Origin of the sequence: Lysinibacillus sp. K60 (assembly GCF_019731275.1) — a bacterium.
Taxonomy (GTDB): domain Bacteria; phylum Bacillota; class Bacilli; order Bacillales_A; family Planococcaceae; genus Lysinibacillus; species Lysinibacillus capsici.
On the sequence record NZ_JAASJR010000010.1, the window covers coordinates 1 to 115,343 of the forward strand.

The following is a 115,343-nucleotide window of genomic DNA, read 5'->3' on the forward strand; positions in this document are numbered from 1 at the left end:
GAGAGGAAGAACTTTCGATTCTTTTACTATGTGAAATAGCTGATGTTTCGCGTGCAGCTTACTATAAGTGGTTAAGTCGCAAGCCTTCTAACAGAGAAGTTGAAAATGAAGCCATTTTAAAGGACATTCATCTCCTTTACCAACAAGTAGATGGTATTTACGGCTATCGTCGTACAACGTTGACAATCAATCGTCAGCGAAAAGAAAATAATCAAACGATGGTTAACGAAAAGCGTATTTATCGTTTAATGCAGATTAGTGGATTGAAGTCTGTTATTCGTAGAAAGCGCAAGCCTTATCGTAAATCCCCAGCACATCATGTGGCGGAGAACGTATTAAATAGAGCATTTACATCGAAAAAGCCAAATGAAAAATGGTGTACAGATGTCACAGAGTTTAAGTATGGAAATGGGAAAAAAGCTTATTTAAGTGCAATTATCGATTTATATGATGGTTCAATTGTGAGTTATGTGTTAGGTCATTCGAATAATAATTCCCTTGTTTTCAAAACAATAAAATTAGCTATTCAATCATTACAATCAGGCGAACAGCCCTTAATACATAGTGATCGAGGTTTTCAATATACATCAAAGGAATTTAAGCGAATTGTGGAAACTGCCAATATGACACAGAGTATGTCCCGTATTGGTCGATGTATTGATAACGGACCAATTGAATCATTTTGGGGCACATTGAAGTGTGAGAAATATTATTTACATAAGTACGATTCATATGAAGAGTTAAAACTAGCGATTGATGATTATATTCATTTTTATAATTACGATCGTTATCAGAAAAGGTTAAGCGGCTTGAGTCCGTTAGAATTCAGGACTCAAGCCGCTTAATACATTTTTTATTATTTCCACTGTCTACTTGACGGGGTGCAGTTCACATAATATGTCTGGTCTATTAATTTTAATAGGGTTGAAAGTTGTCATTCCAAGATAAGGAACTCTTTTTTACTCACACTTTATTTAAATTCTAATTCTCCATCATAAGCCAGCATGCCGCCTTCAAGGTTGGTTACATCAAATCCTTGTGCCTCTAAGTAAGCACACGCATTGGCAGAACGAGCCCCAGCCTTACATACAATAATATATGGCTTTTCTACATCTAATTCCTCTAAACGTTCAGGGATAGTTCCGAGTGCAATATGTTGAGCACCTGGGATCATGCCATGTGCTACTTCATCCTCTTCACGAACATCGATAATATATAGGTCCTCATTTGCATCTAACAGATCTAATAATTGTGTTGTTTCCATTGTTTTCATAAACTTTGTCCTCCAAAATATAAAATTCCACTATCATTATAGCTTGTAGCAAAAAAAACAGCCAGTGTGAGTACACTAACTGTTTAACAAACTTATTATACTTCTGTCTCTAAAAACTCAATTTGTTTTGCTGGTACGAATGTAGAAATGGCGTGCTTGTAGATTAGGTGCTGCTTATTTTCAGCATCAAGTAGTAATACTGTAAAATTATCATATGATTTCACAGTCCCTTTTAACTGAAATCCGTTTAACAGAAATACAGTTACAAAAACACTGTTTTTACGTAGTTGGTTCAAGAACGTATCTTGCAAATTGATTGATTTCATCAAATAGCCTCCCTACTAACTTTCTACCTCTTCATTCCTATAGTAGCATGTTCTACCAATTTATCAATTAGTAATTTTTAGAAATTTTTCTTATTTCTTATAATCGATCATCAGGCGTAATAAAATGGACATCCATTTTATTACGGAAATAAGTAAGCTGTCTTTTTGCATAGCGACGGGAATTTTGTTTTAAGCTATCAATGGCTTCCTCTAGGGTACATTTACCATCTAAATAATCATATAATTCTTTATACCCGATGGCTTGTATAGACTGCACACCACGGATATTTTGCTGCCATAATCCCTTCACCTCTTGCAGAAGACCATTTTCCATCATTAAATCAACACGACGATTAATACGGTCATATAGCACGTCACGAGACATGTTTTGACCTAACCCTAAAATAACATGTTGGTAAAGGGGTACTTCCCCTCGATTTTGCGCTTCAGCTGCTTTTGATACCCCGCTTAATTCCAGCATTTCTAATGCACGAATAACACGACGTGTATTGTTTGGATGGATTGTCTCCGCTGTTTGAGGGTCTAGTTGCTTTAATTTGTCATGCATTGCCTCAGGGCCAAGCTTTGCTAATTCCTCATAGTAGGCTTTTCGTGCTTCTTCATCTACTTTTTCATCAGTAAATTGGAAATCATAGAGGACAGCTTGTACATATAAGCCAGAGCCCCCTACTATTATAGGTAATTTTTGACGAGATTGAATTTCCGCGATCTTCGCACGTACTAATTTTTGATAATCTGCTACCGAAAAAGATTCTGTAGGCTCTAAAAAGCTTAGTAAATGATGAGGAACGCCCTCCATCTCTTCTTCGGTAATTTTAGCTGTCCCAATATCGAGCCCTTTATAAACTTGCATGGAATCACCATTAATGACTTCACCGTTATATTTTTTGGCTAGTTCAATGCTTAATGCCGTTTTACCAGAGGCAGTCGGCCCCACTATTGCTACGACCTCTGCCTGCTGCAGTTTAGTTTCTATCATATTTTTCTAACCACCGTAATAAAACTTGAAAGACCGCTTCTTGATTGTCTTCATTTAAAATTTCATGTCGTTTATCCTCGAATAAATAAACCGTTACATCCTCTACACCCACTGCTGCTAACTGTTCAGCAACTTTGTAAACGCCTAGCCCCTGTTCACCAACTGGATCTTTACTGCCACTAATCAAGAGAATAGGGAGGCCTTTTCTTACTTTTGCTAATTCTTTTTTACGATTTAGTGTGGCAAAGCCAGTTGTCAAATCCACGAAAAATTGATTCGTTGGAATAAAGCCACAATAGGGATCATCGATATACCTTTGCACCTCTTGTTGTACTGAACATAACCAATCATAGGCAGTCTTCGGATTGGAAAATTGCTTATTAAAGCTACCAAAGCTCAATTGATTTAACAGCTTACTTTCAGTTTCTTTTCCTAGTCCCTTAGCTAAAGCCTTAGCTACTAGATTTCCTACAGCATGCAAGGCTGTCACATTTCCAGTGCCACAGAGAATAACATTGTCTACTTGCTCTCCATATAATTGAATATAGCGTCTAGTAATGAAGGAACCCATACTATGGCCAAAGAGAATAAATGGTACATTAGCGTATGGTACGTGAAGTTGTGTAATCACTTCATGAGCATCTTTTACAACACGCTCAAAGCCGTTTTCTTCAGCAAAAAAGCCCAATGTCCCATTATATGCTGCCGTTTCACCATGCCCACGGTGATCGTGCATCGTCACAACATAGCCTGCTGCGTTAAGTGTTTTTGCAAAGGTTAAATAGCGACCGCTGTGCTCTGCCATGCCATGCAAAATGTGAATATGTCCAATACATGGCGTTGAAGGCTCCAATGTTCGAGTGAAGACAAATTGTTCATCCGACATTTGAATATAACGCTCCATCCCTTACTCCCCTTCTTTCACAAAATTTGTTGCATCGTTAATGGCTTGCTCTAATTCAGCAATATACCTATTTTTTTGTTCCTCCGTATAATTTAAACGTTGTTGCATCACTTGAATCACTTGCTGTTTATAAAGCTTTACTGCTTCAATATCGAAGTATAATAAACCAGTCCGACGAATAAAGAAGTCGCTTGGTGTATAGACCATTTCGGCTTCAATGCCATACAGTAGCATCGCATGTAAGGCAAGAGGCATTGTACTGCCATGTTCATGTAAAAATTTCACGCGATCGAATAAGGCATCTACATTCGTGCCATACTTTTGTACGAGATGCTTGGCTTCGTCATAATTTAAGCCATACTGTACGCCTTCTCGTGCTTTATAGGCAATATAGTCAGGGAAATTAATAGCGTTGATTCCCTTTGCACCAGAAAGTGCTAGCTCACGTGTTAAACAGGCACTTGCATGCTTGTAGCGACGGGCCTTCACAATTTTATCCACAATCGTTTCAGCCATTTGGCGATAGCCCGTTAGCTTTCCACCCGCAATCGTCATTAAACCACTTGGCGCTGTCCAAATTTCATCTTTCCTTGAAATTTCTGATGGATCCTTGCCTTTTTCATAAATCAGAGGTCGGACCCCTGCCCAAGAGGATTCAATTGTGTCTCTTGTGATAGTAGCAGTTGGAAAGATCTTTTTTGCAGCCTCCATTAGATAATCCACATCTTGCTGTGTTGCCACTGGATGTACAGGATTACCTTCATAGACAGTATCCGTAGTCCCTACATAGGTTTTGCCATCTCGTGGAATGGCAAAGGCCATACGACCATCAGCAATATCAAAATAAACAGCTTGCTTTAGCGGAAAATCCTTTTGTTTGAAGACAATATGAACGCCCTTTGTTAGACGTAATTGCTTGTTATCTGCTACTTTATCTTTTTGTCGTACGTCATCAACCCAAGGACCTGTTGCATTCACAATTTGGGCGGCATGGACATTGAGCATTTTCCCTGTCACATGATCCCTCACTTTAATGCCAACAAGCTTTTTCTTTTCGTAGATAAATTCCGTCATTTCAGCATAATTGAGGCAAAGCGCTCCATATTCTACAGCCTTTTTTAATACTTCAATTGTTAGGCGGGCATCATCTGTACGGTATTCTACATAATAGCCACCGCCGACTAAGCCCTCTTGATTGAGTAAAGGCTCTAATGCCAAGGTTTCCTGAGCATTTAACATCGTTCTACGTTCATGTTTTTTGACACCTGCCAAGCGGTCATAGACCTTTAATGCCATAGATGTTGTGAAGGGACCGAGTGAACCCTTTTTATATAATGGTAATAGCATTTTTTCAGGCGTTGTGACATGTACAGCATTATCATAAACAATTTCACGCTCTCGCCCTACTTCGGCTACAACTCCTACATCAAATTGCTTTAAATAACGTAAACCACCGTGAATCAATTTGGTTGAACGGCTCGACGTACCAGCTGAAAAATCCTGCATATCAATTAATGCAACAGAAAGGCCTCTTGATGCGGCATCTAATGCAATTCCTGCACCTGTAATACCGCCACCAATTACTAATACGTCAAAGCTATAGTGCTCTAGATAATATAAAATTTTTGGTCGCTGCTCAAATGAAAACATACCTTTCTCCCCCAATAGCTATGATTTAAAAATTCGTGTTGCCTCTACAGCCTTCTGCCATCCTGTGTACAGAGCTGTGGCTTGTTCTTCATCCATGTGAGGTTGATAGGTTTCCCCACTCACCCATAATGCCGATAAAGCCTCTTGGTTTGGCCAGAAGCTTGTCGCCAGCCCCGCTAAATAGGCTGCACCGAGTGCTGTTGACTCATTCAATTTTGCTAGCTCTACTTGTAGCTGTAAAACATCACTTTGGAACTGCATTAAAAATTGATTTTTGACAGCTCCACCATCTACACGCAGTACTTCAATCGGAGTACCTGCTGCTTCTTCCATTGCGTCTAGTACATCTTTCGTTTGATAGGCTAATGATTCTAGTGTTGCTCGAATAAAATGTTCTTTTGATGTTCCACGTGTTAACCCAAAAATTGCGCCACGTGCATCTGTATCCCAGTAAGGCGTACCTAGCCCAACAAAGGCAGGGACAACATAAACCCCATCGGTATGATCTACTTTTCTAGCATAGGTTTCAGAATCCTCTGCTGTACGGATCATCCTTAGTCCATCGCGTAGCCATTGAATAGCTGATCCTGCTACGAAAACGCTACCTTCCAATGCATAGGTCACTTTCCCATCTATTCCCCACGCAATGGTTGTCAATAAACCATTTTCTGATGTCACTGCCTGCTTTCCTGTATTTAATAGCATAAAGCAGCCAGTGCCATACGTGTTTTTAGCCATTCCTTTGCTAAAACAAGTTTGTCCAAAAAGTGCGGCTTGCTGATCACCCGCAATCCCAGCTATCGGAATTTTTTCTCCAAAAAATATACTTGGAGCCGTTTCTGTATATATTTCTGATGAATTTCTCACTTCTGGAAGCATGGAAATTGGGATAGCTAAAAGCTCACAAAGTTCCTCATCCCACTTCAATTCATGAATATTGTAGAGCATTGTTCGAGCTGCATTTGAGTAATCGGTCACATGAGCCTTTCCCTTTGATAATCGCCAAACAATCCACGAATCAATCGTCCCAAATAATAAATCGCCATTGTCTGCCTTTTCACGAGCACCTTCAACATTATCTAAGATCCATTTAATTTTTGTCGCTGAAAAATAAGCATCTAAGCGAAGCCCTGTCTTTTGCTGAAAATGTTCTTCATGTCCTTGTTCTTTTAAGGTATTCACAATGTCCTGTGTTTGGCGTGATTGCCAGACAATCGCATTGTAAATCGGCTGACCTGTGTGTTTATCCCACACCACTGTTGTTTCGCGCTGATTGGTAATACCAATCGCATGAACCTCACTTGCTTCATGGCCACTTTCGGTTAATACTGCCGCAATAACGGACAAGATAGAACCCCATATTTCATTGGCATTATGCTCTACCCAGCCAGCCTTTGGAAAAATTTGTTGAAATTCTTTTTGTGCTACATGAACAATTTGACCTTTTTTATCAAATAAAATGGCTCTTGAACTTGTCGTTCCTTGATCAATCGCTAAAATAAATTCGCCCATCCATTTTCCCCCTCTTCCTTACATAACCCGTTTGAACATTTTTTCCACTTCATATGATGTAAAGTGAATAAGCACTGGACGTCCGTGTGGGCATGTAAATGGATTATCTGCATTGCGTAAATCACGCAGCAATGTTTCCATTTGCTCTTTTGTTAAATAATGATTGGCTTTGATTGACTTTTTACAGCTCATCATAATCGCGGCTGCCTCACGTAGTTTTTTGATATCAGCCTTTTTAGTTGTCAGCACCTGTTCAATTAAATCCTCAATGATTTCCTGTTCCTCCCCTTGTGGGAACCAACTCGGATGCTCACGTACAACAAAAGATGACTGTCCAAATTCCTCTAAAAACACGCCTACAGCTTCTAATTCATGCCTGTGTTCTCGTAAGATCAGTGCTTCATCGGCTGCATAATGGAATGTTAGTGGTAACAATAATGCCTGACGTTCATGAGGATTAACTTGACCGACTTTTTCACGGAAGAATTCGTATTTAATGCGTTCCTGAGCAGCATGCTGATCAATTAAATAAAAACCATCCTCCATTTGCGCGACAATGTATGTGCCATGTATTTGCCCCACTACTTCGAGTTCAGGAAAGGGTTCCTTTGTAGGCATTTCTTCCAATATTTCCGACTGTGCAGCTATTGTTACTTCATCAATTGTTTCAGCCTCTATTTGTGGTGTAAGCTGCCAACTTTCATCTCGAACCGTAGAAATAGGCTTAGGCTCAACTATCTGTTCAAGATTGTTTTCTTGAATGGTTTGGACATCATATAATTTTTCTACGATGGCATTCATTTTCTCCACATCAATCTTTGGAGCAGGCTTCCATATGTTTAATTGTTCAGTAGCTGGTTTAACTATTTTTTCTTTCTTTTCCATTTGTGGAACTCGAATAATGTTGCGTATTGTTTCACGAATGGTTTCCTCTATTAACTTCAAAAGCTCAGCCTCTTTACTTAAACGAATTTGATGTTTTGCAGGATGCACATTCACGTCTGTTAAGTAAGGATCACCCTCTATATATAGAACAACTATTGGGAAGCGCTCGATAGGTAAATACGTATGGTAAGCATCTACAATAGCCTTTTGTACTAAATAATGCTTGACCCAACGACCATTGACAAATAGAGTCATATAATTTTTAGAAGCACGTGTTACCTCTGGTAAGGATGCAAAGCCAGAAATTCGATAATCATGTGACTCGCCTTGGAATGGCACCATTTTCTTGGCATTATGTATTCCATAAATAGCTGCAAGCACTTGTTGTACATCTCCTCGGCCATTTGTTTGCAGTAATTGTTGACCATTATGCAATAATCTGAATGCTATTTGTGGGTTACCAAGTGCGAGGCGATTCATCAGGTCTATTGTATGCCCAAGTTCGGTTTGAATGGTTTTCATATATTTTAAACGGGCGGGTGTATTAAAGAATAGCTGGGAGACTGTTAAATCAGTCCCTTTACGCAACGGACCAGGTTTATGAGTGAGGATATGTCCACCTTCAAGGTCTAAATGTGTTCCGGATTCACCATTTGATGTAATCAATGTCATTTTAGAAACAGAGGCAATGGATGCTAGAGCCTCACCACGGAAGCCAAGTGTTCGAATACGAAATAAATCATGTTCCTGATGAATTTTACTAGTAGCATGACGAGAGAATGACATTAGTGCATCCTCTTCATCCATACCGCTACCATTATCTATTACTTGAATGGAAGTGAGACCTGCTTCTAGTAAAAAAACATCAATGGACGTACTCCCAGCATCAATAGCATTTTCCACTAGCTCTTTGACAACAGAGGCTGGCCTTTCTACTACCTCTCCTGCTGCGATTTTATTGGATAGCCATTCGTCCATAATTTGTATGTTTCCCACTAACGTATCACTCCTTTATTTTTTAGCGTTCACTAGTTCTTGCTGTAGCTCATATAAAATATTCATTGCCTGCATCGGTGAAGTACCTAGAATATTTACCTTTTCCAATTTCTTTAGCACCATTGTCTCGGCTGGGGAAATCGGTTCCTCCTCTGCAAATAAAGACATCTGTACTGGTTGTTCAGCTATCACCTGTGTTTCGGCAACTACTTCTTTCCCTGCCTCAAAGTTCTCAAGTAATACACGTGCTCTAGCTAAAATTTCCTCAGGTAATTGAGCAAGCTGTGCCACATGTATACCATAGGATTTATCAGCCGCTCCTTTTTTCACCTTATGCAGGAAAACGACCGTACCATTTTTTTCAGTGGCTGAAACATGCACATTTTGTAAGCGTGGCAAATCCTTTTCAAGTGCTGTCAATTCATGATAGTGCGTAGAAAATAACGTATTGGCCCCAATTTTATCATGAATATATTCCATCATCGATTGTGCCAAACTCATTCCATCATATGTCGATGTTCCACGTCCAATTTCATCAAATAGCATCAAGCTATTTTTTGTTGCATGCGTAATTGCATGTTGCGATTCAAGCATCTCCACCATAAATGTAGATTGCCCTGCCGCTAAATCATCAGCCGCTCCTATCCTAGTAAAAATTTGATCAGTAATCGGCAGCTTCGCTTTTTCAGCGGGTACATAGCAGCCCATTTGTGCCATAACAACAATTAATGCAACTTGGCGCATATAAGTACTTTTACCTGACATATTCGGCCCTGTAATAAGCATCATATTGTTCTGCTCTTCTAGCACACAATCGTTTGGTACATACATTTGCTTGTTCAGCATTTTTTCAACGACAGGATGGCGTCCTTCTATAATTTCTAGGGCACGTCCACCATGAAATTGCGGTTTCGTAAAGCGATATTTTTCTGAGACACTTGCAAAGCTTAGTAAAACATCCAATTCACTAATGTTTGCTGCCAGTGCTTGGACACGCGGAATATAAGCCTTTAATACATCACGAATTTCTACAAACAGGTTGTACTCCAATGTTAAGCTTTCTTCTTCAGCATTTAAAATCAATGCTTCTTTTTCTTTTAGTTCCTGTGTAATATAGCGTTCCGCATTCGCCAGTGTTTGTTTGCGCTCATAGCGTGTTAAATCTGCTAAATGAATATTTGATTTTGTAATTTCTATATAGTAACCAAAAATGCGATTATAGCCTATTTTTAAATTTTTAATGCCCGTTTTCACACGCTCTTCTTGTTCAAGTTGGGCAATCCAATCCTTACCATTACGAGCAGCATAGCGAAGTTCGTCTAAGCGTTCATTATAGCCGTCACGGATAACATCCCCTTCTTTAATGGTAATAGGGGGATTATCTGTAATCGCTTTTGCTAATAATGCCTCGACATCTGAGCATGTATCAAGCTCCGCACCTAATTGTTGTAATGTTTCTTTATTTGACCCCATCAACTGCTGTTGAATAGTTGGCACTTGGCGTAAAGAATCACGCAATTGGGCTAAATCTCGTCCACCCACATTGCCAAAAGCAACACGACCAGCCAAACGCTCTAAATCATATACTTGTTTTAAGGATGCTTGAAGCTCTGTTCGTACAAAATATTCTTCCAACAAATCCGTAACAATCGCTAGTCTAGCCTCTATTGCTGAACGTGTGGCAAGCGGTTGGTGTAGCCATTGCTTTAATTTTCGTCCACCCATCGCTGTCACGGTGTCATCTAATAGCCATAAGAGGGTACCTTTTTGATCGCCACCACGAATCGATTGAATCAGCTCTAAATTGCGCTTTGAGCTAGAATCAATGCGTAAATAATTTTTAATTTCATTAAATGTGAATGCCTGAATATGTGATAAAGATCTCATTTGCGTTTGGTCGATATAAGCTAACAATCGAAGACATGCAATTTGTAACGGTTTTGGTACAGCTTCTAGATAACTTGCTGCTTTGTCCATGGGCATTTCATTCACTTCAATTGAAAGTACGATACCAGCATTGACGGCATGCTCTGCTAATAATAGCTGCAAACTATCCGTTACAATCAGCTCTCGAATTCCGTAAGCCTGCATTTGCATTAATAAGGCTTTGCCATCGCCTTCAATAGAAGATGCTACTGCCTCACCTGTGGATAAATCTAAATAAGCATAGCCAAATGTTGTGTCATCTAATTGCTCTGCCGCTCCAATAAAATGATTAGATTTACCATCAAGAGCCTTTCCTTCCATAATTGTTCCTGGTGTGATAAGCTGAACCACTTCACGTTTGACCACACCTTTTGCTTGCTTTGGATCTTCTGTTTGTTCACAAATAGCCACTTTATAGCCTTTTTGCACAAGTGTTTCAATATAATTTTTAGCCGAATGATGCGGCACACCGCACATTGGTATTCGTTCTTTTGCGCCTGCATCTCGGCTTGTTAATGTAATTTCTAAAATTTGTGAGGCATTGATTGCGTCCTCAAAAAACATTTCATAAAAGTCACCTAATCTAAAAAATAAAAAGGCATCTTTGTAATCTTCCTTTACCTGTAGATACTGTTGCATCATTGGTGTATATGTTGTCATATCACTATTTACCTCGCTCTTGCCTTATAGATATATTTATTATAACAAAAGATACATGCGAAACGCTTCATTCACCTTTTTTAAGATGCTAGCATTTCGCATGTATCAAAAAATGATGTTTTTTAGACTTATCTTGGTCGTTCATCAGGAAACGATGAAGACTCTAACACATACCTGCCTTCTCCTTCAGAACTTGAAGAGGAGCTAGAACTAGAGCTTGATGAGGATGAAGATGAACTTTCATCATTAAGGCTCCAATCTTCTTCATAGTCTAGTGGATGGACACTAATACAAATTGTTGTTTCACCCATTACCTCAACAACTACTTCACGTTCCACTACAATTTCAAACTTTGTACCACATGGAGAGATAATCGCTTCAATACAATTTGGTTCTTGTATCACACGTACACGAACATCATCACCAACGCTAATTTCACCGTCTCGATAGTGAAGCTTCACTTTGTCTTTATAGTGAATCGTTTCAGAAAACACAGCTGTTTTCGAATGATTACTATAGGCATACCAAACATTGACATCAAATTTCCCTGTTACTTCTACAAATTTCCCGACTCTTTTTGCAGAGCAAGTGTGATTGATTACCCAGCACCCTAAAATACTTGTCGGTTTATTTGTTGGTGATAATGTTACACGTTCTTCCGTTCTCTTCTTCCCTTTGGCAACTACTGCTTTCGTCACGATTTGTCGTAAACGTTTCAGCGCAATTCCTCCTTCGACTCTTTTCACTCCATCATATGCAGGTAGCGCCCATTGGGTGAACATATATTTTTAGAGAATGAAATGGATCATTTAAAACTTTTCGATGAGAGGTCTATTATAGCAGCTGAATGCTTCAATAGAAGAAGACGTAAAAAAAGCTCGAATGACAGCATTCGAGCTTTGATTTCTATAATCTTTTAAGAGCAGCTACCTGGTTGAGTATTTTCTACGTATGAACCCGTTTCACCACGAAGCACATCGCCACCAGTTGAGCGAATAATTTCATTTGTAACATTATTTGCAATTGTATTTGAAACAAGTTGCAATAAATCATTTACATCGCCTTGTGATTCTTTAAATTGTTGCACAACAGGGATGGCATTAATTTCTTCCTCGATTTTAGCAATTTTATCTTCAATCATTTTTAGAGCTTTTTCTTTTCCTAAGTGTTGGAAATTAACCGCTTGTTTTTGTAAGCTTTTTAAGCTTGCAATACGTTCACGTACTTGTTGATTTTCGTTAATTTGCGCTTCTGCCTTTTTGAAAAATTCAACCTCTGGCGTATTTGCAATCATATGTGCAATTTCATGTGATTTTTTAATTAAATCTTCTTTTGTATATAAGACTTGTGTCATTTATGCTTCCACCTTTTCATTTTTTACGACTTCCAAAAATTCACCAGTAAGTGAATAGGATGTAGTCTCTGTTATTTTTACTTTCACTAATTGACCAATTACTTCTGCTGGTGCTTTGAAGTTAACTAAACGATTCTTCCTCGTATAGCCCGCTAACACATCGTCGCGTCGTTTACTTGTGCCTTCAACTAATACTTCGACAACCTGACCATTTAAACGCTCTAATGCTTTGCGAGAGTATTCACCCACCACTTCATTTAAACGTTGAAGACGCTCTTTTTTCACCTCTTCAGGTACATTGTCAATCATTTTTGCAGCTGGTGTACCTTCACGTGGCGAATAAATATACGTAAACGCTGCGTCAAAGCCCACTTCACGGTATAAGGACAATGTTTCCTCAAACTGCTCCTCTGTTTCATTTGGATAGCCAACGATAATATCTGTTGTTAAGGTTACTTCAGGTATTGCCGCTTTAATTCTATCCACTAAACCAAGGAAATGCTCGCGTGTATATTTACGCGCCATAATTTTTAGCACGTCATTCGAGCCAGATTGTACTGGTAAGTGAATATGCTCCACTAAGTTGCCACGCTTTGCAAGAACTTCGATTAAATGATCATCAAAGTCACGTGGATGACTCGTTGTAAATCGAATACGCGGAATATCGATCTTTCTTAATTCATCCATTAAATCGCCAAGACGATAATCAATATCCTCAAAATCTTTGCCGTAAGCGTTGACATTTTGTCCTAATAACATAATTTCTTTGTAGCCCGCTGCTGCTAGCTCACGAACTTCAGCAATGATTTCCTCTGGTCGGCGACTGCGCTCTTTACCACGTGTATAGGGAACGATACAATACGTACAGAATTTATCGCAGCCATACATAATATTAACCCAAGCTTTAATGGAGCCAAGACGTTTCTTCGGCAGATTTTCAATGACATCGCCTTCTTTAGACCAAACCTCTATGACCATTTCTTTAGACATGTAGGCTTCTTTTAAAATGTTTGGCAGACGATGAATATTGTGTGTACCAAACACCATATCGACGTGTGGATAGCTTCTTAAAATTTTATTAACCACAGATTCCTCTTGCGACATACAGCCACAAACCCCTATTAGCATCTCAGGGTTTTTTCGTTTATATTTCAGCAGGAAACCAAGTTCTCCAAATACTTTGTTTTCTGCATTTTCACGAATAGCACATGTATTTAGCAAGACAACGTCAGCCTCTTCAATCACCTCTGTTGGTGTGTAGCCTAGCTGCATAAAAATTCCGGCCATTACTTCTGTGTCATGCTCATTCATTTGGCAGCCATAAGTACGAATATAGAAGGTGCGACCTTTGCCCATTCCTGCGAACTCTTCTGCAATGCTAAAATCCTTATGATACTTCACATCTTCTTTCCCACGTTTTTTAGCATCTTTTAAGGATGGAGCTGTAAAGACCCTCTCAAAATATTTACTATAATCCTTTTCAGGCTTGTCTTCTTTTTTTGGTTGATTGACTTGTTGATTAGCTAAGCGTTGTTCCTCATTCATCGCAATCAGGTAACTCCTTTCAAACGAAATCCATGCACTTGAATTCCCATTTTATTATTATACTGAATAGTTGATACTTCCTACAAGGTTTGCGCCTCAAATGTCGAGGTTTCGACTTAATTATATGAAGCTAGGCGTAATTATCCATCAGCTCTGGCGTTCTATCCTGAAAGTTTTAATGACCTATCCATCAGTTCACATTTGCTATCTATTGCTCTTGTTAAAATACTTGCTGTATTTTACCTGTAAATATGAATGATACAATTTCAGCTTTATCCAGCGCTTTATATTCATATCTTCTTTATATAGTAATGCATCCGTGTATTGCCCTTCTTTCATTAATCGCTTTGCTTCTATTTTTAATTTTTCATTCTTCATGTATTTAAATAGCGTTTTTGAAGGAAGTAGTGACCATACATGCTTCGTCTGGACATATGTTCGTTCATGATTAATCTGGAATAAATAATCATCCACCACATATTGCATTAAATTATACCCGCTTGCGGTCACATAGTAGCTTGAAGCCCCTGCTCGCAAATTCATTTCAAATAGCTTATATTTCCCGTCCCTGGCATCGTATTTCATATCAAAATTAGCAAAGCCCGTATAGCCGATGTCCTCTAAAAAATGCCGAATGGATTCCATTAGCTGTTCATCATAATCGGTCATAACAGCTAAAGAAATACCTTTGTTTTGTGGAGATGGATCTTCGAGTAGTTTATTGCTTACACACATTAATTTTACTTTTCGATCCCTTCCTACATATACATCTAGAACACGGATATAGGAATCGTCGCCTGGAATAAATTCTTGAACGATTAAGGTGTCTTGATAGCTAGAACGATAAATACAGCGAATGATGTGCTGCATCTCATCTGCATCATATACTATATATATTTTTTTCTTTTCAGGAAAGGAACAGTTCGTATAGGTCACGGTATTGGAGGGTTTAATAATAATGGGATACTGGATTGGAATTTCTCTATTTAGATGATGTTCCTTTTTTATAATGATGGTTTTGGGGTATTCTAACTGATATTTATCACAAAGCTGGTAGAACTTCTCCTTTGTTTGGACAATTTTTAGTAAAGCCTGATCAATGTAAGGTAAAATAAAGTACTTTTCAAGCTGCTCTTTATTTTCAATGATAAGCTCTGCATAATAGCAGTCACAAACTAATAAAATCAATTTCTTTTGTTGGCACTGCATAGATAATCCCACTAGAGCTTGTACAAAACGGGTAGGATCATCTAAATGTTCAACATATTGAAAATCCAGAATACTGCTATTCTGTGTGGCAATTCCTTGAGAGCCTCCCAAAAGGAGTGAGCGCATCGTTCTCCCTTTTTTTGCTGGCTCAATGACAAGACTTTTCATGCGGTAGGCTGCATAAAATGAGCGGGCTACCCCATATGCATGCTGACCCGATTGTATAATAATGGGTAAAAAGGGTTGTTCTTTAATGAATGTCAATTTGACTCGCCTCACATTATAAATATGAATTTAATCATTTGTATGCGAGTTAAATTGTACTTATGTAATACGAATAAAAGGCACTACATTGAAGCTTTAGTGCCCTTTTCTCAACCTATAACGTCATCATTTTTTTTACTCGCTGTTCAAAGGAGACAATGGCTTCAACGCCATAACCCTTTAGTAGCTCTAAATTAGCAAATGTATATTTACCTAAATCATCTGGGAAATGTGCATCCGAGGATACAGTAAAAGCAACTCCATGCTCAAGTAAGGTTTGTAAAAAACGGGGACCCGGGCACATTTCCTGTACTGGGTAACGATAATACAGGCCGGCATTGATTTCAGTGGCGGTTTCAGTAGACGTTAGTGCCTTTGCAATACGTTTATACCAAACTTCAAGAAACGCACGATTCTCCACCTGATAATTAAATACTTTAAAATTATCTAAATGGGCAACAAAATCAAACATATTGGAAAGAATCATTTTCTCTACTACTTTAAAAAAACGCTCATAATTTTGTTGTAAAGAAGGTTGATCCATTTGCTCAAAAAGATATTGTGTTTGCGGATTATCAAAGCCCCATCCATCAACAAAATGAACAGAACCAATTACATAATCCCAAGGATAACCTGCTAGTAAAGCCGTTAATTCCTCCTCTCCACCAACAAAATAATCCGCCTCTATACCAAGTCTCAGTGTAATGCCATGTTGACGCCATTTTTCCTTTGCCTGCTGAATGGTTGTTACAAAAGCATCCATATTTTCTGTCATCACACGATCTAGCCAATAGCGCTGGATTTTTCCAATTTCACTATCATCCAGCCTCATAAAGCGCTCAAAATAAGCACGCGTTTCTTGAAAACGATATAAGTGATCGACAATCCCTACCTCACGTAAGCCAAGCTGCTTTGCCTGTTCGAGATATAAATCCAACCATTCCTCACTATAACAGCCATTTTTCACGCGCTGTGCCAGCCGCTGTAGATGACAAGTTATTTGTTGTTTGGAGCCTTTTTCCGTTTCATCTTCCGAATGAAAAAACTCCAGTGCTTGCGATGTACGCTCTAGCCAGCGAAATGAATAAGGTCCCTCTTCTAAATGTACATGATAATCAATTGTCATCAGCTCTTCCCTCCATTACATATCGTCCATTTTTCCTCATAAGCCTGCCATTCTAATGGACAAGTGCTTTCGCAAAGAATTTCTGTACATTCATCAAGATGACAGATTTGAAAAAATGATTTGCCATTGATTTTGGATGCATCGGCTAATAAATAACTCACTTTGCTATGCTTGAGCATTTTCTTTGAAATAAGAGATTCATCCAAATCGTAATCATAAACAATGCCCTCACTCATACCACCGCACGATAAAAAGGCCTTATCAAAATTCATATTATCTAGCATTTCTAACGTCATAGCACCTGCCACAGAAGATTGTTTTGGATTCGCCGTGCCCCCTAGTAATATGACCTTGCCTGTCATGCGTCGTTCCTCTATGGCTAAATTAAATTGAATAGCTGCTGCAATTGAATTCGTTACAACCGTTATATCTTCCACAGCTAGTAAAAAATCGGCTATATGTACTGTTGTAGTACCTGTATCTACTGCAATAGTATCGCCATCGCAAATGCGTTTTGCTGCAATACGAGCAATTTGTCTCTTTGCGTCCTTGTGCATTTGTAGCTTGCGTAAAAATACCGGTTCATTACGTACATTCGTATATTTAATAGCCCCACCATGAACTCTTGATAATAAATGCTGTTGCTCTAATTCATCAAAATCTCGGCGAATTGTTTCTGGTGCTACCTGAAGGGCATCAGCAATATTGGCAACAATAATTTTCCCTTCAGAATCTAATTGTTTTAAAATAAAATCAAATCTTTCCAGTTTAGCGTAAGTCATGATAGCGCAATCACATCTTCTTGTGCGACATAACATTTATAGGATTTTCCCATTTCAATCGAATACCCTTGTTGATGCAGTTGTTCCATTGCAAACGCCATTTCTCCTTCAAATGTAGTACGAATAATATTGCCGCTCATTAATGATTGTTTGGCAACCCCAGAGAGACATAAGTCTCCATCTCGTTGATCGAGATGTAATGCCTCAGGGCGTATTGCAAATTTCGTGGATTGCTCTATTAAAGATGCTCCAAGCATTTTTTCTAAAGTTTGGCGTGGAAAAACATTATAATGACCGATAAAATTAGCAATAAATTCATTATTTGGTCTCATATAGATTTCCGTTGGCGTACCGTTTTGGGCAATGCTTCCATTATTCATGACAAATATTCTATCCGAAACAGCCATTGCCTCCTCCTGATCATGCGTAACTAGAATCATTGTCATATTTAATTTTCGTTGAATTGCTCGTAAATCTGCTTGAAGTTTTTTGCGAATTTGAGCATCAAGCGCACTAAGTGGTTCATCTAATAGCAGTACTTTAGGACGGACAATTAATGCACGAGCTAGAGCAACACGCTGCTGTTGACCTCCAGATAATTCTTTTGGGTAAGCATTGGCTTTCTCACTTAAATGAACTAGCGCTAACATTTCATGTACGCGCTGCTCTATATCTGCCTTATTAACTTTTTGCATACGCAAACCAAAAGCAACATTTTCGAGCACCGTCATATTAGGAAAAAGTGCATAGGATTGAAAGACCATACCCACTTGACGATCCTTCGGTTGTACGCCACTCATATTTTTTCCTTCAATCAAAATCTTACCTGCCGATGCATCTGTTAAGCCTGCAACAATACGCAAAATCGTACTCTTTCCACAGCCACTAGGACCTAATAGTGTGATAAATTCTCCTTTTTGAATTTCCATATGAATATTGGTTAAAACAGATACTTGTCCATATTTTTTATGAAGCCCTTCAATAACAAGATAACTCATAGATTTGTAGCACCTTTCGATCGTTTCGTTACGATAGCAATGACGAATGTTAAAAGACCCATTAGTACGAGATAGATGAAAACAACAGCACTAGCAATATGTCCACTTGTGCTAAGCTTTTTCATTAAATAAATTTGTACGGTTTCAAAACGAGAACCTACAACAAGATTAATTAGGACAAACTCACCAAATAAGACAGAGAAGGATAACAATGCCCCCGCAAATAAGCCTGGATAAACAGTAGGCAGTAAAATTTTTGTGAATGCCTGCCTTTTTGATGCGCCTAGCAATTGAGCCGCGTCAAGTAGCTGCCTCGCATCTAAATTTCTTAAACTATTTCGTGTACCTTGATAGATATAAGGAAGAATCCCCACAACATAGGCACCTAACACAACAAATATCATCGGTATACCTATTTGGCTATATACGCGTATAAGCCCTACAGCTAAAATGATGCCTGGAAAAGAATACACCATCACCACTGCCATCTGTATCCATTTTTCGTATCTTGGAAAGTATAGGACGATGACGAAAATGGCTGGCACAATGACAAGGAGTGCGATACTAACTGCCCCCCCTGCTAAAAATACTGAACGGCCAAATGCCTGAATAAAATCGGTATCCTGAAACAAAGTGGAAAGCCATTTTAGTGTGAGTCCTTCTGGCAATATCGTTTTATTCCATTTTGTTGCAAATGCATAGAGCATTGTTGCTAACACTGGTAATAGTAAATATCCCACGAGCAGAAGGAAAAAGAAATCAGCCAAACCACGCTTTTTCATTTTACTTTCCTCCTTGTTTTAGAGATGCTCCACTCACTGATCAGCATGGCCGTCACCATTGTCACTGCTAATATAACTGCAATGGCGCTGGCTAGCTCTGGCTGAGCAAAAATATCACCTTTTATTAAGGAGCCGATACGAATCGCCACTAAATTATAATTACTGCTTGTTAATGCATAAGCAGAGGCATACGCGCCCATTGCATTGGCAAACAATACACTAAAGGTTCCCACAATCCCCGGGAGCATAACAGGGAGACCAATTTTCATCCAAAACTGCCAGCCAGATGCCCCAAGAAGGGCTGCCGCCTCCTTCCACTGTTGCTGAATTCCATCATAAATGGGATATAGCAGCATTAGAGATAATGGCAGCTGAAAGTAAATGTAAATAAGTAACAAACCGCTCCAACTGTATAATGAAAAGGATGTCAACACATCAATATCCCATTTGTCAAATAACAGTGTAAATAAACCACTATTGCCAAGTAAAACAATAAAAGCAAATGCTAGCGGAATACCTGAAAAATTGGAGGTTAAGTTCGTAAGTATTAAAATCTTCTCTCGTACTGGCTCTGAAAAGTTCATCATGGCATAAACTGCAAACATGGTGATAAGTAACGCAATCATAGCTGAGATAACAGATAATGTAATACTATTTTTAAAACCTTGAAGAATGTAGTCGTTCGTAAAAATTGATTCATACTGCTTCAGTGTAAAGCCCTCACTATTTTGAAAGCTGGTAATGAGCATATATAGGAGCGGTACTAAGAAAAACAATAATAGTAATACAAGAAAAGGCGAAAGCCAAGCAATGGATTGCCGCTTCGATATCAACACACTCACTTCTTTCTATAAATGACTTGCGGCTTATGGGGATAATAGCCGCTCCTTAGAATAAGAGCGACTACTATTTATTTAAACCTCTTTTGCTGTAAACACACCTTCTAACAGGAGTGGCACCATATCTTCAGCAGGCTTGATATTTAATAAATGACAGCACAGTGGTGCAACTTGTAATTGAGAAATAATGCCTTCTTTTATACCTGCCTTTACAGCATCTGAAATGACAAATAGTGGGACATGACGATCCTCATGCGTTGTGCCGCCATGATTACCATCTCTTGTCATGCCATGATCAGCCGTAACGATAACCTCATAGCCCAGCGCCATACACTTTGGAATAAACAATGACAGTAAAGCATCCATCGCTAAAACTCGATTGCGATATTGAGCAGAATCTGCCGTAAATTTGTGACCATCATCATCAACATTCATTGGATGAATATACAGGAAATCAGGCTGCTTTTGAGCCATTAACCATGCTGCATCAGCAAATACATGACTATCTGGATAATGATCCTCAAAATAGAACATACCGTTGTCAATTGGTAATTGTGTATCGAGTTGTAGCCTGTCCTCCATATGATTAAATGGCGCTCTATTATAAAGTTCACTCACCCAATAATAAGCGGAGGCTGCTGTAGTTAAACCATGCTCCTTTGCGATATGAAAGACACTTTGCCCTTTCGATAAACGCACTGTCATATTGCTGGTAACACCATGTACAATAGGGGGTGTACCTGTTAAAATCGTCTCATACAATGGTCTTGATAAAGACGGCACCTCTGAGCAAACCTTATAGCGAGCAGCTACCTGACGCTCGACTAAATGATGCAAGAACCCCATATGTGTGCAGGCTGTGTCAAAGCGCAATGCATCGATAACAATGAGAACCACTTTGTTATTTTGCATGGATTAACACCTGCTCTTGATAGAGTTGAGGGATTTGCTTTGTTGTATCTTCCCATGTCTTTTGATCTTTTACAGGTTGTGCATTCGTATACATATCAGCGGGTAATAGTAAATCTTTTACATCCTGTGGTAATTTTACTCCGTCTCGAATTGGACGCGCATAGCCTTTTGCTAAATTTTCTTGACCTGCATCAGATAAAATATATTCACGTGCGAGCATGGCAGCATGTGGGTTTTTGGCATATTTATTAATTACCGTTGCATAACCAGAAGTGACAGATCCCTCTTTAGGTATCACTACATCAAAGCGGTCCTCATCAATTTGATGACGATAACCTAATGCATTAAAGTCCCATAAGATCGCTACATCTATTTCACCTTTTTCTAGGTTCGCTACTGATGGATCTCCCTGTAGACGTCCTTGCTTCGCTAATTCTGCAAAGAAATCTATACCTGGTTGGATGTTTGACTCATCTCCACCAAATGCCATAGCCGCTGCTAAGATGGCAAACTGTGCTTGGTTAGCTGTTAATGCATCTCCAATACTGACTGTGTAATCTCCATTTTTTAGATCTTCCCATGATGTTGGAGCATTCTTCACATTATTTTTATCTGTCAAGAAAGAAATGGTTCCTGTATAGCCAACAATCCAGTGTCCTTCATCATCTTTAGCCCATTCAGGTATTTCATCCCAATAAGACGTTTTGTATGGTAATGTTAAGCCCTTGTCCTTAGCGATTGGTCCAAAAGCAATCCCGACATCTCCAATATCTGCGGTAGCATCATCCTTCTCTGCTTCAAACTTCGTTAACTCCTCGGCACTCGACATGTCCGTATCCTTGTGTTTGATACTATATTCGGTCCCAAGTTCCTCCCAGGTTTCCACCCAGTTCGCCCATGTATCTGGCATACCGACAGAATTAACAGTGCCCTCTTCCTTTGCTTTTTCTGTAATGTCCTCAAGCGATAAGTCCTTTTTTACCTCATTTGCACTAGATGAACTGTCAGAACAAGCTGCCAACATGGAAATAGCTAATGCACCAATTAGACCTTTTTTCCACAGTTTTTGAATTGCCATGTGTTGGACCCTCCATTTGTTTTGCTTTATTTTTATTTGCTTACAAACGTTATGTTACAAAACAAACATTAAGCAAGTATGGAGTTGTTAAGAATATTTAGTAAAAATTATTGAGGAATTATAAAAATCTATGAATTTAATGAATAAATATAGTAGGCTTGTAAAGCTAGCGAGGGTAGATACGGAAAAACCTAAGTATGTGTACATTTGCTTTACAGACGTACACATACTTAGGTTATTTGGAGAGACCTAAAAAATCAGCATAGGTATGCGGCTCATTTTCCTTGAGAATTGTTAAAAATGTAAATGCCAATTGCACAACTGACCACCATCTCATATTGTAGGACATTTCAAAACGAGGGGGCTCTAATGAAAAGACATCTTGAAAAATATCTAACGGTTCTATTTGCTCATCCTTTAAAATGGATAGAAAGCCAAGAAATAACGTATGATCTTTAACCTCAATCAATTTGTCCTCTACAAGAGCATCAATATTTTCAGGGTGTTGAAAATTACATTGTGTAGCTACATAACGTTCTAAATCCTGAGCACGCTTTCGGTCTTCACGTTCCTTTTTTTTTGCAATAAAATCAATGACGTTATTCACGTACATCGCCTCTTTTTTTCTTTTATTGTAGCATTTTTTATAGAAACATTGCCCGAAATAGCCCTTTATCCATTCCATTTAAATGGTTTGTTTTTTATTAAATTCCTCTAAAAAAGTAGTCAATTTGTGAAATTCCACAGAGAAGACATCTTGCATTCCAAAATATCCTTCTTTTTCATCTATAATAGTGGCAAACTTTTTATAAAGACGGTGAATATAGCCATGATGGCGATAAGCATAAAATTGGACTTCTTTCACTTCTGGGTGTTCTTCTAATATATGTTTTAGCATTTGTAGAAAACCCTTAACAAAGGATCGACTATTTTGATATTCTTTCTTTAGTAGTGCGCAATCAATAAAAACGATATGTTTATTTTTAAATTGATCTTCTCTTACACCCAATGTATAGCTTGCTGCAGCAAATACTTCCTGCTGTGTATTTTGAAAGAGGAGCAGATTTGTTTCCTCTATCATGACATATAAACTACCAAGTGTATCTAAAATCGGATACATATCGTCAAATATATTTCTATTTTGCAAAAAGAAAACAGCGAATTTTTCATAATCCTTATCAGTCTTACACTGCACTATTTCCATTCATCTTCCCCCTTATTTAATTACCCACTCACCATTCACTAAAATCGCTTCGGCAGTACCGTCCTCTCGTATTCCATTCACCTGTAAGTTTTGTGAGCCTATCATAAAATCAATATGGATCATACTATTATTTATGTTTTCTAGGTTTGCACCATCTTCTTTCAAGCCTGAAGTATAGGCTTGCCCAATGGCTAAATGACTGGATGCATTCTCATCAAATAAATTATGATAAAATAGTAGATTGCTCGCAGAGATTGCAGAATCATGAGGAACCAATGCAACCTCACCTATATATCTAGCACCCTCGTCTTTTTGAAGAATATTTTGTAATGCATCCATCCCTTTTTCTGCAAAGAAATCAATAATTTCACCATCTTTAAATGTAAGTGTAAATTGATCAATGATCTGCCCTTCATAAACTAATGGCTTTGTATTTTTGACTATTCCATTTACTCCTTTTTTGAGTGGTGTCGTATAAATTTCTTCAGTCGGCATATTACAAATAAATGAGCTTCCCTTGTCATTCATTTCTAAGCCATTAACCCAACGATGATTTTGTGGTAGCTCTATTTTTAAATTTGTCTCTTCGCTAATGAAATGTAAATAACGGAAATACTTTACATTCAATAATGCGGCCCTTTTATTTAATATATTAATATGCTCTTCCCAGGCTTGTAGTGGGCTCTCTTCATTTAATTTAAGTATTTCAAAAAACTTTTCCCATAATTCCTCAAGAGCATTTTTGGGCTCTAAGTCAGGGAAAATAGATGCTGCCCATTGCTCCGTCGGATAAACAATAACAGTCCAACTAACTTGCATTTTAATCAATTTTTCGGTAAAAGAACGAAAAGCAAGTGCAGAAGCATACTCTGCTTTTTCTACCTTAACAGGGTCTATTCCCTCCATATTTTGCAGGTGGGGTGAAATAATATAAAGAAAAGCGGCACCACTACTCGCCATTTCTTCATACCCCTTCACAAGCCAATCTGGTGTATAGGTTAAGCCTTGCTCTGTCATATATTCATATTCAATACGAGCAAGCTCTTCATCAATCCACTTTATATAAACATAATGTGCACCATTGAGATAGGCATGTCGGCAAACCCTTCGAACAAAATCGGCAGCAGCCATTGAGGCAGAAATCACTAAAGTCTGTCCTTGTTGAATATTAATCCCTACTTTTATGACCAATTCCGCGTACTGCTCTAACTTAGTTTCAAAAGTTTTCATTTTAAATTTAACTCCCTATTCAAATAATTTATTGAACACGCCAATGTATTTTTTTACTGATTAATAGATAAGAAAAACAGGAAAAAATGAGTAAGATTAGAACATCTATGAATGTAGAATTGGTCCATCCAACAGTTAGCATACCGTGTAATACATTCGCTACATATGTTGTTGGTAACACGTAGGAAATCCACTGCAGAACGATGGGAAGGTCTTTCAGTTCAATCATAACAGGTGTTAAGAAAGTAACAAACATCAACAAAAATTGCGCTACAATATTTGTAAATTGAGGATTTGGAGATAAAAACCCCATTAATACACCAATGCCTACTACACTAAAAATCGCCAATAAAGCGACTGGTAGTAGAAGCCACTCAAAATGAAGATTGACCCCATAAATTTGCTGACCAAACGTAAATACAATAATAAACGAAGGTAAGGAAGTTAAAATACCATAAAACAACAAAGATAAAATAAAATTAACCTTTCGAATGGGAAGGGATGAGTAATATGTAAAATAGCCCCCAAATTTTTGATACGAGATATCCTGCCCTAGAATATTCATCCCCATTAATAGAATACTAAAAATCATATTACCGATAATTAATCGTGCCAATTGTTCAGAGCTAGATTCACCCAGTAAAAATTCGAGAAACACTAAAGTAACTATTGGAAAAATGGAAGACATTGCAATAATCCATAATAATTGATGCCTTACGATGGCTATTTGTATACGAAATAAAATAAGTAATTCAACAAAGAATTGACTAAAGGCATTCATTAACTATTCACTCCTTTGCTGTTCTTGAAGTAGTGAATAGACATCTTCTAGACTTGGTGGAAACAGAGAGTATTGGTTAATGTTCAATGTCTCATCCTGTATTATTTCAACAATAGTACGAACCATATTTTTCTCGATTAACATCGTGAGTTTTGTATCCTCTACTAATTCTGCTTGTCCAAAATCTTTCAGTCTGTCTTTGATATTGTGAATAGAGGCCTCCTGTGCATAAATTTCTAAACGCATTCTTTGGTCTACTTTTCTCTTCAGCTTTTCGACATGGTCAATGGCTAAAAGCTTTCCGTTATCTATAACAGCTACACGATGAACAACTTTTTCAGCTTCCAGAATATTGTGAGTGACTAAAATAATCGTTGTACCCTTTTGGTTAAGCTCACGAATGATGTCCCATACTAATTTCCGTTTTAATGGATCCAGCTCATTTGTAGGCTCATCCAATATCATAACGGATGCCTGACCAATCAAAGTTGCTCCTAAACTAATGAGTCTTCTTTGACCACCTGAAAGCTTTGACAATAGCTTATCTCGATAAGCTTCCATGTCTAACCTCAGCAAAATATTATCTGTCTGTTGCTTCGACTCTTTTTTGGAAAGTCCCTTTAATCTACCCGTAAAATAAATGGCTTCCCATGTTTTTAAAAATGATAAAGCAAAAGTCTCCTGTGAATAATAAGCAGTCTGTTTCAATACATACTTCGGATTCTTAGATACTTCTTGTTGATGAAATTTCACGGATCCCTCTGTTGGTGCTAGCTGTCCTATCATTTGCTTTATCAATGTCGTTTTTCCTGCACCATTCGGGCCTAATAACCCAATTATTTCACCTTTATATATAGTCAATGAAATGCCATTATTTGCTTTAAATTTACCTTTTTTATAGTAGAAAGTTACATTTTCTAATTCATATATTGGTTCAAGCATGGTAAACAGCCTTCCCAGTTTAAATTTCAAAAGATGAGGTCTGACTAAAAAGTCAGACCTTGAGGTAATAATTATTTACCGAATGGCTTTGTATCGCCTTTTGGGAAACTCATTGGAGGAAACATCATTATTTTTCACCTCACTTTCTTTTCTCTATTGAGTGAACAACCATCAGATAAGCTAATGATAATCACTACTTATTTTTGATTCTATATTACTTTAAAGTAATATACAACTAGAAAAATAGAAAAATCAGTTTTTTCTTACTTCTAATAATAGACTAATTTAACTTATAATTTCTTCTATCTATTGGACTATTTACAAAAAGAAAATATTTTTACCCTTTGTTGCTATACGTAATATCCATTACTTTTCTTCTTTAAATTAATGAGCTTTCAAATGTTATTATAAAAATATCTATTCACCGCTAATCTATATTACTTAAAGTAATATTCGACTTTACTGTGTTCATAACGATGTGAAGCTGTTAGATTACACAAAAGATAGTTAAAATTGGAGTGCCCTGTATAATAAGGTCGCTTGCTCGGCACGTGTTACTGGCGTTTCGGGATAAAATTCACTATTACTCCCCAATGCAATCCCAGCCTGTTCTAGTGCTGCAATATAACCCGGCTCCAATGATTACTAGAAACATCACTAAATGGACTTGTACCCTTAGAAGTTAGTGTAATGTTTTTGCTAAAATTTTTGCTACTTGTGCACGTGTAATAGCTTCTAATGGTCGGAATGTGTCACCCATCCCATCAATAATTCCCCCTTGCTGTAGCGTGTTGATCTCTTCATGGTAGATATGATTTGGTGCTATATCAGAAAAGACTTTTGCTGAGCAATTGATTCAACTCGAAGCGCGTGCAAATAATACTGCTACATGCATTCGACTAATTGGTTCATTCGGACGGAAAGTGCCATCTTCATAACCTTGGATAATCTCTAGTGTCGCTAGTTCCTCAACTATCTCTTTTGCCCAATGGTTATCCATATCATCGAACCTTATCAGTGCTTGCGGTCGTACACTGGCAAACTCGAATAACTGTATCTTCATCCCACTTAATTTTACATGCTGCATCCTCATTACCAGCCTCCAAAGCGAATCCATCTTTGGTAGGTAAAGGTAAATCACTTATTCTTGTATTATAAGCAATCTCTAGTGGCGGAAGTATTGTACCACCATTTGTATGAAAAATGATTTTTACAGTTGATAATGAAGAGTAGTTATTATCGTTTGGGGATGTGGTATTGTCACCTGATGATGGATTCTGTTGTAATTGTAAAATGAAGTGTCTCACTTATATTTGCAAATACGGTCACATTACCAAACACAGGTTGTATAAGTAACAACAAGATGACAAATAACGAAACCACTTGTTGCCATGTTCTTCTCATAACATCCCCTTTATCCCAGAATCACACATGTTGATTAACAAAATTATACAAATATGAACCATGATGGAGATTTGATTATTGTTGTAAGGCTCTGTATAAAAATGCTACAAATTGGGCACGTGTTACTGAAGATTCTGGTTTAAAGTAACCGCTATCCCCTAACGCAATATCATTTGCCGCCAGAGCGATAATATAGTCATGTGCCCAATGTGTTGATGGAATATCTTTAAATGTATGTGTGCTCGTTGGTGATAAGTTTAATGCTATAGCTAATACTTTCGCTATTTGAGCACGTGTCATATTTTCATTTGGCTTAAAGTATCCGTTAATACCTTGATACAGACCAGCTTGTTGCACCAACTTGATGGTTTCATAATACCGATGATTTAGTGGAATATCCTTAAATGTTTGTGCTTCCTGTATTGGATTTAGTTTAAAAATACGGGAAAATATTAACGCAACATGCTGACGAGAAATCGGATCATTTGGTTTAAAAGTACCATCCGCATACCCTGTAATATATCCACGTTTAGCAAAATCACCAATCATTGTGTAAGCCCAATGATGCACGGGCACGTCTGAAAAGATAATATCTGTAATGGGCTCTTGCGGTTGCTTAGGATCAGTAGGTACCAGCTGAGGAAGCTCTATTGTTGCTGGTGCTGGTGCTGCTGGCTCTACAGGCGCTGAGTTTCCTGGAATTTGTAGTGAATCTACGGGTGCTGGTAGCTGCTCACGATATATTTCAACTTTGTATTTCTTTTTCGTAACCCCGTCTGGTGCTGTTATTTCTAGTATAATAGTATTTGCCCCGAAGTTTAGTGACACTGTCATTTTCTTTCCACTGCTGCTTGGTAATCCATTAATCATCAGCGTTGCATCATTGTCATCGAGTATTGGTGTTAAATCTATACTATTCACATTTACATCAACATTAACTGAATATTTTTCTCTTTGAGAATCAAATGATGGCTTCAAAATTCCATAATTCAACGTTAGACTTTTTAAATTTGCGTTACTCGATGGGAATCTCGTTACCGTTACTGTATAGGTCTGCGTTGTTTTATCTTCTGCTGTTACTTCTATTGTTACCGTATTCTGTCCTACATTCAGCGGAATCGGATTTGATGCTGTGCCACTGCTCACGGCATGCCCGTTCACCTTTATTTTAGCTGTAGCATCTGCTGCTGTTGGTGTTACTGTTAAACTAGTAATAGCATTCTCTACGCTTGCTGTATAGGTGAAATCTCCCCCATTAAATACAGGAAGGTATGACCCCGTGCTTAGAGTGAGATCACTCAGGTTAGCATTACTCGATGGGAATCTCGTTATCGTTATTGTATAGGTCCTCTGCGTTGTATCATCTTCTGCTGTTACTTCTATTGTTACTGTATTCACTCCTACATTCAGTGGTATCGAATTTGATGCTGTACCACTGTTAACGGCATGCCCGTTCACCTTTATTTTAGCTGTAGCATCTGCTGTTGTTGGTGTTATTGTTAAACTAGTAATGGCATTCTCTACGCTTGCTGTATAATTGCTATCTCCTGAGCTAATTTCAGGAGATAGTATTCCTGAGCTTAAAGTAAGACTAATTAGATTAGCATTACTTGATAGCGCCCTCGTTACTTTCACTTGGTATGTCTTTTTTGTGCTATTTAAAGCTGTTACTTCTATTAATATTGTATTACTTCCAACATTAAGGGGAATTGTAGCTGATGTTGCACCACTACTGACTAGATTCCCATTAACCTTAACTGTTGCAGTTGAATCTATAGCATTTGGTATGACTGTAATGGTTGAAACCGTGTTCATTACATTGACATCATAAGAAAGTATTTCTTTAGAAAATTGTGGGGAAAGCGTTCCTTCATTTAAATGTAAACCCTCTAAATCCGCTGAATATAAATGCACGGTGGAGATTGACTTATTTCCTGCATGATCTTCCGCAAACAATGTATATGTCCCAAAATTATCCACAACAATTTTATTCTCAGTGAACGTATTTCCTCCAGTCAAAAAATAAGATTCATTCTGATTTCCAAATGCCCATTTCTTCGTTTTCACTCCACTTTTACTATCAGTAATGGTAATTGGAACTTCTAATTTCTGATTGGTAATTATGGTCATATTGCCACTTGTAATGATTGGTGCATCTTTATCGATATTATCAATAGTAATCGTTTGAACAGTTGAATTTAATAAAATATCCCTTGCATACCAAGTAATCGTTCGATTTTGATCTACACTAACAGAAGAACCTACTAATGAGTTTCCAGCTGTATTAAAATATGATTCATTTTGAATGCCATAATCCCACTTTTGAATCTTCAAATCACTTTCACTACTAATATTTGCAGTAACTGTAACATCACCATTTGTCCATCCTGTAGGGGATTTTGTTAAATTGATCACTGGCGGAGTTGGATTTAATTTTAATGTGTAATTCACTTTTTCATACCTTAAACGTTTATGTGTTCCATTAGAAATGGTTTCATAGTAGCTTAAATTAGCCCATAAAGCATTAGCAGGAACGGTAGCACTTTCCACAACATTTACACCATCTACACTATAGCGGTATTTTTGATTCGTTATTGGGTTTTTACCATTCCCAATATCACCATCAAAATTACTTACTGTTATCCACTTAACATCAGAAGGAATATCAGTCCAATTGTGAACATACTGCTTTTCTACAGATTTTCCATCACGACTAAACATGTATTCTATACCATTATCTAATGGCAAAGTAATTGGAAAAAATGTTATCCATTTCGCATCTGTCGGTAAACTATCTCTATCGGTAAAATTTTTTGTTAAATAATCTCCACTATATATATGAAGAATCCCTGCAGAATCTCCTTCTAGGTACTGGATATAGGATATAACCTCTCCATTAACTGTAATTTCTGCTGCCTTTGCTGCATTTGGTAAAAATCCTAAACTACATAAAATAATAACAACACTAGTGACTAACAATAGCTTCCCCTTTTTTAATGGTTGTTGCATCTAATCCCTCCTTCTTCTTTATTTAGTGATTCATCAGAAATATCCTCACTATCTATTCACTACTTTATATTATCGAAAAGTAATATTTAACAAAAATATTACTCTATCATAGTATAATGGCGTGAAGTTGTTAGATAGCCTCACGCCTAAAAAATCATTTTTATTGCTGCATTGCACGGTATAAAAAGACCGCCAATTGTGCTCTTGTCACAGAAGCTTCAGGGTGGAACTTGCCATTAACCCCTAATGTAATCTCTGCTCGCTCTAATGCCGCAATATAGCCAACACTCCAATGATTGCTATCTACATCCTTAAAAGAACTCTTACCTTCTGATTTCAGCTGTAGTGTATTTGCTAAAATTTTAGCTAATTGTGCCCGTGTGATATTGTCTGTTGGACGAAATGCTCCATCCGCTCCATCAATAATGCCTGCCTGCTGTAAGGTCATAATCGCATCATAGTACATATGATTTGGTGCTACATCCGAAAAGGCTGCTGTTGGGCGGATCACCTCGAATTCAAAAGCACGTGTGAATAATGAGGCAACATGCTGGCGGCTAATTGATTCATTCGGTCGGAAAGTACCATCTTCATATCCTTTAATAATGCCCTGCGTTGCTAATGCCTCAATCATATCCTGTGCCCAATGGTTTTCGATATCTTGGAAAGTCATCACGGAAGGCTTTTGCTGTGGTTCTTTCTGTTCTTTAACTGTCAATTTTATCCATTTTGCATAGAGCGTTAAATTCTCCCTCATAAGCGTATCTTCAGCCCATTGTATCGTTAGCGCTTTATCTATATACCAACCGTCAAAACGAAAACCTTCCTTTGTTGGTACAGGTAAATCGCTGACTCTTGTATTATAGGTAATCTCCATGTCCTCTAAAGATAGGCCACCATTTGTCTCGAAGGATATTTGAATAGACGTTGATGGATGAGAAGCACTACCTCCATCCGGCATTGAAGGACCATTGGCACTACCTCCATCAGGTGTTGAAGAATTCGCTATCCATTGAGCATACAAAATTATATCTGCCTCACCTATTATTAAAGGCGTATTTGCTATATAGGCTATTCCCTTACCATCCTGTACTGTATTCCAGCCCGCAAAAGTATAGCCTGTTCTTACTAGATTGCCACTATTTCCTTGTACCATTACTGTTTCATTTTCTTCATATAATGTACTATCCTTTGGCACTGTCCCACTTGTTGCACCATTTGCATTATATATGACTGTATAAGTTGGGTTCGCTGTCCACTGGGCATACAAGATGACATCGGCTTTTCCCATTTGAAAGGTTGCATTTTCGGCATAGGATATTCCCTTACCATCTGCTTGTGTATTCCAGCCTTTGAATGTGTAGCCAGTTCTTACTAGATTTCCACTATTTCCTTGTACCATTACTTTTTCATTTTCCTCATATAATGGACTATTCTGTGGCACTATACCACTTGTTGCGCCATTTGCATCATATTTGACTGTATATGTTTGGTTAGCTACCCACTCCGCATACAATATAATATTTTCTGTACCCATTGGGAAGGTATCATCCACTGCATATGCTGTGCCTTTACCATCTGCCTGTGTATTCCAGCCTTTAAAGGTATAGCCTGTTTTCACAAGATTATCGCTATTAACCTTCACTGTCACAAGGGCATTTTCTTCATATTTCCCATCATCTTGTGGCACACTGCCTCCCGTTGCTCCATTTGCATCGTAGATAATGTTATAATAATTATTTGGCACTTCATACGCCCCTAAATCAATCGCCGATCCTTGCACACGTTTTTTCCCAGCAAGGTCTGTCGTTATATCTGCTAGTTCAGGATAACTAGCATTCCCTTGATCTAATGCTGGAGAATCTGCTTTTAAGCGATAATCTTTCTTGCTTGAATCCATAAACACATCTGTTGGCAGATAAGTGGGCGTATCAACAGCCGTCCCAGTCGTATCAAATAGTTTCCCTCTTATGTTCTTTCCTACTTCCACATCGAGCAAACTATTTTCAACTTTACCTTTATAATTATAAAAGGCAATTTTCTTGTTATTTCCGATAATAATACTATTTTGAATTTTACTAGCTGAGCCACCTCCAGAAATAGCACCCACTCCATATTTCGGAACATCGCCACTGATGGTCACATTCGTTAAGATGATATTACTAGTTGGAGAGTCAGTACTTATAGTAGCACCATCAAAATCTGCCTTGTTGTCAGTAAATAACGTATTTCTTAAGTTGGGGCTGCTACTGCCATCATTGAACATACCGCCCCCAATATACGCTTCATTTCCAATGAATATCATATTCGTTAAAATTGGATTACTGACACCATCATTAGACATAGCCCCTCCACCATAACCTGCCTTATTTTCACGAAATGTAACAGTTGTCATCATCGGGCTACTATTGGTATTGTGCATGCCGCCCCCATTGATTGCATTGTTTTGATCAAACGTCACATCGGTTAAGCTTGGGATACTATAGTTCGTATTAAACATCCCTCCACCTAACTGACTTGCCTGATTTTTATTGAATAGCACATTTTTCAATAGTGGACTACTATTGCTACCAGTATTAAACATCCCTCCTCCATACTCCGCCTTATTCCCACTAAATGTTACCTCCATTAAGTTGGGACTGCTAGCATCATTGTATAGAGCACCTCCATAAAAAGTAGCTTCATTTTCATTAAAGGTTACGTTTGTTAAAGTTGGATTACTGGCATAATTGTACATCCCACCACCATGTTGAGTTGCCTTATTTCTATTAAATTCAACTTCCGTTAAGATAGGATTACTCACGTTACCGTTATATATACCACCTCCGTATACTGCTTCATTGCTAGTAAATGTTATATTTGTTAAAGTCGGACTACTGCTACCACCATTATAGATAGCGCCTCCATAGCCAGTCGCTTTATTTCCATCAAATTTGACACCACTTAATCTTGGACTACTACTAGCATTGTAGATAGCGCCACCTAGGTACGCTTCATTTCCGCTAAATAGAACATTTGTTAAAATCGGGTTACTCCCTCTAGTATTATACATAGCCCCTCCATAGCCTCCACCATCTCCCTGTGCCTTATTCCCGGTAAATAGGACATTTCTTAAGAGTGGGTTATTGCCATCGCTATTGTACATCCCACCACCATACATATGCGTCCCCTTATTAGCAAGACCTCCCGTAATGGTGACACCATCGAGAATGGCTGTTTCATTTAATACACTTACATCAGGGTCATATCGATGATAAAATACATGATAGGCATTTTCTCCACTAGGAAGTGCTCCACTTAGTATAGTTTTGTATGTGTTAAAATCTCGCTGCGCTAATGTTTCTTCATCACCTTTAAAACCGCCATAAATTTCCACACCATTTCTCATTCGGAATGCTACACTGCGTGAATCATTTACATCCATTTTTCTAGTTGGTGTGTATGTTCCTTGGGCAATCCAAATTTGCTGTCCACTTTGTGCGCTATGTAAAGCGGATTGTAAATCTTGAAATGCATTGTCCCAACTTGTACCATCATTATTCCCAACAGTAGCAGTTGCGTCCACATAAATAATAGAGTTACCTGCTGACAATAACGATGACTTTTGTTCTGCGATGCGAATTACATGCTTACTAATGGAGGATTGCCCAATGATTCTAAACCAAATATGATAGTCCCCTGCATCTGTTAAAACAAGTGGCGTTAAAGTATTGAATACTGTCCATGTATTTCCTTTGTCGTTAGAAGTCTCTACCTGTAGACTAGCACTATCGACTGTAGTTGTTGTCGCTTGAATAGTAACAGGACTTGAAGCAATGTCACCATCTATATAAGGCTCTCCATCTGTTGTGAGTGTGACAGTTAGTATGGGCTGTTCATGATCATTCGTTTCAGCATACACTGGGAAACTACCAACTACAATCTGTGCCATTAACAAATAGATGACAAATACCGATACTGCCTGCTGCCATTTTCTCATAGCATTCTCCTCTTTCTATACATTTTACTTCTACCATTTGATTGAAAAAGAATAGGAACACTCTCTTACATCAATCATGTTCTAATGCATATGCGAATAACAAACATATACGATAATTATATTATTTAAAAATTTCAAATTGCTATAAAAGCAAATTGCGACTATTTTGGTTTAATTTTACACATTAAACATCAATCCCCTGTACAATCTCCCTTCTTAATGGTGTCACTCATTCACTAAGTCTATTTAAAGCCCCATCGATTTTTACAGTAGCTTAGAAGGTTTGATTTAATCCTAAAAATCTGGATGAACGTTAACAGAGATGTTATTTTGGTACTCATAGATCCTTCTTTCTACATCTTGATATAAAATAACAATAAGCAATTTATATTACTCAAAAGTAATATTCAACTTAAAAAAAGAAAAATCATTTTCTTTTATATAGTTATATTTCCTCTATTTTCTCTAGTAAATATCTCTTCTATTACTAAAGTTAAATTATCTATCTCTTGGCTTTTTTACTTTGGCAACAATTGAATGAATGCTAATCATTCAATCAATTCACTAAAACACTCTGAAACCCATATGTGTAACTAAATCTTTCCAAAAACACCCCGCATAGATGAATGATACCTTTGTATTTCTGAATCTACTTGTCCCCTGAAATTTCACTAATCCATCTGCAGTTGCTAATTGACCAATCAATTGCTCTATACCTTCTTTTCTGTAGTAGAAAGTTACATTTTCTAACTTATACTCTGTTCAAGCATATTAAGCAGTCTTTCCTTTTAAAATTTTAAAAGATTAAGGTCTGACTAAATAAGCCAGACCCTTAAGTAATAATTACTTAACAGTAATACGGCCACCTTTATCTCCTACATATGGCATTGGTGGATACATCATTACATTCACCTCCTCTTTTCTTCTTTAATTGAGTGAACCATTTGAAATACTAATGGTAATCACTACCTATTTCTAATATTATATTACTCAAAAGTAATATTCAACTTTAAAAAAAGAAAAAATCAGTATTTTCTTTTTTTAAAATTATGAAGTGGTTGATTATTAGTCATGACTTCCCCTATCCAGCATACCATCTATTAATAAATTCACAATATCAGTGGCTATCTCTTCTGGCTTTTTTTGCTTTGGCAGTAATTGAACAAATGTTAATCGCTCAATAATACCTATTAAGCTCTCTGCAACTATATGTGTATCTAAATCTTTCCGAAAATAGCCAGCATCTACTTCATAATCCAGATTCTCTTTAATTTGCTTGACTATTTGTGCCTTTATTTCATCAGCCTTTGTCGATAAATATAATCCAATTCTTGTTAAATTTGGGTTTTTAGCAAAAAACGCTAATAATTCCTTAACATTATGGATAATACGTGATTTTACTGTTGCTTGCTCTAATGCAGGCTGTAAGCGGCTTTTTTTGGCTAAATCCATCATTCGTAAACGAAAAAGATTCTCTAATTCTTCAAAAATGGACTCTTTATTTTTAAAATACAGGTAAAAAGTAGGCTGACTTAATGATGCACTTTTTACTATAGTACTCACCTTCGTTTCATGATATCCATGCTGCGCAAACTCTTTCGCTGCAATTTCAAGTAATAATGCGCGACTTTCTTCTCCACTTGCGCCTTTTGGTCTACCTCTTTCTGCCATAAAAAAAACTCCTCCATTTAAGTACCCTTAAAACTTTTTTCTATAAAAAAAGCCCTTTATAAGGATAGTTAGTTGTAAAACCTTACTTCCAATAAAAAGGACTAAATTTATTACTAGGGTAACATGAAGGACTTCATTAGAGCAATGACTTTGATTTCTAACCGCAGTAAATTGGAAAAAATAAACTGTTACTCCATCCTCATAACAGGAATAGTGACTGTCACTTTTCCTCCACCCGTTATCGAATCATTAGCGAGTGTTATTACCCCATCATGCTTTTTAATAACTGACTCTGCAATATAAAGACCCATACCATGATGATCTGTTGTATTTCTACTTGGGTCTCCACGATAAAATTGTTTGGTAGCCTCTTTTAAATCTTTTGCTGAAAAACCTGTACCACTATCTTTCACAGTAAAATGAATAACATTCACCTTTCCTTCAATAGATAAAGTGACTTTCCCGTTATTTGGTGTGTGCTCAACCGCATTGACAATCACATTTAATAGAGCCCGATAAAAAAGCTCTTCCTCTATCATAATGGAAGTAGGTAGCCTGACCATTTCTACAGTAACTTCAAGATTTTTTTCTAAAGCAAGAGCTTTCATTTGTTGTTCAACCTGTTGAATAAAAGAATGCATGGCGACATTTGATTTTGAGGTGACAATACCTTGCTCCACATTCGAAAGATCCATTAATTGCTTTGTGAATTTTTCAATTTCAACCGTATTTTTTAATATATAATGGTTAAATTCTTTTTGCATTTCATCTTGGGCGGTGTCCAATAAAAGTTCGGCATTTCCCCGAATAATCGTCAATGGTGTTTTCAGGTCATGTGCCAGTGCTGATATTTGTTCTCTGCGCAATCTTTCTGCCCGCCATTGCTGTGTCAAAGAAGTATTTAATGCTTCCTTCATTTGTTCGAAGGAAAGAGCAATATCATCAATTTCTTGGATTCCAGACGGTTGTAAATGAAATGCCAAATTTTGATGTTGTATTTTTTCAATAGCTTCTTGTAAGCCCATCATTTTTTGTTTTAGTCTTCTGCCAAAATGAACAGCAAGTACCGCTGCTTGTACAACAACTCCAATAATAAAAACTAATAAAACCGTTAATTGCGGATTAGGTAAATAATTTCTTATGATGGCAGAGCGATACTCAGGTACTAAACTATAGCGTAAAATACATATTTCTTGTTCGCGCTCAATAAATGCATAAAATTGAGAACTTCCTTGCTTCTCTCCCTTTTGTTTTAACTGCCATGCATAGGAAGCCTCTTCTTTTGTTAAATTGCCTGAAATAAACTCTCCCTGATTTGAAACCACTGCATATTCTACAAGATCAGGGATCATCTCATCCGTTACTGAGCTGCTTGTAGCAATTCGATCTTTTGCTAACGTGATTTGTGTCTCTGCATAATTTGCTGGTAAAATAATACTAGCTGAAAAGGCAAACATAAATAGACCTATTAATAGTGCCACTAAAAGAATGATGCCAATGCAAAGAAAAAATAAATATCTCAGAAAAAATGTATGCAGACGTGTTCCTTTCCTCGGTTTTACGGTTTCCACTTATAGCCAATCCCCCAAACCGTATCAATGACTTCTATATCAAATGCATGCAGCTTTGAACGAATATTTTTAATATGCTCTGTTATCGCTGTACTGTCACTTTTGCCATCAAACCCAAAAATCGTTTCGTATATTTGATCTTTAGAAAAAACTTGCCCGCGATGACGTGCTAAAAATTCACATATTTCATACTCACTTTTGGTTAACGGAATCCTCTCATTTTGAACAAATAGTTCTTTACCAGAAAGATTAAAATGAACTTTACCATGATAAAGAACATTCCGTTTCTCTCTATTTTCACGTCGAATATGAGCATTTACCCTTGCCCGTAGTTCGCCAATACTAAAAGGTTTGATTAAATAGTCATCTGCACCTAAGCCAAGACCAAACATAATATCTTCCTCTAAGGTTTTAGCGGTAAGAAAAAGAATCGGACAATCTACAGCATGGCGAATTTGCCTACATAGCGTATAGCCATCAATAGCAGGCATCATCACATCAAGTAAGATTAGATCAAAAAAGCCTAGATCCATCTTCTCTACCTCTGTCGAATTAAACACAATATTTACTAAATGATTATCTTTATGTAGTGCATTTTTAACCAGCATTAAAATATCAATTTCATCATCAACTACTAATATATTTGCCATAATTTATCCTCAACCATCCATTCCTACTATTCAGCTGCTCTACCTTCCCATCTCCAAAACCATAGGCAAGATAATGCAAAAGCTAGTATGCTTCCACCTAAGCACCATATTATACTAGTTTGGATACTTCCTTCGAGCAATGTTAAATTTGTGCCCGCCGAAGTTAAAATCCATAAAGAAACAAAGTGACCGCTCCATCCATACGGTAAAAAGGGCCAAATAGCATCACCTAAACCAGTAAGCAACAAAGCGACCAGCAGGGCTTCCACAATGCCTAAACCAATTGAAGCACCTTTTCCAAATTGGAAGCTTACAAATAAATGTAAAATATAAAAAATAATATGACTGCTGAATAAAATACAGGCAGCAACACTATAAAATAAATAGTCAAAATCTACTTCATGTAATAATTCTCTAAAGCCCATACTAAAAATAGCTACAGACATAAAGATGGCTCCAAAGCTATACATCAATAATAATATAAGCTTACTCAAGTATGCCTTTATTTTTATTTTTGTTGAGACTAGCATGCTTTGATAGTGACCTGCCTTCGCCTCCTGATCGGATGCCATTGCACATACTAATCCTATAATCATAGGTAGTCCACACGCTAGGCCTTGAAAATAGGCAGTTACTTTTCCGTGAAAATCCCATGGTGAATAGGAATAGTAAGCTAAAAACAATCCAGAAATAGCAATGGGGACAAGTAGATGTGTAAGTAGTAATGGAGTTCGTCTTGTTTTAAGACTTTCCGCTCTCAATAATCGTAACATGTCCATTTGCTATTTGGCCTCCCTTTTTTGAAACCACTTTGTCGTGAGTGAAGTGATTATGATAAACCAAGTGATCGTTATCAATAATCCAGGAAATATAACATCGTTATTGAGTAAAGAACTACCCTCAGGTACTGGTAGACCATTTGGTAATATACCGAGAGTTGAGCATAATAGACGTGCACCAATTGCAAAAGGATAGCAATACCATAGCTCTCCATCAGCAAATACTACAATCCCTACGATATTGGCAACTACATTGAGCAAAATAGCCAAATAGGTTCCTAATTTAGCTGCCAAAAAAAGACATAAAGGAATTTGCCACAAAAACGTTACGAAAATAACTAGAGAACTTAATAAGCTGCTTGTTATTGGTAAGCTATGACCAAATAGCCAGCCCCCTACTGTAATTCCTCCAAAGAACATACTAGTGATAATGAAAAGCCATACACCTGATGAAAGTATTTTTCCCAACCAAACCTTTTTGAGGCCAAGTGGTAGTGCAAGTATACTATGGTATTTCAACTTCTTATCTTTTTCGATCACTAAGGCACAGCAAATCGTCAGTGCACCTGGCAGAAGCATCGTATACCACCAGTTATAAGCTCCTGTTTGAAAATACTCCCCTCCCATAAGTACAGCGCCTATAAGTAAGGTTATAAGTGGCGTAAGCCAAAGTAGTTTGGGAATAAAAGTTCGCTTCCATTTTAATTGTTCTGCTTTCATGATGGCTAACATACTAATGACCTGCCTTTCTGTTGGCAGTGACAACCTGCATGAAGAGTGACTCTAATTCATGACCTTGTGGAGCTGGTCCCTGATAGCCAAGCTTGCCACCAGCAATAATGCCAATATCATCCACGACTTGTTCTACCTCAGGCAAAATATGACTAGACAATATAACAGTGATACCTTGTTCTGGAAAGGAGCGAATGAGCTTACGAAGCTCTTGTATACCGATTGGATCCAAACCATTTGTCGGCTCATCTAAAATTAACAGTTTCGGTTTGTTTAACAGCGCAATTGCTATACCTAATCGTTGCTTCATCCCTAAAGAAAACTGACCTGCTCGTTTTTTCCCCGTATTCGTTAAATCTACAATCTCCAATACTTCGTCAATCCGACTTTGTGGTATGCCTAACGCTATCGTTCGAACTTTTAGATTCTCTTTAGCTGTTAAATTATCGTACAAGGGTGGTGTTTCAATTAAGACCCCGATATCCTGCAAATCTTTTCGTGACCATAGATGTCCATTAAAAATGATATCTCCAGCATTAGGTCGTAGCATGCCCGTTATCATCTTTAAGGTTGTAGATTTTCCCGCTCCGTTAGGTCCAAGTAAGCCATAAACTGAATTACGTTTAATTTCTAACGATAAATTATCTACAATGTTTTGTCCTTTAAACGCTTTATTCAGATTGTTTGTTTTCAACATCAAATCTTTCATAATTAGTCATCATCCTTTCGATGACCTTAGTGTAAAAAATAAATATAAGGATTTTATAAGGATTCCATAACAATTACTTACTTGCGATCGATTACTAAAGCATAAAAAAAGCATTTGGAATGACTTCATTCCAAATGCTTCGACCCTATCAAATTTACATAAATTCTTTTACTAAATCATTAAAATCATTTTCGCTCATTTTGATATCGATATCTGTTAATGGTAACTCAGAGTAGCCAGGTACTTTTTCTTGATACGACGTTGTTTCAGTATCATGATAAATAATGCCTGTTACTAAGCCCTCGTGTTCCATCACTGTACGCATTGCCATACCACGATCTGAGTGATCATAACCTTCAACATCTGCTAATTTTGTTAAATTTTCTTTAAACCAATCATATGTGTTCACTTTGTTATACGTTACACAAGGTGAAAAGACATTGATAAATGAGAAACCTTTATGGTTAATACCAGCTTCAATTAGTGCTGTTAATTCTTTAATATCTGTAGAGAAGCCCTGTGCCACAAATGTTGCACCACTTGTTAACGCTACCTCTAATGGTTTCAATGATGGCTCAATCGCTCCACCTGGTGTAGATTTTGTAATAAATCCAGCAGCTGAACGTGGAGATGTTTGACCTTTTGTTAAACCATAAATTTGGTTATCCATTACAATATAAGTTATATCAATATTACGGCGGATGGCATGAATTGTATGCCCCATACCAATAGCAAATCCATCACCATCACCACCAGAAGCGATAACATGTAAATCACGATTAGCCATTTTCAATCCCTGTGCAATCGGAAGTGCACGGCCATGAATACCATGGAATCCATAAGAATTGATATATCCTGAAATTCGACCTGAACAACCAATTCCTGAAATGACAGCAAGTTCATTTGGTTCAATGCCGACATTTGCAGCAGCACGTTGGATAGCTGCTTGTACTGAGAAGTCTCCACAGCCTGGGCACCAGTTTGGTTTCACTGTATTACGAAAATCCTTAAATGTTGCCATTAGCGAGTCAACTCCTTCACACGATTTTCTAATTCACCTGGCAAGAATGGTGTACCGTTATATTTAGTGATTGTCACGATTTTATCGTGACCACCAACATTCATCTTCATAATATTAGCTAATTGACCTGTATAGTTATTTTCTACAACGATCACCTTTTTCGCTTGTGCAACAAGAGGTGCTATTTCTGCAGATGGGAATGGGTGAATTAATCGAATATGTGCATGATTCACTTTCATTCCTTGCGCATTCAGTCGCTCTTGCACTTCTTCAATAGCACCTCTTGTTGAGTTAAAGCCTACTAATAAAATATCGGCTTCCTCATGTGGTGCATTGACAAAGACTGGGTTATCAAATTTCAAACTCTCTAATTTACGGAAGCGTTTATCCATTTGAGTTTGGCGATTACCCGTTGCCTCAGATGGCTTCCCTGTTTCATCATGTTCAACACCTGTAACGTGGTGAATACCATGTAATGTACCCGGTAATACACGAGGTGAAATCCCATCTTCTGTATCTTCATAGCGCTTGAAGTAGGCTTTATCTGCCGCTTCCTCAAGATCATCCATCACAATTTTACCGCGACGAATTTCAATTTTATTATAATCAAATGGCTCTACAGATTGTTTTCCTAAAGATAATTGTAGATCTGTCATTAAGATTACTGGTAATTGTAATTCCTCTGCAATGTTAAATGCTTGGATCGTATCAAAGAAAGCTTCCTCCATTGTAGAAGGTGCAATGACTACCTTAGGAATTTCTCCATGTGTACCGTAAAGCATAGCCATCAAGTCAGATTGTTCTTGCTTAGTTGGTAACCCAGTTGAAGGGCCTCCACGTTGTGTATCCACTACTACTAAAGGTTGCTCTGTCATACCTGAAAGACCGATTGCTTCCATCATCAATGAAAGACCAGGACCAGCTGAAGCGGTAAAGGAACGTACGCCACCAAAGTTAGCGCCAATAGCCATTGTTGCTGCTGCAATCTCATCTTCCGTTTGGATTACCGTACCACCGAATTTCGGTAATTTTTTAATCAAGTATTCCATGATTTCAGAAGCAGGTGTAATTGGGTATGCTGCCATAAAGCGTGTCCCAGCAGCTATTGCGCCAAGTGCTATTGCGTCGTTCCCAATCATAAACATACGACGTTTTCCATCCGCAGGTGCAAGCTCCCATTCGCCTATACGATCAACTAAAAGCTCATTCATAATTTGACGACCACGTGTAATGGCTTCCATATTTTTTTGAACGACTTCTTCGCCCTTTTTACCAAAAATATCATCGACAACATTTTGGAATACTGCATCTTCTAGATTTAGCAATGACGCAGTTGCTCCGATAGCCACCATGTTTTTCATTAACGAAGTACCAAGCTCTGCTGCTACTTCTGTGAACGGTACTGCAAATAATGGTGCTTTTGAATCCTCTGGTTTAACAGGATCAAATTTTGCATCGGCTAAAATAATACCCTTTTCTGTAAGCTCTTTATAATTGACATCAATTGTTTCTTGATCGAATGCCACTAAAATATCTAAATCATCCGCAATTGAACGTACTTCTGTTGGACGAACTGTAATTTTATTATTCGTATGGCCACCTTTAATTCGAGAAGAGAAGTGACGATAACCGTATAGGAAATAACCTAGACGATTCATTGCCATTGAGAAAATCTCACCTGTACTCTCAATCCCTTCACCCTGTTGCCCACCGACTTTCCATGAAAGCTGATGTAACATGTCAACAACTCCTTAAATCCAATGTGTACTATTATTTTTCCTTCATAAGTTTAACACGAAGAAACCGTCTGGACTATTGTTTCTCCACGATTTAGGCGAAAATCAGACCTTTGACTGAAAATCCTGTTCATAAAGTTGTAATTTTCAAATCTAAGCAAAATCACGCCCCTATTTCAAGTGACATCTATCATATGTAAAACAGGAAAACGAAAAAATGCTCCGCCACAATAGTATGTGACAGAGCATTTTACTTCATTACTTTTTTATCGAATACGTTTTTCCACTAACAGCTTTAATGCTGTTCGTTCTTCTCCAGCAATCAAAATATCGGCAAACGCCGGCGCGCAAATTAAATCTGTGCCACTTGGCGCTACAAATCCGCGTGCGATGGCCACTGCTTTCACGGCTTGGTTAAGTGCACCTGCCCCAACTGCTTGCATTTCTGCCTGCCCTTTTTCTCTGATTACCGCGACTAATGCACCTGCAACTGAATTTGGATTAGAGCGTGATGATACTTTTAATGAATCCACAATTATTCCTCCCCGTTTCGCGAATAGTGTTTACGCTCAACAACTCATGTCCCCCTTTTTGGACCTCAAGTTATTGTCCGTAGCACATTTTATGCTCCGCAAAACGGAAATAGACTAGTTTGACAAAGAAACCTATATCCCCGTAAAAGAAACGTAAAAAAACATTCTTCGACTTATCTACCCTTGAAATGGATAGTCTTCATTTATATAAATGCGTTCACAGGCAATAGCCTTTCCTGTTCGATCGTCCATCTCTACAAAGAAACCACTTAAAACCTCTCGCCCTTTTTTCGGAACTTCAAAACGAGATGGCATGTTTGTTTGGAATTTATAGATGACACTTTCCTTCGTCATACCTAAAATTTCATCATACGGCCCTGTCATACCAACATCCGTGATATAAGCTGTACCTTGCGGGTAAATTCTTGCATCTGCTGTTTGCACATGTGTATGTGTCCCAACAACCGCTGAAGCCTTTCCATCTAAATGCCAACCAAGGGCGATTTTTTCACTAGTCGCTTCAGCATGAAAATCCACGAAGACAAGTGGAGATATTTGTCGAGCCTCTGCAATCAATTGATCTGCCATTGCAAATGGATCCTCATGTGGTGGTAAAAATACGCGACCATGTAAATTAATGACAGATAATGTCACACCCTTTTTAGAAATCTGGACCATACCTTTACCAGGTGCTTCACTTGAAAAGTTTGCCGGACGGATTAAGTAATCCGCGTCATCAATAAAATCAAAAATATCTTTATTATCCCATGTATGATTACCCATTGTAATAACATCTACACCCATTTGTAGCAAGCTATTATAAACATTACGAGTAATCCCTCGTCCTGCCGCAGCATTTTCCCCATTTGCAATCACAACATCTGGATTATACTTCTTTTTTAAGCGAGGTAAATATTTTTCCACCGCATCTCGACCAATTGAACCAACAATATCACCAATAAATAGAACTTTCATTATGCAAGACCACACTTTCTCTAAATAACATCTTTTAGTTTACCATCTTTGCTTTGGCAATCGCAAAGTAAAAACGCAAGCCTTACTCAATTTACACGTTTAAATACTATTATCTTATTGATTAGCACCGGTTTATCTAGGATTGCTGGATGGGAAATTGTGCATCTTTTTTATTAGATGAGGCCCCATTGGTATTGAGTTGCCCTATAAAAAAAGCGCCGAATTTCCATTTACTCATTATATATGTTATACAAATGGAGCAACTGAGACTGACAATAAATGAAATGGCAATGACAGAAAATACACTTAATGTTTCGATAAAATTCGTTAAAAAATTTTTAAGTAGGCTATTAACTAGGGGATGTAATAAATATATACCGAAGGAATAACGACTAATAAAAATGATAAATTTCGGCATTTTTCTTCTGTTACTCGCGATGAAAAATAACAGAAAAGCTACACTGAATGTATAAAGGATAACGTCTATTCTCTTTGAATGAACTTCCGTAATAATACCTGATAATTGAGTGGTTAGCAAAAGACTTACTGTGATTAGTAATACTGCTAGTAACAGAAAACGAAAACGCTGTAACCACGATAGAAAATTATCATAATTTTTTCCACAGTAATAAGCTACTGCAAAATAAGCAATCCACGCAGGAAATGGCATCTTATTAAAAAAATCCCATTGTAAACTAGTATACGCTAAATCAGGAAAATACTTAAATGGATCCAAAAAATTAAAAAAGGCTAAGTAACCAAAATTAATGATAAAAGCAGTCATTATTACTTTATAGGCAGGGTATCTTGAGGCAATAAATTTCACAAAAAATGGATGAATGATATAAAACTGAAAAATGATCACGATAAAATAACCATGAAAATCACCTTCCAAATAATTTAATAGTAGTTTTTTGGCAAATTCAATAGAAGGCGATTCGATTGATTTAAGGACGGCATCAAGTAGTCCAATAAAAAGAAATGGAGTTAACATATATTTATAACGTTTTACATAAAACTTTTTCGGCAAACGATCTGAATAGGAATAGGCAATGACAAACTCTGAGATAAATATAAAAAGAGGGGTCCCGAACATAAAGATCAGCTGAATAGATGTCAGGATTACAAATAGTGGACCTTCTTCTATGTCATTCATGTTCAATGCCAACGTAACACTATGCATTAACACAATCCCTAAGCAAGCAACGAATCGTAGTAAATATATTTCTTTGATTTCTCGCTTCATCACCCTCACCTGCCATTTCAAAGGAATCAATTTGCCTTTCAATTATGCTACTTACCTTACTAAATGCAGGGATAAAATTATTTACTATCGGTAATTGTTCGCTTTAATTGCACCAAAATATCTCGCATTGTTTGAGGCTCAATAATAAAATTACCTACTAATAAAATAAACATCGTCCACAAGGAAATACATATAGCGGCTAAAAGCCATGAACCTGCAGATGTAATATGGAGCTCGATAAAAAATATAAATGGTGTCGCTGCAGTAAGTGCAAAGATACTATTTTGCACAATTTTTTTGGCAGTATCTTTAGGTGAATTGTGTAAAATCTTTTTTGAAGAATAAATGATTAAATCATAAGTACGATACCCGTATGAACAAATTCCTCCCAGTAATATTCCTTCTGCGCCGAAATACTGTACAAAAACAAGAGAAACTACTAGGTTAATTAATGCTTCCATAATGGCACGCTTTTTCGTCTCTCTAAAATGTCCTGCAGCGTTCACTAACGTATTTGCAGGAATCCGAATTGTGTTCGCTACTCCTACAATGACAAACAATATTGCCAACCAGGGCCTTATGTAATTGGCATCTTCAATACCTGCTGTATAAATCCTTATAAATGGCAATATTAAAATAGCTGTACATGTGTAACTAAAAGCAATGATGCCATAAAAAATATATTCAAAATGATGAAAATATTTTCGAAGAACGTCCTTATCCTCTTTGACAAGAATGTCGCCAAAAGCTGCTAATATCGCCCCTGAAAAAGTAGATATAAACAATGTGACTGCATTAAACACCATACTATAAACTGTAAATACACTGACTTCTGTTAAGCCCAGAAAAATCGTTATTAAAATAAACGGTGTGTTAAATACCACTAACGAGGCAATTTGATGAATTAAAGCATCCCATTTGTCTTTAATTGCTAACGTATTAGCTTGTTTTTTACAATCGAAATATGGATATTTCTTTTTAACATACAACCTTAAAAAAAGAACATCCAGTAATAATAAGGCACTTGAACTAGCAACAACAATGACGATGGAAAAACCAAATGCTATTAAAGTAACTGACAATAATGCACTCGCAAAAAGCAACATTGTTTGAATGCGAAAAATAACATAGCTTTTTTGATCTGCCGACAGTAGAACTAAATATTTCCCTATAAAAAAATACTCCCACACGCCACTAATTCCCAAAATAAGTACCATGTAAAGAGCCGTACGCGTATTCACTTCATCTCCTACTAATAACGGATAACAAATGGACAAAATGGCGACTAATCCAACAAAGACATAACCCGAGCGTCTATAAAAACGATTAGTCGCTGAAAGAATTCCATTTATTTGGTCTTTATCACCCTTGGCTAGTGGCTTATAAAGTGCCACTATAGATGCATTACCAACCCCAGCTTCTACTATTTTTAAGTAACTTAAAAATTGCTTAATCGACGAAACAAGCCCGTTTGTAGCAGAGCCGTATGTTGTCATAAATAGTCGAGGTAAAATGAAATTAATAACCGCTGCAACAACTTGTAGCAATACATTAGACATTAAATTTAAAACTACTCTCTTAGTTCTCATGCTGATAAGCACCTTTTCTTTTAGTAAAAGTAGGAATTAAACCTTTGCAATCACTGATCCGCCGATTAAGCCTATTCAACATAAAAAGTAAAAGAATTTGTTTTTTCTTTAATAGCCAAGTATAGACCTTTAATTTGAGCGGCATATTTGTCACTCGAATCGCATGCAACGATCCATGAAACGCTTCATGAATCAACATTTTCTTAATAAAGGTACGCTTTTCATGTAAACGCTTATGGTTGAATCTATTCAATTCATTATTCACCGCTGCCATCACTAAATAAGTAAAATAATACTGAAGTTGTTCAGCAAAATTAGGAACCTGGTCTGCTTTCCTGTACTTTAAAGCTTTCAAATGTTCATATAACACAAGTATTTTTTTAAAAAACAACTGATCATAACTAGTTGTCATGGAAGAAGAATGCTGACGGTAATGGTAGAGATACTGATTTTCTAATATATAAATACTTTCTGCATCAAGTAAGCTAGGATATGTACAAGCAGCATCGTCCCCCATGCAAATTTGATCATCCACATCAAATAGATTTTTCTCTAATAGGTCTCTTTTAAATATTTTATTAGATAAAGATGGATATAATCCAAAACGGTAATACTCGCCCGAATATAGCATAATCGGATATACTTCTTTTTCCATCCTATCCTTCCTGTACAAACCGGGCGCGACAAGCTGTGATCTCTTCACTTCTTGGAGTGGATAATTTTCTATAATGTCACAAATAACAATATCTACATCAAAAATACGTGCAGTATTACATAATGATTTATACATATCAACTTCTATCCAATCATCACTATCTACATAACCAACATACTGTCCTTTGGCGACCCTTAGCCCTGCTTTACGGGCACTGACAGCACCACTATTTGCTTTATGAATGACGGTAATTCTTGTATCAGATTCGGCATATTCATCGCAGATTACCGAGCAGTTATCAGTCGAGCCATCATTTACTAATATCAACTCAAAATCTACGAAATCCTGTCTCAAAATACTATCAAGACACATTTTTAAGTAAGGTTCTGTATTATAGACGGGGACAATAATGCTTAAAAATGGCACTCACCTCACCTCTCATTCATAGTAGTTCCCTTACTTTTACTCATAGTCAGTGCAAACATAATTAATAAAATATGATATGGAAAATAATCCATGACAAATGAATCAAGTCCTATATTCGCTACTAATACGATATAGAGAGGAATAGCGTTAATTGAGAGGATTTGAAAGCCTGGTGTATTCATACTTCCAACATTCCCTCTAAGTACTTTATAGAGGCTAGAAATGTATAATACTGACAAGGCCACTCCAATTAAACCTATATAATAAGGGGTTGATAAGTACATTGTATGTGCCATTTTCACCTTCGCAAAGCTTGTGCCAAATCCTGCTCCCAAAACAAATACTTTCGTGTTTTGAAAGATTTCATTTATAAATAGGCCCCAACTACTCACTCGACCAGTGGTAATGGCATCTGTCGATATTCCTGACCCAAAAAACCGAATCCAATAAATTTCAAATAACTTCTCGTAAAAAAAATAGAGAGCAACCCCACAAATAATCACGATAAAAGACGAAAATTTAATAGCTGTCTTCACATTATTTTTAATGAAGACAATAAATGTCATCATAATAAAAACGACTAATGTAATAATAAACATTTTGGAATATGTCAGTATGCCAAAAAAAGCTAATATCACGAGTAATACAATTGACTTTTTTTCCTTTTTTCCATCCAGATTAAAAAGCACTAATAAACAAGCCATAGCTATTAATATTTGCAAACTAAAGTAATTTGGATCTAAATCTAAACCCGTAAATCTTGTACTAATCGAGTTCATTGTCTTCACTGTATTCACAATGGTCATTGATTCTATAAAATGATCGATTTCTGGAACGGAATAACTGATCAAGCGCACGATTGAAGCAGCTAGTAAACCCGATGTATAGATATACGTATACCTTCTGAAATATGCCTTATCATTGAGGGTCAATATTGCACAAAAGAGCACACTATAATTCAACACAAAGCCTAAAACTGCAATAAGATTACCACCACTAACTAACGTTACGGCCACCGTATAAAATGCAAATAAAAAATAGGTGAATAACAGTCGTTTTGAAATACCTTGCTTTTGTAAAAAGAGCGTCAGAATACTTAACAAAATATAGAAAGAACTAAGTACAACAAGTAATGAATATCCTGATATATCGAATTTAATGACATAAACCCACGAAATAAAAAACAATAAATAGTCAATTCGATGCTGCTGCTTATCTAGCAGCATCGCTATACTGGTTAAAAGGAAGAAGAGCCAGAGAAATAGATTTTGACCTGTATATATTTTGAATACGACAAAGATACTTGAAATTATACAAATGAGCACACTAAATTTCTTAGATTCCACTATCATGTAGCATCAAACTCCAATACTAGTTGCTCTTGAGCTTTTTCGTTTGTGTAGTGATTTTCTTCTATGTAATTTTTCATATTGTGTAGTAATTCTGTATTTTTCATAACACTAGAAATGACGTGAAAGATGTCTTTCATGTTAAAGCCTGTTATTAATCCGTTATGACCATGACAAATTTGTTCACCTGCTGCGGCAAAGTCTGTTGTAATAACAGGCGTTTGTACAATTAATGCCTCCCCTATGACCATTGGATAGCCTTCGTAGGCTGATGTTAAAATGAATACATCACTACATTTTATAAATGGATAGGGATTTTTCATTTCCCCTACAAATTCAACTACATCCTCTACACCTAGTTGCAAAGCTAATTGCTGATTCGAAAGTAGATCTGGTCCATCACCTAAAATGCGCCAGCGAAAATTATTTATAGAAGCTTCCTTTAACAACTTACACAGATGTGGAATCAGGTCGAACCTTTTTGTACTATTTTCAATTCGCCCAACAGATATTAAATCCAACTCGCATTTAAGAAACGGTGTATATTGACATGCCAGTTCTTTAATCTCTTCGATTGGAAAAAAATTATAAACCACTTGAATTTTATGTTGATATTCTGGAAGGAAATTTATTAAATTTTCCTTACATGCTTCTGAAACACATAACAATCGATCAAAATTTTTATAGGTTTTGACACAAGCTTCATAATTAAAATTCGCTTTAATGGGATCTGTATGAATCCATGCGAACTTACGATCTGCTATCACAAATTGATCTACAAATAAATTGGTCCCTTTATTGAAATATTGATTGGGTACATCATTAAAATAAGAAATGGCAATATCATAATGACAATTATTGCGATGTTTTTTTAAAAGAATCGAATAGAAATTGTGGGAACCTATTAATCGAACAACTATCATACACACAATACGTAAAATAATATGCCATACGTTATTTCTTTTTTTCACTTCAGCAAAAGGTGTAGCAATTAGTTGTAACAGTAAGTTCCCTGTATTTACCTTCACATTGGAGGGAATATCGTTCATTAATTCCCCTCCACTAAATGTGAAAACATCTATCTCATATTTCTCGTAGAGGTATATTTCTTTTAACATATTAATTAGCGCCTTTTGGATACCACCCATGTGAAAATTTTGTGCAACAAATAATATTTTCATATTAGTCCCCCTAAAAATACTACTGTAAATTTTCATTTTGCTCTTACGTTTGTGGATAAAAAACGGATCGATAGCCCTACGAGCCATTCCCTTTGCTGCTCACGCTCCGCATAGCTTTTATAAATTACTGTATAAATCTGTTATCCGTTTCTCCATTTTCGCCCAGCTATAACCTTCTTCGTACAGTGCCTTCATTTCACGAGAAATTTCTGGCCATTCTTTTCTACGCTTTACCAAATTCTCAATTCCTTTTTGTAAACTCTCTCTATTGTAATCAATAAGTTCTCCAAAATTATTTGTTGCAACTACTTCTGACATTCCCGTATTTTTCACCATAATCAAAGGCTTACCAAGCATTAATGCTTCATAGAATTTATTGGGTGCCGCATAATAATGGTTAGAAATAGTAGGATCATAAATAGCCGTCATAATGTCACAACTATTTTCTAACTCTATTGTTTTTTCATAGGGTAACTTACCATAAAAGTGGATATTGTCATGCATTTTCGAAGTTTGCAGCAAAGTATCAGCTAACTTACCAAATCCGCCAATATGCAGCTCATAACTTGGTGTATTCTTTACTACTTCAACCAATTCACTAATCAATCGATTTTCAGTAAGTATACCTACATAAACTATTTTTACTTTTTTCGGATTCAAATCTAAGCAATTATTTGAATCTATATAACGTGGAGTATTATAAATGACCTCTATTTTTTTAGGTGAAGCTTTAGCAATCTGTTCTTTGCGCTTTTCTGTACATATAATGACTGCATCTACACTATTCATAAGACGTATATCTATACTAGTAATGACCTTTCCAATACTCTCTGGTCCATAAAATGGTGATGTATACGAATCAAATACGTCGTAGATTACTTTTTTACGAAGTAATTTCCCACATATTGTACCTATTAGCGCTGTATCAAAATCACAAGCGTGAATCATATCATACGTATTTTTATGGCGAAGTAACCATCGAAAAAGTTTAAGTTGAAATTTTATAAATGGAACTAAGTTCTTTTTCAAACCTCCTCCAAATGTTGCCGGAATACCAAACCTTGTAATACGAATTGCATGTTCACCTTCTAACAGTTGGTCCTTTATTTTATATTTCTTATCTCTATCCCATGCTAAAATGTGAACATTCCAATTATTTTTTGCAAGACAATGTGCCTCCTTTTCAACCCTTGGATCTGGAGAAACAGGGTTACTCCTCATAAAAACAACTCGCATCCCATATGCCCCCCCTTAAACACTGAATGTCTCTAGCACTTCAGCTACTTTTTGCTACCTTTTATATCCTTACAACTTAAAGATGCTTTCCCATTTTAAAAAAACTTCCACCATTTTTTTGTGAAAGTATCATCTGGTTCATATACAATTAATGGCTGATTATTAATGATTCGTTCGTTATTTTCAAGCAAAAAATCTACCATATCCAAATCTTTTTGTTTTTCTAAAAATCTAAGTCCCTTTTCAAATAAGAAAGGACGTGTACTTAAGTTATGCACATCCGAACCATATGTATGGATAAGATTCGAGCGCACTAAATTTAGCGAAAGTTTTTGGATGGTTTTTCCAAACAATCCTGCTAAACTTCCTGATGTAATTTGTGCAAGTGCCCCCTCGCGTATAATTTGTTCCAAATGACTTGGATTTTCTGAAATGACTCTATTTCGCTCTGGGTGTGCAATAATTGGTGTTATGCCTGCTGTTAATAATGAGTAAATGATATCCTTTGTAAATTTGGGAATATGATTAGAGGGAAGTTCCAACAGCAAATAATTGGAATTTGCTAATGTATGTATTTGTTTTTTTTCATACAATTCTAGAATGTTACCTGCCAAGCGTACCTCTTGTCCCGTGTAAAGTTTTAACGGCATGTTACGTTGATCAATTGTCATTTGCAACTGTACAATTTGCTCATTCACGACATCAAAGGGGACATTATACAATGGATGTAAAGCATGCGAAGTGGAAACAATCGTTGAAATCCCCTCCAAAACGGCCTGCTCAAATAAACAAAGTGTCTCTTCAATCGTTTTCGGACCATCATCGACATCAAATAATATATGACTGTGCATATCAATCACTGTACTTCACTTCCCTGTCTAGATACTTGAATTAACGATAATATTGCTCATAATATTGATGGAGTGGCATTTTATAGTTATTTAATACTACGCCTAAAATATTTGCTTTTGAGGCTTCAAGGTATGACTTTGCTTTTAACACATTTTCATTTTCTGCAACTCCACTGTTCACAATTAATAATGTACCATCACATTTATTGGACAAAATTTGAGCATCTGTTACAGATAGCAGTGGTGGCGCATCAAAAATAATGATGTCAAACCCTTTCTTTAGTTCCTCCATTACACTCCCCATTAAGGTAGAAGCTAGTAACTCTGCTGGATTGGGGGGGATAGGCCCACTTGTCAAGACATATAGATTAGCAATATCTGTATTATTGACGACTTCGGAAATTGTAAAATGCCTTGTTAGTAAATTTGATAGTCCTCTAGCATTTTGCAATAGAAACGTATAATGCATTGTTGGTTTTCGCAAATCTGCATCTACGATGACGACTCGTTTTCCTTCTTGTGCGAAAACAACTCCTATATTGGCTGCATTGGTTGACTTTCCTTCACCTGGTGTTGCAGATGTCACTAATATTGTTTTAATCTCTCTATCAGGCATTGAAAAAGTAATATTTGTTCGGATTGTTCGAAATTGTTCTGAAATAAAAGAATGGCCATTGGCAATCGTCACAAGTTTTCTTGCCATTTTCACTAACTTCTTCTTTTTCTTTTTTTTCCAAAACATTATGATCCTCTCCTCGTTTTATGAGATTTTACCCTAGTGCTTTTATGGTGAGCATCACTAATTTGACTAATCAAGCCAATAATTGGTAGCCCTACTAGCTCTTCGATATCTTGCTCCGTCTTGATTGTAGTATCTAAGCTCTCTATTATGATTATGAGAGCAGCACTTATAACAAAACCAATAAACGAGGCTGCTACTATATAAAGGGTTTTATTTGGCGCAATCGGTACAGGTTCCTTATCTAATTGTGCAACTGACAAAATATTAACATTATCAACCGTCATTAAAACTTGAATCTCCTCTTGAAACACATCTGCTATTGTATTGGCAATATCCACAGCCAACTCTGCTTGCTTGTCTACAACATTAATATTGACAACTTGTGAGTTATTGGCACTGGATACAGTAATTTGATCCATTAAAACTTCAGGTGTGACATCCAAATCTAGCTTATTTATAACTTTAGATAAAATAGCAGAACTTGTTATGATAATGTTATACGTATTAATAAGTCGGAGATCTGTTTCAACCTGTTGTACACCTAAATGTGGTTGCTCTATATTTTTTTGATTAACTAAAATTTGCGTTTCTGCCTCATAGGTAGGTTTTAACACAAAAATGCTAATAAAGGCCGTAACCAACGCTGCAAAAAGTGTAAAACTTATGATAAAAAGAAAGTTTTCTCTTACTATTTTCAATATATCTTGTAATGTGATTGTTTCTTTCAAAGCTCTTCACTCCTTGTCAAAACATAAACCAGTTGTAAAAATGGAGTATAACTAGGCTGATTAATTTTTAAAAGGGTATTCATGTTGAGGCTAGTTCACTATGCTTTATTCCATACTATATTGTTGGAATCATCCATTTATTCTTACTCAGTAGATCACATCGAATTTTCTTCACATACAAAAAGGCATCCCCTGATCTTGGTCAAGGGATGCCTATTATTTTATTATTTATTTCGCGTATTCCACAGCACGTGTTTCGCGAATAACTGTTACTTTAATATGACCTGGGTAATCGAGTTCTTCCTCAATACGTTTGCGAATATCACGCGCAAGACGATGAGATGCTAAATCATCAATTTTTTCAGGTTGTACAATAATACGAATTTCACGTCCAGCTTGAATTGCATAAGACTTTTCTACGCCATCATAGCTTTCTGAAATTTCCTCTAACTTTTCAAGTCTGCGGATATAGTTTTCAAGTGTTTCACTACGTGCACCTGGACGAGCTGCTGATAATGCATCAGCTGCAGCGACTAATACCGCAATAACAGATGTTGCTTCAGTATCACCATGATGCGAAGCAATACTATTAATGACAACTGGGTGTTCCTTATACTTTGTTGCTAATTCCACACCAATTTCAACGTGGCTTCCTTCAACTTCATGATCGATTGCTTTTCCAATATCATGTAATAAGCCTGCACGCCGAGCCAATGCTACATCTTCACCAAGTTCAGCAGCAAGTAATCCTGCTAAATGTGCGACTTCAATTGAATGTTTTAGAACATTTTGTCCATAGCTTGTACGATATTTCATGCGGCCTAAAATTTTCATTAAATCTGGATGTAAGTTATGAATACCAATTTCAAATGTAGTTTGCTCACCTGTTTCGCGGATTTGTTCATCCACTTCACGTCGAGCTTTTTCCACCATTTCCTCAATACGAGCTGGGTGAATACGACCATCCTGTACAAGTTTTTCAAGTGCAAGTCGAGCTGTTTCACGGCGAATTGGATCAAAGCCTGATAATATAACCGCTTCTGGCGTATCATCAATAATTAAATCAATTCCTGTTAACGTTTCCAATGTACGGATATTACGGCCTTCACGACCAATAATACGTCCCTTCATTTCATCATTTGGCAAGTTCACAACAGATACAGTTGTTTCTGCTACGTGATCTGCAGCAAAGCGTTGTAGTGCTAATGATAAAATTTCACGTGCTTTTTTATCTGAGTCTTCTTTCGCACGTGTTTCAGCTTCTTTCGTCATCACAGCAATATCAGTTGATAACTCTTTTTCTACTTCATTGAGGATAATTGATTTAGCTTCATCCCTAGTCAAAGCAGAAATACGTTCTAGCTCTGTTTTTTGTGATGCCATGAGCTCGTCCACTTTGCTCTCCATCTGTTCAATATGCTGTTGTCTTTCAGCTAGAGCTTGTTCTTTGCGCTCTAAGCCAGCTTCTCTCTTATTTAGAGCATCATCTTTGCGATCAAGATTCTCTTCTCTTTGCAATAAACGGTTCTCTTGTTTTTGAAGTTCTAAACGACGTTCACGAATGTCATTTTCAGCTTCAGTACGAAATTTGTGAGTTTCATCTTTGGCTTCAAGTAGTGCTTCTTTCTTCATTGCCTCCGCTTCTCGTTTTCCTTCTTCAACGATTGTTTCAGCGACATGTTTAGCACCAGTGATTTTTGAGTCATTCACTTTTTTCATGTAGATATAGCTAACAGCGGCACCAACGATGAGTCCAAGCAAAGCGGAGATGATAGTAATTCCATCCATATGAACACCTCCTCTTGCTATTTGGGTATTACAGTTTCAGTCGGCGCATACATCTATGTCGCCTTAGCTAAAATGCACCAGGTTTTGTTAGAATTTATGCAAAACCCGTTTCATTGGCCAAAGGCATTATCTTCATCCAGTAGGCGTTTAGACATCCATTTTAAAGGATATTTCACTATAAAACATTTGCTAAATGAGGATAAAATGTACTGCCTATTTAAAGTCATAATTCAGAAATTATACATATTTAATTGTATAGCTAGCCTCAAGCTCTGTCAAGGATAGTCCGGCGTCTGTTCGCCATCTAAGCCAAAAAAAGTAAGTCCTATCCATTCAGTGAATTTTTTCCCTATTACTATTTCACTAGAAACTTTTTCATGTTAAATACAATTAATAAAAAAACAGTACATAAGAAATAAACACATAGCCTCTCTCTTATTATGTGTAAAAATTTAAGAATATAGACAAAAAAATGCATTGCCCCCTCAATAAAGTGGGAACAATGCAATCATTAATTATTCTTCTTCCAGAAGTAACATTAATTCTTCATCCATCTCTTCTTCATCATCATGGGCCGCAATTGTATAAGAAGAAGCCGCAATACCATAAGAAGCTCGGATTTTATTTGCTATGTCTTCTAGGACAGCAGTATTTTCTTTTAAATACTGTTTAGCATTTTCTCGTCCTTGACCTAAGCGCTCATCGCCATATGCATACCAAGAACCGCTTTTTTGCACAATGTCTAATTCCACGCCTAAATCGACTGTCTCGCCTTCTTTAGAAATCCCTTCTCCATACATAATATCTACTTCAGCTGTACGGAAAGGTGGTGCTACTTTATTTTTTACAATTTTAATTTTAGTACGGTTACCAACAATATCATTACCTTGCTTAATAGCTTCTGCACGACGCACTTCTAAACGGACAGAGCTGTAGAATTTAAGCGCACGTCCACCTGGTGTTGTTTCTGGATTACCGAACATGACACCAATTTTTTCACGAATTTGGTTAATGAAAATAGCAATCGTTTTTGATTTATTAATCGCACCTGAAAGTTTACGTAAAGCTTGAGACATTAGACGAGCTTGTAAGCCGACATGAGAGTCACCCATATCCCCTTCAATTTCAGCTTTTGGCACTAAGGCAGCAACCGAGTCAATAACGATAATATCAATAGCTCCACTACGCACTAATGCTTCTGCAATTTCAAGTGCTTGCTCACCTGTGTCGGGCTGTGATAATAATAGCTCATCAATATTCACACCTAATTTTTGTGCATAGATTGGATCTAATGCATGCTCCGCGTCGATAAATGCTGCTTGTCCACCTGATGCCTGTACTTCAGCAATGGCATGTAGAGCAACTGTTGTTTTACCAGACGATTCGGGACCGTATACTTCAATAATACGTCCACGTGGATATCCACCCACTCCTAATGCAGCATCAAGTGCTAGTGACCCACTTGAAGATGTTGCAATTTCTAAATCAGTTTTTTCACCAAGTTTCATGATGGAACCTTTACCAAAATTCTTCTCAATTTGTTTTAGAGCCTGTTCTAAGGCTGCTTTACGATCACTCATTCATTTTCCTCCTTCGAAAACTGTTCACTGTTTTTATCTATCTCTACTATACTTGTTTTTGAGAATACGCGCAAGAAAAAAGCGAACATTTATTCGTTTTTTCTTCAAAATAAAAATTTGGATAGTTTTCCTCTACCCAAATTCCTATGTTTTACTCTATTTTAATAACGTTTTGTGTAGCCACGTTCTTCTAAAAGCTGCATTAAATAATGGCATGTAAATTTCACCGCACGGAGTCGATTCGTATTACGCATGCCTGATAAATGAAGTAAATATGTAAGCGGCTCCTCATCATTTATGGCAATACCAATCCAAACCGTACCTACTGGCTGATGATCATGCGCAGTGGGACCTGCTTCTCCTGTAAGGCCAATCCCAATATTTGTAGCAAATTTCTCACGAACAGCACTTGCCATTGCCGCTGCGCATTCAGCACTCACAACACCATGTGTATCAATTAATTCTTGTGAAATGCCTAGCTGTTTTACTTTCGCATCTGCTGCATAGGTAACAACGCCTCCTATAAGCGCATTGCCTACCCCAGGAATTTCCGCAAGCTCAGATTGAAATAAACCAGCAGTTAAACTTTCTGCAGCCGCAATTGTTAGCTCATTATCCAGTAGCATTTCTACCGTTTTTGAGGCAAGGGAATCATCATCTACACCATATTGATAATCACCAACAAGGGCTTGGATTTCTGCAACCTTTGCCTTAATAAGCTGCCCAGCTTGCTGCTCTGTTGCTGCTTTAGCTGTTACGCGTAACGTTACCTCACCATCAGAAGCAAGTGGAGCAACTGTTGGATTGGTTTGTGCATCTAAAATATTTTGAACTTGTACTTCAAGCTCAGCCTCACCAATTCCATAAAATCGCATAACATGTGATGCAATGATCCCTCCATCATTAAGCATCGCAGCAAGTTTAGGTTTAGCCTCAAATTGAAACATTGGTTCTAACTCTTTTGGAGGTCCTGGTAATAAAATATAAGTACGATCATTTTTTGTGAAGATCATACCTGGAGCCATTCCATGGTGATTAGCTAATACTTCACTCCCAGCTAAAATTAATGCCTGTTTACGATTATTTTCCGTCATTGGACGTCCTCGTTTAGCAAAAAATTGCTCAATATACGTCAATGCTACTTCATCAAACTCAAGAGAAACACCAAGATGACGTGCAATCGTTTCCTTCGTTAAATCATCTTTTGTTGGACCGAGTCCTCCCGAAAAAATAATGAGATCTGCACGAGACTCTGCCACTTCGATAGCTTGTTCTAAACGCTTTGCATTATCGCCTACCACGGTATGATAAAAAACGTTTATGCCAAGCTCGGATAGCTGGCTTGAGATAAATCTCGCATTTGTATTCGTAATTTGACCTAATAATAGTTCTGAGCCAACCGCAAGAATTTCAGCATTCATGATCCCCAAGACCTTTCTTATTTAGACTCAAGTAATACACGTCGATTTAGATAGAAATAATCCCACCCTGACCAAAGTGTAAAGAACAATGCAACATAGAGCATGATTGTATCAAATGGGATACCAACTAATGTAAAGATTGTATTGTGTAAAAGAGCGGCAGCAATCGCTACAATTTGTGCCCAAGTTTTAATTTTACCAAGCTGATTAGCAGCTACCACTTCTCCTCCACCTGCCAAAATCAAACGTAAACCCGTTACAGCAAATTCACGACTAATAATAATGATAATTACCCAAGCAGGTGCCATCTTAAGCTCGACCATTAAAATAAAGGCTGCTGAGACAAGTAACTTGTCAGCTAAGGGATCTAAAAATTTCCCAAATGTCGTTACAAGATTATACTTACGTGCGTAATAACCATCCACCCAATCGGTTGTTGAAGCAAAGATAAAAATAAGTGCGCCTATAAAATGATGGATTGGCATCTCTGCACCAAAAAGTGATAATGTTCCCCAGCCAAAATCAAACATCATAACAATGACAAAGAATGGAATAAGCAAGATTCGAGAGATGGTAATTTTATTTGGAATGTTCATTTTTCTAACACCTTTCATGATGAAAGAAAGTAGTCATCATAGGATGACTACTGTTCTTTATTGAAATTGATGACGATATTTTGCGTTACAATTTGTTGTGCATACGTTAAAAGTTCGTCATTAATATAGATTTTAGCTTGCGTTGAATTACCGAGACGAATACGAACATAGTTTTGTGTTGAGGCGTCAAATTCAACTACTTCCCCGGCATTATAGACACGCGTATCTGTTAAGATTTCTTGTTGCTGTTGATTGCGAATACCAACAAATGTAGGGCCTGATATTTCAATTTTCAGTTTCATTGTATCTGTCCCTGTTAACGTATAAGAAGTTGTCGCTCCATCTGCTTCAACAGTACCCGCGGAAATTGTTTGCTTCATCTCTTCTGTTTGATCCGTGTCATCTTCATCAGTTGGTGTTTCTTCTGTAGCTTTTGTATCTTCTTTATCATTTTTCTGTGCATCTTTATTTTCTTGTTCTTTTTTATCCTTCTCACTATCAATTGGCTTGACATTTGTGTCATATTCAATCTCAGGAGTTGGATTTACTTCTTCGCTTGTCCCTGGACTGTTTTTTGATTGCCATAGCACCCATATAGCCACAATAATCACTACAATAAATAAAGCAACAATGATTTTGGGCATAGCCTCCATCATTTTATTCGAAGGGCCTTTCGTTACTTTTCTTCTGCTAGGGCTATTCGTCATCGATTGACTTACTTGATCGTTTGGAGTGCTCGGTAGTTCATTTTTATATGTCTCTAAGATTTCTTCCGCGTCCAAACCAACAGCTTCTGCATATTGTTTAATAAAAGCTCGTACATAAAACGAACCAGGCATAATGGAATAATTGCCCTCTTCAATTCCTACTAAATAACGTTTTTGGATTTTCGTTATTTCTTGTAAATCGTCTAAGCTGTAGCCTTTAGACAGTCTCGCCTCTTTCAGTCGAGTCCCTAATTCTGCCACTAATAACACCTACTTTAACATCAAATTAAAAATTAAATCCTCCAAAAGAATCGGATTCGGACATATGATTTTTTTCCATTATTTCATAAGTAATTTCTTCATCAGTGTGATGACGTAGTTCAATAATATAATCAAAATCCTCTATTTTATATTCTGAATGCTGAACAAACATATCTGGATGCTCTACAACTTTGATACAAGGCATATTCATCATTTCACGCACTAATTGCAAATGTTTCTCATCGGATGAACGTCGAGTCACAATACCATCTAGAATAAAAATATTGTTCCGACTAAATTCATCTCCCACAAGCTTATTACGAACTGTTTGCTTAATCATTGTAGATGATAAAAAGATCCATTTTTTATTGGCACAGACACTGGCGGCTACTATGGATTCAGTTTTTCCAACACGTGGCATGCCACGAATACCAATCAGCTTATGTCCCTCTTTTTTAAAAAGTTCTGCCATAAAGTCGACTAAAATACCTAGTTCATCTCTTACGAAATGGAATGTGTTTTTTTCATCTGCATCTCGAGGAATATAACGACCATGCCTAATGGCTAAACGGTCACGAAGTTTTGGTTGTCGAAATTTGGTTACGTTAATATGTTCCATTGTCGAAACAATTGTACGAAAACGCTCAATTGCCTCATCATTGTCTGTATGCACTAACATACCACGTCGATCCTCATCTACACCATTTATTGATATAATATTGACACGAAGCATCCCTAAAAGTGAAGCAATATCTCCTAATAATCCAGGGCGATTCACCTGAATTTCATATTCAAAGTACCAATCGCTCAACACACTCGTTCCCTTCCTATTAGTTAACGTAAAAAATCCTTTATAAGTTCCATCATAGCTGATTTTTTATGTAATGGAAAGTTAGAATACATGGAATTACAGCGTTATTTACTAATTTTTTTTGATGACTGTTAAATAGGCTTACATACGTTCCCGTTTTCACAGATAAAAAGTTTATAGTATAGCAAAAAGAGGAGATTGGCTCTCCTCTTTTATTTACTGCACATGCTTATTTTGTACGAGCTTAATGACACAATTCGCTAATGCATGTTTTTCATCTTCAGAGGCAACGCCCCATAAATCCGACAGCACTCGCTCTTGTTCGTTTTTAGGATCGACATTAGTCGCCAAATATTCTCCAATTTGGACAGCAGCCGTTTGAATCATTTTCTTCGGCATACCGCTTGATTCAGCTTGCATGACGTTTTGTCCTAAAAACGATGTCCATTTTTGCCAGTTTTCTAAAATGGTCATATTCTTCCTCCTCCTTTACACAAGTAGTATGTGCAAAAGAGATTATTATATGTACCAGCCTCCATTTAATCGTACGATTTGTCCTGTCACATAATCAGCTTTACCAGACAAATAAAAACGTACCATTTCAGCCACATCCTTTGTTTGTCCAATGGAGCCTAGTGGGATATCGTCCAAAATGTATTGAAGCTCTTCTTGATTTAGATGGCTGTTCATTGAGGTATTTATAAAGCCAGGAGCAATAGCATTTACTCTAATCCGAGATAATGCCGCTTCTTTTGCATAGGATTTGACAAAAGCATGTTGCGCACCCTTAACAGTTGCATAAAGTGCCTCCCCCGCTGAGCCAGCCTCTCCCCAAATGGAGCCTATAAATAGTACATAGCTCACTTCATGCTTGCGAAGTTTTCCAGAAAGTAAAGCTGTTAGTCTCATAGGATTTTGAACATGAACACGCCATAAAGCATCCATATCTTCCACTGTTGTATCTTCGAGCAATGAATAATGGGCTTGTCCATTGGCAAAAACAATAGCCTGCACATTGAAAATTTGCGCGGCTACTAATTCTGCTCCATTAACGATTGAAAAATCCCCCTGTACAAGCATAAATTCTTGTGCAGGGAAATGTTCGGAAAGCATTTCACATAATCTCTGTGCCGCATTTTGATTGTTTGAATAATGTACATAGATGGACCAGCCGTCCTCAGCTAAGCTTTGACAAATGGCATGACCGATATCACCTGATGCACCTAAAACAAGGGCAAATTTTTTCACTGTGCATCCTGCTTACTTGGCAGAATTTTAAAGACCGTTTGCTGTGTTTCACCTTGGATAGAAGCAAATGCTTTTTGTAAATCCTCCACGGTTAATGTCTCAAGTACTGGTACTACATCAAATAAATTCATGTCATTAAAGGAATATCGTGTGAATTGGTTTGCGATAAACTCGATTGAATTTAGTGCACGTAGGAAGAAACCAATTTTTTTGCGTTTTATACGATCCAAACCAGCACGATCAAATTGACTATTTCCTTCATATTTTGCTAATTCGTCCATAATTGTTTTTGCCAATTTATCAGGCTCTGCTGAATCTGATCCGATCATAGCAAACCCAAAGCCATTTTCTAAGGTAAAATCAAAAGCATATGTCTCATCAATTAAACCTTCCTCGTAAACACGTTCATAAAAATCAGAGGTACGTCCAAAAATAAGTTCAAGTGCAATTTGAACCGACAACTCATGCTTTAACATGTCCTGACCTGATAAATTAGTGTCTTTCGCTTTTAAACCTACATAAATTTTTGGTTTTTGAACATCCATATTTAATGTACGTTCTTTAATGGCTACCTCTGTTGGTTCTATATCAAAGAAGCGTTGAATTGGTGTTGGTTCTGGGAACTCTTTTTTACCTTGATTCTCACGAATAAACGTCATCATTTCTTCTGGTTCAACAGCACCAATCACAAATAACAACATATTTGAAGGATGATAAAACGTATTGTAGCACGTATATAAGTGCTCCGCTGTAATGCCATCAATCGATTCAATTGTACCGGCGATATCAATTTTTACAGGATGATGATGATACATATTTTCGATTGTGCCAAAGTATAGACGCCAGTCTGGTTGATCATCATACATTGTAATTTCTTGCCCAATAATTCCTTTTTCTTTATTGACAGTAGCTTCAGTAAAGTAAGGCTCTTGCACAAAATTCAATAATGTTTCGGTACTTTTGTAAATATTATCAGTTGAAGAGAATAGGTATGCCGTACGTGTAAATGATGTAAATGCGTTAGCAGAAGCTCCATACTCACTGAACTTTTGGAAGACATCGCCATCTTCTTTTTCGAACATTTTATGCTCTAAGAAGTGAGCGATTCCATCCGGCACCGTAATGCTTTCTGTTTGACCTATGGGTACAAAAGTGCGATCAATAGAACCGTACTTCGTTGTAAATGTAACAAATGTTTTAGAAAAACCTTTTTTCGGCAAGATATATACATCTAATCCATTTTCAAGCTTTTCATAATAAAGAGTTTCATCTAATTGCTTAAATTCTATTGTTTTCATTGTGCGGCTTGCTCCTTTCCACATAAGAAATAGACCGCTTCAAGCTGCACTTGCTTTGCCATTGCAACAACATCTTCTTTTGTCACAGCTTTCCACTTATTTGCCCAGGCTTGAACTGAAAATTCCTCAGGTAAATCTTTATATTGATCAAAAATTTCAATTTGTCCTCGAGCAGAATCTAAGGATTCTTTTAGCTGATTCGTCAGCATAGCCTTTGTTTGTTCCAGCTCTAAATTTGTAATGTCCCCAGCCTGCATGACGGCTAGTTGTTCTTTAATTAAAGATAGCGCTTTTTCTTCATTTTTAGCTTCAATACCAGATACAACAAATACAAGTCCGTAATGCGAAGCGTAGGAACTAGAAGCATAATACGCAAGACTCTCTTTTTCACGAACATTCATAAACAGCTTAGCATGTGGATACCCACCAAAAATGCCATTAAAAATTTGCATCTTAGAGAAATCTGCATCACCAAATCTAACAGGTGTGCTAAAGCCAATATGAAGTTTACCTTGTTTCATTTCATGCTGCTCTCTTACATAATCATTGTCTGGATGTTGTTGAGGAAGTACTGCTGGAACTTCCTCAGGAGTACGATCCTTAAATGGTAGCGCTTTTTTTAATTTCGCAACCATTTCCTCTTCATTAATGTCTCCAGCTACATAAATATCGATTTTGTCGTTAGCTAGCATCGATTGATAAGCCTCAAATAATGAGGAAGGGGTAATCTTTTGAATTTCTTCGACACTACCATTCGCTGAAATTGATGCTGGCTCATTTGGTCTCAGGATTTGTTGTAGACGGAATTGAGCAAAGCGAGATTTATCGTCAAAAATAGATTCAATACGTTGAATAACTGTCTTTTTTTCACGCTCAACAACGGATTCCTTAAAAACACCATTTTCTAGATTAGGCTCAAAAATAGCCGTATGCAATAAACCAAGGACTTCGTTTAAGACACTCGTATTCGCTAGATAATGATCATTAACAGTCTCTACATTCATAAGAACTGTATGCTCATTGCCACGCTTCGATGTATCAAAATACAAAACTGTACCATACAAGTCATCTAAAAAGCTTCGAAAAGCAGCAGTTGTCTTATATTTAGCATTACTGTGCTGCAGTACATTTGTTAACACTGTACGCTCTGATGCACTTTTAGCCGTTAATGCTCTTCTCCATTTAATTGAAAAATTCACGGTTTTAAATTGGGTCGTTTGTCGGATATGCAAATTGACACCTTTTGCAAAAGGTATTGTTTTAAACATATGAAACCCTCCTATCCTTCTTAATATAACGATGTACTACACATACTATACATGTCTATTGTCTATAATTGCAAAAGGAATCCAAAGTATGTATGGGAAAAATTAAAAATTACGCCAATTATATAGAAAAAGGACTGAGCATAGCTTGCCCAGTCCTTAAAATGCTTTTCTTAGCGTTTACCTTTTATATAAGGCTGTCCACTCGCTTTTGGAGCGTTTGCTTTCCCAATAAAGCCTGCTAAAGCAAGAATTGTTAACACATACGGTAAAATTTGTAGATAAACTGCTGGAACATTCTCGATTAGCGGAATTTGATTCCCTGCAATACTTAATGTTTGTGCTAAACCGAAGAATAGGGCTGCACCTAGTGCTCCAATTGGATGCCACTTCCCGAAAATCATTGCGGCAATAGCCATGAAACCTTGACCAGCAATTGTTGCGTGTGAGAAGTCGTGTGTAATTGTTTGTGCATACACTGCACCACCAAGACCACCTAATGCCCCAGAAATCATCACGGCAATATAGCGCATTTTATTTACATTTATACCCATTGTATCTGCTGCCATTGGATGTTCACCCACAGCACGCAAACGCAAGCCGAATGGCGTTTTATAAATGATAAACCATGCCCCGAATGCTACAGCAAACGCTAAAATAGATGTGCTGTAAACATCATGGAACAGTAAACGACCGAAGAACGGAATATCCTCTAAGTAAGGGACACCAAAACGACGAATCGGTTGGTCAATCATATCTGTTTGACCTTTATCATAAATCATTTTTACTAAGAATACAGTTGCAGCTAAACCTAGTAAGTTAATAGCTACCCCTGATACCGTTTGATCGGCACGGAAAGAAATAGAAGCTACAGCATGGAAAAGTGAGAACACAGCACCAATCACAACAGCTGCTAGCATTGCCACCCAAACTGTTGCTGCCCCTAATGATGAAGCGAATTCTAAATTGACAAAAATACCAACAAAAGCACCGACAATCATTAAGCCTTCTAGCCCGATGTTGACAACACCAGAGCGTTCAGAGAATACCCCACCGATGGCCGTAAAAATCAAAGGTGTCGCATAAAGAATCGCTGAAGGGATGATGAAATATAACATTTCTAAAAAGCTCATGTTATTGTCCCTCCTTTTTCTTGCTCAGCTTTTGTAAGCCTACTCGAATAATATAGCCTGATGCAACGAAGAAGATAATCAACGCAATAATAATGGATACGATTTCTTCTGGAATACCCGCAGCATTTGGCATATTTAATGCACCATATTTTAAAGAACCAAAAAGGGATGCTCCAAACACTACCCCAAGTGGTGTATTGGCACCAAGTAGGGCAACGGCGATACCGTCAAAACCAATTCCCGTAAAGCCAGGTTTAATGGATGCGTTTTGGAATGTCCCTAAAGCTTCCATCGCACCACCAAGACCTGCAAACATACCAGAAATCGTCATAGCTAAAATAATATTTTTATTGACACTCATACCTGCATAGTCAGCAGCATTTTTGTTAAAACCTACTGCTTTTAGCTCGTAGCCACGTGTTGTTTTTTCTAAAATGAACCACATCACAACTACCATTAAAAGTGCAACAATGATCCCATAGTGAAGACTTGAATTGTCTGTAAGCTCTCTTAAAAACGGAGAACGTAAAGAAGCTGACTCGTGGATACGTTCTGTTTTAAAGCTGCCATCGGACAATTTCTTAATTACTGCATTTGCAATATAAAGTGCAGTGTAGTTCAGCATAATTGTCGCAATAACTTCGTGAACTTTAAATTTCGCTTTTAAGAAACCTGCAATAAAGGCCCAAAATGCACCTGCAGCAGCTGCCGCAAGCAATGCTAATGGTAAGTGAATGATTTTAGGAAGTTCAAACGCATAACCTACCCAAGCAGCGGCCAACCAACCTAAAATTAGCTGACCTTCAACACCGATATTGAAGAGCCCTGTACGGAATGCAAATGCTACCGCAAGACCTGCTAAAATATATGGTGTAATTTGACGAATTGTGTTCCCGATTGAATATGAATCTCCAAAAATACCTGTCCAAAGAGCGATATAACCTTGCACTGGGTCATAGCCACTGACTACCATAACGATAGCCCCTACAATTAAACCGATAATGATAGAGATGATAGGAACGAGGATATTAATGACACGATTTGACATTAGTCGTTCTCCTCCTTCGCATCACGCTTTATATTTTTTTTACTTTGTCCTGCCATTAGTAAGCCTAGCTCTTGTTCAGTCGTTTCTTTCGGATTTAACTCATCGACAATTTGTCCATCATAGATAACAGCAATTCGATCCGAAACATTCATCACCTCATCTAATTCAAATGAGATTAACAAAACGGCTTTCCCTTTATCACGTTGCTCAATTAGACGAGAATGAATGAATTCAATAGCTCCTACGTCAAGTCCACGTGTTGGTAGAGCAGCAATTAATAGATCAGGGTTACGGTCAATTTCACGACCAATAATTGCTTTTTGTTGGTTACCACCAGATAATGCACGAGCTGGTGTCATCTCCCCATTACCAGTACGCACATCATACTCTTTAATGATTTGACGAGCTTTCTCTGACACCTTTTTATAGTCCATCACAAAGCCCTTCGCTATTGGAGATTGGTAATAAGTTTGTAATGCAATATTATGACCAATCGGGAAATCTAAAACTAATCCATGCTTATGACGGTCTTGTGGAATATGTCCTACGCCTTCCTCTGTAATTTTACGAGGCTTCATGTTAGTAATATCTTTACCATTCAGCTTGACTTTACCACTTTTAATTTTGCGTAGACCTGTAATGGCTTCTATTAACTCGGATTGACCATTACCATCAATACCAGCAATACCTACGATTTCACCTTTACGAACATTTAAATTAAGACCTTTAACTTTATCAATATTTCGATAGTCTGTAACAACCAAGTTCTCAATAGAAAGCACTTCTTCAGTCGGTGTGGCATCCGTTTTTTCCGTTTTAAATTCAACTTGACGTCCAACCATCATTTCAGCAAGCTGATCAGGATTTGTGGCAGCGGTTACAACAGTGCCAATCCCTTCTCCCTTACGGATAATCGTCACACGGTCTGAAACTTCCATAATTTCTTTTAGCTTATGCGTAATTAAAATAATGGATTTACCCTCTGCGATAAGACGACGCATTATTTGAATTAATTCGGTAATTTCTTGCGGTGTTAATGATGCAGTTGGTTCATCAAAAATTAAAATTTCGGCACCACGATACAATGTTTTTAATATTTCTACACGCTGTTGCATACCAACCGTGATATCCTCGATTTTGGCGGTCGGATCAACATCTAATCCATACTTTTCAGAAAGTGCTTGTACTTTCTTAGCCGCATCTTTTATATTCACAATTCCCATTTTAGTAGGCTCAGTGCCTAAAATGATATTTTCTGTTACCGTAAAGTTTTCTACCAACATAAAATGTTGATGCACCATGCCAATCCCTAAATCATTGGCAATATTCGGGTTTGTAATTTTTACAGCCTTCCCACGTACACGAATTTCGCCACCCTCTGGTTGATACAAACCAAAAAGGACGTTCATCAAAGTCGATTTACCTGCACCATTTTCACCTAGCAATGCATGAATCTCGCCTTGTTTCAGTTGGAGGGTGATATTATTATTCGCCACGAAATTACCGAATTCTTTACGGATTCCTAGCATTTCAATCACATAATCCAAATTTGTCACTCCCTTAATAGGCACTATTATTAAGTATTTTCATCTTAGCGTATAGTATCTGCTGCTACATGATGGATGGTACAGATAAGCCATACGTCCAGTAATAAATTTTCTACTAGAGGCTATATTTTATTACCGATTTAATATCACACCTATAGAGGTAGATGTTTTGCTAAATTAATACAGGAAAGGTCATCGTTAGAAACCTTTCTTCTATTAACTTGTTACCATCATTATTCAAATCATAATTACTACCTCTATAAGGTTCCTATAAATCTAGCTAAATAGAGTATTGCGAATAATCTAAATATAACGATAGATTGAAAAATCATCATAAGGTCCTTCTAAGAGTCCCTTATGATGATCAAAAGATGAATTATTTTTCCACTTTTTCTGGAACTTTGATTTCACCCTTAGCAATTTTTTCTTTATATTCGTCGATTACTTTTTGTACATCTTCTGGAATCGCACCGCGAGAATCTGCAAGTTTAACGCCATCTTCAGCTAAACCATAAACAAGTGTTTCTCCACCTGGGAAATCACCATTTTTCGCTCTATTTGAAATATCTACTACTGCTGTATTAACACCTTTTAACATAGAAGTTAATGTAACGTTTGTTTTATCGTCTACTTTACCTTCTTCGTATTGGTCAGCATCTACACCGATAACCCATACATCAGCATTTGGATCTTTCGCTTTACGCTCTTTTGCTTCAGAGAATACACCGTTACCAGTTGCACCAGCAGCGTGGAAGATCACATCTACACCTGAAGAATACATGCTGTTCGCTGTAATTTTACCAAGATCTGCTTTATCAAACGCACCAGTATATTTTACTTGAATATCGATATCTGGGTTTACTGCTTTAGCCCCTTCAACGAAACCAGCGTGGAAACGGTTAATAACTGGAATATCAACGCCGCCTACGAAGCCGATTTTACCTGTTTTAGATGTTTTCGCTGCAGCAACACCTGCTAAGAAAGCTCCTTCTTGCTCTTTGAACAGTACGTTTACTACGTTGTCTGCTTCTACTTCAGCATCGATTAATGCAAAGTGGCTATCTGGATTTTCAGAAGCAACTGCATCAATTGCATCAGCCATCATGAATCCGATACCAAATACTAAGTTAAAGTCACGACGAATTAAGTTGTTTAAGTTTGTTTCATAGTCAGCATCTGAAGCTGATTGTAGGTAGTCAAAACCACCATCACCTTTTGATAAATCGTGCTCTTTACCGTAAGCTTGTACACCTTCCCATGCAGATTGGTTGAATGATTTGTCATCAACGCCACCTACGTCAGTAACCATCGCTACTGAGAAAGCTTCTTCTGTGCTTTCGCCACCTGAAGCATTGTCATTTTCTTTCGCTGGCTTTTCATCGTCTTTCGTACCACAAGCACCTAAAATAGCACTTGCCGCTAATACTGATGTTAATACTAAACCAAATTTACGTTTTTTCATTTAATTAACCCCCCAAAGGTATTGTAATTAGCAGGAAAAAATTTAGAAATGTTCTACACCCGTTTACGAACTACATGGAAGCTGAATTTATCAGCTCGGAAATAATTTTTTGAATAGAGCACTACTTGATCATGATCATCATAATGCAATTGCTTTAACACTAAAAGAGCTGTCTCACGTCCACAATTTAAAATCGGTGAGGCTTGTTCATGATACCCAACTGGATCAATATAGGTTACAGCATAAGCTACATGAATTTTGCCAGATTGCTCAAGTGCAGAGAACAGTGAAACTTCTTTTTTTTCGACAAAGTCAGTAGGCAGGAAGCTTGCAGGTAGCCTGTCTATGCAGTATACTACTGGCTCACCATCCGCTGTTCTGACACGTTCAATCGTGAGTATTTTATCGTCGCCATCACTTTGGAAGCGTTTTAAATCTTCCTCAGAAGGCACATGCTCAGTCGCTTTTAAAAAACGCGAACCTGGCTCCATACCTGCTGCCTCGATCATAGAAGAAATACTAGATAAATGCTCGATGCCTGATGTAAACAACGGCTTCGGGTTGACAAAAGTCCCAACCCCATGTCGGCGCACAATCACATTTTCCTCTTCCAACAGTCGAAGTGCTTCTCTAAGTGTTGCTCGACTGACTCCTAGTGATTTCGATAATTCAAATTCTGAAGGCAGCTTTTCATTTTCTTTAAAAATGCCAGCCTCGATATCAGATTTTAAACGATCGATTACTTGAAGATAGAGATGACGATGATCTGCTTTAATAGTCACATATATCACCACCAAAATCAGAGATCAGACATCTGATGTACAACATTCCTACTAATCGTTCATAAATATAACATTTTTGCAGAATGAAATAAACAGTTTTGAGTAAAATCTGTTATAGAATTCATTCTTTCTTTATTTTATCTGCAAATATTTGGACAAAAACACAGTTTCTCTCACCATTTTCATCTTCATTTTTTGCTTAGTTATCGTATTGGTGAACAAGTACTTGACGAGGCTTACTGCCCTCCGGAGGCCCAACAATACCGCGTTGCTCCATCTGATCAACAATACGTGCAGCTCTTGAATAACCAATACGGAAGCGACGTTGAAGCATAGAGACAGATGCTGTTTGCATATTGACAACTAATTGGACTGCTTCATCATATAAATCATCTGTTTCCTCTAAAATGGTTTCTTCTTCAGTAGGAATCATTTCCTCCTGATACTGAGCTTTTTGCTGTTCTATAACAAAATTCACAACAGCTTCAACCTCTTGATCTGATAAAAAGGCACCCTGCACCCTTTTCGGTTTCGAAGCCCCGGCTGGTAAAAATAGCATATCACCACGACCCAGTAGGCGTTCAGCCCCACCCATGTCTAAAATTGTTCTTGAGTCAATCGCTGAAGAAACTGCAAAAGCAATTCTGGATGGAATATTTGCTTTAATGACACCTGTTAAAACATCTACACTTGGTCGTTGTGTGGCGATAATCAAATGAATGCCCGCCGCCCTTGCCATTTGTGCTAAACGTGTAATCGAATCCTCTACATCACTTGATGCGACCATCATCAAATCCGCTAACTCATCTACAATAACCACAATATAAGGTAGCTTTGGATGTTTTTCCTCTGTTTGATCATTAACCTTTTGGACATGTGCATTATAGCCCTCAATATTTCTTGTACCTGTATGAGAAAACAAATCATAGCGACGTTCCATTTCAGATACCACTTTTTTCAGTGCTTGAGAAGCTTTACGTGCATCCGTTACGACAGGCGCTAATAAATGTGGAATCCCATTATAAACGTTTAATTCAACCATTTTTGGGTCTATCATCATGAGCTTCACTTCATGCGGTTTTGTACGCATTAGTATGGAAACAACAATGCCATTTATACACACACTTTTCCCACTTCCTGTAGAACCAGCTACAAGTAAATGTGGCATTTTATTGAGCTCTGCTAATACAGCTTGTCCTGTAATATCACGACCAAATGCTACTTGTAATAATGCTTCAGGCTTAGCACCATCTTTCGATTCTAATACCTCACGAAGTGTTACAATGGCTACCTCACTATTAGGTACTTCTATACCAATCGCAGATTTCCCAGGAATTGGCGCTTCCATACGAATATCTTTAGCTGCCAATGCTAATGCAAGATCATCTTGCAAATTGACAATTTTGCTTACTTTCACTCCGATATCTGGTAAAATCTCGTATTTCGTAACAGCAGGACCTAAATGCACCTGTGTCACCTTTGCCTTTACGCCAAAGCTTTGTAATGTTTGTTCAAGCTTTTTGGCATTTGCTTGAATCACTGAATATTCACCACTTTGATCATGTTGTGGTGGTAATTGTAATAAATTATATGATGGGAGCTGATAATCTGCATTTTCTACTGCATCTGTACCCTGAATCTGGACATCATCCGTTGCTTCTTCTAGTTCATTTTCCACCAAGTGAGTTGTATCCAGTACTTCTCTTTCCTGTGAAACATTCTGTGTGAAAGCAGAAATAATCGGTTCATGTGGTGTTTCGTCTTCTTGTTCAGGCATATCTACAGATTGATTAACGGCTGCTACTTCATCTCCACTCTCTACTCTTGAACGACGATTATTTGGTTTCTTGGGTGTATTTTTTTTCTTATCTCGGTTCTTTTTTTTCCATTTACCAAATACATCTGGCGTTTTTTCTGCTAAATAAGGCACTAATGCTTTACCAGTGACAAGAATTAAACCAATAAAGAAAATAACCCAAGCAACAACTTTTGCCCCTGAGGCCTCAAACAGCACATGAAGCCCGCTAAAGAGTAGGGCACCAATCATGCCCCCTCCCAAAGCATTACTACGATGAATGATACCTTCTGTATTAATCAAAATTCGCCATGATTCACGTAGCACAGAATCAGATAGTAGACCACCTGATTTGGATAGTTGTTCAAATAATATGCCATGGCTAAAAATCGTTAAGCTCATAACTATGAGGAACATGCCAAGTATTAATCGATCCTTTATCCCAACTTTTTTACGACCAATCATCATTAACAATGCAACAAATATAAGCATAAATGGAACAGCAAAATGTAAATTACCAAAAAGGAACATGGCGATTGTTTGTAGAATCCGCCCGATCATACCGTATTCAAAAATCATAATGATTGCTAATGCAATTAAGAGCAACCCTAATATTTCGTACATAAGCGGATGCATGTCTTTTTTTTCTGTTGTCGCTTTACTTTTAGTAACTTTTTTTCTCTTACTAACTGCCATCTAATTCACCTTCTTCTGCAATCCATTCTATATATGTAGCGAATCATCACATGTAGAACTTGAATATTTCAAAAAAAGGATTTTCCACCGCAATTGGGAGAAAATCCTTTTTCATTTATTTTTTCCTCAAAGCATATACGATGAGCTTGTTCAATTAATATTCCATAATAATAGGAATAATCATTGGGCGACGTTTTGTTTTTTGGAATAAATACGTATTTAGCGTATCTCTAATTTCTTGTTTAATGTTCGTCCATTCAAAGGTTTCTTTCCCAACGTACTTTTCAATTACATTCTTCGCTATGTCAGAAGCCTCAATCATTAATTCCTCTGATTCTCGTACATAGACAAAGCCTCGTGATAAAATTTCTGGCCCAGAGGCAATTTTCTTTTGTGCTCGATTCAATGTTACCACCACAATGAAAATACCATCCTGCGATAATAACTTACGGTCACGAAGTACAATATTACCTACATCGCCTACACCAATACCGTCAATTAAGACATTACCAGCTTGTACACGGCCACTCATGCGCATTTTATTATTTTTATATTCTACGATATCCCCTTTATCAGCGATAAAAATTTGGGATTTTTGAATACCTAGCTGTTGTGCTAATTTAGAGTGCGCAATTAGCATACGGTATTCTCCTTGTACAGGAATAAAATACTTTGGTTGCATTAAGTTTAACATCAGCTTTAAATCTTCTTGGCTACCATGTCCTGAAACATGGACATTTTTGCTAGAAGTCAAAATTTCAGCGCCTGCTTTTGACATAGAGTTCATTGTATTCGCCATTTGAACTTCCATGCCAGGAGAAGGTGTAAAGGTGATTAGTACCGTATCACCTTGTTTAATTTTAATGTCTCGATGGTGCTTACGGACAATTTTTTCTAAAGCATCGAGAGGTTCTCCTCTGTTGCCTGTTGCAATAATGATAATTTCATCATCTTGATATTTTTGCATTTCCGAGATCGGAATAATTGTATCTTCTTCAACTGTTAGATAACCTAGCTGTACGCCTAAATCAACCGCTTTTTCCAATGGTTTGCCCACAATTACAACCTTACGGAATGATTTCTGGGCTTGAGCAAATACTTGTTGAATTCGAATAAAATTCGATGCGTAAACAGCTACTAAAATACGACCTGGTGCTGAGTGGAATGTTTTTGATAATTGTTCTTCAATGACAATCTCTGATGTCGTATATCCTGGTCGCTCAGCTTCGCAAGACTCAGATAATAGAATGAAAACGCCGTCTTCTCCTAGCTGTGCCATTTTTGCTAAATCAGGCTTAAATTTACCTGTCGCAGACTGATCGAATTTAAACTCTCCTGTATGAACAATCGCGCCTTCAGATGTATGGAACACTACCCCTAACGAATCGGGAATACTATGTGTTGTGTGGAAGAATGTTACATACGTTGAGTTAAAATTCATACGACTACGGTTTGTTACTTCAAAAAACTTTACTTGATGTGGTGCAGGTAATTCTTTTAAATGTTCCTTTGCTAATGCAATGGTTAATTTCGAACCGTACACAGGTGCCTTTATTTTTTGTAATACATAGGCAATAGAACCAATTGCATCTTCATGACCATGTGTTAAGAAAATACCTTTCACACGTTCTTTATTTTCTTCTAAGTAAGTAATGTCAGGAATCACGATATCTATACCTAGCATTTCATCTTCTGGGAACATTAAGCCGCTATCCACCACAAATAGCTCTTCATCAATTTCTACTACGTACATGGCTTTCCCAATTTCGCCTACACCACCAAGAGGGATGATGCGGATTAATTCATTTTTCTTTTTTGTCAATTTATTTCCTCCTAAAAAATATCCCGAACAGCAACCACTTAACATTTATTATACGGTTTGCAAAGCTTTTGCACAAATTAAAAATACATGTTTCACGTAGGAAATAGATTTTCCTGCTATTTGCTTATTACTAGCAGATGGAAAACAAATATTGGTTATCCTGTATAAATAGAGCTAAATAAGTATTTGTAAGGACGAGGAGTTACAAATTTTGTACATACTTTTTATTTATAAAATATAAAAAACGAGGCTGAAATGCTATCAGCCTCGCTCCTATTTATCTAAAACTTTTCGCTTTTTCTTGATACGTATCCCAAATTCGGTCAAAATTAGCTTTCTCTTCATCTGTCATTTCCATCATCGGCAAACGAACATTGAGTGTATCAAATCCTAATTTTGTCATCGCATATTTAATCGGTGAAGGGTTGGGCTGAGCGAACAGCGCACGTACTAAAGGTAATAAGGCTCGGTGAATTTGGGCTGCTAGCTTATGATTTCCTTCTTCAAACGCTTTAATCATTAATTGCATATCATTGCCTACCACATGGGCAGCTACAGAAATAACACCTGCTCCACCAATGGCCATTAGTGGGAGTGTTAAACCATCGTCCCCACTATACACTAAGAAATCATCAGCTGGATCAACATTCTCAATAACATCACCCATCTGATCTAAGTTACCGCTCGCTTCCTTAATCCAAGCAATATTAGGAATCTTGCTTAATGCAACAGAAGTTTCATAGGCAACATTGACCCCAGTACGCCCTGGAACATTATAAAGCATAACAGGGAGACTCGTTTGTTTAGCAATGGTTTCAAAGTGAGCATAAATCCCACGTTGATTTGGCTTATTATAGTAAGGAGCTACAAGCATAATGCCGTCTGCTCCATTTTCTTCTGCCTTATGTGTCATCGCGATAGAGTAAGCTGTTTCATTATCCCCAGTACCTGCAATAACTGGTACGCGACCTGCTACTTTCTCTACTGTAAAGCGTACAACTTCAATTTTTTCTTCTGTAGACATAGTTGGGTTTTCAGAAGTCGTACCACAAGCAACAATACAATCAGTACCATTGTCTATTAAATGATTAATAATACGTTCTAGTTCTGGATAATTAATCGTGCCATCATTTTTGAACGGCGTAATCATTGCCGTTCCAATTCGACCTAAATTCATCCTTACACCCCTCTTATAGTAAGTTATCCTCAAGCATTGCTTCTGCAATTTGGATAGAGTTTAATGCGGCGCCTTTTAATAAATTGTCAGAAACGATCCATAGATGGAACCCTTTGCTGTTGTCTAAATCTTGACGGATACGTCCTACAAAAGTAGCGTCTTCCCCTTCTGCATAAATAGGCATTGGGTAAGTTTGTGTTGCAATATCATCTTGTAATACCACACCTGGTGCGTTGCGTAATACTTCGAAAATCTCTTGGATTGACGCGTCTTTCTCTACCTCAATATAAACAGATTCAGAGTGACCTGAAACGACTGGCACACGAACACAAGTAGCAGCTACTTTTAGCTCTGGTGCATGCATGATTTTTTTCGTCTCATTAATCATTTTCATTTCTTCGTATGTAAATCCATTATCTGTGAATTTATCGATTTGTGGAATGACATTACGAGCAATTGGGTAATGACGTTTATCACTACCAGACGGTAAAATATTTGCTTCTACATCTTTACCTGCATCCCAGTTTTCGCTTTGTGCCTTTAATTCTTGGATCGCAGAAATCCCTGCACCTGATACTGCCTGATAAGTTGAAACAATTACTTTTGTTAAACCAAATGCATGACGAATTGGTTCAAGTGCAGCTACCATTTGAATTGTCGAACAGTTTGGATTCGCAATAATTCCCTTATGCTTCGCTAAGTCGCCTCGATTCACTTCAGGCACGACAAGCGGTACCTCTGGATCCATACGAAAATGGCTCGTATTATCAATAACTACTGCACCACGCTTAGCTGCTTCTGGTGCAAGCACAGCTGATACTGAACCACCAGCTGAGAATAAAGCGACATTGACGCCTTCGAAAGCCTCAGGTGTCGCTTCTTCAATTGTATATGTTTCCCCATTAAATTCGATTGATTTTCCTGCTGAACGAGCAGAAGCTAGAAATTTAATATGTCCAATCGGAAATTTACGTTTAATCAACTGCTCCATCATTTTCGATCCTACTGCACCTGTTGCCCCAACAACCGCAACTGTTAACTGCTTTGTCATCTGTCATCTCTCCTTGAATACATGTTCCATAATGTGTGCTATTGTATCACAAAAATACTGAAAATTGTGTGTAATCTCTTATTTATTTGAAATATTGTATCAACAGCGGTTGTAATTGCTTTTTCTGCGTAATTGCTGCATGAACAGTATCCACCATTTGCTCAAAATCAGCAATTAAAGAATTTGGTTTGGAGTGAGGGGCATCCTGACCAAAGGGAATAAAATATATATTTTTGGCATTTAACAGTTTCATAATATTTATGCCATTTAAGCCTAGTGCATCGTTTGTGGAAATACCTAAAACTACAGGCGAACCATTACGCAAAGTTGCCTTTGCTGCCATTAACACAGGACTATCTGTTGCTGCATTAGCAAATTTACTTATGCTATTGCCTGTCATGGGGGCTATGACCATTGCATCTAATGGATTGGATGGGCCAAATGGCTCCGCCTCTTTTATAGAAGAAATAACTTTTTCTCCTGTCAAAGCTTCTATTTTGGCAATCCACTCTTCACCTGTACCAAAGCGTGTAGCTGCATGTAAAACGGAATGGGTAATGATTGGAATAACTGTTGCTCCGACATCAATAAAATTTTGGATTTTAGGTACTACATCTTCATACGTACAATGAGAAGCAGTAATACCTAAGCCAATTCGTTTCCCCGTTAACAATTTTCTTCCTCCTCTATTGCCTTGCACAATATTGTAGCAGCATCATGTGCAAAGTATTTCCCAGGCAATGATGGCAATAGTACATATGTTTGTAATTGATCAGAATCTATATCTAAACATCCTGGCTCTGATGCCAAGTCATATAAAACAGTTGGAACATGCTCTATAAATGACTCTGTAATCCATTTAGCAGGAATTGTATTAATAAAAATGCCATCTGTAATAGACCATTGGCGATCATCTAAATTCGTGGCTTTATAACCATATGCTTTTGCTTCACTCACTTGTACAACTGAACGTGCAACAATATGAACATTCGCTCCCATTTTAACTAGTAAAGAGGCGAGCATTTTTGCAATGCGACCAAAACCTGCGATTGTGAAATTTTGTCCGTAAATACATTTTTGCTCGAGTCCGTAAAACGTGGCGATAAATCCCTCCGCTGTTAATCGAGCATTTTGCCAAATAAATGATTCTTGTTGTAAATAGCAAATAGATTCATTTTTCTCTAGTAATTGCTTCCAATGCATTGTTAATCGACCCGTATAAAATTTCACTTGTGATATACCATAGAGCTGCTCAACTTCTATTTTTAATGGAAGAATAGGTAATACGATTTTATTAGGCTGGAATTCTAAAACAAGTTTATTTAACTCTTCGTTCCATACGGTCGTTCTTTTATAAAATACTGTTCTCGATGGACTTCTTAGCATTGTAGCTAGTTCCTTTAATCGGGAGTCCTCACCGATAACAAGCCATTTTTCGTTTTCCAAAAGCTCACCTCACTGTAAATATTCTGACTGTACTGTAGATGTCTTATTAAATAAAATACGATCTTCACCAATTAAAATAATTTCGTGCCAAGGTATCATTTCACTAACTTTCATTTTCTTTTTTTGGAATGGTAGTTTATCTTTCACAATTTCAAAACCATGTATTTTCCCTGTTTGCACATCTAATAGGCATTCTGTATGTGCCAGGATGCCAAAATGTACGCCACCCTCAATTTGAATTAACTCCTTATCCACCATCTCAGATAGTAGCATGCCTCATCTCCCTCCTTGAGCCGTTACCTCAATATATGCGGACTTTTTGCAAATCGTGACCCCTACCTAAAGTACGAATATGTTGCATTTTCATCGCCTTCTGTATATGGTGTATATATACAGTTATAAGAGGTGATGATTTGTGCATATCCATTTAAGTAATGCGAGTGAAAAACCTATTTATGAGCAAATCACCATACAGCTCAAAGAGGCTATTTTAGCTAATAAATTACAGGCTGGTGATGCACTACCGTCTATCCGCGCTTTAGCAAAGGATTTAAAAATAAGTGTGATGACCACTAAACGTGCCTATGCTGATTTAGAGCGAGATGGTTTCATTGAAACAGTCGCTGGGAAAGGGAGCTTTGTCACAGAACGAAATCAAGACTTTCTACGCGAGGAGCTATTACGGCAGGTAGAGGGACACTTGCAAAAGGCAGCAAAAATAGCGAAAACCGCTGGACTTTCTAGTGAAGAATTACAAGAACTACTATCTTTAATGTTAGAGGAGGATAAGTAATATGAATGCCATTGAAATTCATGATTTACATAAGGGCTTTGAAGGCTTTTTTCTAAAAGATATAAGTTTTTCTGTCCCTCAAGGCACTGTAATGGGTTTTGTTGGAGAAAACGGGGCTGGCAAATCAACAACGATAAAATGCATGCTGAATTTAATAAAAAAAGAATATGGCGAAATTTTGCTATTTGGCAAAGATCATGTCGAACACGAACTATCGATAAAAACCGACATCGGCGTTGTATTTGACGATTTACATGTACCAGAAACGCTAAATGCGACGCAACTCGACAAAATCATGAGAAAAGTATTTCAAACATGGGATTCAGACTATTATTTTGAAAGATTAGCTCAATTTAAGGTGCCAAAGAGGAAGAAGATTAAGGAACTATCTCGAGGAATGAGGATGAAGCTATCAATTGCCTTAGCATTGGCACATCATCCAAAATTATTGATTTTAGATGAGCCCACAAGTGGATTAGATCCTATTATTCGGGATGAAATTCTGGATTTATTTTTAACATTTATGCAGGATGAAACACATAGCATTTTATTTTCTTCGCATATTACAAGCGATTTAGAAAAAATTGCTGACTATATTACGTTAATTCATAATGGTGAGATTTTATTGAGCGAGAGTAAAGATGCTTTATTATATGAATATGGTATTTTCAAAGGTAACAGTGAGGAAGTAAATGACTTGCCAGAGCATGCTATTCTGAGAACCCGTCCTGGTGCGTTTGGAATAGAAGCATTAGTTCTGAAAAATGAAGTAAATGAGGCTTTCAGACTTGAAAGACCTTCTATAGAAGATATCATGCTATTTTTCGTGAAAGGTAGTGTTTGAATATGGTAGGACTTATCCTAAAAGATTTAATGACCATTCAACGACAAATGAAAGCACAAGCATTTGTTCTTTTATTTCTTCTTGTGATGGCGATTTTTATGCAACAAAGCGCAATGCTTCTAGCTGTTATTGTTTTTATTGTTACGATACAAGCGATAACTGTGCTTAGCTACGATGAACACAGTAAGTGGGATAAATACGCTAATACTTTACCAATTTCTAAAGCGGATATCGTTTTTAGTAAATATATACTTAGTGTGATGTTAATGATCATCGGACTTGTTATGGCATTACCTATCATATTTTTCATCAATTTTTTTACCAATAACGACATTACTTCAGAATTTTTCCTAACGTTTAATTTGATTGTAACATCGGCGCTCTGTTTATTAGCCATATTACTACCTATCTATATTAAATTTGGCTCTATTAAAGGAAGAATAGTCCTCATTGCATTTTGTTTTATCCCTGGCTTCTTAACGGGGATGTTTAAAGAATATATCCCTGATATGACTCAAACCTTTTTATATTTAAAGCAATATGCCTATTTAGCACCTTTAGTCGGACTTATATTGCTCTGCCTCTCCTCTCTAGTTTCTACTGCTATTTATAAAAGAAAAGAGTTTTAGGAGGGATCTCATGCGAGCACTGTTGTTACAAAGAATCGTCGTACAAAAATGGACTATTCTTTTTACAATGATGATATGTTTACTTCTTCATTTTGTACATTTACCTTTTGTAGATAGTCCTTCTATTGGATTATTTGTTGTCGTTATTTCAGCCAACATCGTAGATAATTTATATAGAGGCGATCGTCAAGTAAAGTGGACAATGTATGTCAATACGCTACCTCTATCAAAGAAAACACAATTGCAATCCGATTTTTATTTTGCTATGGCCTAATTGCATTGCTCTTTATTATCCTTGCGCCTACGTATTTCTCACAACCTGATGCATCTGAAAATTTTATAGAGCATCTTGCTATGTACTGTGCCTATATAAGTAGCGCCTCTTTCCTCATCTGTAGTCAATTTTATATTCAGCATCTTGATGAAACAAAGGGAATGCGGTCTGTTAGAATGCTTACAGCTATTGTGCTTATCATTCTGCTGAATTTTGTTATTCATTACTATTTATCACTAGTAGCTGCAAATTTAATTATCTTATTCATACCAACACTGGTTAGTATCCTCATCACTTTCCGTGTCTTTCAAAAATGTCTTTATTTATATATGGCAAAGGAAATTTGCTAAACATTCATCAAAAAATAGGCTACCTTATTTGGCAGCCTATTTTTAGTCGTGTTGAATAACAAAACAAAAGGAATGTCTTTCCGTTGCAGGCTACTTGCTTTCCTACGTGCATGCAGAGCCGCTTCCTTCGTTACCTCTCCGTTTAGAGGCTGACTTGTCTCGCTATCCCACGGGAGTCAGTTACCTTCCGCGCCCCCCGTAAAGTGTTACCTTTTATAGCTGTAACAAATGCTATCTTATTAAAATATCTTTATTCGCTAGGACCTATGATTGAGATAGCTGGTTCTGCTTTTAAAATTTTAGCGATCAGCCGATCTACTGACTCCATTGATACGGCATCGATTGATTTAAGAACCTCGTCTACTGTTCGATGCTTGCGATGGACAAGTTCACTTGTTCCATTACGATTCATACGAGCCCCAGTACCTTCTAACCCAAGGACAAAGCTGCCTTTAAGCTGCTCTTTCGCATTATCAAGCTCCTCCTCTGTCACACCACCCGCTACAATATCTAATAAAGTGGCATCGATCGTGTGCTGAAGCTGTGCTAATTGCTGTCGACTAGTACTACCATAAATCGTAAAAGCACCTACATCGGCATAACATGATTGATAGGAAAAAATAGAATAGGCTAGCCCACGTTCTTCTCGTACTTCCTGAAACAATCGAGAACTCATATTCCCGCCAATAATATTGTTAAGCGCTATAAAGCTATACATATCTGGATCTTTTACACCGATTGCTGGATAGGAAATCGCGACGTGTGCCTGCTCTGTATCGCGTATTTTTGTAATTTCTCCCGGATAAAATGAAGGGTTTGTCAGGACAGGTGCCATAGCATATGGTGAAGGTTGATAGTGACCAAATAAATCTTCAATCGTTTGCATAAGCTGAGATGAAATATTACCTGCAATAGAAATAACTACGGACTCTGGCCCATAATGTTTATCCATGTATTGTCGTATAGCATCTGCTGTAAATGTCTTTAATGTAGCAGCTGTGCCTAGTATTGGACGACCGAGTGCATCATTCGGATACATGACTCCCCACAGTTTCTCATGAACATCGTCATCAGGAGCATCTTCGCTCATTAAAATTTCTTCTAATACTACTTGTCGCTCTTTTTCTAATTCTTCTTCCGCAAATGTAGAATTGAAAAACATATCTGCTAGTATAGTGACCGCAAGCTCCGCATGATGATCTAAAACTTTAGCATAGTAACATGTATTTTCTTTCGATGTGAAGGCATTTAGCTCTCCTCCAATTCGATCAAATTCTTCAGCAATTTGACGAGCTGAACGAGTTGTTGTGCCTTTAAACAACATATGCTCAATAAAATGTGTGATACCATTCTCTTCAGGTAGCTCGTAGCGAGAGCCCGCATTCACAAAGATGCCTAATGCCACTGATCTTACATGATCAATTTGCTCTGATACAATACGAACACCATTCTGACATGTATGTACTTGAACCAAACTATCTCCCCCAATTATAAAAATCCTCTACTTTTCTTCTTGCTACTATCGAAAAAGGCTGCGCAATTTACGCAGCCTTTTAATCGATATTATTTTTCTTGTTCAGCGCGCTCTTTTTCCTCTTGAATTACTACTTTGCGAGATAAATTCACACGACCTTGCTTGTCGATTTCAATCACTTTAACAAGTAATTGATCGCCAAGTTTTAAGACGTCTTCCACTTGCTTTGTACGTTCCTCTTGAATTTCAGAAATGTGAAGCAAGCCATCTTTCCCTGGGAAGATTTCGCAAAAGGCGCCGAATTTTTCAATACGTTTCACTGTTGATAAGTAGTATTCCCCTACTTTTGCTTCACGTACGATATCTTCAATAATTTGTTTTGCACGTGCATTCATTGCTTCATCAGCAGAAGAAATATAGATTGTACCATCTTGCTCTGTATCAATCTTAACGCCCGTTTCTTCAATAATTTTATTAATTTGTTTACCACCTGGTCCAATTACATCGCGAATTTTATCAGGATTAATTTTTACAATAACAATTTTTGGTGCAAACGCAGATAATTGTTTACGAGGCTCTGGCAGTGTAGCAAGCATTGATTCTAGAATATGCATACGTCCAACTTTTGCTTGTGTCAGTGCTTCTTCTAAAATATTGCGAGATAAACCATCAATTTTTATGTCCATTTGTAGAGCTGTTACACCTTTAGCTGTACCAGCAACTTTAAAGTCCATATCGCCTAAATGGTCTTCCATTCCTTGAATATCCGTTAAAATAGAATAATGTTCACCTTTTTTAATAAGACCCATTGCAATACCTGCAACTGGTGCTTTTAATGGGACACCTGCATCCATCATGGCTAATGTAGACGCACAAATAGAAGCTTGAGAAGTTGAACCATTTGATTCAAGTACTTCTGATACACAACGAATTGTATAAGGGAAGATCGATTCATCAGGAATTACTGCTTCAAGTGCACGCTCACCTAACGCACCATGACCAATTTCACGACGACCTGGCCCACGGATTGGACCCGTTTCCCCTACAGAAAATTGAGGGAAGTTATAATGGTGCATAAAGCGTTTTGACTCTTCCACACCCAAACCGTCAATAATTTGTACATCACCAAGCGCACCTAATGTACAAATAGAAAGTGCTTGTGTTTGTCCACGTGTAAACAGACCTGAACCATGTGTACGTTGTAATAAGCCTGTTTCAGAAGAAAGTGGTCGGATTTCGTCTAGCTTACGACCATCTGGACGAATCTTATCTTCCGTGATTTGACGGCGTACTTCTTCTTTTACCATCTTGTCAAGAATTGTGTACACTTGTTTCATTGTTTCGTCATCTGCTTCTTGCTCTTCGTAGGAAGCGATAACTCGCTCTTTAACAGCTTGAATTGCCTCATCACGAGCATGTTTCTCTGCCGTTTGAATTGCGTCATGCATATCAGTCTCACAAGCTGCTTTTATATCGGCTTGAATTGCTTCGTCAATTTCAAATAGTGTCACTGGTAACTTTTCTTTACCAACCTCTGCCACAATTTGCTCTTGGAAAGCAATGATTTTTTTGATTTCTTCATGACCGAACATAATTGCTTCTAACATGATTTCCTCTGGTACTTCAAGTGCACCCGCTTCAACCATATTGATAGCATCTTTGTTCCCTGCTACAGATAAATGAATTGTTGAGCGATTCGATTGCTCTACTGTCGGGTTGACAATGAATTCTCCATCAATATAACCAACTTGTACACCTGCTATTGGCCCATCAAATGGAATATCAGAGATCGCTAATGCTAATGATGAACCAACCATTGCTGCCATTTCAGATGTACAGTCAGGATCATTTGACATAACCATAGAAATAACTTGTACTTCATTACGGAAACCATCCGGGAACATCGGACGAATCGGACGGTCGATTAAACGGCTTGCTAAAATCGCCTTTTCAGATGGACGTCCTTCACGCTTAATAAAGCCGCCAGGAATTTTACCTGCAGCATATAGACGCTCTTCATAGTTTACTGTTAATGGGAAGAAATCAAGTGGTTTAGGTGATTTTGACATTGTTGCTGTAGCAAGTACAGAAGTATCGCCATAGCGTACTAATGCGGCTCCGTTTGCTTGTTTTGCTAACTGTCCTACTTCAATTACAAGTGGACGGCCAGCCCATTCATAGGAATAGACTTTCTTTTCGTTCATTCAATGAACCCCTCTCTATTATAAAAACACTTACTTCGTCTGTATGTACTAATAGTAAGTGTACCAAAAATGCTTGTTCTATGCTAAATAATATTTCATGAAATAATCATACATTTAAATTCAGTTATTGCCAATTTATTTAAGATTTATTTCTTTATTTTATTGAAAAAGCATTTTTGGTATATGGATTTTTTTATATTGATTCCTTCTTGACGAAAAGTAATGTATGTAAATGGAAATAACTGCTTCGCTAACATTAGTTTTTCACGTACAAGTTTAAACAATAGACTTATTATAACATGGAGCTTATCATACAACATCCTATAAGGTAAAAGAAAGTCGGATCATCTTGGAAAGTTAGTAAGTCAGGCAAATAATAGTCGGATATACATAGTGTTGAAAAACAAAATCATCAATAAAATTTTTGTGAAAGTTGCGTAAGGGAGTATCGGACGCCCAGTGGAACGGAAATCACCCCCTCACCTTGCAAGAAGGGCTTTTCTGCTAGTGATATTTCTTTTCTCAACAACATGAATACCCCACCCATATAATGGGCGGGGTATATTCAGACTAATGAGTAGTCTCCTAATATAATATAAGATATGTAAAAAGTTTATTATGTAATTTTAGAAACAGGTTGAACAACTTCTTTTTTCTTATTTCTCGCCATCTTTTCACCTATGATAGGCATAATGAAGCGGTCAAGCCCGAATTTTCCAGCATTGTAACCAGCAACGGCTATAAAGATTGCAAGTAAAATATCCCAAGGGTTGCTAGATATAGTACCTGCCATTAAGAAGGCAAAATTCATGACCATACCGAAAAATGCAGCATATGTCGTTAAGCATCCCAAAATTAATCCTAGCCCTACTAAAAACTCTCCCCAAGGCACAAGAATATTAATTAGCTCAGCATTTGGCAAAGCAAATGATTCAATAAACTTTACATACAGTGGGTATGCGAGCTCTTCTCCACTTGTCACTGGATTTGCAATAGCATTGGCTAAAAAGCCAGATGCATCAAAGCCATTAAACAGTTTTCCCCAACCTGCTGTAAGCCAATGCCAGCCTAAATAAACACGAATAACTGTTAAAATACCTGCAACAATATTATTCTCTCTTAATAATTGGTTAAACATCCTACTCACCCTTCTAAATGATTTAGTTTACATTTCACCAACTATTATTTTCTAACCCATAGCCATCGTTTACGAGTATCCAATGATAGCATTTAGATTGTATGATTGACGCTTATGTACCAATTGTCTTGAGCCTCTATCCTATAATTTGCTTGATTGTATTTCGTGAAATATAATAGCAATCTAGCATTCAATTTATCTACTTCAATTACACTTGCAAATGATGATCGCAATGACTATAACATGGGCTGTGAAATGTGATTAGAATATATCACCCTTTTATCAAGTATCAAATCATTTTTATCTATCGTTCATCGGAGTGTAGAAAAGTTATGGCTTATTGTTGAACAAAATTAACAAGATTATCGCAAAAAAAAAGACTGTAGACAAACATCAGTTTGTCTACAGTCTAATATAGGATTACTTTTGCTATTAATTAGCGACGTAAGCCTAAACGGTTGATTAATTCACGGTAACGTTGTACGTCTGTTTCACGAAGATATTTTAATAAGTGACGACGACGACCTACCATTTTAAGAAGACCACGCTCAGAGTGGAAATCTTTTTTGTGAGTACGTAAGTGAGTATTTAGAGCATTGATTTCCGCTGTTAATACTGCAACTTGTACTTCTGGTGAACCAGTGTCACTTTCGTGAGTACGGTACTCAGCGATAATTTCGTTTTTACGTTCTTTTGTAATAGCCATGTGTATGGACCTCCTAAATTATAATTAATCCCCATTAGCACAGTAAACGTTGGAGTCATCGATATACCGAGCTAAGGTTAAGCATTTATGCACTTATGAATATTATCATACATTACTTAATCAAGCAAGTAAAACGTCGACTTGGATAATGTGACTACAATGATGAAGTACGTATTATAGCTCATTAAAGTAACGGATTGCTTCTTGTTTATCCTTTTCAATTTGCGATTTCAAGGCCTCAATACCATCGAATTTCCGTTCACTTCGAATACGTTTATACCACGCCACATGTACTTCTTCACCGTAGATATTTTTATCAAAGTTTAAAATATGGACTTCAATCGATAATTGCTTATCATTTGGGTCTTTGAAAGTTGGTTTATAGCCCACATTACAAACACCATCATACCAGCTATTTTGTACAAGCAGACGAACAGCATAGACACCACTTGCTGGAATAAACGTTCCCTCTAAAGCTTGGACATTTGCTGTAGGGAAGCCAATAGTACGACCACGCTTATCACCATGTACAACAATCCCATTGATTTCAAATGGTCTCCCTAATAACACTGTTGCTTCTTCCATATCGCCTTCTTGTAATAGCTTGCGGATACGGGTAGAGCTGATTTTCTCAACATCATCTGTTTTCTTCTCAACAATTGTAACGCCATAATCACCATTGCTTAATACACGCATATCTTCCATTGTTCCCTTACCAAATGCTCCAAACGAATAATCGAAGCCAGCTGTCACATGCTGAACATTTAATCCACGGATAAATGTATCGATAAATGCCGCTGGGGAAAGTTTGGCAAAATCAGAAGTGAAGTGGACAACGAATACCGTATCCACACCCTGTTCTTCAAACAGCTGTAATTTTTGCTGTAAGAGTGTAATATAAAAAACCTTTTCGTTACGTCCACCAAGGACTAATGAAGGATGTGGATCGAATGTCATCACTGCAGTAGGAATTTGTCGCTTGTTTCCTTCTTCCTTAGCTGCCTTGATAACTGCTTGATGCCCTCTATGTACACCATCGAAAAAGCCAAGAGCTAATGAATACGGCTGCATGCTTTCTCGTTGCTGTAATTGATGTGGGTATTTTAAATGAATGACCTCCATTGAAAAATCCTCCTACTCTATCGTCGGAAACATCTTATGTGGCTTCATCAAACCATCCTTTGTTGGGTGAGCTTGATAAACCGCAACTGCCTTTCCATTGATTCCATACACAATTTTATCATGACTATTTAATAATGCATCTGCTGGAAGCACTTGTCCATTGAAAATTTCTTTTTCATTGGCATTCGTAATCTCAATAAATGGATAGTCTGCTAATGCATACTCGACAGGTAAAATACAGGTAGCTACTTGCTCAGCCTCCATTAGTTCAGCAACCTGTGCTAACGTAAAACAGTTTTCCCGTGTAAAAGTACCTGAAGCAGTTCGTACAAGCTCTTTCATATGCGCTGGATAGCCAAGAGCCTCACCAATTTGCACAGCTAATGTTCGAATATATGTCCCTTTACTACAAGCGATACGTACTGGAAATGTAATTTCTTGCCCCTCATAATGTGCTAGTTCATCAAGTAGCTCTAAATCATAAATTGTTACTTGGCGAGTTGGTCTTTCAACACTTTCGCCTTTTCGCGCATATTCATAGAGGCGCTTCCCATTTACTTTTACTGCTGAAAACATGGGTGGTGTTTGTTCAATAACGCCAGTTAATGAAGCTAAAACCTCTAACAACTGCTCCCGAGAAAAATTTTTTATCGTAAGATCTTCTTCAACGGTTTCACCTTCTGCATCCTCGGTTGTTGTGGTACGACCTATTGAAATAATTGCTTCATAGATTTTCCCTGCATCAGTTAGATATTCTGCTATTCGAGTTGCTTGGCCAATACAAATTGGTAGTACGCCCTCAACACCTGGATCAAGTGTCCCTGTATGTCCAACTTTTTTTGTCCGCAAAATTTTGCGTAATTTAAAGACACAGTCATGGCTTGTCATGCCTCTTTCTTTCCAAAGCGGTAAAATACCGTTCATATAGCTCCTCCCAAATTGCCTACTCTATAATTTATTTACTCATCGGCAATATAACCTTTTCCATAAAGATAAAAAGTCTGCCTGCATAAACATGCATGTGGCAGACTTTTTTAGCTTATTCTTTGTGTAAATCTCTAAGCAATGAATCAATACGGTTCCCATATTCAATCGATGAATCAAATTCAAAGATTAATTCTGGTGTACGTCGTAAACGAATGCGTGATCCGATTTCAGAGCGAATGAAGCCCGAAGCTTTTACTAAAGCTTTGAGCGTTTCCTCTCGTTCACGTTCATTGCCTAAAGATGTAATATAAATTGTCGCTTGCTGTAAATCACCCGTTACTTCAACACCTGTAACAGTCACAAAACCAACACGCGGATCTTTTATTTTACGGCCAAGTATATCACCAAGCTCCTTTTTCATTTGCTCGGCAACACGGTTTGAACGTAGAGACATAATTTGTCACCTCTATTTCGATGTACAGATAGTTGATATTTTATTGCTGTGCATGCTTCTCAACTATCTACTGTTACTTATAAATAATCTCGCCACACATTAAGCTGTTCCCATGACGGATTTGACTGTAAATAATGGAGCGCGTGATTAATTTCCCGTTCAGCTGCTTCTTTTGATGATGAAACAGCAACAAGTGCTAATTTCGTTCGCTGCCATACATTTTGATGGTCAATTTCCGCAATTGAAACGTTAAATTTCTGCTTTGTGCGGGTAATCATACGCTGTAAGACAGCACGTTTTTCCTTTAACGAATGGGCAGTTTGAATGATAAATTCAACCTCTGCATACACGATCATTAGGCGCGTTTAATCTCTTCCATAATATAGGCTTCAATAATATCGCCTTCTTTAATATCGTTGAAGTTTGTAATTGTAATACCACATTCGTATCCTTTTGCCACTTCTTTTACTTCATCTTTGAAGCGTTTAAGCGTATCTAACTCACCTTCGAAAATAACGACATTATCGCGGATCACACGTACACCTGAATCACGCGTTACTTTTCCTTCAGTTACATATGAACCAGCAATTGTACCAACTTTTGATACTTTAATTGTTTGACGAACTTCTGCTTGACCAATAATTTTTTCTTCAAATTCAGGATCAAGCATACCTTTCATTGCTTGTTCAATCTCTTCAATTACTTTATAGATAATGCGGTGTAAGCGAATATCTACGCCCTCTTCTTCTGCTGCACGTTTTGCGTTAACATCCGGACGGACGTTAAATCCAATAACAATCGCATTAGAAGCTGCTGCAAGAGAAATATCAGATTCGGTAATAGCTCCAGCACCTGTGTGAATAATTTTCACATTTACGCCTTCCACATCAATTTTCATTAGGGAGGCTGCCATTGCTTCAACAGTACCTTGAACGTCAGCTTTCACAATTAAGTTAAGCTCTTTCATTTCGCCTTGGCTCATTTGTTCAAATAAGTTATCAAGCGTTACACGTTGTTTTTCTGAACGTTGTGCTTGAATCGCTGACATTGCTCTTGTTTCCCCAACTTGGCGCGCTGTTTTTTCGTCTTCAAAGACAACGAAACGGTCACCTGCTTGAGGTACATCATTTAAACCTGTAATTTCAACTGGAGTTGATGGACCAGCTTCTTTTACACGACGACCTTTATCATTTACCATCGCACGTACACGACCATACGTATGACCTACAACGATTGGGTCACCTACTTTTAATGTTCCATCTTGTACTAAAAGCGTAGCAACCGAGCCACGACCTTTATCAAGCTGCGCTTCGATTACTGTTCCAAGTGCTAAACGTTCTGGGTTTGCTTTAAGCTCTCCAACTTCAGCTACAAGTAAAATCATTTCTAACAATGTATCAATGCCTTCACCTTTTAACGCTGAAATTGGAACGAAAATTGTATCTCCACCCCATGCTTCAGGAACTAAGCCATGTTCTGTTAATTCTTGCATCACACGATCTGGATTTGCCGATGGTTTATCCATTTTATTCACAGCCACAATAATTGGTACTTCAGCTGCCTTGGCGTGATTAATCGCTTCTACTGTTTGTGGCATAACACCATCATCAGCAGCTACAACTAAAATTGTTAAATCCGTTACTTTTGCACCACGTGCACGCATTGTTGTGAAAGCCGCATGTCCTGGTGTATCAAGGAATGTAATTTTCTTGTCGCCTTCTGTAACTTGGTATGCACCAATATGTTGTGTAATACCACCAGCTTCTCCTGCTGTTACTTTTGTATGACGAATAGAGTCTAATAAAGTTGTTTTACCATGGTCAACGTGACCCATAATTGTTACAACTGGCGGACGTTCTGATAAATCTGCCTCGTTTACTTCTTCTGTTTGCTCGAAGTGTGTTTCTAAATCCGTAATATCTACACGAATTTCCTCTTCCACTTCTACACCATAGTCTGCGCAAATTAATTCAATTGCATCCTTATCTAATTCTTGGTTAATTGTTGCCATTACGCCAAGCATGAATAATTTTTTAATGATTTCAGATGGCTCACGGTGTAATTTTTTTGCTAATTCTGCAACTGATAATGATTCAACAAAAGTAATTTTTTCTGGAAGTTCCTTTTGTTTCACTGGAATTGATGGTTGATGCGTTTTTGGATGGCGACGTTTGCCTCCATGAATCCCTGGTTTTGGACGTTGGTTGTAACCACCGCCACCTCTACGATTATTATTGTTATTATTATTATTTTGTGTCATATTTCTATTTTGATTACCTTTTGTATTCTTAGATTTTTCGTTAGACGAATTTGAGTTTTGCTGTGCATGTTGCTGATTGTTTGCTTTTGGCTTAGAAGTAGCAGATTGCTGCCTTGGTCCTTCTTGCTTTTTCACCGAATGCTGTGGTTTTTGCTGGCCATTTGATTGAGGTTTTTGTGCCATGTTTTGAGTTGATTGTTTTGCTACATTTTTCTCAGGTGTTGCTTTAAATGTTTGGTTTAACTTTGCCACAGCGTCTTTTTCCAACATAGACATATGGTTTGTTACACTCACATTTAATTTACTTAGTGCTTCAATAACCTCTTTACTCGTTTTATTCACTTGCTTCGCATATTCATGAACTCTGATTTTGGTCATCTGCTCACCCCCGATTAGTTTTCGTTGAGTAGACTAGACAATTTACTTGCAAAACCTTTATCGGTAATAGCTAAAGCCACTCGGGCCTCCTTACCTGTAGCATGTCCTAGATCATATCGATCTCCAATTACATGATACTCAACGTTGTAGTACGTGCACTTATCTTGAATTTTTTTACTAGAGTTTTTAGAAGCATCGTTTGCAAGCAGTACTAGTTTAGCATTGCCATTGCGGACTTCCTTTACTACTAACTCTTCTCCTGAAATCACCTTACGTGCTCTTGCTGCGATTCCAAGCAAATTAAATATTGCTTGATTCATCATAAAATTGACTCCCTACGAATCAGCAAAATAAGTTCCTCGTATATTTCTTCAGGAATTTTCACATCAAGTTGGTGCCCTAATACATTTTTCTTACGCGCAAGGTCAACTGCCTGCTCTGATTTAGAGACATAGGCACCACGCCCAGGCTTTTTCCCGGAGACATCTACACTTACTTCGCCCTCTTTCGAACGAACAACACGTATCATCTCTTTCTTTGGTAGCATTTCTCCAGTTGCTACACATTTACGAAGAGGTACTTTTTTGTTTACAGCCATAAGAATCACCATTCCTCTCTGAAGCTTGTCGTAAGAGGTGGACAAGTCATGCTCTACTTGACGCTCTGACAGTATTCAGTCGGCGTAGGGGGCCCACTGAATACTGTCAGCTAACTTGTCACACGGGCTTTCTTACTTATTCTTCGTCGTCTTGATATAAGTCAACTGCTACATCATTAAAATCACTTTCTTCATCATCAGCAGGGATGAAAGTGCTTGTAGCCGAAGGATAAATACCTAATTCACGAGCATCAGTCTCACTCTTAATATCAATTTTCCAGCCAGTAAGCTTCGCTGCTAGGCGAGCATTTTGCCCACGTTTACCAATAGCTAGAGATAATTGATAGTCTGGTACAACGACTGTTGTAGACTTTTCTTCTTCATTCACTTGTACATCTAATACTTTTGATGGGCTTAATGCATTAGCTACAAATACAACTGGATCTTCAGACCATTCTACGATATCAATTTTTTCGCCATTTAGTTCATTGACAATCGTTTGTACACGAGCACCTTTTGCCCCAACACATGAACCAACTGGATCCACTTCCTCATTATGTGCGAAAACAGAAATTTTAGAGCGATCTCCAGCTTCACGTGCAATTGATTTAATCTCTACAATACCCTCATAAATTTCAGGTACTTCCATCTCAAATAATCGACGTAATAAACCAGGATGTGTACGAGACACAATCACTTGAGGTCCACGTGTTGTTCGTTCTACTTTTGTAATATACACTTTAATACGATCATGTGGTTGATAAGATTCACCTTGGATTTGTTCATTAACAGGCAATGCCGCTTCTACTTTCCCTAAACCTACATAGATATTACGAGCATCTAAACGTTCAACAACGCCAGTTACGATATCATCTTCACGATCTACGTATTGCTCATAGATTAAACCTCGTTCCGCTTCACGTACGCGTTGTGTAACTACCTGCTTTGCTGTTTGTGCAGCAATGCGTCCAAAGTTACGCGGTGTTACTTCCTGTTCCACGATGTCCTCTAGCTGATAGGCTGGATTAATGACTTTTGCATCTTCTAAAGAAATTTGCAAACGATCATCTTCTACCTCTTCCACAACATCTTTACGTGAAAATACACGAATTGAGCCCTTATCTAAATTTAAGTCTACTCGAACATTTTGTGCTTGGTTAAAGTTGCGTTTGTAAGCTGTAACTAATGCCGCTTCAATGGCTTCGATTAACACATCTCTTGAAATTCCTTTTTGTTCTTCTAGCGCATTCAGCGCATCTAACAAATCACTACTCATTTTGTTTTCACTCCTAAATATGCTTTATGCTGAAAAATCAATGGCAAGTCGTGCCAATGCGATTTTTTCTTGTTCAATTGTTACTGTTATTTTACGTGTTTTAATACGCACTTCCATCACTAATGTATGTTCATCGTATGACGTTAAGTAGCCTTGGAATTCCTTCATGTCCTTGATGGGCTCATAGGTTTTTACATAAATAAACTTGCCAACTGCTTTGACAAAATCTGTATCTTTTTTTAATGGACGTTCCGCTCCAGGCGAAGAAACTTCTAAATAATAGTTTTGTGTAATTGGATCTTTTTCATCCAATAACAAGCTTAGTCGTTCACTCACTTGAGCACATTGATCGATGTCAATTCCACCCTCAGGTGTATCAACATAGACACGTAAAAACCAGTTACGTCCTTCTTTTACGAACTCAATATCCACTAGCTCAAGATTTAACTCATCCACAATTGGTTTAGCGAGCTCTTCAATTAAAGATGGTACTTTGCTCATTATTTCCTCCTGTATTTATCAAATTCTAGCGTATGAATTGTTCATCACTATCAAGTTAACGCAGTGATGAACCATAATAAAACAGAAATTCCACCAGTTGCTTTGGTGAAATTTTACGGTCTTACCTGCTGTTAGTCAAAATTTGTTTTGCTACGGTTAAACAACAGAAAAGAGCGGGTAAGCCCCACTCTTTTGCTGGAAAAATATCAACAAATTATTACCATAAGAATAGCACAGTTCTCGACACAATGCAAATTTCCTTCATTATAGATAACCATATTGTGTCAGGAATTTGAATTTACATTGTGACCTTTCAATGCAAAACAATTGCAATACTAGAATAGCGATAACTGATTAGCATCAGGCATGCCTTCTAAACAACCAAGCTGGTCCATATATTCAATAAGTGTTTTGGAAACACGACCACGTTGCTGTAAATCTTCCTTGGATAAAAACTCTCCCTCTTCACGAGCAGCTACGATCGTTTTCGCCACGTTGGTTCCAAGACCCGGAATTGCATCGAACGGAGGGATTAGTGAATTGCCATCAATGACAAACTCACTAGCTTGGGAACGATATAGGTCAACCTTTTGGAAACTCATACCTCGTTCACACATTTCCAGTGCAAGCTCCAGCACGGTTAATAAGTTTTTCTCTTTAGTGGATGCATCTAAGCCTTTTATATTGATTTCATCAATCCGTGCTCGAATCATTTGCGATCCTTGCACCATTGCAATTAAATCAAAATCATCTGCTCGAACTGTGAAATACGCTGCATAATAAAGGATTGGAAAATGTACCTTGAACCAGGCAATTCGTACTGCCATTAGCACGTATGCTGCAGCATGGGCTTTCGGGAACATGTATTTTATCTTTTTACAAGATTCAATATACCAACCTGGTACTTTATTGGCGAGCATCTCCGCTTCAAATTCTTCTGATAAACCTTTCCCTTTACGAACAGATTCCATGATTTTGAAGGCTAGTGACGGCTCTAGACCTTGATAAATTAAATACACCATAATGTCATCACGACAACCAATTACTTCTTTTAGCACACATGTACCGTTTTGAATTAATTCTTGTGCATTCCCTAGCCATACGTCTGTTCCATGGGAAAGTCCAGAAATTTGTACAAGCTCCGAGAATGTCGAAGGCTTCGTATCTTCTAGCATTTGACGTACAAAACGCGTACCGAATTCTGGTATACCTAATGTCCCTGTCTTACAGCCAATTTGCTTTTCCGTAACGCCTAAAGTTTCAGGAGAACTAAAAATTTTCATAACGACAGGATCATCGGTCGGGATTGTTTTAGGATCGATTCCCGATAAATCTTGTAACATCCTGATCACCGTTGGATCATCGTGTCCAAGTATATCTAGCTTTAAAATATTGTCATGAATAGAGTGGAAATCAAAATGGGTTGTACGCCATTCTGAATCCTGCGCATCTGCAGGGTATTGCACTGGAGAGAAATCATAAATGTCCATATAATCTGGAACAACAATAATTCCTCCAGGGTGTTGCCCAGTTGTACGTTTTACTCCTGTACAGCCTTGAACTAAACGATCAACTTCTGCTCCTCGAAAATGTAAATTATGATCACTTGCATAGCCTTTCACATAGCCATATGCTGTTTTCTCGGCCACGGTACCAATTGTTCCAGCACGGAATACATAATCCTCACCAAATAGCACCTTTGTATAATTGTGTGCTTGAGGCTGATATTCACCCGAAAAATTCAAGTCGATATCTGGTACCTTATCACCTTTGAAACCAAGGAAGGTTTCAAATGGTATGTCTTGTCCATCTTTTTTATAAGGTGTTCCACATTCCGTACAGTCTTTATTTGGTAAATCGAAGCCTGAGCTGACAGATCCATCATCGAAAAACTCAGAATGTTTACAACTAGGACAAATATAGTGAGGAGGTAATGGGTTAACCTCTGTGATTTCCATAAAAGTGGCTACTAATGAGGAACCGACCGAACCACGTGACCCTACTAAATAGCCATCAGCTAATGATTTTTTCACTAGCTTGGCAGAAATTAAATAAATTACACCAAAGCCGTGTCCCAAAATCGATTTTAACTCTTTTTCAATTCGAGCTTTCACAATTTCCGGTAACTCCTCACCATAAATACGATGGGCCATTTCATAGGTTAAATTGGTTACTTCATCATCAGAGCCCTCAATTTTTGGTGTATATAGGTCATCCTTTATTGGTTTAACGTCCCCAATACTTGCTGCTACTTTTTGAGCATTCGTCACAACCACTTCTTTTGCAAGATCCGGTCCTAAAAAATCAAATTCTTTCAGCATTTCATCAGTTGTTCTAAAATGGACCTCTGGTAGCTTAGAACGATTTAAAATATTTGCTCCACCTTGTGAACCAATAAGTATTTGCCTAAACATCCCATCTGTCGGATCTAAATAATGAACATTTCCAGTTGCAACAACAGGTTTATCTAGCTTCTTCCCGAGTTTCACAAGTTTACGGATAATATCTTCTAATGTCCATTCATCACGTACAACATTCCGTTCGATTAATGGTGCATATACAGCCTTCGGTTGCACCTCAATATAATCATAAAAGCGAGCAACTTTTTCTGCTTCCTCTGGAGACTTATTCATCATGGTTTCGAATACTTCACCATTACTACAACCTGATCCAACTAATAAACCCTCACGATATTGTTCAAGCACGGCACGTGTCACACGAGGAACACGATAGAATGTTTTTGTATGTGAATGTGAAACAATTTTAAATAAGTTTTTTAAGCCTGCATTATCTACTGCTAAAATTGTACAATGCATAGGTCTACCTTTTTTATAAGCATCCCCACCACCAATATGCTTATTGAAGTCATCATGGTATTTAATAGCTAGCTCATCAGCATCCTTTAATAGTTGCAGCAGTAGATATCCTGTCGCCTCTGTATCATAAATTGCTCGGTGATGCTGTGTTAATTCAATATTGAATTTTTTACACAGTGTATTCAAGCGATGGTTTTTCATTGTAGGATAAAGCAATCTTGCTAGCTCTAATGTATCAATGACAGGATGGACTGTCTCTTCAAGACCAAATTTTTTATAGCCTGTATATAGGAAGCCTATATCAAATGATGCGTTATGAGCGACAACGATTGCATCTCCGATAAAGGCATGAAATTCTTTAATGACCTGCTCTACCTCTGGAGCATTTCGAACCATATCATCTGTAATACCTGTTAATTCAATGGTAGTGGCCGAAAGTGGATGATGTGGATTTGCAAAACTTTCATATTTATCAATCACTTGTCCATCTTTAATTTTAACTGCAGCCAATTCAATAATCGTATCATATGCCGTTGACAGCCCTGTCGTTTCTACGTCAAAAACAACATACGTTGTTTCTGCCAATAAACGATGCTCTGGAGCATAGGCAATTGGTACACCATCATCAACTAAATTTGCTTCCAGACCATAAATAATCTTAATGCCATGTTTTTTGCCCGCTGCATATGCTTCAGGGAAAGATTGCACCACCGCATGATCTGTAATAGCTATTGCTGGATGCCCCCACTTTGCAGCTTGAGCAACAAGCCGATCAACAGGTGTAACAGCGTCCATTTGGCTCATTGGTGTATGCAAATGTAACTCAACACGCTTTTCACCCTCTGGTGCTAAATCCTGTCGTGTTTCTTTTTTGATTTCATTAATATCATTCGCCATGACGATTAAATCACGAATAAACGTATCGGTTTGCACAGAGCCTCGAACTTTAACCCACATGCCCTTTTTCAGATGTTGCATTAATTCAGCATCATCATTGTCACGAGAAAACATTTTAACAATGATGGAATCTGTATAGTCGGTAATTTTGATTTGTAATAATGAGCGTCCACTTTTTAATTCTTTTATTTCCGTATCAAAGACAAATCCCTCAATAATAACACGGCGTTCTTCTTCAACAATCCGTTTAATTTCCATGATTTCATTATCTTTAATTTGCATCCCAAGTTGGAATGGACGGTCACCAAGGTTGGCCAGTGCCGGATTGTCTTTCTTCTCTTGCTCACGCTTTTGGAAATCTTGCATCGCTTGCTGTGCCAGAGCCACTTCTTCCAGACGTTTCTGCTCCATAAATGCTTCCTGTGCCGCGATCATTTCTTCCGTTTCTTCTCGTAGCACAAAGTCGATTGCCATACGAGGGAAACCAAATTGACCATAGCTTTCTGCTAGTTTGTCCGCATACTTCGTTTTGAGCATCATAAATTCCATTTCCTGCATACAGGATAAAGTCATTTTTTGGCCGTTCCACGTTGGTATTTGAGTAATGAGACAATTTTTAAGCGTTGGAGCCATCTCATCAATTTGTTCCACAACATTTAGCCAGTACGCCTGCACCAATTCTTCTGTGACATTTTTTTCTAATGTTTCAAATGTCGTATTAACTTGTGCTATCGCTGAAAATTTCTCTGTCAAATGCGTACGGAAAAGCTGATATAACGGAAACGGTAATATATCTTTTAACTTAATTGTGAAATGCCAAAGTCTATCCTTTTTATGAACTGTCAGGCGTGATAGTTCACCTTCCTCAAAAAATGACATATATACATCATCTGTTAACTCTAGTTGTTGCAAGAGCATTCGAAGCCTCATTCTTGCCTCTTGTTGCTGTTCCAATCTAATGACACCTACTTTCAGAAAGAGGCAACTTCTTTAGCCTCATGTTCTAATTCGTCTCAAACGCATGATGAGAATTCAAGAAAAAAATTCGCTCCCACACTGCGGGCGCTCTTCAAGTTTAACAGAAATTTTACCATCTGTTGTTGCTTGCTTGGCTCACTGTCCCGCAGAAGTGTCGCGAATTATTTATATCTATCTTATCAAAATTATACGAAAGCCTCTATTAAAAGCATCAAATTCTAATTATCACCAATTTTTAGCTCGTCATTAATTTTTACGGAAAAATTCATTCAGACGATCAATTACTTCTTCTTTTTTCCATTCAAATGTTTCACCTGTTTGACGGAATTTCACTTCTACAATACCTTCTGTTGCTTTTTTACCAACCGTTACTCGAACAGGTAGACCAATTAAATCAGCATCAGCGAATTTTACACCCGCACGTTCAGGACGATCATCTAGTAACACATCATAACGGTATGATTTTAATAAGCCATAAAGCTCCTCCGCTAATGTCACTTGTGCCTCATCTTTTGTGTTAACTGGCACAACATGAATATCATATGGCGCTAATTGTGTTGGCCATGTAAAGCCATTGTCATCTTGGAAGTGCTCCGCTACAGCAGCTAGAATACGAGAAACGCCAATACCATAGCACCCCATAATAAATGGTTGAGCCTTACCTTGCTCATCTAAGAAAGTACCATTCATTTTAGCAGAGTATGTAGTACCTAATTTGAAAATATGACCAACCTCGATACCTTCTGCAAATTTAATGTTTCCTTGTCCATCTGGAGAAGGGTCTCCCTCTTGAATAAAACGAATATCTAAATAGTCATTAACTGCAAAATCACGCTCTGGGTTAACATTGACTAAATGGAATCCATCTTCGTTGGCACCTGCAATACCATTACGGATAGATTTAATAGCATGGTCTGCTACTACTTTTACGTCTACTGGTAATTTCACTGGACCAATTGAGCCAATGCCACATCCTAATAATTCTTGAATCGCTGCTTCACTTGCAAGTTCCACAGATCCTGCATCAAGTGCATTTTTCAATTTGATATCATTAATTTCATGATCCCCACGTGCAAGGACTACTACAAGCTCTCCATCTACATCAAAAACTAGAGATTTGATGACATTAGCAGGTTCTACTTTTAAGAATGCTGAAACATCTTCAATTGTTTTTTGCTCTGGAGTTGCTACTTTTTCTACATCTTTTAAAGCTTCATCAGATGGTTGATAGTCAACAATTACTTCAGCCATTTCGATATTTGCTGCATAATCAGAAGTATCTGAGTACGCAATTGTATCTTCCCCGATTTCAGAAAGTACCATAAATTCATGTGTTCCTTTACCGCCAATCGAACCTGCATCTGCAATAACAGCACGGTAGTTTAAGCCGAGGCGGGAGAAAATATTAGAATAAGCACGATACATATCTTCATATGTTTCATCTAAACTTTCACGTGACGCATGGAAAGAATAAGCATCCTTCATGATAAATTCTCTTCCTCTTAGTAAGCCAAAGCGAGGACGTTTTTCATCACGGAATTTCGTTTGAATTTGATACAATGTTAGCGGTAATTTTTTATATGATTTAATTTCATCACGGACTAAAGTTGTTATGACTTCTTCATGTGTTGGCCCTAATGCAAAATCACGGTCATGTCGGTCTTTTAAGCGCATTAATTCAGGTCCATATTTTTCCCAGCGACCTGATTCCTGCCATAGCTCGGCAGATTGTAGAGATGGCATTAGTAGCTCAATGGAGTTGATAGCTTCCATTTCTTCTCGAATAATTGTTTCAATTTTTGTTAGTACACGTTTTGCAAGCGGTAAATACGAGTATACCCCACTTGTATTTTGACGAATAAACCCTGCACGTAGTAATTGCTTATGTGATTTTACCTCAGCATCAGCAGGTACTTCACGTAACGTTGGGATAAATGTTTTACTTTGCTTCATTCAGTGTTCCACCTTTTTCAATAGATAAGTTTATACTCTCAATAGCATAAACAAATTTAGCTTTGAGCGCAATGTTTCATCGAAATTGCGCTCAAAGCTAGGAAATCAAATTTCATTTAACTGTAAATGGATTAAAAGAAAAATCGTTGTATATCGTTCCATGTAACAACCACCATTAGAATCATGAGTAGGACGATTCCTACAAAATGTACAATACCTTCTTTTTGACGGTCAATTGGTTTACCACGTAAAGCTTCAAAGCCAAAGAATAATAAACGGCCACCGTCAAGTGCTGGTAATGGAAGTAGGTTCATAATTCCTAAGTTAATACTTAGCATTGCGGCCCAATTCATTAAGTTCATAATACCATATTGGGCAACTTGCTCTGTTGCTTTATAAATACCTACAGGACCTGAAAGTGCGTCTATTGTGAACTTACCGGTAATTAGCATACCTAATAGTTCAAATATTTTCACAGTCATATTATAGGTTTCCTGAGCTCCATATACAACTGCCTTTAATGGGTTAAATTCTCTTGGACTTTCATAGCGTACACCTATTTGACCATATTTCTCGCCATCCTGCTGGATTTCCTTAACAGTCATATTTAAGTTCACTGATTGTCCATTTCGTTCAACTGTCACGGCAATATCTTCGTTTGGATGATCTTGAACGATTGCAGCTAAATCTTGCCATTTTTCAACTACTTGTCCGTTAATAGCTGTTACTCTATCTCCTGCCAGCATCCCTGCCTGTGCAGCTGGATCATTCTCTACTACTTCCGTGATAATTGGCTCGTATGTTGGAACACCATGGATCAATCCAATCACTAAATAAATCACAAACGCGAGAATAAAGTTAAACAAAGGGCCTGCAAAGATAGTCATTGCTCGTTGGCCAACTGTCTTTGCATTAAATTGACGATCGTGTGGTGCAATGACAAGTTCACGACCATTTTCCACAAGCACACAGTCTCTAGCTACTTGATAACGAACTAGACGTTCTTCTTCATCATAACCCTCTACAAATAACTCCTTCTCTAAATCGGCGCGTTCAACTTCTAAAAATAATAAATCTGGTAACTGCTTATTATTTTGATTGAAAATAATTTTTTTAACAACATTATCCTCATTCACAATAAGCCCTATTCGGTAGCCTGGCTGTAATTCCGTGCCATCCATATCCTCGCCGGCCATCCGTACGTATCCCCCGATTGGTAATAATCGAATAGTATACATTGTTTCTCCATGCGTTTTTCCATAAATTTTGGGACCCATTCCGATCGCAAATTCACGTACTAAAATACCTGCACGTTTGGCGAATAAGAAATGTCCAAGTTCATGGAAGAAGACGAGCATACCAAATATTAATATAAATGCAATGGCTGTTTGCATAATACCCCACCTTTAATAGCGATTAGTTAACGATACAGTGCTTTCGTTATTTTACCATGTCTAACACTATTTTTCTTGTCTCACTATCCACATGTAATATGGTTTGTAAATCTGGTACTGCAATGTTTTGGTGTGCCTGCATCACACGTTCAATCGTCTCATCAATTTCAAGGAATGTGATTTTCCCTTGTAAAAAGGCTGCAACTGCCGCTTCGTTTGCTGCATTCATCGCTGTCAGAATCGTACCACCCATACGACCAGCCTCATACGCTAAACGCAAAGCAGGGTATCGCTCAAAGTCCATCTCTTGAAAATGTAGTTGACCAATTTGCGCTAAATTTAGTCGCTGACCATTTTGTAATGGTATACGGTCTGGGTAGCTTAAAGCATATTGGATTGGCACACGCATATCTGGTGTACCTAGCTGAGCAATAACACTAGTATCATGATACTCAACTAGAGAGTGAATAATACTTTCTCTATGCAAAAGTACATCTATTTTATCATACGGCATATCAAATAAAACATGTGCTTCAATGACTTCTAATCCCTTATTCATCATTGTAGCGGAATCTATCGTAATCTTTGCACCCATAGACCAGTTCGGATGATTCAGTGCATCTGCAACCGTCACGTGTTTTAATTGTTCTCGGGTTTTATCACGGAAGCTACCACCAGAAGCGGTAATAATCAAACGTTCAATATTTTTCGGATTCTCACCATTCATCGATTGGAAGATGGCAGAGTGCTCACTATCTACAGGCAAGATGGCTACATTGTATTTTTTGGCCTCTGCCATCACTAAATGACCAGCAGTTACAAGCGTTTCTTTATTAGCAATAGCAATCGTTTTGCCCATACGAATGGCTGCTAATGTTGATTCAAGGCCTACACTTCCGAGCACAGCATTGACAAGTACAGTTGAATCTGGATGTGTTGCGACCTCTACAAGTCCTTTTGCTCCAAACGTAAATTGGATATTTGGAAACTCTTTAGCTAGTGTTAGTGCGTCTTCTTCTAATTGCACAGAAACTAATTCGGGCTTTAATGTTTCAATCATTTCTCGCGTTTTCTCTAAGTTCTTTCCTGATGAAAAAGCTACTAATTGAAAAGCATCACGTTGTTCTTTTAAGATATCGTAGGTTTGCCAACCAATTGAACCAGTTGCACCTAATAAACTAATTTTTTTCACAACAAATTGTCCCCTTTTTCTATCTAAGCAAATGATTTAGCAAAATGTCTTTTCCTATACAATCAATTACCAAATAAATGTAAAAAATGAAGTAGAGGCACGACAAATAATAGACTATCAAAGCGATCTAAAATTCCCCCATGCCCTGGTAAAATATTGCCTGAATCTTTTACATCAAAGTGACGTTTAATAGCAGATTCTACCAAATCGCCCATTTGACCAACAATTGAGGCAAAAATCGTTACAAAAATAAGTGATATATAACCATTTGCGAATGGGTAAATGAGTTGCATACATACTGCAAAAATAACAGCGATGACTATTCCACCTATAAAGCCTTCGATCGTTTTTTTAGGTGAAATTTCTGGCCATAACTTATTTTTCCCGAATTTTCTACCTACAAAATATGCACCCGAATCCGTTGTCCAAACAACTAATAAGCAATAGACAACATACTCTAATCCAACATTTCTAGTTTCAATTAGATAATGGAATCCTAATCCCACATAAAATGCGCCTAATAAAATAAAGCCAACTTCGTCAAAAGTAATTTTATTTTTTACTAAAACCACGTAAATAAGAAGTAGCATCATTAGACCATAGACTACCATTAGATTAGACGAATAGCCTATTAATTCTACAACCCTTTCACTCCAGTCCTTCGGGATAACGAGTAAAATTAAAGTGATCAGTCCTAAGAAGCCAGGCACAGAAAAGATGGAAATACCTTTCATCTTAAGTATTTCATAAAAACCGACAATAGCCATTGCTAGCACAAGTATGGCAAATGGTACTTTTCCATAAATAACGAATGGAATGAAAAGTGCTGCTGCAATTATTGCGGTAATAATTCGTTGTTTCAAGTTGTTTCTTCTCCCTTCAACCCACCGTAACGGCGATTACGTTTCTGATAGTTTTCCACCGCTTCGAGTAAGTTTTCCTCACTAAAATCTGGCCACAATGTATCTGTAAACCAAAATTCTGTATAGGCGAGCTGCCATAGCATAAAGTTACTTAATCGCACTTCACCACTTGTACGAATTAAAAGATCTGGCTCAGGTAAATGAGCTGTCATTAAATGAGATGTTAAGCAATCTTCTGTTATGTCTTGCATCGTTAATTGACCGTCCTGCACTTTTTGAAGCATCATTTTCATGGCATTGACCATTTCAGAACGACTACCATAATTCAGCGCAAAGTTTAAAATAAGCCCTGTATTATGCTTCGTTTCTTCCATTGCCTCATACAACGCTTTTTGTGTATGGGCAGGTAATAAAGATGGGTCTCCAATCATTTCGACACGTACATTACGCTCCATCATTTCTGGTAAAAAGGAACCTAAAAATTCAACAGGTAGCCGCATAAGAAAATCTACCTCAGGTTTTGGTCTCTTCCAATTTTCAGTGGAAAATGCATAGACAGTTAAGACTTTAATACCCAGGTCTGACGCAAATCTCGTCACCTTACGCACCGTCTTCATTCCTTCATGATGACCAGCCACACGTGGCATAGCTCTTTTCTTCGCCCAACGTCCATTTCCGTCCATAATAATCGCTACATGGGCAGGAATCGGCTCGCTTTTAGCTAGGGCCACACGCTCCTCCAATGATAGTGTATCCATATTTATTTGTTTACCTAATAGCTTTTTAAACATGCTAACTCCCCCACTACAACTAATCGGACGTATACTAACCTATCATATCAAACAAAAGCGCCTTTTGTCTTTTTTTTCCCTCTAAATTGACTATGTATGTACTAGCTTATTTTAGAACTATACACATATTAAAGAATGAGTTTGTTAAATAATAATTGATTGTATCATTAATGACCTTTTCACATTCATGCATGCTCTCTATTTGAGTAAGCAATTTGGCTATGAATAATAAAGAGAAAAGACGTCCTGTTAAGTATAGGACGCCTTCATCTCATCAAAAAGTTCCATCATAGACGTGTAAAAGGTTTATTTACACCTCTAAAATTTCTTTTTCTTTATCTTTCGCTACTTGATCTACTTTCACAATGAATTCATCTGTTAACTTTTGAATATCTTCTCCATAGCCACGTAGATCGTCTTCTGTGATTTCGCCAGCTTTTTCAAGTTTTTTCAAATCATCATTTGCATCACGACGAACATTACGTACAGCAATTTTTGCATCTTCCGCTTCTTTTTTCACTTGTTTTACTAGATCTTTACGACGCTCTTCTGTTAAAGCAGGAATCATAAGACGAATGACAGAACCATCATTTGTTGGTGTGATACCAATATCTGATTTCATAATTGCTTTTTCAATATCACCTAAAATTGATTTATCGTAAGGTGTAATTACTAATAAACGAGCTTCAGGTATAGAAACACCCGCAAGTTGGTTAATTGGTGTTGCTGCTCCATAGTAATCAACCGAAATACGATCTAATAGAGATGCGTTCGCACGACCTGCACGAATAGATGCTAGTTCGCGTGAGAAAGCTGCGATTGTTTTGTTCATTTTTTCTTTAGCTTGTTCTAAAACTTGTTTAGCCATTATACATTCCTCCTAACAACTGTTCCGATTTTTTCGCCTTGTACAGCACGTTTAATGTTACCCGGCTCCGTAATTGAGAAAACAATTAGCGGGATATCGTTATCCATACATAAAGTTGAAGCCGTTGAATCCATTACTTGTAAGCCTTGTTGGATAACGTCTAAGTATGTGAGTGTATCATATTTAATGGCTGTTTCATCCACTTTAGGATCCGCTGAATAAACGCCATCGACATTGTTTTTAGCCATTAAAATTGCATCAGCATCAATTTCTGCTGCTCGTAATGCGGCAGTCGTATCAGTAGAGAAGAACGGATTACCTGTCCCTGCTGCAAAGATAACGACACGCTTTTTCTCAAGATGTCTAACTGCTTTACGACGAATGTATGGCTCCGCTACTTGAGTCATCACAATAGAAGATTGAACACGTGTTTCAATGCCTAATTTTTCAAGTGCATCTTGTAAAGCTAGGGAGTTCATTACGGTTGCCAGCATGCCCATGTAGTCCGCAGCAGCACGATCCATTCCCATTTCACTACCTATTTTCCCACGCCATATATTACCGCCACCTACAACAACAGCAACTTCTACATCAAGATCTACTACTTCTTTTACTTCTTCTGCAACAGACTTGATTATTTTTGGTGATAAACCGAAGCCCGCTTCTCCAGCTAACGCTTCACCACTTAGTTTAATAACTACTCGTTTATATTGCGGTACACTCATTGTAAACCTCCGTAAGACTTTATTTAAAACATCCCTATTCTCTTTTCCATTATAGTATATCTAACAATAATTGCTAGTTGTGAATAAGGCAGAATAGAAAATTATCTTCAATTTTTCATTCACTTCGGAAAAATAGGGAACACGCTATGTTGTGCTCCCCATTTTTTTGTCTAGATAATCTAGATATTATTTGATTAGAATCAAATGCAAGCTAAATTAGTTACCTTTAACTTGGCTCATTACTTCTTCTGCAAAGTTATCTTCACGTTTTTCGATACCTTCACCAACAGCGTAACGTACAAAGCCGTTTACAGAACCACCAGTTGAAGCTACAAAATCACGTACTTTTTGATCTGAGTTTTTAACGAAAGTTTGGTCAAGTAAGCAAACATCTTCGAAATATTTACCAAGACGGCCTTCAACCATTTTTGCAACGATGTTTTCTGGTTTACCTTCGTTAAGAGCTTGTTCAGTTAATACTTTACGCTCACGTTCAACTTCCTCAGCAGAAACTTCATCGCGAGAAACATAAGTTGGGTTTATTGCTGCAATGTGCATAGCAACATCTTTAGCAGCTGCTGCATCAGTAGAACCTTCTAAAGTTACTAACACACCGATACGACCGCCCATGTGTAAGTATGAACCGAATGCATCTGCATCAGATTTTGTTTTAATTTCGAAACGACGAAGTGTAATTTTTTCTCCAATTGTTGCAATAGCAGATGAGATTTGATCTACAATTTTTACGCCTTCAGCATTTGCAAGCTCTAAAGCAGCTTCAACTGAAGCAGGTTTAGCAGCAAGTAATTGCTCAGCTAAAGATGCCACTAATACTTGGAATTTGTCGTTTTTCGCAACAAAGTCAGTTTCAGCATTTACTTCAAGGATGATTGCTTCGTTACCTTGTTCTAAAATGTAAGTAGTACCTTCTGCAGCGATACGGTCAGCTTTTTTAGCAGCTGAAGAAAGACCTTTTTCACGTAGGAAGTCGATAGCTGCTTCTAAGTCGCCATCAGTTTGTACTAACGCTTTTTTACAATCCATCATACCAGCGCCAGTTTTTTCACGTAATTCTTTTACTAATTGTGCAGTAATGTTTGCCATTTAGTGTTTCCTCCTCAAATTGGTTGAACATAATTTAATGATAGGTTCTAAAAAAGGTGATAAGGGTTTTGAGCCACTTATCACCTTTTTGTAAACGTGAATTACTCAGCAGCAGCTTCTACAGCTGGAGCTTCTTCTTCACCTTGTTTTGACTCGATTAAAGCGTCGGCCATTTTAGCAGTTAAAAGTTTAACAGCGCGAATAGCATCATCATTAGCAGGGATTACGTAGTCGATTTCATCTGGATCACAGTTAGTATCAACAATACCTACTAGAGGGATGTTTAATTTACGAGCTTCTGCAACCGCAATGCGTTCTTTACGTGGGTCAACCACGAACATTACGTCTGGAAGATCGTGCATATCACGGATACCGCCTAAGAATTTGATTAGACGTTCGTGTTCTTTTTTAAGTTGGATTACTTCTTTTTTAGGAAGAACTTCGAAAGTTCCTTCTTCTTCCATTTTTTCGATTTGTTTCATACGTGCAACACGTTTTTGAATTGTACCGAAGTTTGTAAGAGTACCACCTAACCAACGTTGGTTGATGTAGTAGTTGCCTGAACGTTCAGCTTCATCTTTGATCGCTTCTTGTGCTTGTTTTTTCGTACCAACGAAAAGAACTTTACCACCATCTTGACCAACTTGACGCATGAAGTCATAAGCTTCCTCTAATTTTTTAACAGTTTTTTGTAAGTCGATGATGTAGATCCCGTTACGTTCAACGAAGATATATTTCTTCATTTTTGGGTTCCAACGACGAGTTTGGTGACCAAAATGTACACCAGCTTCAAGTAATTGTTTCATAGAAATTACTGACATGTGAATTTCCTCCTAATATTTTGGTTTTTATCCTCCGCATTTATCATCTACAACAAGCTACCCTAAGCTTAGAGCACCACTTACTGCATCAAAATGCGTGTGTAGTAATAACACCATTTGCAACTATATCATAGCTTTGAACGATTCGCAACAATTTAGTGATGGAATTTCAGTAAAAGCTCGATTTCTGTTTTACCCTTTTGCAGTTGTTTCGCTATTTCCTCTGGTGATTTTCCCTGCTTTGCTAATTCTAGAACCTGTTGTTCCACTGTCAGCAATTTTTCAGCTTCTTTTTGCTCCTCCACTTTTAGAGGTGGAGCTGTTTTCACCATTTTCGAGCCTGTATGTTGCTGACGTGAATAAGCATTTGCGACTATATTTTTAGGTACATAGATACGAGCATCCTTCTCTAAAGATAGAGAACTATCACTTTTCACCTCGTGTACTACTGGCAAAGATGGCTGCTCCTGAGGTGTCATATATTGTTCCGTTTGCTGCAAGCTACTAGCAGCTATTTCTGACTGAGAGACATTTTGTAGCTCTTTAATAAGACGGTCATTTTCATCTTTCATTTCAGTTAAATACACACTAATGGTGTCGTCCATTTCCCTCATTAATCGTTCTTGCTTCTTTTCCAAATCTTTAAACTTTGCTAACTTTGTATTTAAAATGATAAGAAAGTAAAATGAAATGAGCTGTAAAAAGAATAGCACCGCTATTAGAATGGTTGTCATTGTAAACTCCTATCCACTAAAATCCACGAAATTCCCTTTAAACGGATGTTGTGCCTGTTTTTCTTGTTGATCCTTTTTTTTCTTTTTATGAATCCCTGTTAAATACTCACCACCCGCATCTTCATCCTCACTAATTTCATCCATACCTTCTGATGTGTTGACAATTTTTTGCTTGCGCTCTACTTCTTTTTTTAATGCTTCATTTGCATGTGCTTGCTGAGCCAATACTTGCTGCTGTGCCTGATCCGCCATTTTTCCTGCTTCAAATGTTTTTGGAATAGCAATCTGTAACTCGACACCTTTTAAACTCATTGGAATCTCTCCCTCAAGGATATTTACGCATTAATCATTTCACTAGATAATAGCTTTCGTAGCTTTAATAGCGCTTTTGAATGAATTTGTGAAATACGAGAGGTTGATAGTTCAAGCATTTCACCAATTTCTGTCAAAGTTAACTCCTCCGTGTAAAATAGACTAAGGACAAGCTGTTCTTTTTCATTGAGTTTCTGAATATTTTCCGCAAGATCATCTAACAACTCTGATTTAATGATAGCTTGCTCAGGTGTTTTTGTTGTATCGTCTCGTATGACAAAAGACTTGCCATCTGTTTCTTCTTGGTCTTGTTGTTCATTAATAGAAAGAACATTTGAAAAAAAATGCTCTTGCACAGTTTGATAGACATCTTCAACAGATACTTCCATATGCTCCGCAAGTTCCTCAGGTGTTACATGACGCATATATTTTTGTTCTAGTTGTTCAATTTGTGCATCTAATTTTTTTGCTTTTTCACGCGCTGACCGTGGTAACCAGTCTTCTTTTCGTAAACCATCAATGATAGCTCCTCTTACTCTAAACGAAGCATATGTATCAAATTTTAAATCTCTGTTAATGTCAAATTTATTTAATGCATCAAAAAGTCCTACCATCCCTAAGCTCGTTAAATCGTCTCGTGATACGCTTTTTGGCAGACCTGCACCAATACGTTGGACATGATAAGATACTAAAGAAATGTATTTTTTTATAAGTAAATCGCCAGCATCTGGATCACGCTCATGTATCCAGCGATTCCACAGTTTTTGCTCATCGTTCAGAATTGGTTGTGTCATGAAATCCACCTCTCTAAAAAACGCTTTTTCACGCCTGTTTACTAACGACTACTTGCGCTCTTAAAATTTATCATTCAACAGGATTTCTCAGTTTTTTTATAAAAATCCACATTTAAACTAATCTAGACGTAAGCCCTGAGTAGTTAAAGCCCGATAAGCAGTTGCCATCTTTCCTATATTATAACAAGAATCGACTATAATTTCATTTGTTTCTCTTAGTCTCTAATATATTCCTTTGTTTTTGAAAGACATAGAAAAACTGTATCCTGATTGTGTAATGATACTTGGATACAGTTGGATATGATTAAGCTTTTAGTTTAGGAAGCTACTGAATTCTTTTAACAAAGAACAAATTGAACAAAAGAGCAATAATACCCAATATATAGAAACCACTCTTTCAATAAATTATGCTTTAAATCGTACTAGAGACAAATTTCCCATTGAATATAGTTGCCTTACGTAGAGATCTTCGAGCAATTGCTTCAGCAGAGCAAGAAGCCTCCACAAACACCATATTTGCATTATCCCCCACTTTTGGCCATGTTTGCTCACCTGCTTGATTGAGTGGGGTTTTTCCCCCTGTAATAAATGGAAGGGTTTGGGCTAATGAGCGTTCATCTCCCCAGCCTGAGCTTTTTGCCAAACGACCAGCTCGTTCTAATAAATCTCCGTTACCAAATGGGGACCAAACATCAAAGATATTGTCACAGCCAATTGCAACGCGTACCCCGTTACTGTGTAATAAAACAACAGGTGGAAACTTTCTACGGAGGGGGACACTCGTCACAATCGTAATACCTGCATCACGTAAGATGTCCGCCATTTCTTCTGCCTCAGGGCGTGAAATATCTCCTAGCCCAAAGGCATGGCTATATAAAAATAATTAATTTCACTTAAGTTTTTCGTATACTACAAACTCCACAGCCACAATAAAAAAGAGTCGTTATTCACGACTCTTACTTTTACGCATTTACTTGTTGATCTTCTTCTCGATTCATCATCGTTCTTACTACTTGTGCAATTTCCTCGGAATTTTCATCTTGAAATTCAACCGTAGAATTAGCTATTGGTACTTCTTGTATTACGCCTTCTATTGATTCAAGTTCCTTTTCTTCTATATCGCCTTCAACCGCTTCCTCATCTTCCTCTGGTGTAAACAAGATGTAAGCAATTAGAAAACGTACAATAAACATTACAAAAAATGCGATGATTGCTACAATAAACGAGCCAATCAGGATTCGCAGAGGCGTAAATGGTTTTTGAAATGTACTAAAAAAATAAATAGAAAAGGCAATTAATGCTCCCCATAGGTTGTAAAATATAGAACCAAACATTAGATTTCACTCACTCCCTGGTTAACTGTTCGGATGTGTAATATCGACGTTGCAGGATTAAATTCAATCGTTCTACCACTATTTCCACCAGTATCCTCGGCCACTAAAGGGATGCCCTGCCTCTTTAATTCATTTTTGACAGCTTCTACATTGCGGGGACCAATACGCATTGTATCTTTGTCAGAAGTAAATTGGAACATCTGCGCACCCCCTGCAATTTTTGCCTTGAGTTTAAATTTTTGAACGCCTTCTAACTTTAGTAAATCAATCATTGCAGCAATCCCTGAATCTGCAAATTTCGCGACATTGATTGACTCAGCTCTTCCTAAACTTGAATCTGGTAACATCACATGGATTAAACCAGCAATTTTTTTTGACTCATCATACAAAATAACACCAACACATGAACCAAGACCAGAAGTTCGAATCGTGTTAGGTAGCTTTACTACATCCATTTGTGCAATTCCCACTTTAATCACTTGTCCACTACTATTGGTTAACATATCACGAAACCCCTAATGCTTTAAAAATTGCATCAAACGAGTCAGGATCTGGTAGTAGGAAGAAATGACCCCTCACCGTTTCATGGTCTTCCACACCTTCTTCAAAAATGGATGTATTGATAACAATAACATTATCGCTGACATGAGATAATTCTATTAAACCAATGCTTATTATAGCTCCAAACATATCAACACTTAGACCTGGCACAGTTGGATAAATTTTTAAATTAGTAAAATCCGATAAGGCAGATAAATAGGAGCCCGATAAAATATTACCCATTTCTTGCATAGCTGATAAACCTAACTCTGAAACAGGTCGTTTTTTAAAGTCAAAAGAGTCATCGAAAATAAGTCGACGTATAAAGCGGTTTGCTTGTTCGATAGGTAAAATAAAGAACATACTTCCCTCTGCATCACCTTCAATACGAAGGTAAATGCCAACAACTACGTTTTCTGATCCCCCAGCCAACTCCATCATATCGTTAAAGGACACCATCTCTACCTTTGGAACACGCATATCAATTTTTTTCCCAAGTAAATTGGAAAGTGCTGTCGCGGCATGCGCAGCACCGATGTTTCCAATCTCCTTTAATACATCTAAATGTAGTGATGTAATTTTTTGATTAAATGTCATTATCGATCCCTACTTTAGTGGATTTAATACTTTTTCTAAATGTAATAAGATTAATAATCGCTTCTCTACTTTAGCAACGCCTGAAATAAATTCTTCTTCAAGTGAGCCAACGACTTCTGGTTGCGGTTCAATAGCACTTGCAGGAATATCAATAACGTCGTTAGCGGAATCCACTACAAAGCCTACTTCCATATCTTCTAATGAGATAATAATAATGCGTGTTGTTTCCTCATGTTCAGAAATAGGTAATTCAAAACGTTCACGTAAATCCACAATTGGTGTGACAACACCTCGTAGATTGATTACACCTTTTACATATTTCGCTGTTTTCGGTACACGTGTGATATGCATTAATTTCTCAATTCCTTGAACATGGGACACAGGAATTGCATATTCTTTATCTGCTAACTGAAAAACGATTACTTTAATACTTTCTTGCTCCACTGCATTTGTCATACTTTACACCTCTCTTATTCATTCACCTTATTTAATTAGTGCGTTGCAATCTACAATTAAGGCTACTTTACCATTGCCTAAGATTGTTGCTCCTGAAATGGCAAAGATATTTGTTAAGTAATTACCTAAAGACTTCAAGACAATTTCTTGTTGGCCAATGAATGAATCCACCACTAAACCAGCAAGTTTTTCACCCTTACGGACGATCACTACTGAGTGGAATTCTTCATCTTGATGCTCTTGACGAGGTACCTCAAAGATTTCCTCTAAGAATACCAACGGTACAACTTTGCCTCGGAAGTCGATTACTTTTTGATTATGCGCATTCATAATCTCTGATGAACGGATAATAGATGTTTCAA

Annotated in this window: 108 protein-coding genes and 1 pseudogene (1 of these 109 running past the window's edge); 5 read left to right on the forward strand and 104 right to left on the reverse strand. The window is 37.5% G+C overall.

Annotated elements, in window-relative coordinates:
• On the forward strand, positions 1 to 845 hold an 845-nt coding region (locus HCH28_RS19130), incomplete at its 5' end, for an IS3 family transposase (RefSeq protein WP_221682698.1).
• 125 nt (positions 846 to 970) lie between these two features.
• On the opposite strand, the gene HCH28_RS19135 is transcribed toward HCH28_RS19130, so the two are convergent.
• The 72 genes from HCH28_RS19135 to HCH28_RS19495 all read right to left on the reverse strand — a co-directional run bounded on the left by HCH28_RS19135 (position 971) and on the right by HCH28_RS19495 (position 80,157).
• The gene (locus HCH28_RS19135) at positions 971 to 1,273 is read right to left on the reverse strand and encodes a rhodanese-like domain-containing protein (protein WP_009371183.1); all 303 of its coding nucleotides are present in this window, start codon (positions 1,271 to 1,273) and stop codon (positions 971 to 973) included.
• 95 nt (positions 1,274 to 1,368) lie between these two features.
• On the reverse strand, positions 1,369 to 1,599 hold the full coding sequence (gene hfq, locus HCH28_RS19140) for an RNA chaperone Hfq (protein WP_004225825.1): 231 nt from the start codon (positions 1,597 to 1,599) through the stop codon (positions 1,369 to 1,371).
• 97 nt (positions 1,600 to 1,696) lie between these two features.
• Entirely contained in the window at positions 1,697 to 2,599 is a 903-nt protein-coding gene (gene miaA / locus HCH28_RS19145) for a tRNA (adenosine(37)-N6)-dimethylallyltransferase MiaA (RefSeq protein WP_255601689.1), read from the reverse strand.
• A complete protein-coding gene (locus tag HCH28_RS19150) occupies positions 2,586 to 3,503 on the reverse strand; it encodes an alpha/beta fold hydrolase (RefSeq protein ID WP_221682699.1) in 918 nt (305 codons plus the stop codon). The genes miaA and HCH28_RS19150 overlap by 14 nt, the downstream gene beginning before the upstream one ends.
• 3 nt (positions 3,504 to 3,506) lie before the next feature.
• Complete coding sequence (locus HCH28_RS19155) at positions 3,507 to 5,153, reverse strand: glycerol-3-phosphate dehydrogenase/oxidase (protein ID WP_221682700.1); 1,647 nt, start codon at positions 5,151 to 5,153, stop codon at positions 3,507 to 3,509.
• Between the two features lie 18 nt (positions 5,154 to 5,171).
• On the reverse strand, positions 5,172 to 6,665 hold the full coding sequence (gene glpK, locus HCH28_RS19160) for a glycerol kinase GlpK (protein WP_221682701.1): 1,494 nt from the start codon (positions 6,663 to 6,665) through the stop codon (positions 5,172 to 5,174).
• Positions 6,666 to 6,683: 18 nt separating this feature from the next.
• Positions 6,684 to 8,546: a DNA mismatch repair endonuclease MutL gene (mutL, locus tag HCH28_RS19165; RefSeq protein ID WP_221682702.1), complete on the reverse strand. Its 1,863-nt coding sequence runs from the start codon at positions 8,544 to 8,546 to the stop codon at positions 6,684 to 6,686.
• 15 nt (positions 8,547 to 8,561) lie between these two features.
• Complete coding sequence (mutS, locus tag HCH28_RS19170) at positions 8,562 to 11,132, reverse strand: DNA mismatch repair protein MutS (protein WP_221682703.1); 2,571 nt, start codon at positions 11,130 to 11,132, stop codon at positions 8,562 to 8,564.
• A gap of 128 nt (positions 11,133 to 11,260) precedes the next feature.
• A complete protein-coding gene (gene cotE / locus HCH28_RS19175) occupies positions 11,261 to 11,914 on the reverse strand; it encodes an outer spore coat protein CotE (protein WP_221682704.1) in 654 nt (217 codons plus the stop codon).
• A 134-nt stretch (positions 11,915 to 12,048) separates the two neighbouring features.
• Positions 12,049 to 12,486 carry a YlbF/YmcA family competence regulator gene (locus HCH28_RS19180; protein WP_004225842.1) on the reverse strand — a complete coding sequence of 146 codons (438 nt, stop codon included), beginning with the start codon at positions 12,484 to 12,486 and terminating at the stop codon, positions 12,049 to 12,051.
• On the reverse strand, positions 12,487 to 14,031 hold the full coding sequence (gene miaB, locus HCH28_RS19185) for a tRNA (N6-isopentenyl adenosine(37)-C2)-methylthiotransferase MiaB (RefSeq protein ID WP_221682705.1): 1,545 nt from the start codon (positions 14,029 to 14,031) through the stop codon (positions 12,487 to 12,489).
• Positions 14,032 to 14,235: 204 nt separating this feature from the next.
• Positions 14,236 to 15,504: a carboxylate--amine ligase gene (locus HCH28_RS19190; protein WP_221682706.1), complete on the reverse strand. Its 1,269-nt coding sequence runs from the start codon at positions 15,502 to 15,504 to the stop codon at positions 14,236 to 14,238.
• Positions 15,505 to 15,619: 115 nt separating this feature from the next.
• A complete protein-coding gene (locus tag HCH28_RS19195; RefSeq protein WP_221682707.1) occupies positions 15,620 to 16,630 on the reverse strand; it encodes a histidinol phosphate phosphatase domain-containing protein in 1,011 nt (336 codons plus the stop codon).
• A complete protein-coding gene (locus tag HCH28_RS19200) occupies positions 16,630 to 17,412 on the reverse strand; it encodes a DeoR/GlpR family DNA-binding transcription regulator (protein WP_221682708.1) in 783 nt (260 codons plus the stop codon). The genes HCH28_RS19195 and HCH28_RS19200 overlap by 1 nt, the downstream gene beginning before the upstream one ends.
• Complete coding sequence (locus HCH28_RS19205; RefSeq protein WP_221682709.1) at positions 17,409 to 18,410, reverse strand: ABC transporter ATP-binding protein; 1,002 nt, start codon at positions 18,408 to 18,410, stop codon at positions 17,409 to 17,411. The genes HCH28_RS19200 and HCH28_RS19205 overlap by 4 nt, the downstream gene beginning before the upstream one ends.
• Complete coding sequence (locus HCH28_RS19210; RefSeq protein ID WP_221682710.1) at positions 18,407 to 19,192, reverse strand: ABC transporter permease; 786 nt, start codon at positions 19,190 to 19,192, stop codon at positions 18,407 to 18,409. Before HCH28_RS19210 ends, HCH28_RS19205 begins: the two co-directional genes overlap by 4 nt.
• The gene (locus HCH28_RS19215; RefSeq protein ID WP_221682711.1) at positions 19,189 to 20,034 is read right to left on the reverse strand and encodes an ABC transporter permease; all 846 of its coding nucleotides are present in this window, start codon (positions 20,032 to 20,034) and stop codon (positions 19,189 to 19,191) included. The genes HCH28_RS19210 and HCH28_RS19215 overlap by 4 nt, the downstream gene beginning before the upstream one ends.
• A gap of 72 nt (positions 20,035 to 20,106) precedes the next feature.
• On the reverse strand, positions 20,107 to 20,943 hold the full coding sequence (locus HCH28_RS19220) for an alkaline phosphatase family protein (RefSeq protein WP_202341630.1): 837 nt from the start codon (positions 20,941 to 20,943) through the stop codon (positions 20,107 to 20,109).
• Positions 20,933 to 22,021, reverse strand: a complete 1,089-nt coding sequence (locus HCH28_RS19225) for an ABC transporter substrate-binding protein (protein ID WP_221682712.1) — start codon at positions 22,019 to 22,021, stop codon at positions 20,933 to 20,935. Before HCH28_RS19225 ends, HCH28_RS19220 begins: the two co-directional genes overlap by 11 nt.
• Positions 22,022 to 22,256: 235 nt before the next feature.
• Positions 22,257 to 22,634, reverse strand: coding sequence for an ELKS/Rab6-interacting/CAST family protein (locus tag HCH28_RS19230; protein WP_255601691.1), 378 nt, complete (start codon positions 22,632 to 22,634; stop codon positions 22,257 to 22,259).
• A 72-nt stretch (positions 22,635 to 22,706) separates the two neighbouring features.
• The gene (locus HCH28_RS19235) at positions 22,707 to 23,225 is read right to left on the reverse strand and encodes a hypothetical protein (protein WP_004225870.1); all 519 of its coding nucleotides are present in this window, start codon (positions 23,223 to 23,225) and stop codon (positions 22,707 to 22,709) included.
• Positions 23,226 to 23,237: 12 nt separating this feature from the next.
• Positions 23,238 to 24,455, reverse strand: a complete 1,218-nt coding sequence (locus HCH28_RS19240) for an aminopeptidase (RefSeq protein WP_221682714.1) — start codon at positions 24,453 to 24,455, stop codon at positions 23,238 to 23,240.
• Between the two features lie 28 nt (positions 24,456 to 24,483).
• Positions 24,484 to 25,236, reverse strand: coding sequence for an ABC transporter permease (locus HCH28_RS19245; protein ID WP_004225875.1), 753 nt, complete (start codon positions 25,234 to 25,236; stop codon positions 24,484 to 24,486).
• Between the two features lie 3 nt (positions 25,237 to 25,239).
• Complete coding sequence (locus tag HCH28_RS19250; protein WP_221682715.1) at positions 25,240 to 26,178, reverse strand: ABC transporter ATP-binding protein; 939 nt, start codon at positions 26,176 to 26,178, stop codon at positions 25,240 to 25,242.
• A 507-nt stretch (positions 26,179 to 26,685) separates the two neighbouring features.
• Positions 26,686 to 26,817, reverse strand: a complete 132-nt coding sequence (locus tag HCH28_RS25150) for an S-layer homology domain-containing protein (protein WP_312128627.1) — start codon at positions 26,815 to 26,817, stop codon at positions 26,686 to 26,688.
• Between the two features lie 43 nt (positions 26,818 to 26,860).
• The gene (locus HCH28_RS25490; RefSeq protein WP_341275689.1) at positions 26,861 to 27,034 is read right to left on the reverse strand and encodes an S-layer homology domain-containing protein; all 174 of its coding nucleotides are present in this window, start codon (positions 27,032 to 27,034) and stop codon (positions 26,861 to 26,863) included.
• Positions 27,035 to 27,271, reverse strand: coding sequence for an S-layer homology domain-containing protein (locus HCH28_RS25160; protein ID WP_255601692.1), 237 nt, complete (start codon positions 27,269 to 27,271; stop codon positions 27,035 to 27,037). It abuts the gene before it with no gap.
• The gene (locus tag HCH28_RS25495) at positions 27,180 to 27,485 is read right to left on the reverse strand and encodes an InlB B-repeat-containing protein (protein ID WP_312128628.1); all 306 of its coding nucleotides are present in this window, start codon (positions 27,483 to 27,485) and stop codon (positions 27,180 to 27,182) included. Before HCH28_RS25495 ends, HCH28_RS25160 begins: the two co-directional genes overlap by 92 nt.
• Entirely contained in the window at positions 27,439 to 27,582 is a 144-nt protein-coding gene (locus tag HCH28_RS19265; protein ID WP_221682770.1) for a hypothetical protein, read from the reverse strand. The genes HCH28_RS25495 and HCH28_RS19265 overlap by 47 nt, the downstream gene beginning before the upstream one ends.
• Before the next feature lie 75 nt (positions 27,583 to 27,657).
• Positions 27,658 to 30,591, reverse strand: coding sequence for a cadherin-like beta sandwich domain-containing protein (locus HCH28_RS19270; RefSeq protein ID WP_221682716.1), 2,934 nt, complete (start codon positions 30,589 to 30,591; stop codon positions 27,658 to 27,660).
• 160 nt (positions 30,592 to 30,751) lie between these two features.
• Positions 30,752 to 34,570 carry an InlB B-repeat-containing protein gene (locus HCH28_RS19290; protein ID WP_255601693.1) on the reverse strand — a complete coding sequence of 1,273 codons (3,819 nt, stop codon included), beginning with the start codon at positions 34,568 to 34,570 and terminating at the stop codon, positions 30,752 to 30,754.
• A 1,065-nt stretch (positions 34,571 to 35,635) separates the two neighbouring features.
• Positions 35,636 to 36,241: a TetR/AcrR family transcriptional regulator gene (locus HCH28_RS19295; protein WP_004224884.1), complete on the reverse strand. Its 606-nt coding sequence runs from the start codon at positions 36,239 to 36,241 to the stop codon at positions 35,636 to 35,638.
• Between the two features lie 188 nt (positions 36,242 to 36,429).
• Entirely contained in the window at positions 36,430 to 37,812 is a 1,383-nt protein-coding gene (locus HCH28_RS19300) for a sensor histidine kinase (RefSeq protein WP_221682717.1), read from the reverse strand.
• The gene (locus tag HCH28_RS19305; RefSeq protein ID WP_221682718.1) at positions 37,800 to 38,462 is read right to left on the reverse strand and encodes a response regulator transcription factor; all 663 of its coding nucleotides are present in this window, start codon (positions 38,460 to 38,462) and stop codon (positions 37,800 to 37,802) included. Before HCH28_RS19305 ends, HCH28_RS19300 begins: the two co-directional genes overlap by 13 nt.
• A 26-nt stretch (positions 38,463 to 38,488) precedes the next feature.
• A complete protein-coding gene (locus HCH28_RS19310) occupies positions 38,489 to 39,241 on the reverse strand; it encodes a lantibiotic immunity ABC transporter MutG family permease subunit (RefSeq protein WP_221682719.1) in 753 nt (250 codons plus the stop codon).
• 3 nt (positions 39,242 to 39,244) lie between these two features.
• Positions 39,245 to 39,973, reverse strand: a complete 729-nt coding sequence (locus HCH28_RS19315; protein ID WP_221682720.1) for a lantibiotic immunity ABC transporter MutE/EpiE family permease subunit — start codon at positions 39,971 to 39,973, stop codon at positions 39,245 to 39,247.
• A gap of 1 nt (position 39,974) precedes the next feature.
• Entirely contained in the window at positions 39,975 to 40,682 is a 708-nt protein-coding gene (locus HCH28_RS19320; RefSeq protein ID WP_221682721.1) for a lantibiotic protection ABC transporter ATP-binding protein, read from the reverse strand.
• 154 nt (positions 40,683 to 40,836) lie between these two features.
• Positions 40,837 to 41,703 carry a 2-oxoacid:ferredoxin oxidoreductase subunit beta gene (locus tag HCH28_RS19325; protein WP_004224896.1) on the reverse strand — a complete coding sequence of 289 codons (867 nt, stop codon included), beginning with the start codon at positions 41,701 to 41,703 and terminating at the stop codon, positions 40,837 to 40,839.
• The gene (locus tag HCH28_RS19330; RefSeq protein ID WP_221682722.1) at positions 41,703 to 43,442 is read right to left on the reverse strand and encodes a 2-oxoacid:acceptor oxidoreductase subunit alpha; all 1,740 of its coding nucleotides are present in this window, start codon (positions 43,440 to 43,442) and stop codon (positions 41,703 to 41,705) included. Before HCH28_RS19330 ends, HCH28_RS19325 begins: the two co-directional genes overlap by 1 nt.
• Before the next feature lie 263 nt (positions 43,443 to 43,705).
• The gene (locus tag HCH28_RS19335) at positions 43,706 to 43,972 is read right to left on the reverse strand and encodes a stage V sporulation protein S (protein ID WP_004224903.1); all 267 of its coding nucleotides are present in this window, start codon (positions 43,970 to 43,972) and stop codon (positions 43,706 to 43,708) included.
• A 177-nt stretch (positions 43,973 to 44,149) separates the two neighbouring features.
• Complete coding sequence (locus tag HCH28_RS19340; protein ID WP_221682723.1) at positions 44,150 to 44,947, reverse strand: TIGR00282 family metallophosphoesterase; 798 nt, start codon at positions 44,945 to 44,947, stop codon at positions 44,150 to 44,152.
• 136 nt (positions 44,948 to 45,083) lie between these two features.
• Positions 45,084 to 46,193 carry an acyltransferase family protein gene (locus HCH28_RS19345; RefSeq protein ID WP_221682724.1) on the reverse strand — a complete coding sequence of 370 codons (1,110 nt, stop codon included), beginning with the start codon at positions 46,191 to 46,193 and terminating at the stop codon, positions 45,084 to 45,086.
• Positions 46,194 to 46,270: 77 nt separating this feature from the next.
• The gene (locus tag HCH28_RS19350; RefSeq protein WP_221682725.1) at positions 46,271 to 47,782 is read right to left on the reverse strand and encodes a lipopolysaccharide biosynthesis protein; all 1,512 of its coding nucleotides are present in this window, start codon (positions 47,780 to 47,782) and stop codon (positions 46,271 to 46,273) included.
• Entirely contained in the window at positions 47,772 to 48,863 is a 1,092-nt protein-coding gene (locus tag HCH28_RS19355; protein ID WP_221682726.1) for a glycosyltransferase, read from the reverse strand. Before HCH28_RS19355 ends, HCH28_RS19350 begins: the two co-directional genes overlap by 11 nt.
• A gap of 5 nt (positions 48,864 to 48,868) precedes the next feature.
• Positions 48,869 to 50,215, reverse strand: a complete 1,347-nt coding sequence (locus HCH28_RS19360; RefSeq protein WP_221682727.1) for a hypothetical protein — start codon at positions 50,213 to 50,215, stop codon at positions 48,869 to 48,871.
• Entirely contained in the window at positions 50,212 to 51,393 is a 1,182-nt protein-coding gene (locus HCH28_RS19365) for a glycosyltransferase (RefSeq protein ID WP_221682728.1), read from the reverse strand. The genes HCH28_RS19360 and HCH28_RS19365 overlap by 4 nt, the downstream gene beginning before the upstream one ends.
• A 117-nt stretch (positions 51,394 to 51,510) precedes the next feature.
• A complete protein-coding gene (locus HCH28_RS19370) occupies positions 51,511 to 52,629 on the reverse strand; it encodes a glycosyltransferase family 4 protein (RefSeq protein ID WP_221682729.1) in 1,119 nt (372 codons plus the stop codon).
• Between the two features lie 95 nt (positions 52,630 to 52,724).
• On the reverse strand, positions 52,725 to 53,480 hold the full coding sequence (locus tag HCH28_RS19375) for a tyrosine-protein phosphatase (protein ID WP_255601698.1): 756 nt from the start codon (positions 53,478 to 53,480) through the stop codon (positions 52,725 to 52,727).
• Between the two features lie 40 nt (positions 53,481 to 53,520).
• Positions 53,521 to 54,222, reverse strand: coding sequence for a CpsD/CapB family tyrosine-protein kinase (locus tag HCH28_RS19380; protein ID WP_237497167.1), 702 nt, complete (start codon positions 54,220 to 54,222; stop codon positions 53,521 to 53,523).
• Positions 54,222 to 54,950: a YveK family protein gene (locus HCH28_RS19385; RefSeq protein WP_221682731.1), complete on the reverse strand. Its 729-nt coding sequence runs from the start codon at positions 54,948 to 54,950 to the stop codon at positions 54,222 to 54,224. Before HCH28_RS19385 ends, HCH28_RS19380 begins: the two co-directional genes overlap by 1 nt.
• Before the next feature lie 228 nt (positions 54,951 to 55,178).
• On the reverse strand, positions 55,179 to 56,738 hold the full coding sequence (gene rny / locus HCH28_RS19390; protein WP_004224930.1) for a ribonuclease Y: 1,560 nt from the start codon (positions 56,736 to 56,738) through the stop codon (positions 55,179 to 55,181).
• A gap of 515 nt (positions 56,739 to 57,253) precedes the next feature.
• Positions 57,254 to 58,318 carry a recombinase RecA gene (gene recA / locus HCH28_RS19395; protein ID WP_004224934.1) on the reverse strand — a complete coding sequence of 355 codons (1,065 nt, stop codon included), beginning with the start codon at positions 58,316 to 58,318 and terminating at the stop codon, positions 57,254 to 57,256.
• Between the two features lie 161 nt (positions 58,319 to 58,479).
• A complete protein-coding gene (locus HCH28_RS19400; RefSeq protein ID WP_054550950.1) occupies positions 58,480 to 59,739 on the reverse strand; it encodes a competence/damage-inducible protein A in 1,260 nt (419 codons plus the stop codon).
• Between the two features lie 17 nt (positions 59,740 to 59,756).
• Positions 59,757 to 60,335 carry a CDP-diacylglycerol--glycerol-3-phosphate 3-phosphatidyltransferase gene (pgsA, locus tag HCH28_RS19405; protein WP_004224936.1) on the reverse strand — a complete coding sequence of 193 codons (579 nt, stop codon included), beginning with the start codon at positions 60,333 to 60,335 and terminating at the stop codon, positions 59,757 to 59,759.
• A gap of 47 nt (positions 60,336 to 60,382) precedes the next feature.
• Complete coding sequence (locus HCH28_RS19410) at positions 60,383 to 61,312, reverse strand: helix-turn-helix domain-containing protein (protein ID WP_175400707.1); 930 nt, start codon at positions 61,310 to 61,312, stop codon at positions 60,383 to 60,385.
• A 16-nt stretch (positions 61,313 to 61,328) separates the two neighbouring features.
• Positions 61,329 to 62,114, reverse strand: a complete 786-nt coding sequence (locus HCH28_RS19415) for a DUF3388 domain-containing protein (RefSeq protein WP_026023397.1) — start codon at positions 62,112 to 62,114, stop codon at positions 61,329 to 61,331.
• A 216-nt stretch (positions 62,115 to 62,330) separates the two neighbouring features.
• Positions 62,331 to 62,588 (reverse strand): DUF3243 domain-containing protein, encoded by a 258-nt coding sequence (locus HCH28_RS19420; RefSeq protein ID WP_004224939.1) that lies wholly within the window; start codon positions 62,586 to 62,588, stop codon positions 62,331 to 62,333.
• A gap of 45 nt (positions 62,589 to 62,633) precedes the next feature.
• The gene (gene ymfI / locus HCH28_RS19425) at positions 62,634 to 63,362 is read right to left on the reverse strand and encodes an elongation factor P 5-aminopentanone reductase (protein WP_221682732.1); all 729 of its coding nucleotides are present in this window, start codon (positions 63,360 to 63,362) and stop codon (positions 62,634 to 62,636) included.
• Positions 63,359 to 64,660, reverse strand: coding sequence for an EF-P 5-aminopentanol modification-associated protein YfmH (gene yfmH / locus HCH28_RS19430; RefSeq protein ID WP_221682733.1), 1,302 nt, complete (start codon positions 64,658 to 64,660; stop codon positions 63,359 to 63,361). The genes ymfI and yfmH overlap by 4 nt, the downstream gene beginning before the upstream one ends.
• Positions 64,657 to 65,928 (reverse strand): EF-P 5-aminopentanol modification-associated protein YfmF, encoded by a 1,272-nt coding sequence (gene yfmF / locus HCH28_RS19435; RefSeq protein WP_221682734.1) that lies wholly within the window; start codon positions 65,926 to 65,928, stop codon positions 64,657 to 64,659. The genes yfmH and yfmF overlap by 4 nt, the downstream gene beginning before the upstream one ends.
• 170 nt (positions 65,929 to 66,098) lie before the next feature.
• Positions 66,099 to 67,058 carry an ABC transporter permease gene (locus tag HCH28_RS19440; protein ID WP_048391533.1) on the reverse strand — a complete coding sequence of 320 codons (960 nt, stop codon included), beginning with the start codon at positions 67,056 to 67,058 and terminating at the stop codon, positions 66,099 to 66,101.
• 1 nt (position 67,059) lies between these two features.
• On the reverse strand, positions 67,060 to 68,106 hold the full coding sequence (locus tag HCH28_RS19445; RefSeq protein ID WP_004224945.1) for an ABC transporter permease: 1,047 nt from the start codon (positions 68,104 to 68,106) through the stop codon (positions 67,060 to 67,062).
• On the reverse strand, positions 68,106 to 69,653 hold the full coding sequence (locus HCH28_RS19450) for an ABC transporter ATP-binding protein (protein ID WP_221682735.1): 1,548 nt from the start codon (positions 69,651 to 69,653) through the stop codon (positions 68,106 to 68,108). Before HCH28_RS19450 ends, HCH28_RS19445 begins: the two co-directional genes overlap by 1 nt.
• 376 nt (positions 69,654 to 70,029) lie before the next feature.
• The gene (locus tag HCH28_RS19455) at positions 70,030 to 71,115 is read right to left on the reverse strand and encodes a BMP family lipoprotein (RefSeq protein ID WP_221682736.1); all 1,086 of its coding nucleotides are present in this window, start codon (positions 71,113 to 71,115) and stop codon (positions 70,030 to 70,032) included.
• A gap of 53 nt (positions 71,116 to 71,168) precedes the next feature.
• Positions 71,169 to 71,897 carry a GntR family transcriptional regulator gene (locus HCH28_RS19460; RefSeq protein ID WP_036080379.1) on the reverse strand — a complete coding sequence of 243 codons (729 nt, stop codon included), beginning with the start codon at positions 71,895 to 71,897 and terminating at the stop codon, positions 71,169 to 71,171.
• A gap of 199 nt (positions 71,898 to 72,096) precedes the next feature.
• Positions 72,097 to 74,388 (reverse strand): FtsK/SpoIIIE family DNA translocase, encoded by a 2,292-nt coding sequence (locus tag HCH28_RS19465; RefSeq protein WP_221682737.1) that lies wholly within the window; start codon positions 74,386 to 74,388, stop codon positions 72,097 to 72,099.
• 154 nt (positions 74,389 to 74,542) lie between these two features.
• Positions 74,543 to 76,210 carry a ribonuclease J gene (locus HCH28_RS19470; protein WP_221682738.1) on the reverse strand — a complete coding sequence of 556 codons (1,668 nt, stop codon included), beginning with the start codon at positions 76,208 to 76,210 and terminating at the stop codon, positions 74,543 to 74,545.
• Between the two features lie 277 nt (positions 76,211 to 76,487).
• Positions 76,488 to 77,387 (reverse strand): 4-hydroxy-tetrahydrodipicolinate synthase, encoded by a 900-nt coding sequence (gene dapA, locus HCH28_RS19475; RefSeq protein WP_048391545.1) that lies wholly within the window; start codon positions 77,385 to 77,387, stop codon positions 76,488 to 76,490.
• Positions 77,388 to 77,400: 13 nt separating this feature from the next.
• Positions 77,401 to 78,438, reverse strand: coding sequence for an aspartate-semialdehyde dehydrogenase (locus HCH28_RS19480; RefSeq protein ID WP_048391546.1), 1,038 nt, complete (start codon positions 78,436 to 78,438; stop codon positions 77,401 to 77,403).
• A gap of 82 nt (positions 78,439 to 78,520) precedes the next feature.
• Positions 78,521 to 79,111: a dipicolinate synthase subunit B gene (locus HCH28_RS19485; RefSeq protein ID WP_004224962.1), complete on the reverse strand. Its 591-nt coding sequence runs from the start codon at positions 79,109 to 79,111 to the stop codon at positions 78,521 to 78,523.
• Positions 79,105 to 79,884, reverse strand: a complete 780-nt coding sequence (locus HCH28_RS19490; RefSeq protein ID WP_004224963.1) for an NAD(P)-dependent oxidoreductase — start codon at positions 79,882 to 79,884, stop codon at positions 79,105 to 79,107. Before HCH28_RS19490 ends, HCH28_RS19485 begins: the two co-directional genes overlap by 7 nt.
• A gap of 9 nt (positions 79,885 to 79,893) precedes the next feature.
• Entirely contained in the window at positions 79,894 to 80,157 is a 264-nt protein-coding gene (locus HCH28_RS19495) for a YlmC/YmxH family sporulation protein (RefSeq protein WP_004224966.1), read from the reverse strand.
• Positions 80,158 to 80,299: 142 nt separating this feature from the next.
• Between HCH28_RS19495 and HCH28_RS19500 the strand changes: the two genes are divergently transcribed.
• From HCH28_RS19500 to HCH28_RS25170, 4 genes are read left to right on the forward strand one after another with little or no spacing between them, the layout of a single operon-like run.
• Positions 80,300 to 80,677, forward strand: a complete 378-nt coding sequence (locus tag HCH28_RS19500) for a GntR family transcriptional regulator (RefSeq protein ID WP_004224968.1) — start codon at positions 80,300 to 80,302, stop codon at positions 80,675 to 80,677.
• 1 nt (position 80,678) lies between these two features.
• Complete coding sequence (locus tag HCH28_RS19505) at positions 80,679 to 81,521, forward strand: ABC transporter ATP-binding protein (RefSeq protein WP_221682739.1); 843 nt, start codon at positions 80,679 to 80,681, stop codon at positions 81,519 to 81,521.
• A 2-nt stretch (positions 81,522 to 81,523) separates the two neighbouring features.
• Positions 81,524 to 82,150 carry an ABC-2 transporter permease gene (locus HCH28_RS19510; protein ID WP_221682740.1) on the forward strand — a complete coding sequence of 209 codons (627 nt, stop codon included), beginning with the start codon at positions 81,524 to 81,526 and terminating at the stop codon, positions 82,148 to 82,150.
• Positions 82,151 to 82,160: 10 nt separating this feature from the next.
• Positions 82,161 to 82,424 (forward strand): ABC-2 transporter permease, encoded by a 264-nt coding sequence (locus tag HCH28_RS25170; protein ID WP_255601694.1) that lies wholly within the window; start codon positions 82,161 to 82,163, stop codon positions 82,422 to 82,424.
• A gap of 600 nt (positions 82,425 to 83,024) precedes the next feature.
• Here the strand turns inward: HCH28_RS25170 and HCH28_RS19520 are convergent.
• From HCH28_RS19520 to HCH28_RS19675, 32 genes and pseudogenes are all read right to left on the reverse strand, one after another.
• Positions 83,025 to 84,248: a M16 family metallopeptidase gene (locus HCH28_RS19520; protein WP_221682741.1), complete on the reverse strand. Its 1,224-nt coding sequence runs from the start codon at positions 84,246 to 84,248 to the stop codon at positions 83,025 to 83,027.
• Positions 84,249 to 84,337: 89 nt separating this feature from the next.
• Positions 84,338 to 86,452 carry a polyribonucleotide nucleotidyltransferase gene (pnp, locus tag HCH28_RS19525; protein WP_004224987.1) on the reverse strand — a complete coding sequence of 705 codons (2,115 nt, stop codon included), beginning with the start codon at positions 86,450 to 86,452 and terminating at the stop codon, positions 84,338 to 84,340.
• 616 nt (positions 86,453 to 87,068) lie between these two features.
• Complete coding sequence (locus tag HCH28_RS19530) at positions 87,069 to 87,590, reverse strand: DoxX family protein (RefSeq protein ID WP_202341651.1); 522 nt, start codon at positions 87,588 to 87,590, stop codon at positions 87,069 to 87,071.
• 436 nt (positions 87,591 to 88,026) lie between these two features.
• On the reverse strand, positions 88,027 to 88,296 hold the full coding sequence (gene rpsO, locus HCH28_RS19535) for a 30S ribosomal protein S15 (protein ID WP_008178982.1): 270 nt from the start codon (positions 88,294 to 88,296) through the stop codon (positions 88,027 to 88,029).
• Between the two features lie 174 nt (positions 88,297 to 88,470).
• Positions 88,471 to 89,418 carry a riboflavin biosynthesis protein RibF gene (ribF, locus tag HCH28_RS19540; protein ID WP_221682742.1) on the reverse strand — a complete coding sequence of 316 codons (948 nt, stop codon included), beginning with the start codon at positions 89,416 to 89,418 and terminating at the stop codon, positions 88,471 to 88,473.
• 12 nt (positions 89,419 to 89,430) lie between these two features.
• Complete coding sequence (truB, locus tag HCH28_RS19545; protein WP_221682743.1) at positions 89,431 to 90,342, reverse strand: tRNA pseudouridine(55) synthase TruB; 912 nt, start codon at positions 90,340 to 90,342, stop codon at positions 89,431 to 89,433.
• Positions 90,343 to 90,457: 115 nt separating this feature from the next.
• Positions 90,458 to 90,799, reverse strand: coding sequence for a 30S ribosome-binding factor RbfA (rbfA, locus tag HCH28_RS19550; protein WP_004225003.1), 342 nt, complete (start codon positions 90,797 to 90,799; stop codon positions 90,458 to 90,460).
• A 77-nt stretch (positions 90,800 to 90,876) separates the two neighbouring features.
• Positions 90,877 to 91,155, reverse strand: a complete 279-nt coding sequence (locus tag HCH28_RS19555) for a DUF503 domain-containing protein (RefSeq protein ID WP_004225006.1) — start codon at positions 91,153 to 91,155, stop codon at positions 90,877 to 90,879.
• Entirely contained in the window at positions 91,155 to 93,437 is a 2,283-nt protein-coding gene (gene infB, locus HCH28_RS19560; protein WP_221682744.1) for a translation initiation factor IF-2, read from the reverse strand. Before infB ends, HCH28_RS19555 begins: the two co-directional genes overlap by 1 nt.
• Before the next feature lie 14 nt (positions 93,438 to 93,451).
• A complete protein-coding gene (locus HCH28_RS19565) occupies positions 93,452 to 93,760 on the reverse strand; it encodes a YlxQ family RNA-binding protein (RefSeq protein WP_016994544.1) in 309 nt (102 codons plus the stop codon).
• Positions 93,757 to 94,035 (reverse strand): RNase P modulator RnpM, encoded by a 279-nt coding sequence (gene rnpM / locus HCH28_RS19570; protein ID WP_004269250.1) that lies wholly within the window; start codon positions 94,033 to 94,035, stop codon positions 93,757 to 93,759. Before rnpM ends, HCH28_RS19565 begins: the two co-directional genes overlap by 4 nt.
• Before the next feature lie 136 nt (positions 94,036 to 94,171).
• The gene (gene nusA / locus HCH28_RS19575) at positions 94,172 to 95,311 is read right to left on the reverse strand and encodes a transcription termination factor NusA (protein ID WP_221682745.1); all 1,140 of its coding nucleotides are present in this window, start codon (positions 95,309 to 95,311) and stop codon (positions 94,172 to 94,174) included.
• A 24-nt stretch (positions 95,312 to 95,335) separates the two neighbouring features.
• Complete coding sequence (gene rimP / locus HCH28_RS19580) at positions 95,336 to 95,812, reverse strand: ribosome maturation factor RimP (RefSeq protein ID WP_004269252.1); 477 nt, start codon at positions 95,810 to 95,812, stop codon at positions 95,336 to 95,338.
• A 335-nt stretch (positions 95,813 to 96,147) separates the two neighbouring features.
• A complete protein-coding gene (locus HCH28_RS19585) occupies positions 96,148 to 100,479 on the reverse strand; it encodes a PolC-type DNA polymerase III (RefSeq protein WP_221682746.1) in 4,332 nt (1,443 codons plus the stop codon).
• 270 nt (positions 100,480 to 100,749) lie between these two features.
• Positions 100,750 to 102,456 (reverse strand): proline--tRNA ligase, encoded by a 1,707-nt coding sequence (locus tag HCH28_RS19590; RefSeq protein ID WP_221682747.1) that lies wholly within the window; start codon positions 102,454 to 102,456, stop codon positions 100,750 to 100,752.
• Between the two features lie 131 nt (positions 102,457 to 102,587).
• Entirely contained in the window at positions 102,588 to 103,850 is a 1,263-nt protein-coding gene (gene rseP, locus HCH28_RS19595; RefSeq protein WP_221682748.1) for an RIP metalloprotease RseP, read from the reverse strand.
• Positions 103,851 to 103,896: 46 nt separating this feature from the next.
• The gene (dxr, locus tag HCH28_RS19600; protein ID WP_221682749.1) at positions 103,897 to 105,042 is read right to left on the reverse strand and encodes a 1-deoxy-D-xylulose-5-phosphate reductoisomerase; all 1,146 of its coding nucleotides are present in this window, start codon (positions 105,040 to 105,042) and stop codon (positions 103,897 to 103,899) included.
• A gap of 62 nt (positions 105,043 to 105,104) precedes the next feature.
• Positions 105,105 to 105,905, reverse strand: coding sequence for a phosphatidate cytidylyltransferase (locus HCH28_RS19605; RefSeq protein WP_221682750.1), 801 nt, complete (start codon positions 105,903 to 105,905; stop codon positions 105,105 to 105,107).
• A complete protein-coding gene (locus tag HCH28_RS19610) occupies positions 105,902 to 106,696 on the reverse strand; it encodes an undecaprenyl pyrophosphate synthase (protein ID WP_004269258.1) in 795 nt (264 codons plus the stop codon). Before HCH28_RS19610 ends, HCH28_RS19605 begins: the two co-directional genes overlap by 4 nt.
• 310 nt (positions 106,697 to 107,006) lie before the next feature.
• Positions 107,007 to 107,564 (reverse strand): ribosome recycling factor, encoded by a 558-nt coding sequence (gene frr / locus HCH28_RS19615; protein ID WP_004269259.1) that lies wholly within the window; start codon positions 107,562 to 107,564, stop codon positions 107,007 to 107,009.
• Positions 107,564 to 108,289, reverse strand: coding sequence for a UMP kinase (gene pyrH / locus HCH28_RS19620; RefSeq protein ID WP_004269260.1), 726 nt, complete (start codon positions 108,287 to 108,289; stop codon positions 107,564 to 107,566). Before pyrH ends, frr begins: the two co-directional genes overlap by 1 nt.
• A gap of 216 nt (positions 108,290 to 108,505) precedes the next feature.
• Positions 108,506 to 109,393 carry a translation elongation factor Ts gene (gene tsf / locus HCH28_RS19625; RefSeq protein ID WP_131521886.1) on the reverse strand — a complete coding sequence of 296 codons (888 nt, stop codon included), beginning with the start codon at positions 109,391 to 109,393 and terminating at the stop codon, positions 108,506 to 108,508.
• A gap of 101 nt (positions 109,394 to 109,494) precedes the next feature.
• The gene (gene rpsB, locus HCH28_RS19630) at positions 109,495 to 110,214 is read right to left on the reverse strand and encodes a 30S ribosomal protein S2 (protein ID WP_004269262.1); all 720 of its coding nucleotides are present in this window, start codon (positions 110,212 to 110,214) and stop codon (positions 109,495 to 109,497) included.
• 155 nt (positions 110,215 to 110,369) lie between these two features.
• Complete coding sequence (locus HCH28_RS19635; protein ID WP_221682751.1) at positions 110,370 to 110,948, reverse strand: hypothetical protein; 579 nt, start codon at positions 110,946 to 110,948, stop codon at positions 110,370 to 110,372.
• Between the two features lie 9 nt (positions 110,949 to 110,957).
• The gene (locus HCH28_RS19640; protein ID WP_004269264.1) at positions 110,958 to 111,260 is read right to left on the reverse strand and encodes a hypothetical protein; all 303 of its coding nucleotides are present in this window, start codon (positions 111,258 to 111,260) and stop codon (positions 110,958 to 110,960) included.
• Between the two features lie 23 nt (positions 111,261 to 111,283).
• On the reverse strand, positions 111,284 to 112,054 hold the full coding sequence (locus HCH28_RS19645) for a FliA/WhiG family RNA polymerase sigma factor (RefSeq protein WP_036080567.1): 771 nt from the start codon (positions 112,052 to 112,054) through the stop codon (positions 111,284 to 111,286).
• 412 nt (positions 112,055 to 112,466) lie between these two features.
• A pseudogene (locus HCH28_RS19650) lies at positions 112,467 to 112,925 on the reverse strand (amidohydrolase family protein); the annotation flags it as partial.
• 91 nt (positions 112,926 to 113,016) lie between these two features.
• Positions 113,017 to 113,388 (reverse strand): hypothetical protein, encoded by a 372-nt coding sequence (locus tag HCH28_RS19655; protein ID WP_221682752.1) that lies wholly within the window; start codon positions 113,386 to 113,388, stop codon positions 113,017 to 113,019.
• Positions 113,388 to 113,891, reverse strand: coding sequence for a chemotaxis protein CheD (locus HCH28_RS19660; protein WP_004269269.1), 504 nt, complete (start codon positions 113,889 to 113,891; stop codon positions 113,388 to 113,390). The genes HCH28_RS19655 and HCH28_RS19660 overlap by 1 nt, the downstream gene beginning before the upstream one ends.
• A gap of 1 nt (position 113,892) precedes the next feature.
• Positions 113,893 to 114,525, reverse strand: a complete 633-nt coding sequence (locus HCH28_RS19665; RefSeq protein WP_004269270.1) for a chemotaxis protein CheC — start codon at positions 114,523 to 114,525, stop codon at positions 113,893 to 113,895.
• Positions 114,526 to 114,534: 9 nt separating this feature from the next.
• Positions 114,535 to 114,981, reverse strand: coding sequence for a chemotaxis protein CheW (locus HCH28_RS19670; RefSeq protein WP_004269272.1), 447 nt, complete (start codon positions 114,979 to 114,981; stop codon positions 114,535 to 114,537).
• 27 nt (positions 114,982 to 115,008) lie between these two features.
• Positions 115,009 to 115,343 carry the end of a chemotaxis protein CheA gene (locus HCH28_RS19675; RefSeq protein WP_221682753.1) on the reverse strand. It continues 1,738 nt past the right edge of the window, so the window shows 335 of its 2,073 coding nt (coding positions 1,739-2,073); its start codon lies off the right edge, out of view; its stop codon occupies positions 115,009 to 115,011.

Bases quoted from the DNA above. Each gene is read 5' to 3' on its own strand.
- HCH28_RS19135 (WP_009371183.1), bottom strand. From the start codon at position 1,273: ATGAAAACAATGGAAACAACACAATTATTAGATCTGTTAGATGCAAAT.
- hfq (WP_004225825.1), bottom strand. From the start codon at position 1,599: ATGAAATCAATCAATTTGCAAGATACGTTCTTGAACCAACTACGTAAA.
- miaA (WP_255601689.1), bottom strand. From the start codon at position 2,599: ATGATAGAAACTAAACTGCAGCAGGCAGAGGTCGTAGCAATAGTGGGG.
- HCH28_RS19150 (WP_221682699.1), bottom strand. From the start codon at position 3,503: ATGGAGCGTTATATTCAAATGTCGGATGAACAATTTGTCTTCACTCGA.
- HCH28_RS19155 (WP_221682700.1), bottom strand. From the start codon at position 5,153: ATGTTTTCATTTGAGCAGCGACCAAAAATTTTATATTATCTAGAGCAC.
- glpK (WP_221682701.1), bottom strand. From the start codon at position 6,665: ATGGGCGAATTTATTTTAGCGATTGATCAAGGAACGACAAGTTCAAGA.
- mutS (WP_221682703.1), bottom strand. From the start codon at position 11,132: ATGACAACATATACACCAATGATGCAACAGTATCTACAGGTAAAGGAA.
- cotE (WP_221682704.1), bottom strand. From the start codon at position 11,914: ATGTTCACCCAATGGGCGCTACCTGCATATGATGGAGTGAAAAGAGTC.
- HCH28_RS19180 (WP_004225842.1), bottom strand. From the start codon at position 12,486: ATGACACAAGTCTTATATACAAAAGAAGATTTAATTAAAAAATCACAT.
- miaB (WP_221682705.1), bottom strand. From the start codon at position 14,031: ATGAATGAGGAACAACGCTTAGCTAATCAACAAGTCAATCAACCAAAA.
- HCH28_RS19195 (WP_221682707.1), bottom strand. From the start codon at position 16,630: ATGACAATTGATTATCATGTACATTTAGAAGAGGGACCTTATTCATTT.
- HCH28_RS19200 (WP_221682708.1), bottom strand. From the start codon at position 17,412: ATGACTTACGCTAAACTGGAAAGATTTGATTTTATTTTAAAACAATTA.
- HCH28_RS19205 (WP_221682709.1), bottom strand. From the start codon at position 18,410: ATGAGTTATCTTGTTATTGAAGGGCTTCATAAAAAATATGGACAAGTA.
- HCH28_RS19210 (WP_221682710.1), bottom strand. From the start codon at position 19,192: ATGAAAAAGCGTGGTTTGGCTGATTTCTTTTTCCTTCTGCTCGTGGGA.
- HCH28_RS19220 (WP_202341630.1), bottom strand. From the start codon at position 20,943: ATGCAAAATAACAAAGTGGTTCTCATTGTTATCGATGCATTGCGCTTT.
- HCH28_RS19225 (WP_221682712.1), bottom strand. From the start codon at position 22,021: ATGGCAATTCAAAAACTGTGGAAAAAAGGTCTAATTGGTGCATTAGCT.
- HCH28_RS19230 (WP_255601691.1), bottom strand. From the start codon at position 22,634: ATGTACGTGAATAACGTCATTGATTTTATTGCAAAAAAAAAGGAACGT.
- HCH28_RS19235 (WP_004225870.1), bottom strand. From the start codon at position 23,225: ATGGAAATAGTGCAGTGTAAGACTGATAAGGATTATGAAAAATTCGCT.
- HCH28_RS19240 (WP_221682714.1), bottom strand. From the start codon at position 24,455: ATGAAAACTTTTGAAACTAAGTTAGAGCAGTACGCGGAATTGGTCATA.
- HCH28_RS19245 (WP_004225875.1), bottom strand. From the start codon at position 25,236: ATGAATGCCTTTAGTCAATTCTTTGTTGAATTACTTATTTTATTTCGT.
- HCH28_RS19250 (WP_221682715.1), bottom strand. From the start codon at position 26,178: ATGCTTGAACCAATATATGAATTAGAAAATGTAACTTTCTACTATAAA.
- HCH28_RS25160 (WP_255601692.1), bottom strand. From the start codon at position 27,271: ATGAGGATGCAGCATGTAAAATTAAGTGGGATGAAGATACAGTTATTC.
- HCH28_RS19265 (WP_221682770.1), bottom strand. From the start codon at position 27,582: ATGAGAAGAACATGGCAACAAGTGGTTTCGTTATTTGTCATCTTGTTG.
- HCH28_RS19270 (WP_221682716.1), bottom strand. From the start codon at position 30,591: ATGCAACAACCATTAAAAAAGGGGAAGCTATTGTTAGTCACTAGTGTT.
- HCH28_RS19290 (WP_255601693.1), bottom strand. From the start codon at position 34,570: ATGAGAAAATGGCAGCAGGCAGTATCGGTATTTGTCATCTATTTGTTA.
- HCH28_RS19295 (WP_004224884.1), bottom strand. From the start codon at position 36,241: ATGGCAGAAAGAGGTAGACCAAAAGGCGCAAGTGGAGAAGAAAGTCGC.
- HCH28_RS19305 (WP_221682718.1), bottom strand. From the start codon at position 38,462: ATGGCAAATATATTAGTAGTTGATGATGAAATTGATATTTTAATGCTG.
- HCH28_RS19310 (WP_221682719.1), bottom strand. From the start codon at position 39,241: ATGGACATGTTACGATTATTGAGAGCGGAAAGTCTTAAAACAAGACGA.
- HCH28_RS19315 (WP_221682720.1), bottom strand. From the start codon at position 39,973: ATGTTAGCCATCATGAAAGCAGAACAATTAAAATGGAAGCGAACTTTT.
- HCH28_RS19320 (WP_221682721.1), bottom strand. From the start codon at position 40,682: ATGAAAGATTTGATGTTGAAAACAAACAATCTGAATAAAGCGTTTAAA.
- HCH28_RS19325 (WP_004224896.1), bottom strand. From the start codon at position 41,703: ATGGCAACATTTAAGGATTTTCGTAATACAGTGAAACCAAACTGGTGC.
- HCH28_RS19330 (WP_221682722.1), bottom strand. From the start codon at position 43,442: ATGTTACATCAGCTTTCATGGAAAGTCGGTGGGCAACAGGGTGAAGGG.
- HCH28_RS19340 (WP_221682723.1), bottom strand. From the start codon at position 44,947: ATGAAAGTTCTATTTATTGGTGATATTGTTGGTTCAATTGGTCGAGAT.
- HCH28_RS19345 (WP_221682724.1), bottom strand. From the start codon at position 46,193: ATGAAGCGAGAAATCAAAGAAATATATTTACTACGATTCGTTGCTTGC.
- HCH28_RS19350 (WP_221682725.1), bottom strand. From the start codon at position 47,782: ATGAGAACTAAGAGAGTAGTTTTAAATTTAATGTCTAATGTATTGCTA.
- HCH28_RS19360 (WP_221682727.1), bottom strand. From the start codon at position 50,215: ATGATAGTGGAATCTAAGAAATTTAGTGTGCTCATTTGTATAATTTCA.
- HCH28_RS19365 (WP_221682728.1), bottom strand. From the start codon at position 51,393: ATGAAAATATTATTTGTTGCACAAAATTTTCACATGGGTGGTATCCAA.
- HCH28_RS19370 (WP_221682729.1), bottom strand. From the start codon at position 52,629: ATGCGAGTTGTTTTTATGAGGAGTAACCCTGTTTCTCCAGATCCAAGG.
- HCH28_RS19375 (WP_255601698.1), bottom strand. From the start codon at position 53,480: ATGCACAGTCATATATTATTTGATGTCGATGATGGTCCGAAAACGATT.
- HCH28_RS19380 (WP_237497167.1), bottom strand. From the start codon at position 54,222: ATGTTTTGGAAAAAAAAGAAAAAGAAGAAGTTAGTGAAAATGGCAAGA.
- rny (WP_004224930.1), bottom strand. From the start codon at position 56,738: ATGGATGGAATTACTATCATCTCCGCTTTGCTTGGACTCATCGTTGGT.
- recA (WP_004224934.1), bottom strand. From the start codon at position 58,318: ATGAGTGATCGTAAAGCAGCCTTAGAACAGGCTCTAAAACAAATTGAG.
- HCH28_RS19400 (WP_054550950.1), bottom strand. From the start codon at position 59,739: ATGAATGCTGAAATTCTTGCGGTTGGCTCAGAACTATTATTAGGTCAA.
- pgsA (WP_004224936.1), bottom strand. From the start codon at position 60,335: ATGAACATTCCAAATAAAATTACCATCTCTCGAATCTTGCTTATTCCA.
- HCH28_RS19420 (WP_004224939.1), bottom strand. From the start codon at position 62,588: ATGACCATTTTAGAAAACTGGCAAAAATGGACATCGTTTTTAGGACAA.
- yfmH (WP_221682733.1), bottom strand. From the start codon at position 64,660: ATGAAAACAATAGAATTTAAGCAATTAGATGAAACTCTTTATTATGAA.
- yfmF (WP_221682734.1), bottom strand. From the start codon at position 65,928: ATGTTTAAAACAATACCTTTTGCAAAAGGTGTCAATTTGCATATCCGA.
- HCH28_RS19440 (WP_048391533.1), bottom strand. From the start codon at position 67,058: ATGAGCTTTTTAGAAATGTTATATTTCATCATCCCTTCAGCGATTCTT.
- HCH28_RS19445 (WP_004224945.1), bottom strand. From the start codon at position 68,106: ATGTCAAATCGTGTCATTAATATCCTCGTTCCTATCATCTCTATCATT.
- HCH28_RS19455 (WP_221682736.1), bottom strand. From the start codon at position 71,115: ATGAAAAAACGTAAATTTGGTTTAGTATTAACATCAGTATTAGCGGCA.
- HCH28_RS19465 (WP_221682737.1), bottom strand. From the start codon at position 74,388: ATGGCAGTTAGTAAGAGAAAAAAAGTTACTAAAAGTAAAGCGACAACA.
- dapA (WP_048391545.1), bottom strand. From the start codon at position 77,387: ATGAATTTAGGTCGAATTGGAACGGCAATGATTACGCCGTTCAAAAAT.
- HCH28_RS19480 (WP_048391546.1), bottom strand. From the start codon at position 78,438: ATGACAAAGCAGTTAACAGTTGCGGTTGTTGGGGCAACAGGTGCAGTA.
- HCH28_RS19495 (WP_004224966.1), bottom strand. From the start codon at position 80,157: ATGCTACTATCTGAGATGGTGGATAAGGAGTTAATTCAAATTGAGGGT.
- HCH28_RS19505 (WP_221682739.1), top strand. From the start codon at position 80,679: ATGAATGCCATTGAAATTCATGATTTACATAAGGGCTTTGAAGGCTTT.
- HCH28_RS19510 (WP_221682740.1), top strand. From the start codon at position 81,524: ATGGTAGGACTTATCCTAAAAGATTTAATGACCATTCAACGACAAATG.
- HCH28_RS25170 (WP_255601694.1), top strand. From the start codon at position 82,161: ATGCGAGCACTGTTGTTACAAAGAATCGTCGTACAAAAATGGACTATT.
- pnp (WP_004224987.1), bottom strand. From the start codon at position 86,452: ATGAACGAAAAGAAAGTCTATTCCTATGAATGGGCTGGCCGTCCACTT.
- HCH28_RS19530 (WP_202341651.1), bottom strand. From the start codon at position 87,590: ATGTTTAACCAATTATTAAGAGAGAATAATATTGTTGCAGGTATTTTA.
- rpsO (WP_008178982.1), bottom strand. From the start codon at position 88,296: ATGGCTATTACAAAAGAACGTAAAAACGAAATTATCGCTGAGTACCGT.
- ribF (WP_221682742.1), bottom strand. From the start codon at position 89,418: ATGGAGGTCATTCATTTAAAATACCCACATCAATTACAGCAACGAGAA.
- truB (WP_221682743.1), bottom strand. From the start codon at position 90,342: ATGAACGGTATTTTACCGCTTTGGAAAGAAAGAGGCATGACAAGCCAT.
- rbfA (WP_004225003.1), bottom strand. From the start codon at position 90,799: ATGTCTCTACGTTCAAACCGTGTTGCCGAGCAAATGAAAAAGGAGCTT.
- HCH28_RS19555 (WP_004225006.1), bottom strand. From the start codon at position 91,155: ATGATCGTGTATGCAGAGGTTGAATTTATCATTCAAACTGCCCATTCG.
- infB (WP_221682744.1), bottom strand. From the start codon at position 93,437: ATGACCAAAATCAGAGTTCATGAATATGCGAAGCAAGTGAATAAAACG.
- HCH28_RS19565 (WP_016994544.1), bottom strand. From the start codon at position 93,760: ATGATGAATCAAGCAATATTTAATTTGCTTGGAATCGCAGCAAGAGCA.
- rnpM (WP_004269250.1), bottom strand. From the start codon at position 94,035: ATGGCTGTAAACAAAAAAGTACCTCTTCGTAAATGTGTAGCAACTGGA.
- nusA (WP_221682745.1), bottom strand. From the start codon at position 95,311: ATGAGTAGTGATTTGTTAGATGCGCTGAATGCGCTAGAAGAACAAAAA.
- rimP (WP_004269252.1), bottom strand. From the start codon at position 95,812: ATGAGCAAAGTACCATCTTTAATTGAAGAGCTCGCTAAACCAATTGTG.
- HCH28_RS19590 (WP_221682747.1), bottom strand. From the start codon at position 102,456: ATGAAGCAAAGTAAAACATTTATCCCAACGTTACGTGAAGTACCTGCT.
- rseP (WP_221682748.1), bottom strand. From the start codon at position 103,850: ATGCAAACAGCCATTGCATTTATATTAATATTTGGTATGCTCGTCTTC.
- HCH28_RS19610 (WP_004269258.1), bottom strand. From the start codon at position 106,696: ATGTTTAAAAAGCTATTAGGTAAACAAATAAATATGGATACACTATCA.
- frr (WP_004269259.1), bottom strand. From the start codon at position 107,564: ATGGCTAAACAAGTTTTAGAACAAGCTAAAGAAAAAATGAACAAAACA.
- pyrH (WP_004269260.1), bottom strand. From the start codon at position 108,289: ATGAGTGTACCGCAATATAAACGAGTAGTTATTAAACTAAGTGGTGAA.
- tsf (WP_131521886.1), bottom strand. From the start codon at position 109,393: ATGGCAAACATTACTGCACAATTAGTAAAAGAATTACGTGAAAAAACT.
- rpsB (WP_004269262.1), bottom strand. From the start codon at position 110,214: ATGTCAGTAATTTCTATGAAACAATTACTTGAAGCTGGTGTACATTTT.
- HCH28_RS19635 (WP_221682751.1), bottom strand. From the start codon at position 110,948: ATGACAACCATTCTAATAGCGGTGCTATTCTTTTTACAGCTCATTTCA.
- HCH28_RS19640 (WP_004269264.1), bottom strand. From the start codon at position 111,260: ATGAGTTTAAAAGGTGTCGAGTTACAGATTGCTATTCCAAAAACATTT.
- HCH28_RS19645 (WP_036080567.1), bottom strand. From the start codon at position 112,054: ATGACACAACCAATTCTGAACGATGAGCAAAAACTGTGGAATCGCTGG.
- HCH28_RS19655 (WP_221682752.1), bottom strand. From the start codon at position 113,388: ATGTTTGGTTCTATATTTTACAACCTATGGGGAGCATTAATTGCCTTT.
- HCH28_RS19660 (WP_004269269.1), bottom strand. From the start codon at position 113,891: ATGTTAACCAATAGTAGTGGACAAGTGATTAAAGTGGGAATTGCACAA.
- HCH28_RS19665 (WP_004269270.1), bottom strand. From the start codon at position 114,525: ATGACATTTAATCAAAAAATTACATCACTACATTTAGATGTATTAAAG.
- HCH28_RS19670 (WP_004269272.1), bottom strand. From the start codon at position 114,981: ATGACAAATGCAGTGGAGCAAGAAAGTATTAAAGTAATCGTTTTTCAG.